Below are 115343 nucleotides of genomic sequence, written 5' to 3'. Positions count from 1 at the left end.
TTGGCGTGGTCGAGGAACTCCTGCGGGATGCCGTGCAGCCGCACCGGGGTGTGGATGCCGGCCTCGGTCAGGGACTGGAGCAGGACGGATCCCACTCCCCCGACGACGCCGTTGTCCTCGATGGTCACCACACGGCGGTGGGTGCGGGCGAGCTCGAGCAGGGCGGGGTCGACCGGCTTGACCCAGCGCGGGTCGACCACGGTGACGCCGATGCCCTGGTCGCGCAGCCGGGCTGCCACGTCGACGGCGATCGGCGCCATCGCGCCCACGGACACGACCAGCACGTCGCGGGCGCCGTCGCGCACCAGTACGTCGCAGCCGCCGGCCTTGCCGATCGCCTCGATGTCGTCGGGCGGCGGGCCCTTCGGGAAGCGGACGACGGTCGGGGCGTCGGAGACCTCGACGGCCTCGTCGAGCAGCTCCCGCATGCGGGTCACGTCGCGCGGCGCGGCGAGCCGGAGGCCGGGCACCACCTGGAGGATCGACATGTCCCACATGCCGTTGTGGCTGGCGCCGTCGTCGCCGGTGACCCCGGAGCGGTCGAGCACGAAGGTGACGCCGCACTTGTGCAGCGCGACGTCCATCAGGACCTGGTCGAAGGCGCGGTTGAGGAAGGTCGCGTAGACGGCGAACACCGGGTGCAGCCCGCCCAGGGCGAGGCCGGCCGCGGAGGTCGCGGCGTGCTGCTCGGCGATGCCGACGTCGAAGGTGCGCTCGGGGAAGCGCTGCTGGAACTTGTCGAGGCCGACCGGGTGCATCATCGCCGCGGTGATGCCGATGACGTCGGGACGGCGCTCGCCGATCTGCACGATGTGCTCGGCGAAGTGGTCGGTCCAGATCAGGCCCTTGGGCTTCTCCGCGCCGGTCTGGACGTCGAACGGCCCCGGGGCATGGAACTGGTCCGCCTCGTGCCGCTCGGCCGGGTCGTAGCCGAAGCCCTTGCGGGTGATGGCGTGCACGATGACCGGCCCGCCGAAGCGCTTGGCCTGGGCGAGCGCCTGCTCCATGGCCGCACGGTCGTGGCCGTCGACCGGGCCGACGTACTTCAGGCCGAGGTCCTCGAACAGGCCCTGCGGGGCCAACGCGTCCTTGAGGCCCTTCTTCATGGCGTGGAGGGCGTCGTAGGCCGCCGCGCCGACGCCGGGCACCGCGTTGAGGCGGCGCTTGACGATGTCGAGGACGGTCTCGTAGCGCGGGTTGGTGCGCAGGCTGGTCAGTGCGGTCGCCAGGCCGCCGATCGTCGGCGTGTAGGACCGGCCGTTGTCGTTGACCACGATGACCAGGCGGCTGTCGTGCTGGATCGCGATGTTGTTGAGCGCCTCCCAGGCCATGCCGCCGGTGAGGGCGCCGTCGCCGATCACGGCCACCGTGTGCCGGTCCTCGCCGCGGATCGCGTAGGCCTTGGCGAGGCCGTCGGCATAGCTCAGCGCGGTGGAGGCGTGGGAGTTCTCGACGATGTCGTGCTCGGACTCGGCCTGGCTCGGGTAGCCGCTCAGGCCGCCCTCGCGGCGCAGCGACCCGAAGTCGGCGGCCCGGCCGGTCACGAGCTTGTGCACGTAGGACTGGTGGCCGGTGTCGAAGACGATCCTGTCCCGCGGCGAGTCGAACACGCGGTGGATGGCCAGGGTCAGCTCGACGACGCCGAGGTTGGGGCCGAGGTGGCCCGAGTTGGTCGCGACGGTGCGGATCATCAGGTCGCGGATCTCGGCCGCCAACTGGGTCAGCTCGTCCTCGGACAGGCCCCGCAGGTCACGCGGGTGGGCGATCTGGTCGAGGACAGGCATGGGGTCCACTTTAGGCCGTCAGAGGTCGTAGACGGCGATCGCGGGCTCGTGGAGGCTCCCCATCCACAGCCGACCGTCGTGCTCCCGCACCCCCGTCACCATGTGGTACGACGCCCCGTGGTCCCCCGGCCGGACGTCCACGTCGTGCACGAGGATCCCGCGCTCGTCGTAGGCGACCGCGCGGACCGTCTCCTTGGGCTTGGGCTGGAGCGCGTCGGGCAGCGAGGTCGCCAGCCGGCGCAGCGCCATCGGGCCCTGCTGGAGCCGCTCGACCACTGGGTCGGTGGGGCTCGCGATGCTGACCCAGATCAGCCCGTCGGTGCCGCGGGCGATGTTGTCGGGGTAGCCGGGCAGGTCGGACGCGAGCAGGTCGCGGGTGCCCGCCTTCGGGCCGCTGGTCCAGTACCGCACCACCGTGCGGGCCGCGGTCTCGGCGACGCAGACGAAGTCCTCCGCGGCCGACAGGGTCACGCCGTTGGCGAAGGCGAGGCCCTCGAGGACGGTGCTGACGGTGCCGTCGGGAGTACGGCGCAGCAGCCGTCCGGTGCGGGTGTTGCGGACGAAGTCGTGCTTCCACTTCTCGATGCCGTACCGGGTCGACGAGTCCGACCACCACAGGGTGCCGTCGGAGCCGATCGCGCCGTTGTTGCAGAACTTCATCGGCAGGCCGGCGACGTCGTCGGTGATCACGTCGATGTGGCCCGCGGCGGGGTCGACCCACAGCAGGCCGCGGTGGGCGTCGCAGACCAGCAGTCGGCCGTCGGGGGCGAACTCGATGCCGAGCGGCCGGCCGCCGGTGTGGGCGACCCGGTCGACCTTCGCTCCGTCGTGCGAGATCCGGAAGATCGCGCCGTCCTCGGTGCCGGTGAACACGGCGCCCTCGTCCGACCCGGAGGTGGCGACGACGACGTCCTCGGCTCCCTGGCCCGGGACGATGAAGGCGGAAAACGTCATGACACCAGCTCCTGGTAGCGGTCGGAGGCGAGGAACGCCGGGAGGATCTTCGCAGCCGCGGTGGTCAGCGGCAGCCCGAGCACGGCCTCCGGCGCGACGAAGACGATCCGCCGGCCCTCCCCGAGCACGATGTCCTCGTCGCGGACGGTCGTCGGGGCGACGTACACGCGGACGGAGTCGTCGGTGCCGTAGGCCTCGTGGAAGACCGTGAATTCCTGCCACAGCGGGAGCCCGGGCGGGGAGACCTCGAGACCGGTCTCCTCCGTGAGCTCGCGGTACGCCGCGTCGTCGGGGTGCTCCCCGTCGTCGACGTGCCCGCCGACGAAGCCCCAGCACTCGGGGTCGATGACCGGGTGCTCGTCGCGCTCCTGCAGCAGGAGCCAGCCGCGGGGGTCGACCAGGAGGACCGAGGCGAACCGTTGCACGGAGCCACCGTAGCGACCCGGTGCAGCGGCCCGCCCCGGCCTGTCCCCGATCACGCCTCCAGGACGTAGAACCTCATGAAGTCGTGCTCGATCGGCGCGTCCCGGACCGCGGAGTAGCCCGCGGCATCGGCGTACTCGCGCAGGGTGGACGGCCGGAAGAGCGCGCCGGTGCCGGCCGAGTCCGCCTCCGCCAGGCCCACCGGCAGGCAGTGGAGCACGCTGGCCGCGCCGAGCAGGCGCTCGACCGGGGACCCGTCGGGCGCGAACTCGTCGGCAGCTCCCTCGTCCATGACGAACACCCGGCCGCCCGGCCGGAGCGCCCGCCGCACGGCTCGCAGCGCCGGCACGGGGTGCGCCATGTCGTGCAGGCTCTCCAGGAAGAGGGCGACGTCGTAGCGGCCCTCACCGTGGTCGGCGTCCGACGCGACGACCTCGAAGCGGGCGCGGTCGCCGACCCCGGCGACGAGCGCGTTGGCGCGCGCGTCCATGACCGACGCCTCGTCGAGGTCCACGCCGTCGACGGTCAGCCCGGCGTAGCCGCGGGCGAGGGCGATGCTCGACCAGCCGACCCCACAGCCGAGGTCGAGGGCGCGCGCCCCCGTCCGGCGCAGCAGGACGTCCACGTCGGGCACCGCAGGCAGCCACTCCTGGACCAGGCGCTGCTCGAAGTCGGCCTTGTTGAACAGGCCCTGCCCGTCGCGGACGTCGTCGCCGTAGGCACCGAAGGAGAGCCCGGTGCCGTGGCGCCAGGCGTCGAGCACCTGGGGAAGCGCGGCGCCGCAGCCACCGCCCAGCAGCGCGAGCGCACCGGCGTAGAAGGGGCTCTCGGCGTCGGCCAGCGCCAGCCGCTGCGCGGGCGAGAGGCCGAAGCGCCGCTGGTACGGCGGCGCCGAGGCGTCGTCGACGGCCACCAGCCCGGCGATCGCCTGCTGCTCGAGCCACTCCCGCACGTAGCGCTCGATCACGCCCGTGCGGGCGGCGACCTCGGCGGACGTGGCGGGCTCGACCAGGGCGTCGTACAGGCCGAGGCGGTGGCCGAGCCACACGGTGGCGATCTCCATCGAGGCCAGCACCTGCTCGAAGATCCGTTCCGTGAGGGCGCCGGCCTCGGCCGCGACCTCCTCGGTGAGCACGGCGCTCACGACGACGCACCGGCGGTGACGCCCATGATCTCCGCCTCGGCGGCGGCGTCCCACGAGCCGGCGCAGGTGCACAGGACCCGGCTGATCCGGCCGTCGGTGACGGTCGCGAGCACCGTCCCCACCGAGAGGTACGACGTCGCGCCGGTCGTGCGCCACGCGTACTCCGCGGCGAAGCCGGTCGGCGTGGGCTGCACGTCCCAGACGTCGAACGTGCGCGCGGGCGCGTCCTCGGCCAGCAGCCGGGTGAGGCCGTCGGGACCGCTCGCCCGCACGATCGCGTGGGGGAACATGCCGACGAACTCGACGTCGTCGGCCCAGGCCGGCCCGGAGGCGTCGGAGGCGGCCACGGCCGACCGGAAGGCCTCGGCCAGCTCGAGGCGGGTGTCGTGGGTGGCGACCGGCTCGAGGTCGGCGTACGACAGCTCGGAGACCATCGGCCCGAGCCGGCTGGCGAGCGCGTCGGTCTCCGGGAGGTGGGAGTTGACCATGGCCGACTCGTAGGAGTCGAAGCCGTTGATGATCACGAAGTGCTGCGGGTCGTTGCGGTCGACGTACACCTGCTCGTGGAGGAGGGTGCGCCGCCCGGCGGTGTCGGCGCGCCACTGGGCGGCGAGCTCGTCGATCTCGGCGAAGCGGTCGGTGCGGAGGTCCTGGACCTGGATGAACGACATGACGGTCTCCTGGGTGTGGAAGGGAGCTGACACCCCGGAGGCGTGAGGAACTCCCTCACACCGGAAGGTCGCCGCACTCCCAGGCGGTCGGGCGCTCGGGGTCGTAGCAGCAGAAGGTGCCGGTCCGGACGGAGCGGCGCAGGTGGCCGGCCAGCGCCGGGTCGACCTCCTCGATCCGGCGGATCGCGTCGCGGATCCGCCAGGTGACCGCGCTCCGGGCGCGCTCGGCCGCGGCACCCGTCCGGCGCGCCCGGCCGCCCAGCCCGTAGGCCGCCCCCAGCTCGGCGACCAGGAAGGACCGTTCCTCCTCCGCGCGGACCTGGCGCTCCGCGTCGCCGTCGAGGGCGGCGGCGTCGATCTCCTCCTCCAGCTCCCCCAGCCTGCGCTTGTACGACGCCCGGGCCGCCTCGTCGAGGACCGGCCCGGTGTCGCCCTCCGGCACCGCGCCGCCCGGTGCACCGGCGAGGTCGAGGGCGTGCACCTCCTGGCCGGGCCGCCCGAGCAGGACCGCGAGGTCGGACATGCCCTTCACGTGGCGCACGACCGCCGCGGACCCGTTGAAGGAGACCTGCCAGACGCCGCCGGCGCGGCGGAAGGAGCCGGTGGCGGGCGCGGCGCGGGCGTCCAGCCCGAGGGCGTCGTACGAGGCCCGGGCGTCGGCCAGCAGCGCGGCGGCCGCCTCGACGTCGCCCGGTCCGCGCCGGGCGAGCAGCACGTCGGCGCGGCTGCGGCGGGCGTGGACGCCGGCGAGCACGGCGCCGGCCGATGCCGCGTCGCGCTCGGCCTGCACCAGGGCGGCCTCCGCTCGGTCGAGGTCCCCCTCGAGCAGGAGCAGCTCGCCGACGAAGCGCGCCACGGGACCGATCGCCCCGGCCCCGATCCCGTCGACGGCGAAGCGCCGGGACCACGGCTCCAGGGCCGCCCGGAGCGTCGCCGCGGCCGACGGCGGGTCGCCGGCGTCACGGCCCGCGAGGGCGACCAGGCACAGGTTGGACAACAGCTCGGAGTCGTCACTCATCGACGCCACCGCCTCGGGCAGGCTGCGCAACGCCGTGGTGCGGACGGCAGCGGGCTGGCCGGGGAACAGGCCGAGGACCTCCATCCCGCCGGGGGCCGTCTCCGCGAAGGCGGTGATGAGGCCCGAGAGCTCGGCGAGGATGTCGCCCGGACGGCACTGCTCGATCGCCGCCCAGCTGCGCTGCACGGCGGCCAGGATGAGGGCGTTGTGGCTGCCGGCCTGCCGCCCGATCCGCTCGGCCTCCCCGGCACAGCGCAGCAGCTCGGCGATGTCGCCCTCGGCATGGGCCAGGAAGCCGCGGAAGAGCGGGACGTACCAGCTGTAGAGCGGCTGGCGCAGCGTCCTGGTCGCCACCTCGAAGGCCACCATGTCCTGCCGCGCCGCCTGCAGCAGCCCCTGCTCGAGGCGCGCCACGATCCGCAGGCGCAGCCCGAGCAGCTCCAGTGGCCGGTCGCCCGCCCGGCGGGCCAGGGCCACGACCTCGCCGGCATCGGCCTCCCGCCGTTCCGAGTACGCCGGCCCGGAGATCGTGTCGCAGCGCGCGGCCAACGCGTGGGCGGTGGCGCGCGGGTCGTCCAGGCGCCGGGCGAGCGCCACCGCGTCCTCCCCCAGTCGGGCACGGCGCTCCTCGGAGCCGGTGAAGGACACGGCCACCGACAACCGGGCCATCACGTCGGCGCGCGCGACCACCTCGCGCTCGCCCAGCAGGGCGAGCGCCTCCTCCAGCAGGTCGAGCTGGGCCTGGTCCCACAGGCGCACCTCGAAGCCACCCAGGCCGGCGGCGAAACCGAGGGCGGCCTCGGCGAGCGCGTCGCCGTCGCCGCACGCCCGGGCCAGCCGCGCGGCCTCGACGAAGTCGCCGCGGGCGGCCTCGAGGTCCTCGTGGGCCAGCACGGCCCGGCCGCGCTCGAGGAGCACCTGGCGTCGTACCTCGCTGGCGGGCGGGGAGGCTCCCAGCGCGGCCGTGAGGTGCTCGGCCGCCTCCTCCCAGGCCTGCCGGGCCATGGCGGCGTCGGCCGCCCGGCGGCTCATCGCGACCGCGTCGGCGGCGTCGACCAGCGGGATCGCGCGGTGCAGGTGCCCGGCGACCTCCGCCGCCACCGTCGGATCGCCGGCCAGGCGGCCGTCGAGCAGCTCGGCCACGTCGCGGTGCAGCTCGCGGACCCGGCCGGCCGGGACCGACCCCGCCACTGCGGCTCGCACGAGGGCGTGCGGCAGCTCGACCCGCCCGGGGACGTCCCTCGCGAGCCCGGCGGCGACCGCCTCGTCGACCAGCGCCGCCACCTCCTGCGGGGACCGACCGGTCAGGTGCTGCACCACGTCGACGGTGCTGGCGTTGCCGGCGACGGCGGCGGCGACGAGGAGCTCGTGGCATGCCTGCGAGACGCGGCCGAGCCGACGGCGGATCACGGCGGTGGCCGACCCGGGCACCTCGGCGAGGATCGCGCCGGTCCCCCGGTCTGCCGCGAGCCGGGCGAGCTCGGCGACGAAGAGCGGGTTGCCGCCCGAGCGCTCGCACACCCGCCGCGCCTCGTCGCCGTCGAGCGCCAGCCCGGCCTCGGCACGCACCAGGTCGCCGACGGCCTCGGCGTCGAGGCCCGTCAGCTCGATCCGGTCGGCCCGCGTGGCGAGCTCGGCGGCGAGCTCGGCGACCACCGGGTCCGGCGCCGCCTCGTGGTCGCGCCAGCCGGCGACGCACAGGACGGGCCGGTGGGCGAGGGTGCGCTCGACGAAGCCCAGCAGGCGCAGCGACCCGGCGTCGGTCCAGTGCACGTCGTCGAGGACGACGAGGAGCGGGCCCTCCTCCGCCACGCGCTCCAGTACCGCGGCCACCGCGTCGAACAGCGCGAACCGGTCCGCCGCAGGGGCGGCCGCGACCGCCGTGCCGGGGAGGAGCGCCAGGGCCTCGGCGGCACGAGGCCCCCAGTCGCGGTCGCCCGCGGTGTCGCCGAAGGCGTCGCGCAGCACCTGGACCCACAGCCAGAAGGGTGGGGTGCCGGGGTCCTCCCAGCCGGCACCGTGCAGCATCCGGAACCCGAGGCCGTCGGCCAGCCGACGCGCCTCACCGAGGATCCGGGTCTTGCCGATGCCCGCTTCGCCGCTGACCCACACCAGGCCGCCCGCGCCGCGTGCGGCCCGGGCGAGCCTCTCCGAGAGGCGCGCGCTCACGGCGTCGCGGCCGAGGAGCAGCGGCTCCCCCGCGGTCGCCATGGCCAGCAGGCTACCCGCGGACCCGCCCGCCCGTCAGCGCCCTCGTCAGGCGACGGGGTCGGCCCGGCCGGTGAGGTCGGCGAGCTCGGCCGGGTCGACGCCCCCGTTGCAGGAGGCGTACGGCTCGGGCGCGGTGCTCCCGGCGCCGTACTCGGCGATGAAGAGGGCGATCCTCGGGTCCTCCGGGCCGGTCAGGTCCAGCTGGCGGCCCCAGACGGTGATCACGACCGGCGCCGCCTGGTCCGGGTACGGCGACAGCAGCCCGTTGGCGGGCAGCTGCTCCTCGAGCCGGTCGACGCCGTCGTCGTCGACGTCGTCGGGCCGGTAGGTGATCCACGTGCTGCCGTGCTCCAGGTCGTGGACCGCGCCGACCTCGGGCAGCGGCTCGTCGTAGGCACCGCACTCGATCCAGACCGGGGCGTGGTCACCGCCGACGGCCGGGGACTGCGGGTAGTCGTGGTCCTCGCCGAGCGGCAGGTGCTGGTAGGTCAGGTCGTCGTAGGTACGGACCGCCGCGAGGTCGCTGGTGTCGACCGACGAGGTGTCCTCGTCGTCCGAGTCACCGGCCGTCGCCCCGTCGTCGTCCCCGGACAGCAGCAGCGGGACGAGCACAGCCGCCGCCACCAGCGCGATCGCCGCCACGACCGCGAGCACGACGGGCAGCACGCGGCTGCGCCGCGGCGGCGGGGGTGCGGGGAACCAGGCGGGCGGTGGGGCAATCGGGGGGTACGCCGGCGGCGTGCCGTACGGCGGCGGCGGAGGCGGCTGGGTCACTGCTCCAGCGCCTTCTCCACCCGCTCGACCTTCGCGCTGAGCTCGCCGGTGAACCCCGGCCGGATGTCGGCCTTCAGCACGAGCCCGACCCGCGGCGAGACCGCGGCGACGACGTCGACGGCACGCTTCACGACAGCCATCACCTCGTCCCACTCCCCCTCGATGTTGGTGAACATCGCGTTGGTCTCGTTGGGCAGCCCGGACTCGCGGACCACGCGGACGGCGGCGGCGACCGCCTCGGACACCCCACCGGTGTCGTCGGCGGTCGAGGGGCTGATGCTGAAGGCGACGAGCATGGCCCCACCTTAGAGACCGCTCAGGTCACCCGGGACAGGCTGCCGGGTCGGGAGCGGATGGCCGTCGACGCCGGCGTCCTCGCCGTCCGCGAGCTCCGGCGCCTGCGTCCGCAGCCGGGTCAGGGCGTCGCGGGCCTGCGACTTCACCGTGCCGACCGAGATCCCGAGCGCCGCGGCAGTCTGCGCCTCGGTGAGGTCCTCGTAGTAGCGCAGCACGATGACGGCCCGCTGTCGTGGCGCGAGCCGGGCGAGCGCCGCGCGCAGCACCAGGCGCTCGTCGTGCCGGTCGTCGTCCCGCACGGCCCGGTCCGGGAGGACGTCGGTGTGCACCTCGCGCCAGCGCCTGCGGCGCCACCGGTTGACGCTCTCGCGGGCGAGGACGGTGCGGACGTAGGGGTCGGGGTCGTCGACGATCCGGTGCCACTTCGCGACCACGTTGAGCAGCGCGTTCTGGACCAGGTCCTCGGCCGCGTGGCTGTCTCCCGTCAGGAGGTACGCCGTGCGAAGCAGCGCTCCGCGCCGCGCGGCGACGTACGCCTCGAACGAGGCCTGGAGCTCGTCGCGGTCAGACACGCCGCCTCCACCAGGTCACGAACGCCGCCGCGGCCAGCAGCGCAATGCCGGGGCCGGCGAACCACCACGGCGTCCGCGGATCGCTGGCGTCGGGCGGGCGGACGCCGTCGACGAGCGGGTTCGCCCAGAGGTCGGCGGCGTAGGACGGCAGGTCGAACAGGTCCTCGCTGACGTCCAGGCGGAGATCGGTGGACACGAGCGTGGCCAGATCGACCTCGACAGCGCGGCCCGTCGGGAGGTCCCGGATCACCACGTGCGTCGCGTCGCGCCAGCCCAACAGCTGCTCGGGCACCATGTCGAGCCTCACCTGGCGCACATCCCTGGGGCTGGCCCCGACGAACAACCGCCAGTCCGCTTGATCGGTCTCCCCGAAGGCGATCGCCGCGAAGCTCCGCTCCGGGCCGTACGACGCCTGGACCACCTTGAAGCCGCTGCGCTCCGACGTCGTCCGGCCCGTGACGGGGTCGAAGGTGAAGGTCCGGTCGCCCCGCGACCACACCGTGCCCGCCGGCGCGCTCCCCATGTTCGGCAACCAGTACCTCCCCGCGGGTTCGGCCACCCGGCGCGCCCCGGTCGCCACGTCCCACAGCACCAGGGAGTGCGCGCGATCGGCGTCGCTGCCCGTCAGCGAGTACGACACCTCGAGGTACCGCGAGTCACCGCTGAAGGTCAGCCCGGACACGTCCATGCCCTTGATGACCGGATTGTCGGGGTCGCTGAGCCTCCGGGCCCGGCCCGTCATGGTGTCGAGGACGGCGAAGCCGTTCACGACGGGCTCGGTCCCCCCGGTGTAGCGGACCCAAGCGACCTTGGTGCCGTCCGGGGACAGCACCGGACCGCCCGGACCGAACCCGTCCTCCCCCGTCCAGGGCAGGTCGAGGAACACCGCGGAACCGTCGACGGCAGAGACGCCGAAGGCCGCGAAGCTCTCGACATGCCCGCGGATGCCGGTCGGCTCGAACTTCGAGGCCGTGCCGATGGCGGCCAGCGGCCCGGGCGTCGTCGTGCTCTCCGCCCACGGGTCGGGCGGGTACACCATCCGCGGCAGGTGCAGCTCGCCGAAGGGAACCTGGACCGGCTCGGGCTCCTCAGGCGCCGTCGTCCGCAGCAGGCCCGCCAGTGCGGCCACGACCACCACGGCAGCCGCCACGGCGCCGAGCCGCGCGTTCCGGCGGCGTCGCTGGCGTCGTACTCCTTGCTGCCACAGCCCGGGGACGGGCCCACCCGTCGGGGCAGCGTCGGCCAGGTCGGCGAGCTGGTCGTGCAGGGTGCTCATGGTGTCCTCCGAGGGGTGATCTCACCACGACACACGTCGTGAGGCGCTCACGGGGAGGGGTCGGCCCCGGAAGTTTCTCAGCGGGCAGCCCACCGGTGGACTAGCTCGGCGAACCCCGCCTCCGCCTCGGCCCGCAGCTGCGGGCTGGGCGGCGAGGACCGGTCCGGCTCCGCTGCGAAGACCGCCAGCACCCAGCGCGCGATCGCGGGCGGCACCGACGCGCTGCCGAGCTCGCGGGTGCGGGCCTTGAGGGCGCGCAGGGCCTCCAGCTCGTCGCGTACGTCGGCCGGCACGTCCGCCTGCGCGAGCAGCTCGTCGAGGTTCATCGGCGGGACGCCGTCATGGTCGTCCAGCCAGCGCAGGGTCACCGCCGGGCGGATGGCGTAGAAGACCTTCTTGAGGCGGACCTGGCCGGCGTCGTCGTGCGCGCGGGTCCACTGCGCGCGGCCGACGTGGAGGTAGTGCCGCCGGACCCGGGAGGTGTCGCTGACACGGGCCACGAGGCCGAGCAGCGCGTCGCGGAAGGCCGCGTCGCCGTCGTACACGTGGGGCGAGCGGAGCCACTCGCCCACCGTGGCATTGCCGGCCGTGGCGAGCCGCACCGCCTTGGCCACGTCCCAGCCGTTGGCGTCGAGCAGGCCCTCGAGCGGGGTCTCGATCACGTCGCGCGCAGGCCAGAGGGAGGAGTACGACGCACGCGGCCGCACGAAGAAGAAGCGGCAGTCGTAGTCGCTGTCGGGCGAGGCGAAGCCCCACGCCCGGCTGCCGCTCTCGATGGCCCACGGGATGCGCACCCCGTGCTCGACCGCGACCGAGGCCAGGCGCGCGTCGATCGCGGCGACCACGGCGGGGTCGAAGTCGGCGGGCACGGAGCGCATGGGCGGCACGGTACGGCAGACGCCGAACGGCCCGCCGCTCCTTTCCGGGAGCGACGGGCCGTCGGTTCGAGCGGGTGTCAGCCGCGCAGCAGGTTGCGCAGGACGTACTGCATGATGCCGCCGTTGCGGTAGTAGTTCGCCTCGCCGGGGGTGTCGATGCGGACGACCGCGTCGAACTCCACACCGGTGTCGGTGGTGACCTTCACCGTCGACGGCGTGGTGCCGTCGTTGAGCTCGGTGATGCCCGCGATGGAGAACGTCTCCTCGCCGGTCAGGCCGAGCGACTCGGCGTTCTGGCCCTCGGGGTACTGCAGCGGGATGACGCCCATGCCGATGAGGTTGGAGCGGTGGATCCGCTCGTAGCTCTCGGCGATGACCGCCTTCACGCCCAGCAGCGAGGTGCCCTTGGCCGCCCAGTCGCGCGACGAGCCGGAGCCGTACTCCTTGCCGGCCAGGACGACCAGCGGGATGCCGGCGGCCTGGTAGTTGACCGAGGCGTCGTACACGGTGGTGACGGGGCCGTCCGCGACGGTGAAGTCACGGGTGAAGCCGCCCTCGGTGCCCGGCGCGATCTGGTTGCGCAGGCGGATGTTGGCGAACGTGCCGCGGATCATGACCTCGTGGTTGCCACGGCGCGAGCCGTAGGAGTTGAAGTCGCGCGGGCTGACGCCGTTCTCCGTGAGGTACTTGCCCGCGGGCGAGTCGGCCTTGATCGAGCCGGCCGGCGAGATGTGGTCGGTGGTGACCGAGTCGCCGAGCTTGAGCAGGACGCGGGCACCGTCGATGTCGGTGACCGGGGCCGGCTCGTCGGGCATGCCGTCGAAGTACGGCGCCTTGCGGACGTAGGTCGACGCCTCGTCCCACGTGAAGGTGTTGCCCTCCGGGGTGGGCAGCGAGCGCCAGCGCTCGTCGCCCTTGAAGACGTCGGCGTAGGACTCGGCGAACATCTCGGAGTTGATCGCACCCGCGATGGTCTCCTCGACCTCGGCCGGCGAGGGCCAGATGTCCTTGAGGAAGACGTCGTTGCCGTCAGCGTCCTGGCCCAGCGCGTCGTTGAACAGGTCGACGTCCATCGAGCCGGCGAGCGCGTAGGCGACGACCAGCGGCGGGGAGGCCAGGTAGTTCATCTTGATGTCCGGGCTGATCCGGCCCTCGAAGTTGCGGTTGCCGGAGAGCACCGAGACGACGGCGAGGTCGTTCTCGTTGACCGCGGCGGAGACCTCGGGGATGAGCGGGCCGGAGTTGCCGATGCAGGTGACGCAGCCGTAGCCGACCAGGTTGAAGCCCAGCTTGTCGAGGTACGGCGTCAGGCCGGCCTTGTCGTAGTAGTCCGACACGACCTGCGAGCCGGGCGCGAGGGTGGTCTTGACCCACGGCTTGCGGGTCAGGCCCTTCTCGACGGCCTTCTTGGCGAGCAGCGCGGCGCCGATCATGACCGACGGGTTGGACGTGTTGGTGCAGGAGGTGATCGAGGCGATCGTCACCGCACCGTGGTCCAGCGTGAAGGTCGTGCCGTCCTCGAGCGTGACCTCGACGGGCGTGGAGGCCCGGCCACCGTCGGCGGGCGCGGCCGACAGGTGGTTGCTCGGGGCCGGGGCGCCGTTGGCCTGGTTGGGGTCGTGCGACGGGGCGTCGGACGCCGGGAAGGACTCCTCGACGGCCTCGTCGTAGCCCTGGGCGTCCTGCGCCTCGCCGGCGTAGTCGACCAGCGCGCCACGGAAGGCCTCCTTGGCCTCGGAGACCAGGACGCGGTCCTGCGGACGCTTCGGGCCGGCGATCGACGGGACGACGGTCGCGAGGTCGAGCTCGAGCTTCTCGGAGTAGCGCGGCTCGGCGGCCGGGTCGAGCCAGAGGCCCTGCTGCTTGGCGTAGGTCTCGACGAGCGCGATCTGCTCCTCGGACCGGCCGGTCAGGCGCAGGTAGTTGGTGGTCTCCTCGTCGATCGGGAAGACCGCGATCGTGGAGCCGAACTCCGGCGACATGTTGCCGATGGTCGCGCGGTTGGCCAGCGGCAGCGCCGAGACGCCCGGGCCGTAGAACTCGACGAACTTGCCGACGACGCCGTGCTTGCGGACCATCTCGGTGATGGTGAGCACGAGGTCGGTGGCGGTGGAGCCCTCGGGCAGCTCGCCGGACAGCTTGAAGCCGACGACGCGCGGGATCAGCATGGAGACCGGCTGGCCGAGCATGGCGGCCTCGGCCTCGATGCCGCCGACGCCCCAGCCGACGACGCCGATGCCGTTGACCATGGTGGTGTGGGAGTCGGTGCCGACGCAGGTGTCGGGGTAGGCCAGCAGCTCGCCGTCGACCTCACGGGTGAAGACCGTGCGGGCGAGGTGCTCGATGTTGACCTGGTGGACGATGCCGGTGCCCGGGGGGACGACCTTGAAGTCGTCGAAGGCGCCCTGGCCCCAGCGCAGGAACTGGTAGCGCTCGCGGTTGCGCTCGTACTCGATCTCGACGTTGCGCTGGAACGCCTCGGGCGAGCCGAAGACGTCGGCCATGACGGAGTGGTCGATGACCATCTCGGCCGGCGCGAGCGGGTTGATCTTGGTCGCGTCGCCGCCGAGCTCGGCCATCGCCTCGCGCATGGTGGCGAGGTCGACGACACAGGGGACGCCGGTGAAGTCCTGCATGATCACGCGCGCCGGCGTGAACTGGATCTCCTTGTCGGGCTGGGCGGTCTCGTCCCAGCCGGCGAGGGCCTTGATGTCCTCCGCCGTGATGTCCGCGCCGTCCTCGGTGCGGAGCAGGTTCTCGAGGAGCACCTTGAGGGAGAAGGGCAGGCTCTCGACGTCGAGGCCCTCACCCTTGACCGCGTCGAGGCGGAAGATCTCGTAGGACTTGCCGTCCACGTCCAGGGTGCTCTTCGCGCCGAAGCTGTTCTTGCTGGCCATCGCGTCTCCGTCTTCGTCGACTGATCGGTGTCGGATAGGTCTCCACCCCGCATCCTGCCGCCGGGGCCCGGCGTACGGATAGTGAGGCTGACCTAAGTTCTGCGGGGCTCGGGAGTCCCGATATCTCTTGATATCAAGATACACGACCTGAAGGCAGATCTCCACGCCCGTCCACGATCGCGTACGGCGTGTCCTCGGCGAACTGGGTCCGGTAGAGCTCCTCGTAGCGGCCACCCGCCGTGACCAGCTCGGCGTGGGTGCCACGCTCGACGATGCGGCCGCCCTCGACCACGACGATCAGGTCCGCCGCCCGGATCGTGGAGAGCCGGTGGGCGATCACCAGGGCGGTCCGCCCGCTCAGCGCCTCGGCCAGCGCCGCCTGGACCGCCGCCTCCGAGGTGGAGTCCAGGGATGCGGTCGCCTCGTCGAGGATGACCACCCGCGGCTGCTTCAGCAGCAGCCGCGCGATCGTCAGTCGCTGCCGTTCCCCACCGGAGAGCCGGTAGCCGCGCTCCCCCACGACCGTGTCGAGCCCGTCGGGCAGGGACCGGACCAGGTCCGCGAGCCGGGCCCGGGTCACCGCGTCCCACAGCTCCTCCTCGCTCGCGCCCGGGCGGGCGAAGAGCAGGTTGCCGCGGATCGAGTCGTGGAAGAGGTGGCCGTCCTGGGTCACCATGCCGACCGCGTCGCGGATCGCCGCGGCGCTCAGGTCCCGCACGTCGGTGCCCGCCAGGCGTACGACGCCCGCGTCGACGTCGTACAGGCGGGAGACGAGCTGGGCGATCGTCGACTTGCCGGCGCCCGAGGAGCCGACCAGCGCGACGACCTGGCCGGGCTCGGCCCGCAGCGAGATCCCGTGGAGGACCTCCTCTCCCCCACGCGCGTCGAGCACCGCGACGGACTCGAGGGAGGCCAGCGAGACCTTGTCGGCCGACGGGTAGGCGAAGCGGACGTCGTCGAGCTCCACGGAGACCGGACCGTCGGGCAGGTCGCCGGCATCCGGCTTGTCCTTGATCAGCGGCTCCAGGTCGAGCACCTCGAAGACCCGGTCGAAGCTGACCAGCGCGCTCATCACGTCGACGCGCGCGCTGGCCAGGGAGGTCAGCGGCGCGTAGAGCCGGGTCAGCAGCAGCGAGAGGGCGACGACGTCACCCGCGTCGAGGCTGCCCCGGATCGCGGCGAGCCCCCCGACGCCGTACACGACGGCGACGGCGAGCGCGGAGACCAGCGTGAGCGCGGTGACGAAGGTGGTCTGCACCATGGCGGTGCGCACGCCGATCTGCGCGACGCGCTCGGCGCGGGCGGCGAACTCCGCGGACTCCTGCTCGGGACGGCCGAACAGCTTGACCAGCGTGGCGCCGGGCGCCGAGAAGCGCTCGGTCATCTGGTTGCCCATCGCGGCGTTGTGGTCGGCCGCCTCGCGCTGGATGCCGGCCAGGCGCCGGCCCATCCGGCGGGCCGGGACCACGAAGACGGGCAGCAGCACGAGCGCCAGCAGGGTGACCTGCCACGAGATGCCGAGCATCACGACGAGGGTCAGGGTCAGGGTGACGAGGTTGCCGACGACGCCCGAGAGCGTCGTGCTGAACGCCCGCTGGGCGCCGATCACGTCGTTGTTGAGCCGGCTGACCAGCGCCCCGGTGCGGGTGCGGCTGAAGAACGCCACCGGCATCCGCTGCACGTGGTCGAAGACCGCCGTCCGCAGGTCGAGGATCAGGCCCTCGCCGATCCGCGACGAGAGCCAGCGGCCGAGCAGCCCGAAGGCGGCGTCCGCGACGGCGAGGCCGGCGATGGCCAGGGCCAGACCGGTCACGAGTCCCTCGCGGTCGCCCTCGACGATCGCGTCGACGACCCGGCCGGCGAGCACGGGCGTGGCGACGGCGAGCGCGGACGTCACGACGCTGAGGACCACGAACCCGATCAGCTTGCGGCGGTGCGGGCGGGCGAAGGTGAGGATCCGCCGGGCGGTCGCCGTGCTGAAACCGCGGTCGACCTCCGGTCCGTGCATCCCCCGGTAGACCTGGTTCCAGGCGATCGACTCCATGCTCATGCAAGAGACGTTAGAACCTCAAGTCGAGTTGAGGACAAGCCGAGGATCCGATCCGGCCGCGAAGAAAAGTCGTGGCGGGTTGTCGTATCGGTCCAGGAGTGTTCGTGGAGAGGATGAGAAGCGCCCCCGAACCGGCCCAGGAGGTCACCATGCGCACCCTGATCTACACCGCCTTCGTCTCCGTCGACGGCGTCGTCCAGGCCCCCGCCCCCGAGCCCGACTACCGCAACGGCGGCTGGACCTTCCAGGGCATCGACTTCCGTGAGGAGGTCTACGAGCTCAAGGGACGCGAGCAGGAGGAGGCCGGTGCCCTGATGCTCGGCCGGGTCAGCTACCAGGCCTTCGCGCCGGTCTGGCCGAAGATGACCGAGGAGTTCCCGAAGTACAACGCGATGCCCAAGTACGTCGTGTCGACCACCCTCAAGGAGGACGACCTCGTCGACAACTGGGGTGAGACGACCATCCTGCGCTCCTTCGACGACGTCGCCGCCCTCAAGGAGACCGACGGTGCCCCGATCTCGATCCACGGCTCCGCCAGCCTCGCCCGCGGCCTCGCCGACGCCGGCCTGCTCGACCGCTACCACCTGCTGGTCTTCCCGTGGGTCCTCGGCGCCGGCAAGCGGATGTGGAGCGAGACCGACAAGGACCGCCAGAAGCTGGAGCTGGTCGAGTCCGAGGCGTACGCCAACGGGGTGCAGAAGCTCTGCTACTCGGTGGTGCGCTGAGCCTGCGGCTCGACTCAGCCGTGCAGGACGCCGTAGGCGATCTGGCCGGCACTCCTGATCGCGCCCGGCACCAGCAGCCACGCAGGGTGGACGTCGTCCAGCAGGCTGCGCGCGAGCCGCAGCCGCTGCCGATCCTTGCGTGTCATCTGGTCACCGAGGTCGAACGGGTCCTCGACCAGCGCACAGAGCAGTGCGAGGTCCCGGTAGTGACGGTCCGGCCCGGGCAGGGCCGTCGCTGCCGCCTTCCCGACGATGGCGGCCAGCAGGGTGGGCCTGGGGATGGTGCCCCGTCGCCCCTCGTGCACGACGGTGATCCGCTCGGTCCGGCCGAGCGCCTGCGTTCCGCCGGGCACCTCGATGGTTCGCCCCGGCGGAGTGGTGGTGAGGTCCGCCCGCTGCCCCAACCCCTCGGGCGCGAGTACGTCGATGACGACCGGCCGCGGCTCGGCGGGCCGGGTGTAGCGGTGGGCGAGTCCGTCGGCGCTGATCCCCTGCAACGCGAATCCCATGCCCTCGAGGCTGGTGACGACATGGGTCAGGGCGCCGGGCACGGCGCGGACGTCGGCGATCACGTCGCCGTCCTGGCTGACCTGGGGAGGGACCTGCCCGTTCTCGATGGCGTGCAGCAGCACCATCTGTCCGCCGATCAGCGCCCACGGGACGTCCAGGCGGTCGCCGAGGTCGAGGAGCGTGTGCCACAGCTCGTCGACCGGCGACGGCAGCACAGGCAGCTCGACCACCAGGGCCATCAGCGGGCCCGTTCGCGGAGCCACGCATCCAGCAGCTCGTCGAGACGAGCCACGCCGGCAGCGACCGCACGAGGCTCGTCCGACTCGAGGAGGTCCGCCGCCAGCACGGCGTCGCTCACGACTCCACCGGATGAGCCTGCGTCGGCGAACGGCCAGACCTCGCGGGGAATCCGGATCCGCAGGTTCGGTTCAGCGCCCTCGCGCAGCGCGAGCGAGCGGGCGAGGTCGGGCCACACCTCGGCGGCGACGTAGAGCTCCGGGACCGGATCGGCGAGATCGACGACGTCGAACCCCCGTCCGACCACCGCAGCGGGCCCGGCCTGCTGGAGGCCGTCGACGCGGCGCAGCCGGTCGATGGCCGCCGGGTGGGCCACGACGTCCAGGACACGGCTCCGTCCCCGGAGCGCCGCCCACCATCCGTCGGGGCCGGGGACCTGGAGGTCGGCGAGATAGCGGCGTACCTGCGACCGCGCGGGGTCCGAGAGCCATGCAGCCCGCCCACCATCGAGGAGGTCGAGCACGGCCCATGCACGCTTCGGCGCGAGGGGACGGCCGGGACGCCGCTCGCTCCGCTCCCGGCGCGCCACCTCCTCGGCCGGGATGAGCCAGGAGTTGCCGAGGCGGCGTCCGCGCAGCTCGCCTGCACGAAGGAGCTGCCGCACCCGCGAGTCGTTGACCCCGAGCCGGCGCGCCGCCTCCGCCACGTTGACCTCCACGACCACCACCTCCTTTCGACAACCATACCGGAATCGGTAGATTTGCCGAAAGGACAACGATTAGGCCGGCTGCCGCTCCAGCAACGCCACGCACTCGACGTGGTGGGTCATCGGGAACAGGTCGAACGCACGCAGCGAGGCCAGCCGGTAGCCGTGCTCGGCGAAGATCGCCACGTCGCGGGCCAACGCACCGGGGTCGCAGGCGACATAGGCGACGGCTCGGGGAGAGCGGGCGACGACCTGCTCCACGACGGCGCGTTTCGCGCCGGCGCGGGGCGGGTCCAGCACCACCAGGTCCGCGGTGTCCCACGCCCCGGGCAGGCCGCCGGCGAGCACCTCGGCGACATCACCCGGCCGGGCCAGCAGGCCCGGGCAGTTCGTCGCCGACAGGGCTGACGCGGCGGGGTCGGCCTCCACGGCCGCGACCCGGCCCTCCGGGCCGACGGCCTCCAGCAGGAAGCGGCTGAAGAGACCGACGCCGGCGTACAGGTCGAGGACCGACTCCCCCGGCTGGGGGCGCAGGGCCTCGAGCACGGCACGGACCAGCGCGGACGGCGCCCCCGGGTGGACCTGCCAGAAGCCACCGTCGGCGACCTCGAAGGCCCGCCCCTCCACGTCGTACGACGGTCCGGCGGGCGCCTCCAGCAGGCACTCGTCGACCTCGACCACCTCGTGCGAGCGGTGCTTGCGCATCCCCCGGCGGCCATCGGCGAGCGGGACGTAGCGCTGGCGGGTGCGCCAGTGCAGGCCGGCCTCGTCGCCGGGCACGGCCTCGACGACCACCTCGACATCGAGCCTGGCGACGCGACGCAGCTGCTCGCGGACGACGTCGGCCTTCAGCCGGCACTGGGCGGCGAGGTCGACGTGCTGGAAGTCGCAGCCGCCGCAGAGCCCCGGGCCGGCGTACGGGCAGGGCGCGGTGACGCGGTCCGGCGACGGAGTGAGGACCTCGACGGCGTCGGCGCGCCAGAAGCGGTCGCCGTCGGTGCCGTCGGTGACCTCCAGGACCACCCGCTCGCCGGGCAGCGCGTGCCGCACGAAGACGACCCGCTCCTCGCCGTCGGCGCCGGCGGGCACGCGGGCGACGAAGTGGCCGCCGTGGGCGACCGGTCCGACCTCAGCCTCGAAGCGGCGCCCGACCGCCGACGCGCCTCGAGCCTTCCGGGCGCGGGGACGTCGGCCGGACTGGCGGCTCACCGGGTGATCTGCCGGTCGCGCTCGTCCTCGACCCGGCCCCGGCGCAGGTCGCCGGGCCGCACCCGGTGCTCCTCGCGCTCCTCGCGCTCGACGGCGAGCTCGGAGGACCGCAGCTGGTAGGGCACCGAGGTGACCATGACGCCCGGCGTGAAGAGCAGGCGGCCCTTGAGCCGCAGGGCGGTCTGGTTGTGGAGCAGCTGCTCCCACCAGCGGCCGACGACGTACTCGGGGATGTAGACCGCGACGACGCCGCGCGGGTTGGCCTGGCGGATCGCCGTGGCGTACTCGACGATCGGCCGGATGATCTCGCGGTACGGCGAGTGGAGCACCTTGAGCGGGATGCCGGTGTTGCGGTCGTCCCACTCCTCCAGCAGCTTGGCCGTCTCCTTGTCGTCGACCGAGACGTAGACGCCCTCCAGCGCGTTCGGCCGGGTCGCCTTCGCGAAGGCGAGCGCGCGCAGGGTCGGCTTGTGCAGCTTGGAGACCAGCACGATCGCGTGCACCCGGGTCGGCAGCGCCTTGTCCGTCTCGTCGGCGGCGAGCTCCTCCGAGACCCGGTCGTAGTGCTTCTTGATCGCCTGCATCAGCAGGAAGAAGAAGCCCATCGCGAGGATCGTGATCCACGCGCCGGCGAGGAACTTGGTGATCAGCACGATCACCAGCACGACGGAGGTCAGGCCGAGCCCGAAGGTGTTGATCGCCCGCGCACGCTGCATGCGGCGTCGCTCACCCGGGTCCTTCTCGGTCGCCAGGTGCCGGCTCCAGTGCCGGATCATGCCGAGCTGGCTGAGGTTGAAGGAGACGAAGACGCCGACGATGTAGAGCTGGATCAGCTTCGTGGTCTGGGCGTCGAACAGGATGATCAGCACGATCGCCATCACGGCGAGGAACACGATGCCGTTGCTGTAGGCGAGCCGGTCGCCGCGCGACCCGAGCGCCCGCGGCGCGAACCCGTCACGGGCGAGGATCGAGCCGAGGACCGGGAAGCCGTTGAAGGCCGTGTTGGCGGCCAGGACGAGGATGATGCCGGTGACCGTGATGACGAAGTAGAAGCCCGGCGAGAAGTCCTGGAAGACGCCGTTGGCGATCTGGGAGATGACCGGGTGCTGCTGGTAGTCGTCGGCGACCGCGTCCCCGCCCGCGGTCCGCAGCTGCTCCAGCTTGTGCGGGTCGACGAACCGGATCGCCATCTGGTTGGCGAGGACGATGATGCTCATCATCATGCTGACCGCGATCAGTCCGAGCAGCAGCAGCGTCGTGGCGGCGTTCTTGCTCTTGGGGCGCTTGAACGCCGGGACGCCGTTCGAGATGGCCTCGACGCCGGTGAGCGCGGCACAGCCCGACGAGAACGCGCGGGCGAGGAGGAAGACCAGGGCGATCTGGTTCAGCGGGCCCTCCCAGCCCTCCTCCGGCCGGATGTGGAGCTCGGCGCTCTCCGCGTCGGGCAGGCTGCCGTTCAGCATGAGCACGAAGCCGTAGGCGCACATGCCGAGGATCGCGACCATGAAGAGGTACGTCGGCACCGCGAAGAAGGAGCCCGACTCGCGCACGCCCCGCAGGTTCATCGCGGTCAGCAGCACCACCGCGATCGTGGCGACGAGGACCTCGTGCCCGATCAGGTCGGGGATCGCGCTCGCGGCGTACTGCGCGGCATTGGAGATCGACACCGCCACCGTGAGCACGTAGTCCACCAGCAGCGCGCTGGCGACGGTGACGCCCGCGGTCCGGCCGAGGTTGACGGTCGCGACCTCGTAGTCGCCGCCGCCCGAGGGATAGGCGTGGACGGTCTGCCGGTACGACGCGACGACCGTGAACATCACCAGCGCGACGGCGAGGCCGATCTTCCAGGACCACGCGTAGGCGCTCGCCCCGGCGATGCCGAGCATGATGAAGACCTCGTCCGGCGCATAGGCCACGGACGAGAGCGCGTCGCTGGCGAACACTGGAAGCGCAATCCGCTTGGGGAGCAGCGTCTCCCCCAGCTGTGCGCTGCGAAGCTTGCGCCCGAGGAGGATCCGCTTCGAGACGTCACCGACACCCACGAGCGACAACGGTAGGGCATCGGGGACCCGCCGCGACGATTCACGGTGCTATAGCGTTCTCGTCGTGCACGTCGTGATCATGGGATGCGGCCGGGTCGGATCGACCTTGGCGCGCAGCCTCGAGGACCGCAACCACACCGTGTCGATCATCGACACCGAGCCCGACGCCTTCCGGCGGCTCGGTCCGGGCTTCAACGGGGACAAGATCCCCGGCATGGGCTTCGACCAGGAGGTCCTGGAGAAGGCCGGCATCCGGCGCGCCGACGCGTTCGCCGCCGTGTCCAGCGGCGACAACTCCAACATCATCGCCGCGCGCGTGGCCCGTGAGACCTTCGGGATCCAGCAGGTCGTCGCCCGGATCTACGACCCCGGCCGCGCCGAGGTCTACCAGCGGCTCGGCATCACCACGGTCGCGACGGTCAAGTGGACGGCCGACCAGGTGCTGCGCCGGATCCTCCCGGCCGGCGCCGAGCCGGACTTCCGCGACCCGTCCGGCACCATCCGGGTCGACCACATCCCCGCCCCCGAGGTGTGGGTGGGCGCGAGCGTGGGCCAGCTGCAGGAGCAGGGCCGCTGCCGGGTCGCGTGGATCGACCGGCTGGGCGAGGGCATGCTGCCCGACCGCGACAGCGTCATCCAGGAGGGCGACATGCTCCACCTGGTGACCCGCGAGCAGATCGCCGATCTCGCCTACGAGGTGCTCGGGCGCGGCCCCGAGCACTCCGACTGACCCGAGCAGACCGAGGAGACCACCCAGATGCGTGTCGCCATCGCCGGAGCCGGCGCCGTGGGTCGCTCGATCGCCCGCGAGCTGATCGAGAACGGCCACGAGGTCCTGCTCATCGACAAGTCCCCCAGCTCGATCCGTCCCGAGCGGGTCCCCGACGCGGAGTGGCTGCTGGCCGACTCCTGCGAGCTCTCGTCCCTCGAGGAGGCCCGGCTCGACAAGTGCGACGTCGTGATCGCCGCGACCGGTGACGACAAGGCCAACCTGGTGACCTCGCTGCTCGCCAAGACCGAGTTCGGCGTGCCGCGGACGGTCGGCCGCGTCAACCACCCCAACAACGAGTGGCTGTTCACCGAGGCGTGGGGCGTCGACGTCAACGTGTCGACCCCGCGCATCATGTCGGCGCTGGTCGAGGAGGCCGTGAGCGTCGGCGACCTCGTGCGGCTGTTCACCTTCCGCAAGGGCAACGCCAACCTGGTCGAGATGGTGCTGCCGGCCGACTCCCCCTACGTCGGCAAGGCGTCCGGCCTGATCCCGCTGCCGGAGAACTGCGCGCTCGTGTCCATCCTGCGCGACGGCCAGGTCTACGTGCCGACCCCGGAGCAGCCGGTCGAGTCGGGCGACGAGCTGCTGTTCGTCGTACCAGCGGAGGCCGAGGACGAGCTCGAGCGCCTGCTCGCACCGGGCTCGCACCCGAGCAAGTAGGGCTCAGGCCGCGTCGGGCTCCGGCTCCAGCGGCGTCGCGTTGCGCGCGAGCAGCCAGATCATCGCCGACCAGGACGCGATCCGCAGGATCCACCCGAGGACCGTGCGCAGCGCGAAGATCAGGGTCACCGCGAGGTCGGCGCTGATCGTCCCGCGATCGCCCATCAGCCAGATCGGCCCCTGGATCAGCACCCCGATCGCGCCCGGCAGCAGCATCACCCAGGTCAGACGGTTGCACAGCTGGACGACCTGCGGGTTGTCGTGCCACCCGACGGGGTCCTCGGCGACGGCGCCGAGCATGAACCCGAGCGCGGGCCAGCCGACGAGGCAGGACCCGCCCAGCACCACCGTGTAGGCGAGGCTGATCAGGATCCCGGGGAGGAAGAAGGCCAGCTTCTTCTCGTCCTCGGTGGCTCCGGAGCTCTCGGCCCACTGGACGAAGACCCACCCGATGCCGATGCCGAAGATCGCGTTGAAGACGTACTGGACCGAGCTGCGCTGGGCCAGGCGCAGCACCAGGGCGACGCCGGCGACGCCGAGGCTGGCGATCAGCGCCCAGCGCAGGTTGTCGGTCGGCAGCCACACGGCCGTGAAGATGAGGCCGGGCACCGCCGCCTCGACCATCCCGCGCCGCCCGCCCAGGGCCGCGGCCAGCTGGTGGCGCACCAGCGCCTCGACGGTGGCGACACCGATCTCCTGGCCGGCGGTGCGGGAGAGGGTGTGCTCGTGGTGGTGCTCGCCGGACTCGTCCACGCCGCTCACAGCAGCTCGTAGCGGGGGTTGTAGAGGATGCGGGTCGCCTCGTGGGTGCCGATCCGCCCGCTGACCTCGATCGCACGCCCCGGGCCGATGCCGGCGATGCGCCGCCGGCCGAGCCAGATCACGGTGACCGTGCCCGTGCCGTCGTACAGCTCCGCCTCCAGGGCCGGTACGCCGCCGCGGGGACGCAGGGTCACCGTGCGCAGGGTGCCGCGCAGCCGCACCGGGGCGCGGTCGGGCGCGTCACCGATGCAGACGACGCCCTCGCGGGTGAACGTCCTGCGCAGGTCGCGGGCGTCGGCCTCGTCGTTGTTCGCCCACTTGCTGATGGTCCGCCGGAGGCGGCTCTTGGTGCCCATGGAGCCCTCTGCTCAGCTCGCGGGGACGGCCTTCGACTGCGCGCCGTCGGGCAGCGACAGCGGGAGCTGCTCGCCCACCGGCATCGCATGCGCGCCGCGGCGCACGGCCAGCTGCTCGATCGCGGCCTCCCACTCCTGGGCGGCCTCCGGCTCGCGGGCCGGCTCCCCCAGGAAGGTGGCCCGCAGCAGCCAGCGCGGGCCGTTGACACCGATCACGCGCGAGGTCTGGGTGCCGGTCTGGCCGTCGGGGCGGGTCATCCGCACCTCGCAGACCAGCTCGGTGCCGAACTTGCCCTCGCGCTCGGTCGCCGTGCCGCCGCGGCGGGCGGCGTCGGCGGCGATCTGCGGACGGATGTCGCTCCAGAGGTCACCGTTGCGGGGCGCCGCGAAGGCGCGCAGCTCGAGGGCGCCGGCGTCGGTCGCCAGCAGCACCGCCCGGACCTCGCCGGACTTCTCGTCCACCTGGACCCGCAGCTCGCGGTCCGGCAGCGGCGCGACCAGCAGCGATCCCAGGTCCAGCCGGGCCAGTCCGTCGTCGGGCAGCTCGTCGACGTCGTAGGGACCGGTGGCCGCCTCGGCGGCCGGACGGGTGGGTGCCTCGTCGGTCGTGTCGTCCACCACGGACTCGTCCGTGGTGACCCCCTTGCGCCGCAACCTCACGTTGCTCTCCTCCTCGGGCTCTGGCGAGCCGATCGTCAGGTTCCTCCGAACCCACCGGTAGAACCGTAGCCGCCGCCCCCACGGACGCTGTCCGGAAGGGTGTCGACCGCCACGAACGCGGCCCGCTCGTAGCGCTGGATCACCAGCTGCGCGATCCGGTCGCCGCGCCGGAGCGCGATCGTCTCGGCCGGGTCGTGGTTGATGAGCAGCACCTTGATCTCTCCACGGTAGCCCGCGTCCACGGTGCCCGGGGTGTTCACGATCGACAACCCGTGGCGCGCGGCCAGGCCGGAGCGCGGATGCACCAGGGCGACGTACCCGTCGGGAAGCGCGATGGCGATCCCGGTCGGCACCAGGGCCCGCTCGCCGGGGGCGAGGGTCACGTCGACGGTGGACACCAGGTCCGCGCCCGCGTCGCCCGGGTGGGCGTAGGCCGGGAGCGGCAGGTCGGGGTCGAGCTGCTGGACGGCGATCTCGAGGTCGGTCGGCACGGGGAGACCCTAGATCACGACGTCTCGGGTGCGGATGGGATCATCCTCCGCGTGACATCGAGTGCACCGGCCTACACCGAGCGCCTGCGCGTCCCGTTGCGCTGGTGGGCCCAGGGCACCATGTTCATCGCGACCTTCTGGCTGGCCATGGTCGTCGCGCTCGACGCCAAGGCGCCGCTGCTGCCGTGGATCATCACCGGCATCCTGCTGGCCCTGCTCGCCCTCTTCCTGCGGTCGTACGGCGACGCGCGGCTCGTCGTGGCCGACGGCTGGTTCCGCGCCGGGCGGGCCCGGATCGAGGTCGTCCACCTCGGCCCGGCCGAGGCGCTGGACGACGACGCCACCCGGCACGTCTCGGGCCCGGGTGCGGACGCCCGGGCGTTCCTCGTGCTGCGGCCCTACCTGAAGCAGTCGGTCAAGGTCGAGATCACCGACCCGGCCGACCCGGCGCCGTACTGGCTGGTGAGCTCGCGGCACCCGCAGGCGCTGGCGGGCGCGATCAACGCGGCACGCGGTACGCAGGAGTAGCGACGACGCGGGCCCGATAGGGTCGGTCCCATGGCAAAGGACAGCTCCAAGGTCTGGTCGGCGTTCTCGCTCGTGTCGGCCCTCGGCTCGGCAGCGGTGGCGAAGAAGGCTCTCGACGGCGGCTGGAAGGCCGCGACCGGCAAGCAGCCCCCGGCCAACCCGGCGGACCCGGACGTCGACTTCTGGGAGGCGGTCGCCTGGGCGGCGGCCAGCGGCACGTTCGTCGCGCTGGCGAAGATGTTCGCCCAGCGGAGGGCGGCGGGCTACTACCTCAAGTCGACCGGTGAGCTGCCGCCGGGGTTGCGCAAGGACGTCTGAGCGACGTCCTGCGCCGACCCGGTCCGGTGGACCGGGTCAGGCGCAGTCGAAGCAGATCATCTTCTTGGAGTCAGCGAGCTGGCTCCGGTGGTGCACGAGGAAGCAGCTCATGCAGGTGAACTCGTCATCCTGCTTGGGCTTCACCTCGACGGCGAGCTCCTCGTGCGAGAGGTCGGCGCCGGGCAGCTCGAACGACTCGGCGGCCTCCGTCTCGTCCTCGTCGACCTTGCCCGAGTTCTTGTCGTGGCGGCGAGCCTTGAGCTCTTCGATGCTCTCCTCGGACTGCTCGTCCTCGTTCTTGCGCGGTGCGTCGTAGTCAGTCGCCATGACGTGTCCTCTCCCCTCAGTGAGCCGCGTCCGGCACGGTCCTGTGTGCGGTACGGCGCGGCAGATTGTGCACCATGGGCGACGGGTTGCGACACCCGGGTTGGTGCGAGTCGCCTGAACAGTTCGAAAAGGCCGGCTATTCCCGCACCAGGCCTGCTGTCCGTACGGCGGACAGGAGCTCCTCGAAGCCGTGATCCGGGCCACACACGACGGCCGTCCGGCCACCCGCTCCGGTGGCCAGCTCGAGGCGCGCGCCGGCCAGCCGGGCGATCAGCCCCGCGGCGGCGTGGTCCCAGAGGTTGACCCCCTCCTCGACGTACCCGTCGAGGGTGCCGGAGGCCACCCGGCACAGGTCGATCGCGCAGGACCCGGAGCGACGGATGTCGCGCACCTCGGGCAGCAGCCGGGCGACCGCGGCCGCCTGGATCGCCCGCATGTCGCTGGAGTAGCTGAACCCCGTGGCGACCAGCCGGTGGGCCAGCGGGGCCGGTCCGCGCACGGCCAGCGGGACGCCGTCGCGGGTCGGCACTCCCCCGCGGCAGCCGGCGTACACCTCCTGCTTGGCGACGTCGGCGACGACGCCGGCGACGACCTCGCCGTCGAGCTCGGCGGCGATGGAGACGGCGTACTCGGGGATGCCGTAGAGGAAGTTCACGGTGCCGTCGATCGGGTCGACGATCCAGCGCACGCCCGAGCTGCCCTCGATGTCGTCGCCCTCCTCGCCGAGGAAGGCGTCGTCCGGCCGGGCGGCGAGGATGCGGGCGCGGATCAGCTCCTCGGACGCCCTGTCGGCGGCGGTGACGACGTCGATGTCACTGGACTTCGTCGCGGCCACCTCGATCGTGCCGGCGGCGTGCCGGCGGACCAGCGCGGCGGCCTCGTCGGCCGTCGCGAGGGCGAGCTGCAGCAGGTCCTCGGGAGACGGCCGGCTCACGCGTCTGCCCGCTCCCCGAGGCAGCAGCCGACCGGGCAGCGGTCGTGGGACGGGCCGCGGACTCCCAGCGCCGGCCGCGCGACGTCCTCGCCCCGCTCGACCGCCGCGCGCTCCTCGACCAGCTCGCGCAGCGCCGTGACGAACGCGGGGTGCACCCCGGCCGAGGCGGCCCGCCGGGCCTCGATGCCGAGCTTCGCGGCCGTCGCGAGCGCCTCGGTGTCGAGGTCGTAGACGACCTCCATGTGGTCGGAGACGAACCCGACGGGCACCAGCACGACCGCGGGCACCCCCTCGGCCGCCAGCTCCTCGAGCCGGTCGTTGACGTCGGGCTCCAGCCACGGCGTGCGCGGGGAGCCGGACCGCGAGCAGTAGACCAGCTCGTGCTCCCGCTCGACCCCGGTCGCCTCCCGGACGGCCGCGGCGACCGTGGCCGCGACGTCGAGGTGCTGGCCGACGTACGCGCTGCCCTCCGCCCGTCGCGCCGGAGGGCCGCTGCTGTCGCTCATCGCAGTCGGGATGGAGTGGGTGACGAAGACCAGGCGGGCCTGGTCGCGCACACCGTCGGGCAGGTCGGCCAGGGCCGCGAGCACGCCGTCGGTGTTGGCGGCGACGAAGCCCGGGTGGTTGAAGTAGGCGCGGACCTTGTCGATGCGGGGTGGCTCGACGTCGCCGGGGAGCGCGGCGAGCGCGTCGTCGATGTTGTCCCAGTACTGCCGGCAGCTCGACCAGGAGGAGTACGCCGACGTGGCGATGCACAGCACGCGCCGCCGGCCGTCCGCGGCCAGCTGCGCGACCGTGTCCGGCAGGTAGGGCTCCCAGTTGCGGTTGCCCCAGTACACCGGCAGGTCGATCCCGGCGGCGGCGAGCTCGGCCTCGAGGGCCGCGATCAGCGCCTTGTTCTGGTCGTTGATCGGCGACTTCCCCCCGAAGAGGAAGTAGTGCTGGCCGACCTCCTCGAGGCGCTCGCGCGGGATCCCGCGGCCGCGGGTGACGTTCTCGAGGAACGGGACCACGTCCTCGGGCTTCTCGGGACCACCGAAGGAGAGCAGGAGCAGGGCGTCGTACGGATCCGGATTCGGCACGGGCCCATCGTAGGGAGCAGGATGACGGCGCAATGTTGCAGACCTATCGCCAGATCTTCACCCCGGCCACCACGCTGTTCAGCCTGACCGGCCTCGTCGCACGCCTCCCGATCTCGATGGTGGGCCTCGGCATCGTGCTGCTGGCCGAGCACGAGACCGGCTCCTACGGCTTCGCCGGCTCGGTGTCGGCGGTCGCGCTGATCGCCAACGCGGTCTTCGCCATCCCGCAGGGCCGGCTCATCGACCGCCTCGGCCAGGGCCGGGTGCTGGCCGTCGTCATCACGGTGTGGGGCGTCGGCCTCGCGCTGGCGATGGGCTCGCTCGAGTGGGACTGGCCGCGCTGGTCGACGTACGTGCTGGCGGCGGTCGCGGGAGCCTCGCTCCCCTCGGTCGGGACCTGCGTGCGGGCCCGGTGGTCCCACACGCTCGCTGACCAGCCCGAGCGGCTGCACACCGCCTTCTCGTTCGAGGCCGTCGCCGACGAGACCGTCTTCCTCGTCGGCCCGATCGCGGTCACGATGCTCGCCACCGGCGTGCACCCGGCCGCCGGCCTGGCCGCCGCGCTGGTCGCGGGCACGGTCGGGACCTATGTCTTCGCCGGGCAGCGCGGCACCGAGCCGCCGGTCCACCCGCGCGAGGCGGCGACCGGTGCCCGGCCCCCGATCCCGTGGGCGGCGATCGCGCCGTTGACGGTCGTCGCCGCCGCCCTCGGCGTGCTCTTCGGCGCCGCGGAGGTGGTCACGGTCGCCTTCGCCGAGGAGGAGGGCCACAAGGCCGCCTCCGGCTTCCTGCTCGCGATCTGGGCGCTCGGCAGCCTGCTCGCCGGCCTCGTCTCGGGCGCGATCTCCTGGCGGCGCGGTCCGCTGGTCCGGCTCCGTTGGGGAGCGCTCGGGATGGTCGTGGCGATGGCGCCGCTGCCCTTCGTCCCGTCGCTGCCGGTCATGGGTGCGGTCCTGCTGGTCGGCGGCCTCGCCATCTCCCCCACCCTGATCGCCGCGATGTCGCTGGCCGAGCAGGTGCTGCCCGCGGCCCGGCTGACCGAGGGCATGGCCTTCATCCAGACCGGGCTGGCGGCCGGCCTCGCCCCCGGCGCCGCCGTCGCCGGCGTCGTCATCGACGCGCACGGCGCCTCGCCGGCGTACGTCGTCTGCGCCGCCGGTGGGCTGCTCGCACTCCTGGGCGCGGTGGCCACCCGGCTCCCGGCTAACCTCCCGGACCATGAGCAGCAGCTGGCGTAACTGGTCCGGGCTGGAGTCGGCGAGCGGCCTGCAGCCGGTCTCCCCCGCCGACGCGGCCGAGGTCGCCGACGTCGTCACCCGCGCCCGCGCCGCCGGCCGGACCGTGAAGGCGGCCGGCACCGGGCACAGCTTCACCGGCATCGCCGCCCCGCAGCACGTCCACCTGCTGCCCGACCGGATGCGCGGGATCGTCGCCGTCGACCGCGACGCGATGACCGTGACGGCCCTCGCCGGAACCCAGCTCAAGGTGTTCAACGCCGAGCTCGAGCAGCTCGGGCTGAGCCTGCACAACATGGGCGACATCGCCGAGCAGACCCTGGCGGGCGCCGTCTCGACCGGCACCCACGGCACGGGCGGGCGGGCCGCCGGGCTCGCCGCGCAGGTGGTCGGCTTCGAGCTGGTCACCGGCGCCGGCGAAGTGCTGCGTGCCTCGACCGCCGAGAACGCCGACCTGCTCGACCTCGGGCGGGTCGGCCTCGGCGCGCTCGGCGTGCTCACCACGCTGACCTTCGCCGTCGAGCCGCTCTTCCTGCTGCGCGCGGAGGAGCAGCCGATGTCGTGGGACGACGCGATGGCGGCCTTCGACGACCTGACCGCGGCGCACGACCACGTCGACATGTACTGGTTCCCGCACTCCGACCGGATGCTCACCAAGCGCAACACCCGGGTCGGCACCGACCTGACGGCCGCGGAGCCGCTCGCCCGCTGGCGGGCGTGGCTCGACGACGACCTCCTGTCCAACACGGTCTTCGGCGCGCAGACGGCGCTGCTCAACCGGGTCCCCCGCGCGATCCCGGCCGCCAACCGGTTCGCCTCGCGCCTGCTCGGCCCGCGCACCTACACCGACGTCGCCCACCGGGTCTTCACGACCGATCGCCGGGTCGTCTTCCGGGAGATGGAGTACGCCGTCCCGCGCGCCGCGGGCCTCGACGCGCTGCGGGAGTGCCGCACCGCCTTCGAGCGCTCCGGCCTCGCCGTGTCCTTCCCGGTCGAGATCCGCGTCGCGCCCGCCGACGACGTCGCGATGTCGACCTCGTTCGGCCGCGACTCCTTCTACCTGGCCTTCCACACCCACCGCGGCGCCGACCACTCCGCCTACTTCGCGCTGATGGAGGCGATCATGCGCGACCACGACGGACGACCGCACTGGGGCAAGCTGCACCACCTCGAGGCCGGCGACCTCGCCGACCGCTACCCCCGCTTCGGCGAGTTCACCGCGCTGCGCGATCGCCTCGACCCCGACCGGGTCCTCACCAACCCCTACCTGGACCGGGTGCTCGGCGCGTGACCCGGGCCGAGTGTCCCTGCGGCTCCGGTCGTGGGTACGACGCGTGCTGCGGCCCGTTCCACCGCGGGGCCGCGACGCCGGCGACCGCCGAGGAGCTGATGCGCTCGCGCTACTCCGCGTTCGTGGCCGGCCTGGCGTCGTACCTGCTGGCGACGTGGCACCCGGCGACCCGCCCGGAGTCCCTCGACCTCGACGACGGGGTGCGGTGGACCGGGCTCGAGGTGCTGGCGGCCGCGGACGGCGGGCCGGACGACCGGCGCGGGACGGTCGAGTTCCGGGCGTCCTTCGTCGAGGACGGCCGGGAGCGCAGCCTGCACGAGGTGAGCCGGTTCCGGCGCGACGGCGAGGGCTGGCAGTACGTGCGTGGGAGGGCGACGTGGAGCTGACCGCCGCGCTCGGCCCCGAGCCGCGCAAATTGTCGACAGATCGCCCACACGCCGCGCGGCCAGCCGGATCCGGACCGGCCGCGGGCGTAGGCTCGGCGGAACCGGAGCAGGCAGCACACCACCGAGGACGACGAGTGACCGAGCAGGACGACGCGGGTGCGGCGGACGACGCCGCGAAGCCCGGCGCCGCGCCGCTCACCCTCACCGGTGCGACCCCGGACCGTCGCCGCCTGCTCCTGGTGGACGACCAGGGCGCCGAGTTCACCCTCGACATCACGCCCGACCTGCGTGCCGCCGTGCGCAGCGAGACCACCCGTGTCGGCCCGTTGGAGACCAAGATGAGCAGCAGCATCCGTCCGCGCGAGATCCAGACCCGCATCCGGGCCGGCGAGTCCGCCGAGGCCGTGGCCGAGGCCGCCGGGACCACCGTGGACGCGATCATGCCCTATGTCGCGCCCGTCCTCGCCGAGCGCGAGCACGTGGCCGAGCGCGCCCTCAAGGCCTCCCTGCGCCGTGCTCCGGGCGAGGGTCCGGCGTCGCCGACCCAGGCGCGCGTGCTCGGCGACGCGGTCGCCGCCCACCTCCGCAGCGTCGGCGCCGACCCCGCCGTCGACGTCGTGTGGGACGCCTACCGGCGCGAGACCGGGCGCTGGGTGCTGACCGGCACCTATCTCTCGGCCGGGCGCAACGGCACCGCCCGGTTCACCTACGACGCCCCGGGCAACTACGCGCTCTCCGACAACGACGACGCGCGCTGGCTGGTCGGCGACGTGCTGCCCGAGCCGGTCGCGCCCGCCCGCGACGACCTGCAGCAGGCCCGCGAGCGCCGGCTCGCCGCCGTGCCCGCCGAGGAGCTGCCGCTGGGCGGCGAGGCCGTCGACGACGAGCTGCCGCTCGGCGCGCCGGCCGGCCCGTCGCTGGAGTCGGGCTACGAGGCAGCGGCGTACGACGTCGACCAGGCGCTCGACCTCGCGGTGCCCGAGGCCCCCGAGGCGCACGACGAGCCGATCCGGGCGACGGCCGACGAGCCGGCCGCCGAGGCCGCCCGCGCAGCCGACGCCGAGCGGGCCAAGCACCGCCGGCCGGTGCAGAAGAAGCGCGGTCGGGCGTCCGTCCCGAGCTGGGACGAGATCATGTTCGGCGGCGGCGACCAGTGACGTCGGTCGGGCCGGGTCGAGCGTCGACCAGCGGCTCGACCACCCCTCGGACCAACAAGTAACTGACCAGTACGCGCCTGCCCAAAAGCGCGTAGCGTTCGTCACATGGCCTACTTCGTCACCGGCGCCACCGGCTTCATCGGGCGCTTCCTCATCGCCGAGCTCATCGACCACCGCGAGGGTCCGATCCACGTCCTGTGCCGCGCGTCCTCGCTCGGCCGGATGGAGGCGCTGATCCGCCAGTGGGGCTCGGACCGGGTCCAGCCGGTCGTCGGCGACCTGGGCCAGCCCGGACTGGGCGTGGACCCGGAGTGGGTCGCGGAGCACGCCGGGTCGATCGACCACTTCTTCCACCTGGCCGCGATCTACGACATCACCGCCGACGACGCGACCAACGACGCGATGAACATCGACGGCACCCGCAACGCGCTCGCGCTGGCGGAGGCGCTGGACGCCGGCTGCTTCCACCAGGTCTCGTCCGTCGCGGCGGCCGGTGACTACCACGGCCGGTTCGACGAGACGATGTTCGAGGAGGGCCAGCCGCTCCCGTCGCCGTACCACCGCACGAAGTACGAGTCGGAGAAGATCGTCCGCGACGAGTCGGCCGTCCCGTGGCGCGTCTACCGCCCGGCGATCGTGGTGGGCCACTCCGAGACCGGCGCCATGGACAAGATCGACGGTCCCTACTACCTCTTCCCGCTGATCAAGCGGCTGCGCGACAACCTGCCGTCGTGGCTGCCGCTCGTCGGCGTCGACCTGGGCGACACCAACGTGGTGCCGGTCGACTACGTCGCCAAGGCGATGGACCACCTCGGCCACCTGCCCGACCGCGACGGCGAGGCCTTCCACCTGGTCAACCCGGAGCCGCAGCCGGTCGTCGACATGGTCAACGCCTTCTGTGCCGCCGCCGGTGCGCCCCGGTTCGCGACGCCGGTGAGCCGCAACGTGACGGCCGGCCCGCTGTCGCTGGTCCCGCGCCCGCTGCGGCCGCTGAACCTGATGACGGCCGTGATCCGCACCGCGCCGGCGCAGCTGCTCCTCGACCAGACCCTCGGCCGCCTCGGGCTGCCCGCCGAGGCGCTCGCGCACACGTCCTTCCCGTCGGTCTTCGACTCGCGGATCACGGAGAAGGCGCTCGCCGGCTCCGGGATCTCCGTGCCGCCGCTGGAGACCTACGTCCGGACGCTGTGGTCCTACTGGGAGGAGAACCTCGACGACACCGTCGGGCGCGACCCCAAGGCGCGCGCCGCGCTCAAGGACAAGACCGTCGTGATCACGGGTGCCTCCTCGGGCATCGGCAAGGTGGTGGCCCTCAAGGTCGCCCAGGCCGGCGGCATCCCCGTCCTCGTCGCGCGCGGCAAGGAGAAGCTCGAGGAGACCAAGGCGGTCATCGAGGGGCGCGGCGGGCAGGCCTACGTCTTCCCGTGCGACCTCTCCGACCTGGAGGCGATCGACCGGCTCTGCGAGCAGCTCGTCGCCGAGCTGCCCAGCGTCGACTACGTGATCAACAACGCCGGCCGCTCGATCCGCCGCTCGCTCAAGCTGTCCCAGGACCGCTTCCACGACTTCGAGCGCACCATGCAGCTCAACTACTTCGGCGCGATCCGCCTGGTGATGGGCCTGATGCCGCAGCTGCACGCGCAGCGCTCCGGCCACATCGTCAACATCTCCTCGATCGGCGTGCAGACCAACCCGCCACGCTTCTCCGCCTACGTCGCCTCCAAGGCGGCGCTCGACGCGTGGAGCAACGTGGTCTCCTCCGAGGTCGTGGGCCACGGGATCACCTTCACCAACGTGCACATGCCGCTGGTGCGGACGCCGATGATCGCGCCCACGAAGATCTACGACAAGTTCCCCACGATCTCGCCCGCACAGGCCGCCGACACGGTCATCAAGGCGCTGGTGGACAAGCCGCACGAGATCAACACGGCCCTCGGTACGGCGGGCGAGCTGGCCCACACGATCGCGCCGCGGGCCGCGTTCCGGGTGCTCAACCTGGCCTACCAGGTGTTCCCCGACTCCGCCGCGGCGAAGGGCCAGAAGCCGGCCTCGCAGGCGGCGGCCGCCGCCGAGGAGGCGCCGGCCGAGAACCGCCGGGAGACCGAGCAGATGCTGCTCGCCCAGCTCTTCCGCGGCGTGCACTGGTAGGTCGGCGCCAGGGCGCCCAGCCGGACCGTCAGCCCGTCTCCACCGGGCGGGCCGGGTCGGCGACCCACTCGCTCCAGCTGCCCGGGTAGAGCGCCGCCGCCACCCCGGCGACCTCGAGCGCGAGGACGTCGTGGGCGGCGGTGACGCCGGACCCGCAGTAGACCGCGACGTCGGCTCCGGGGACGGCGCCGACCGCCGCGTAGGCGTCCGCCAGCCCGGCGGCCGGCAGGAACCGGCCGTCCGGGCCGAGGTTGCGGGCCGTGGGGACGTTGACCGCGCCCGGGATGTGGCCCGCCACCGGGTCGATCGGCTCGACCTCGCCGCGGAAGCGCTCGGGCGCCCGCGCGTCGATCACGACCTGCGTCGCGGCGACCGTGGTGGCGTCGACGGCCGGCATCGCGCCGGGTCGTGCCGTGAAGTCCCCAGGCACCGGCGCCGGGGCGGGCGCGCCCTGCTCGACCGGCAGGCCGGCCGCCTGCCAGGCCGCCCAGCTGCCGTCGAGGACGCGGACGTCGCGATGCCCGTGGAAGCGCAGCAGCCACCAGCAGCGGGCGGCCGCGTGGCCCGACCAGTCGTCGTAGACGACGACCGGACCGTCGTCGCGCACGCCGGCGGCGCTCATGGCCCGGACGAACGCCTCCTCGTCCGGCAGGGGGTGCCGGCCCCGCGGCCCGGGTGGCGCCGCGAGCGCGGTGTCCAGGTCGACGAAGACGGCTCCGGGGACGTGGCCGGCGGCGTACTCGTCGGGGCCAGGCGGGCCGCCCATCCGGTAGCGCACGTCGAGGACCGTGACCTCCCCGAGTCGTGCGGCCAGCTCGTCGACACCGATGAGGGGCGAGGTCATGACCGCAACCTATCCGGCCCGCCGGACCGAGGCTGTGGAGGACGTCCGCACGAGGCGGGCGGATCGGGCAGGCTCACCCGCATGGCGACCGGTCCCGGCATCCAGGAGCCGCTCCCCTCCCTGCTCCGGCGGGTGCTGCGGGGAGCGGTCCGCGACCACGCCCTCGCCGAGCGCCGCCGGACCCATCCCGCCGTGCTCCACGTCGGCATCCCGCGCGGCGAGGTCCGCCGACTCGAGCTGGGGCCCGACGACCGCTTCGACCTCGCCCTGCGGACCGAGGTCGTGGAGACGATGGCGCGCCACCACCTCGCGGAGGGCAGGGTGCCGCTGGTGTGGCTGACCCGGATGCCGGACGGGCACGACGAGGAGGACCTGGCGTGGGCGGCTGCCGTCACCGCCGCGTCGGGTGAGCTCGGGGTGCGCCTCGACCTCGTCGTCATCACCCGGCGCTCGTGGCGCGACCCCCGCTCCGGCGCCGGGCAGGTGTGGGCGCGGGTCCGGCCCGATCCACGGGCCTGATCGGGTCCGACCGGGGCCGCTACCAGGTGTGGACCGGCTGGTTGTCGTGCATGCGAGCGCGGTAGTCGCCGAGCACGGCGCGCAGGGCGTCGTACCGGTCCTCGTCGCGACGCTGCTGCATCTGCCGCGCGAACCAGTCCGCGCCGTTGGTGCCGGCCAGGCAGCGCTGCTCGATGAGGTCGAGATAGCGGTGGGCCTCCTCGGCGCTGACGCCCCACGCGGCCAGGCCCTCGTGGGCGAGCGGCAGCAGCCGGCGCAGGACCAGCTCGGTCGCCCGCACCCGGCCGACGCCGGGCCAGTAGACCTCGGCGTCGATTCCGTGCTCGGCCGCGGCGTGGAAGTTCTCCTCCGCTGCGCTGAAGGACATCTGCGACCACAGCGGCCGCTCGTTCTCGGCGAGCGCCCGGACCAGGCCGAAGTAGAAGGCGGCGTTGGCCACCGTGTCGACCACCGTCGGCCCCGCGGCGAGGATCCGGTTCTCGACGCGCAGGTGCGGCAGCCCGCCGCTAATGTCGTAGACCGGCCGGTTCCAGCGGTAGATCGTGCCGTTGTGGAGGCGCAGCTCGGAGAGGTTCGGCGTCCCGCCGGCCTCCAGGACCGTCAGCGGGTCCTCCTCGTCGATCACCGGGAGCAGCGCCGGGAAGTAGCGGACGTTCTCCTCGAACAGGTCGAACACCGACGTGATCCACCGCTCGCCGAACCACACCCGCGGGCGCACCCCCTGCGCCTTGAGCTCCTCGGCGCGGGTGTCGGTCGCCTGCTCGAACAACGGGATCCGCGTCTCCGCCCACAGGTGCTTGCCGAGGAGGTACGGCGCATTGGCGCCGACCGCGATCTGCACGCCGGCGATGGCCTGGGAGGCGTTCCAGTACGACGCGAAACGCTCCGGGCTCACCTGGACGTGGAACTGCGTGCTGGTGCACGCCGCCTCCGGCATGATCGTGTCGACGGTGGTCTGCAGCCGCTCGACGCCGTGGATGTCGATCATGATGTCCTCGCCGCGCGCACCGAGGATCTGCTCGCTGAGCAGCCGGTAGCGCGGGTTGGCGCTGATCGCCTCGGCCGTGAGGTGCTCCGGCGCGAGCGTCGGCAGGATGCCGATCATGACCTGGTGGGCACCGATCGCCGCGGCCCGCTCCTCGGCCGCGTTGAGGCTGGTGCGCAGCCGCTCCTCGCAGGCCGTCAGGCCACCGTCGGCGAGCGGGCCCGGCGGGAGGTTGAGCTCGATGTTGAACTGGCCGAGCTCGGTCTGGAAGCCGGGGTCGGCGATCGCGTCGAGCACCTCGTCGTTGCGCAGGGCGGGGTCGCCCGCCTCGTCGACGAGGTTGAGCTCGACCTCGATGCCGGTCCACGGGTCGTCGGTGTCGAAGGCGGACTCGCGCAGCATCCGCTCGAACACGTCGAGGCAGCGCCGGACCTTCTCCCGGTAGCGGGTCCGGTCGGCAGGTGTGAACTCCTGTGCGGCGACGTCATCACCCATGCACCGACACTAGCGGGGGTCCCCCGCCGCCGGCGGGAGCCCGGACGCCCAGTCGACGGTGCCGGTCCACGCGTCCGGTGGCACGGCCTCCTCCAGCAGGGTCGCGAGGAAGTCGGCCAGCCGGCAGTCGGGGTCGGCCCGGCGGCACCGGTCGACCGCCGCCCAGGCCAGGGCGCCGTCGCCGGCCTGCCACGCGGCCAGCCCGAGCAGGACGCCGGGCGCCGCGGCCAGGTCGTCGGGCGTCCGGCGCAGGACCTCCGTCCAGAGCCACACGTGGCGGGGCGCCGTCGCGCGGTCGAGCGTCGACCAGGCCGCGTCACGGATCCGTGGCACCTGCAGCGCCCAGAGCAACCGGGCGAGGCGCCTCGCTCCCGGCAGCTCGCCGGTCTCGGTGGCCAGCCGCACGGTGGCCTCCACCCAGTTGCCGTGGCGCCGGACCGCCCGGGCACCGAGCGGTGGGTCCGTGTCCTCCCACCCGCCCTCGTGGAGCTGCTCGAGGACCGGCGCCGCCAGGGCCGGCTCCGTCTCGAGGGATGCGACCATGTCGGCGCGGGTCCGGTGGGCGATCCGGCCCTCCACGAGCGCCTGCACGACGAACGGGTGCGCCGTCACGTCGTACGACGTCCGCGGCCCGAGCGCGCCGTCCGCACCGACCACGGAGTAGTCGGCGCCGTCGGGCACGATCGCGACCACCACCCCGATCCCGCGGGCCCGGCAGCCCTCACGCAGCGCGGCGTGGACGAGGCCGGCCCGGCCCGGGTCGTCGGTGAAGTACAGCAGCACCACGGCCTGCACGCCGTGGCGCTCGGCAGGGCCGAGCAGGCACTCCTCCACCTCGAGGAGCCCGCACACGTCGAGCTCGTCGGCCGGCGGCAGCGGCAGCCGGGCGTGGAAGGGGCGCAGCGCCCCGAAGGTCATCATCACGACGGAGTCGTCGGGCCAGAACCCGAGGACCACCGGCGCCATGGCCAGGAGGTCCTCGGGGCTGCGGGCGGTCAGGTGCAGGGGTGCGTCGGGTGTGGTCGTCATGACCGGAAACCTCGCCGGCAGGCCCGACACGCACGCCGGTCCGCGCGGCCGCCTGTGCAGGGCACCCTCGCGGCGGTGCCCTGGGGAGGGTCAGGGGACGGTTCTGGGGGTGGAGCCGACTAGCGTTGCGCCGTGCGCGACCGGGCCTCGATCCTCCACCTCGACCTGGACGCGTTCTTCGCGGCCGTCGAGCAGCGGGACAAGCCCTCCCTGCGCGGCAAGCCGGTCGTCGTCGGCGGCACCGGCGGCCGCGGCGTGGTCTCGACCGCGTCCTACGAGGCGCGGAGGTTCGGCGTCCGCTCGGCGATGTCCACGCGGGAGGCGCGCGCCCGGTGCCCGCACGCGGCCTACCTGTCCGGCCGCTTCGAGGCCTACCGGTCGACCAGCGCGGCGGTCATGGGACTGCTCCGCTCGGTCTCGCCGCTGGTCGAGCCGCTGTCGCTCGACGAGGCCTTCGTCGACCTCGAGCAGGCCGACCTGCCCGACCTGGAGGTGGCGACCGTGACGGCGTTCGCGGAGGACCTCCGGACGAGGGTCCGCGAGGTGACCGGCGGACTGACCGCCTCGGTGGGGATCGCCAGCTCCAAGTTCCTGGCGAAGATCGCCAGCGACCTGCGCAAGCCCGACGGCCTGGTCGTCGTCGAGCCCGGGACCGAGGTCGCGCTGCTGCACCCCATGCACGTGTCGGTGATCCCGGGCGTCGGACCCGCGACGGTCGAGCGGCTCAAGCGGGCCGGCATCCACACGGTCCGGGAGCTGGCGCAGGTCGGCGAGGACGAGCTGGTGCGACAGGTGGGCCGGTCGCTGGGCCACGGGCTGCACCAGCTGGCGCGCGCCGAGGACGACCGCGCCGTCGTACCGGACCGGGAGACGAAGTCGGTCAGCGTCGAGGGCACCTACGAGCACGACCTCACCGACCGGCGGCAGATGGAGGCGATCGTCGTCCGTCAGGCCGGCGAGGTCGCGCGACGGATGCGGGCGAGCGGGCTGTCCGGGCGGACCGTGTCGCTCAAGGTGCGGATGTACGACTTCACGACGCTGAGCCGCTCGGCCACGCTCCCGGCGCCGACCGAGGACGCCGCGACCATCGCCCGACTGGCCCGCACCCTGCTCGCGGACCTCGACACCTCCGGCGGCGTCCGCCTGCTCGGCGTCGGGGTCTCCGGCCTCGCGGACTGGGTGCAGGAGGATCTCTTCGCCGCCCTCGACGAGGACGAGGGAGCGGAGGACGAGCCGACCGCCGCGCCGCCGGCCGAGCAGCCCGAGGAGGCCGGCGCGCGTCCCCGCGGCGCGACCTGGGCGCCGGGGATGGACGTGGTCCACGACGAGCACGGCCGGGGCTGGGTCTGGGGCTCCGGCCGCGGCGTGGTCACCGTCCGCTTCGAGACCGCCGAGACCCCGCCGGGTCCGGTGCGCTCCTTCCCGGCGGACGACCCCACCCTCCACCGCTGGCACCCGCCCGCCCCGCAGGACGACGGGCAACCAGCGGAGCAGTAGCGTTCGGCGCATGTCCGATGCACCGTCCGCACCGTCCGTCCCGCCCCGTGCCGACCAGCGCCCCGTCACCACGACGCTGCACGGCCACACTCGCACCGACGAGTACGAGTGGCTGCGGGCGAAGGACGACCCCGAGGTGATCGCCTACCTCGAGGCCGAGAACGCCTGGACCCAGGCGCGCACGGCCCACCTCGCCGACCTGCGCGGCCGGATCTTCGACGAGATCAAGGCCCGCACCCTCGAGACCGACCTCTCCGTGCCGACCCGCGTGCGCGGGTACTGGTACTACGGGCGCTCCTTCGAGGGCCGCCAGTACGGCGCCACGTGCCGCGTCCCCGTGACCGACCCGGACGACTGGACTCCCCCGCAGCCTGCGGCCGACGCGAGGCCGGACCAGCCCGCGCTGCCCGGCGAGGAAACGCTGCTCGACCTCGACGAGCTGGCCGAGGGCCACGAGTTCTTCTCCCTCGGCGGCTCCTCGGTGAGCCCCGACGACCGGCTGCTCGCCTACGCCACCGACGTCGTCGGCGACGAGCGCTACACCGTCCGCGTGCTCGACCTCGCGACCCGCGAGCTGCACGAGGACGTGCTCACCGACGTGATGGGCGGCGTCACCTGGGGCGCGGCGCCGGAGTCCGGCGCCGCCGACCACTTCTACTACACGACCGTCGACGAGGCCTGGCGTCCCGACAAGGTCTGGCGGCACCGGCTCGGCACCGCCCAGGCCGACGACGAGCTGGTCTTCCACGAGCCCGACGGCCGCTACTTCGTCGGGGTCGGCCGCACCCGCAGCCGCCGCTACGTCGTGGTCGCGGCGAGCTCGAAGACCACCTCCGAGTTCCACGTCCTCGACGCCACCGACCCGCACGCGCAGCCGCAGCTGTTCGCCGCGCGCACCGACGGCGTCGAGTACTCGCTGGAGCACGCGGTCATCGGCGGCGAGGACCACTTCCTCGTGCTGCACAACGCGAACGGCCCCGAGTTCGAGCTCGGCCTCGCCCCGGCCGTCCCCACCCCGGCGTCGGGCTGGGTGCCCCTCCTCCCCCACGATCCCGCCGTCCGGCTCGAGGACGTCGACGCCTTCGCCGACCACCTGGTGGTGCAGCAGCGCAGCAACGGCAGCAGCCAGGTCCGGGTGCTCACCCTCTCCGACGACCCCGCGGCGCCGATCGCCGCGGACCGGTTCGTGGAGTTCCCCGGCGAGCTCGCGACCGTCGGCGCCGGCAACAACCCGGCGTGGGAGCAGCCGACCATCCGGGTCGGCATGGGCAGCCTCGCCCGCCCGTCCGCGGTCTACGACCACGACCTGCGCACCGGCGAGCTCGTGCTGCGCAAGCAGGCCCCGGTCCTCGGCGGCTACGACCCCGACGACTACGAGGAGCACCGCCTCTGGGCGCCGTCCACCGGCGGCGTCGAGGTCCCGATCTCGCTGGTCGTGCGCAAGGGCGTGCGCGGCGAGGCGGGCACCGACCCGGTGCCCGTCCACCTCTACGGCTACGGCGCCTACGAGGCCTCGATGGACCCCTACTTCTCCGTCGCCCGGCTCTCGACCCTGGACCGGGGCGCCGCCTTCGCCATCGCGCACATCCGCGGCGGCGGCGAGATGGGCCGCCGCTGGTACGACGACGGCAAGCTCGAGCACAAGCAGCACACCTTCGACGACTTCATCGCGGCCGCGCGCCACCTCGTCGAGACCGGCTGGACCACGCCCGAGCGCATCGTCGGCGAGGGCGCCAGCGCCGGCGGCCTGCTCATCGGGGCCGTCGCCAACCAGGCGCCGGAGGCGTTCGGCGGGTTCGTCGCCGGCGTACCGTTCGTCGACACCCTCACCACGATGCTCGACGCCACGCTCCCCCTGACCGTCCCCGAGTACGACGAATGGGGCAACCCGTCCGACGACCCGGTGGCCTACGAGCGGATCGCCGGCTACGCCCCCTACGAGAACGTCGCCGACCTCCCCTACCCGCCGATCCTGGCCGAGACGTCGCTCAACGACACCCGGGTCCTCTACGTCGAGCCGGCCAAGTGGGTCGCCCGCCTGCGCGACCGGGCGCCGCACGCGGACGTGCTGCTGCGCACCGAGATGGCGGCCGGGCACGGCGGGGTGTCCGGGCGCTACCGCGCCTGGGAGGACCGTGCCTTCAGCCTGGCGTGGATCCTCGACCGGCTCGGCCTGGCCGACGCAGAGATCCTTTCTTGAGAACTGCCTGAGATTCCCTCTTTCGGGCAACTAACGGGGACTGCCGGACGTCATTGCGGATAGAGCAACACCAAGACCCGGGAATCCGGGACCGACCCCTGGTGTTGGAACACCCGTACGGATGTCCGACATCCGTGCTGAAGGAGGGACGCAATGGCCACGGCAACTGCGAACAGGACGCGCAACACCGGTCGGGAGATCGAGGGACGCGACAGCGTCGGCCTCTACCTCGACGAGATCGCGCGGACCCCCCTGCTGGACGCAGCCCGCGAGGTCGAGCTCGCCAAGACCATCGAGGCCGGCCTGCTGGCCGAGCACCTCCTCGCCGAGGGTCGGGTGGGTCGCAAGAAGGGCGGCGCCCCGAAGCAGGCGACCCGCGAGGAGCTCGAGTGGATCGCCGAGGAGGGCCGCAAGGCCGTCACGGAGTTCATCAACGCCAACCTGCGGCTGGTCGTGTCGATCGCCCGCAAGTACGGCCGGGCCCAGATGCCCATGCTGGACCTGATCCAGGAGGGCAACACCGGCCTGATCCGCGCGGTCGAGAAGTTCGACTACGCGAAGGGCTACAAGTTCTCCACCTACGCCACGTGGTGGGTGCGCCAGGCCATCACGCGCGGCATCGCGCAGCAGGCCCGCGTCGTGCGCCTGCCCGTGCACGTCGTCGAGGAGCTCAACCAGGTCGGCGGCGCGCGTCGTACCCTCGAGCGCCAGCTGGGCCGTGACCCGGAGCCGGAGGAGATCGCCGCCGAGCTCGGCATCGAGGTGGAGCGGGTGCTCGACCTGATGGCCTGGGGCCGCGAGCACGTCAGCCTCGACACCCCGGTCGACGAGGACGGCGACACCTCGCTCGGCGACCTCATGGCGCAGGAGACCGCGCCCGGCCCGGACCTGACCGTGCTCGACGTGGAGGCCCGCGACCGGCTCAACAGCCTGGTCGACCAGCTCGACCCGCGCGCGGCCGACATCATCCGCTCGCGCTACGGCCTCACCGACGGCCGCCAGCACAAGCTCGCCGACATCGGCGTCAAGCACGGCATCTCGGCCGAGCGGGTGCGCCAGCTCGAGCGGGAGGCGCTGCAGAAGCTGCGCCGCCTCGGCGACCCGGACCTGGCCTCCGGCTCGGCCGCCTGATCAGACCGCCGCGTTCCGCAGCTCCGCGAAGACCTCCGTCACCTGGTGGCGGAGGTCTTCGCGCGTGCCGGTGTTGTCGATGACGTACGTCGCCACGGCGCGCCGCTGCTCCCGGGTCGCCTGGGCGGCGATCCGGGCCCGGGCGTCCTCCTCGCTCATGCCCCGGTCGCGCACCATCCGCTCGACCTGCACCTCGTCGGGCACGTCGACGACGACCATGGCGTCGAACTCCTCGGCACGACCCGACTCCACGAGCAGCGGGATGTCGTGGACGACGATCCCGCCGGTCGGCGCGCTCGCCTCCAGGGCGGCGTACAGCTCGAAGACCCGGGGGTGCACGATCGCCTCGAGCTTGCGGCGCAGGCCCTCGTCGTTGAAGACGATGCCGCCCATCTTCGGTCGGTCGAGGTGGCCGTCCTCGGTGAGGATGTCGGGGCCGAACGCCTCGACCACCTCGGCGAGGCCGGGCGTTCCCTTGGCGACGACCTCACGGGCGAGCTGGTCGGCGTCGATGACGACCGCGCCGAGCTCACGCAGGATCGAGGAGACGGTGCTCTTGCCGGAGGCGATGCCCCCGGTCAGGCCGACCCTCACCGGCGGCCGCGGCCGAGCAGGCCGCCCAGCAGGTCGCCGAGGATGTCGCCCGCGGAGCCGCCGCCGAGGCTGCCCTTGAGGATCTCCTGCAGCACGGTGGCCCCGATGCCGCCCGCCTTCCCGCCGAGCTTCCCGCTGAGCTTGCCGGCGAGGTAGGACAGCACGATCGGGGCGAGGATCGAGAGCAGCTTGCGGGTCAGGTCGGGCGAGAGGCCGGCGGCCTGCTGCGTGCCGGCGAGCTGGTCCACGACCGCGTCGGCGTTGTCGCCGAAGACGTGACCGACGATCTTCGCGCCGTCGGCGGTGTCGACCCGGCCGAGGTCGGCGGTCCCCTGCAGGGGCGCGTGCTGACCGAGCGCCTCACCGATGGAGGCGGCGCCGGCCTCGTCGTCGGCGTTCGCGGCCAGTCCGTGCAGCAGGGCGGGCAGGGCCTGGGCCGAGGCCGCGCGGGCCTGGTCGGGCGTGACGCCCAGCTCGTCGGCGATCTGGTCGAACGGGAGCTGGCCGAGGAGGTCGTCGACGTCGGACATGGCGCGCCTTTCGGAGGTGGTGCCTGCGATGATGCCGCTCGATGAACGACGTCGTCACCCTAGCCGCCGGCGACCGGGTCGCCCTGCTGGTGCCCGGCTCCCACGCGTACGTCGACGCGGTGCACCGCCTGCTCACCGCCGGCGTGTTCCCGATCCCCCTCGACCCGCGGCTCACCGAGACCGAGCGGACCCGGGTCCTGGCCGGCCTCGACCCCACCGTGGTCGTGACGTCGGAGGCCCAGCTGGCCGACCTGCTCGCCGTACTCCCGCCGCCGGGGCTGCCGCTGGGCCGGCCGATGCACTGCACGAGCGGCACCACCGGGGTCCCGAAGGGTGTCTTCTCGGGGCTGCTGTCGCCGGCGGACGCCGAGGCACTGTGGACCGAGGAGCGTGAGCTGTGGGGCTTCGGTCCCGACGACGTCAACCTCGTGCTGAGCCCGCTCTACCACTCCGCTCCCCTGCGCTTCGCGCTCGGCACCCGGCTCGCCGGCGGCCGGGTCGTCATCCCCGGCCCCTTCGACCCGGCGGCGGTGACGGACGCGATCGAGCGGGAGCGGCCGACCACGATGTTCTGCGTCCCGACGCACCTGCAGCGGCTGATCAGCCACTGGGAGGCCGTCGGTGTCCCGGACCTGTCGTCCTTCCGGCTCGTGGCGCACGCCGGCGCCCCGTGCCCGACCGACGTGAAGCGGCGGATCGTCGAGCTCTTCCCGGCCGGCTCGACGTGGGAGTTCTACGGCTCGACCGAGGGCCAGTTCACGGCCTGCCGCAGCGAGGAGTGGCTCGAGCGACCGGGCACCGTCGGGCGCGCCCGTCCCGGTCGCACGATGACGGTCGATCCCGACGGAACGCTGTGGTGCGTGGTCCCCGGCTTCGCCCGGTTCACCTACTACGGCGCGCCGGACAAGACCGCCGAGGCGTGGCGCGAGACTCCCGACGGTCCGGCGTTCACCGTCGGCGACCTCGGCCGGATCGACGACGACGGCTACGTCTTCCTCGACGGCCGCCGGGTCGACCTGGTCATCAGCGGCGGCGTCAACGTCTACCCGACGGAGGTCGAGCAGGTCCTCGAGGAGTGCCCCGGCGTCACCGAGGTCGCCGTGTACGGCGTCCCGGACCCCGCCTGGGGCCAGCGGGTCTGCGCCGCGGTGGTCGGCACGGCGAGCGAGGCCGAGCTGGCGGCGTACGCACGCGAGCACCTGGCCCCGCCGAAGCGGCCGAAGACATGGGTGTTCCTGGACGCGCTGCCGCGGACGCTGACGGGGAAGGTGCTGCGACGCGAGCTGGGCGGGCGGTGACCACCTGCCTGTGATGATCGGGCGCATGATGACCAAGGAGGAGTACCTCGCCCGCGCCGCCGCCCAGGACGACTGGTCGCCGGGCTGGGACGCGATCGACGAGGCCTTCGCCGCCCTCTACCCGGGCGTCGAGCCGGCGCATCTCGCGACGCTGATGCCGGTCCGCGCGATGTTCGGCGGGCCCGAGCACCTCGACGGGGTCAGCTTCTTCCCGAGCCCGGGCGGCTACCAGCACCTGGTCACCTACGGCATCTCGAACCTGTACGTCGACGAGGAGTCCTTCGGCGCCGAGCACGGCGGCTGGGGCTACGAGCTGACCATCAAGCTGCGCGCCGACGACCCGGACGACTGCCACTGGGCAGCCGGCTCGCTCGGCGCGCTCGCGCGCTACACAGCGACGTCGAGGCGCTGGTTCGAGCCGTGGCAGTTCGTCGGCGGCGGCGCGAACCCGCTGCGGGTGGGCAGCGACACGCAGCTCACCAGCTACCTCGTCGTACCGGACACCGAGGTGCCGGGGATCGACACGGTGCACGGGCGCGTCGACTTCCTGCAGCTGGTGGGCGTGACGCAGGGCGAGTTCGACTGGATGGCCGAGGGCGGCCCGGACCGGGCGCGCGAGCTCGCCGAGCGGATCGCGGCGGACGACAACCCGAACCTCGTCACCGACCTCGCGCGGACCAGGACCTACGTGCCTGGGCATCACATCTAGCGCTCAGCGCACGGTCCGACCGCGCCGCCGGGGAAGCAGACGTAGACCGGCGCACTGACCGAGCGGGCTCCGCTGGCGTCGGTGACGCTGGCCCGGAGGCGCACCACGCCGGCGCCGGGTGCGTGGACGTCGCTGACCGGCAGCGTGCCGGTGAGCTGGCCGTCGATGCGGGACGACGGGTGGGCGTGGAAGCCCCCGTCGGTGCTGTTGCCCGTGTAGTGGAGGAAGTCGACCTCGAGGCGGGTCCGGGCCGCGAGCTCGGCGGGCAGGTCGCCGTCGGGGTCGGCGACCTCGATCTCCCACGGGACCGTGCCGTCGACGGCGACCACGCCGTTGACGGGCGCGCGCAGCTCGACCACGGGTGGTCCGCCCACGCGGGTCCAGGTCACCTCGGCCTCGGCGTCGGTCTCGTCGCCGTGCACCAGCTCGGCCCGGACGACGTGCTGTCCGGGGCCGAGCGCGACGTCGTGCTGGCGGTGCTGGAGCTGCCAGAACGGGTTGGACCAGAAGTCGTGCACCACCTGGTCGTCGACCCACAGCCGCACCCACTCGCTGCCCTCGACCGTGAACCGCCAGGTGCCGGCGTCCAGGGCGACGCGGCCGCGCCACGCGGTGCCGAACCGGTCGCCGGGATGGGCTCTCGTGTCCTCCTGCTCGTCCGGCAGCCAGGGCGAGCCGTCCGTCGCGAGCCGGATCCCGGGCTCGCAGGTCGGGGCGGCCAGCGGCTGCGGCGGGAGCTGGACGGCGGCGTACGGGAGCAGCCAGCTGTACGGACCCTCGGGGACCTCGTCGTCGAAGGGCGAGTCCGGCCCGTCGAGGTCGTGGAAGGTACGACGGAAGGTGCCCACCGGGCACTGGTCGGCCTGCTGGGCGCCGGTCCAGCGGATCCGCCGCAGCGCGCCGGTGGTGATCGACACGGTCCACACCAGTCCGTCCGGGCCGGTGAGGAGCTTGACCGGTCCGGCAGCGGCGCTCGCATCGGCGAGCAGGGCCGGGTCGGAGACCGCGCCGCCGTGCGCGACCTCGGCCGTGCGGAGGAAGCCCTGGGCGTAGTCGCCGAAGAGGTACCGGCCGCGCATCGCCGCCGGGTAGGCCTCCGAGTCGAGGAAGACGCCGCCGGAGATCGAGCCGCCGGCGCCCGTGTGCGGATAGGAGTACGACGGCCCGCGGGTCGCCGGCTCGTCGCGGATCGCCGCGCACGCGTGCCAGGGGCTCTCGTCGTCCGTCACGTCGCCGAGCGCGGTGTCCGCGTCCCCCTCCCGGCACGGCCAGCCGAAGTTCGCCGGACCGCCCGCCGGAGTGAGGTCGTGGAGCTCGACGACGTCGACCTCCTCGCTCGCGCCCTCGCCGACGTCGCCGATGACGAGGTGGCCGTCGTGGACGGTGAACCGGAACGGGTTGCGGAGCCCGAGCGCGAGGACCCGGGAGGCGTTCGTGGTGCCGTCGCCGTCGTACCACGGGTTGCCGGGGACGCCCTCCCCGGTGGCCGGGTCGACGCGGAGCACCTTGCCGGCGAGCACGTCCGGGTCCTGCGCGCGCAGTGTCTCGGGGCGACCGGCCAGGCCGTCGGCGGTGTAGTAGAGGGACCCGTCGCCGACGCCGACGAGCAGGTTGCCCTCGCCGTCGAACCCGAGGTCGCCGATGGTGTGGGCCTCGCCGAGGAGCGGGAGGCAGCCGGGCGTGCGGATCCCGTCGTCCGCCGAGCAGGCGGGACCGGTGACCCCGCCGAGCACGACGTGGCGGCTGTCGGGGTCGAGGACGTCGTCGTCCCACGTGTAGCGGACGACCTGCTGCGTGCGCCGCACGCCGGCGCCCTCGTCACCCTCCTCACCGTCGTCGCGGACGTAGGAGAGGTAGACGAACCCGTTGTCGGCGAAGCCCGGGTCGGCAGCGATGCCGATCAGGCCCGCGTCCCCGCCGTCGTGCACCTCGTCGCGCAGGTCGAGGACCTCGCGCGGGAGCGACCAGCCGTCCTCCCCCGGCTCGACGGCCCTGACCACGCCGGCCTTCTCGGTGACGAGCACGCCACCCGTGGGCAGGGCCGCCGCACTCGTCGGCAGCTCGAAGCCGTCCTGCACCACCTCGATCGCGTACCCCTCCGCCACCCCGCTGTCGGCGGTGACCGGCGCCGCCGCGGTCACGACGTCGGTCGCGGGGCTGAGCACGCTGTCGAGCGGACCGATCGCCCGGGCGACCACGTCGTGCCGGCCCACCCGCGGCGTCCACGTCGTCGTGTACGGCGCCGTGGAGTCCTTCGCGAGCAGCACCCCGTCGGCGAAGAAGCGGACCTCGCGCACCGTCCCGGTGGTCGCGGCGTCGATCCGGACGTCGTCACCGTCGGGCGTGGTGGTGACCGCGAGGGTGGGCGGCTGTTGCACCGGGGAGACGACGGTGGCCCGGCCGGCGTGGGCGGGCAGGACGGCCCGCAGGTCCCTGCCCTGCGTCGTGGCGAGGGTCGCGATGAGGACGACGAGGCGCGAGGTGGTGGCGGTGGTTGCGGCGACCACGGTCCAGCCGGTGGCCGTGCGGGCCTGCAGCTGGACCGGCCGTCCGGCGAGCAGGTGCGAAGCGGTGATCCGCGCCTCCGCCTTCCCGGCGACGATCCGGGTGGCCAGCGTGACCGTCTCGGTCGCGGCCGTGACCGTGGTGCTCCGGGTCGCGACCGCCGGGAGTCGTCGGCCGCCGGTGCGGTACGACGGCGCGAGGACCCGCAGCGAGGTCCGGGACTCGGTGAGCCTGCTCCGGAAGGTGGCCCGGCCGGTCGTCGTACTCCAGGCGCGGGTGAGGGTCACCCACCGGCCGCCGCTGGCCCGCTGCAGCTGCACCGGGCGTCGTACCCGGGTCGGCAGGGTCGTCGTCACCTGCACGGTGTCGCCGACGACGGGCACCGTCGGCGTGACGGTGAGCGACGGCGTGGCGGCATGGGCCGGTCCGGGGGCGAGGACGCACGCCAGCGGCAGGCAGAGCACGAGCGCGACGACCGCGCCCCTCACACGCGAGAGCACCCGCCCACGCTCGCACCGGTCTCCCCGCGGCCGGGCGCGGTTGGCTCTCCGGGGGACCTTGGTCCCGGCACCTCTGACCGTCCGGTCCCGACTCCTCGAAACCAACCACGAGCCACCCTCGACGGGGGCACGATGGAGGGGTGAGGCCCTGGGACACCGTCAGCACCCGCCTCCACCAGTCCAGGTGGGGCCTCGTCGCCCTGCTCATGGTCATCGTCATCGTGACGCGCGACGAGCGCGGCTGGTGGCTGCTCCCCCTCGCCGTCGCCCTGCTGTCGGGCTTCTGGCTCCCGGCGCTGGCGGCCCTGCGCGAGGCTCCCTCGGCGGTGCGGGCACGACAGGACGAGCGGATCGAGCGGCGGCAGATCGCGGCGGCCCGGCGGGAGATCGCCCGGCACCGCGGGCTGTTCCACTGACCTGACGAGGCCGAAGTTCGCGCGCGCAGCCGCTCCGGTGGTCGAGGGGTGGTCGAGGAGGTCGCGCAGCGACCCGGTGGTCAAGGAGGTCGCGCAGCGACCGTCACGAGACCCCTTGCTCCGGCGCACCCGCTGTGCCCTGCGGTCGGGTGCGTGGTGGGGTTCTCAAGCGCAGCGACGAGGGCGGTGGGAGCGGGGCTGGGTTCCGGTTGTCGGGTGCGGTCCGGCAGCTCCGCGAGTGACTCCTTGCGCCACTGGTCGTCCACAACGCCCGGCGGGCGCGCCGTTGTGCACAGGCAAGTCCCGCGCCAACCGGTTGTGTCGGTCCTCCGTGATCCAATACACGTATGGCCACTCGGGACAGACACCACCAGCTCGCGGACATGTCCGCCGACGCTGTGCTGTCGTTCGCCGAGAACCAACACGCAGCACGGCTGACTGCGGAACGAGCGATCCTCGAAGCCGCCTACCAATGGGCAGTCCTGCACTCGCCCGACGCCCTGCCGGCGTCGGACCGTCGCGGACGTGAGCGGGCCAAGCCTGCTGGTGCCGTGGGTACGCCGCGGATCACCGAGCACGCCGCGGCGACCTTCGGCGCCCGCATCCAGACGTCACCGTACGGCGCGAAGAGGCTCATTGCGGACGCGGTCGACCTCGTCCACCGCCTCCCCAAGCTCTGGGCCGGCGTCCAAGCCGGGAAAGTGCGGTCCACGCATGCGCGTCATGTCGCCGACGCGACGCGTGAGCTGTCGGCTGAGGAGGCCGGGTGGGTGGACGCCGAGGTCGTCGAGATCGCCGACGGCCGGCTGGCCTGGACCCGGTTCGAAGCCATCGTGGAGGGCAAGGTCGCCGCCGCGTCCCCCGAGCTCGCCCGAGCCAAGGAAGAGGCTGCTGCGAAGGACAACTACGTCCGGGTCTCACGGATCAACAAGCACGGCAAGGCCACCCTGACGTTCCACACCGACGCGGCCCTCATCCTCGGCTCCAACGCCGGCGTCACAGCCGTGGCCAAAGGGCTCGAGGACCAGATGCCCGACGCCACCAAGAACGAGCGCCGCGTCGCCGCCCTCGCTCTCCTGACCAACCCTCAGGCCCACGTCGACCTGAGCGTGGGGCCGGTGAAGCCCAAGGTCGAGATCGTCCTGCACTGCACCCCCGACTCCGCCATCGCACGGATGGAGGGCCACGGCCCGCTCACGATCGAGTACGTCCGCCACCTCGTCGCCCACTACGCGAGCTGCGTCAAGGTCCAGCCGGTCATCGACCTCAACCAGGGCGCCGCCGTCGACGCCTACGAGATCCCGCACCGGCTCCGCGAGGCCGTGCACCTCATCCACCCCGGCGACACCTTCCCCTTCGCCGCGAACCTGTCCCGCAAGGTCGACCTGGACCACCAGATCCCCTACGCCGAGGGCGGCACCACCTCGACCGACAACCTGGGGCCGTTGACGAGGACTCACCACCGGATCAAGACCCACGCCGGCTGGGAGGTCCGACAACCCTTCCCCGGGATCGTCATCTGGCGAGACCCACACGGGGCCCACTACCTGGTCGACCAGACCGGAACACGACGAGTCACCGCCACCCGGCGGGACCGGACTCCACCACGCCCCGACCACTACACCCGCGACGTCATCGTCTGCGACCTCACCGCCTGACACGAGTCGGGGCTGCCCGACCCGGACCGTGCGCTCGCACCTGCCGACGAGCCGACAGGGCCCGCGCGCCATGGGCCCGTGCCCGCCTTTTCGCCGCGAACCATCCGAATCCCCGCGCGACGATGGGCAGCCACCTACGGTCGGCGGATGACCATCGCACGGCCCGTCGCCGCTCTCGCAGCCATCACCGCTCTCGTCACGTCCTGCAGCGACACCGCGGACGACGCGGCGGGAGCGAGCAAGGACGACAAGCCACAGGAAACCGGCATCGTCGCGACCGCGGCAGGCGGCATGAAGGTCGAGTTCACGGACTTCACGGTGACCTGCCGGCCGAGCGAGGACGACCAGCCCGACGCGCAGATCGTCAGCGCTACCTCCGGATGGGACTTCAACCGCGGCCCGGGTGGACCGACCGTACCCACGGAGCCCGCGATGCTGATCGAGGCCGCGGACACCACCGGCAAGGAGACACTCGACCTTCCTCATGTCGAGGAATGGGGCAACGAGAAGACGTTCCTTGTCGGCTTCATCACCGAGGTGGGCAAAGAGGTCGAGCTCTCCTCCGCCGAGGAGCAGGCCACCGGCCAGATCGAGGTGATCAGCGCGTCGTGCGATCCGGAGCCCCGCTTGGAGGTTCGGATCGACGGCACCTTCGGGAGCGAGGTCTCGGACGCGACCGTGACGGTCAAGGGCTACGTTTCGGCGGACTGAACAGCTGGCACCGCCAGCCCGCAGCCCGACCGATGTCGAGAACCCGCCACCCGCTCCGTCTCCCCTTCAGCACCCCACCGATGAAGGATGGCTCCCATGTTCCAGCTCCAGCAGTTCGACCACGTCGGCATCACCGTCAGCGACCTCGACGCCGCGACGGCCTTCTTCACCACGCTCGGCCTGGAGGTCGAGGGCCGCACGTTCGTCGAGGGCGAGTTCCTCGACACCGTGAGCGGCATCCCGGACTCGCGGGTGGAGGTGGTGATGCTGCGGCCCGTCGGCGGCGGGACGGCGATCGAGCTTGCGGCGTACGTCCGACCGGAGCACACGACGGGCTCCCCCGCCGCGATGGCGAACGAGCTCGGTCTGCGCAACGTGTGCTTCGAGGTCAGTGGCCTGCGCGAGCTGGTCGCGAGGCTCGCGGAGGACGGGTACGGGCTGGTCGGCGGGATCGGTGAGTACGAGGGCAGCTGGCTGATGGCCTACGTGCGCGGCCCGGACGGGATCGTCGTCGCGGTCGCCGAACGGGTCCAGCAGACCGGGGACCGATGAGAAACCGCCCGACCGGGTGTCGTATCCCGCATGACTGAGATCAACGTGCTGGTGTCGGGCGCGAGCATCGCGGGCCCGGCGCTGGCCCACTGGCTGCACCGCCGGGGCGCGAACGTGACCGTGGTCGAGCAGGCGCCGGGGCTGCGGCCGGGCGGACAGGCGGTGGACGCGCGCGGCGTGGCCAAGGAGGTCATCCGCCGGATGGGCCTCGACGCGACCGTGCGGGCGGCGTGCACGAACACGCAGGGCGCGTACTCGGTCGACGCCGACGGCAACGTGCTGGAGACCTACCGCGCCGAGGACGACGGCGGCGACGGCTACGTGTCCGAGATCGAGATCCTGCGCGGCGACCTCGCGCAGATCCTGTACGACGACACGAGCCCGCACGCCGAGTACCTCTTCGGCGACCGCATCGCCGGGCTCACCCAGGACGAGGACGGCGTCGACGTCGTCCTCGCCAGCGGCGTCCGGCGTCGCTTCGACCTCGTGATCGGCGCCGACGGCCTGCACTCGGCGCTGCGCGAGATGGTCTTCGGGCCGCGGGAGGAGTTCGTCCGCCACCTCGGGCTGGTGCTCGCGTTCTTCACGGTGCCGAACGAGTTCGGGCTCGAGGGCTGGATGTACGACCACCAGGAGGCCGGGCGGTGGGCCGGCCTGCGTCCCGTCCCCGACCCGTCCAGGGCGATCGCGATGCTGTCCTTCCCGGCCGCCGACTTCGCGATCGACCACCGCGACGTCGCGGCCCAGAAGCAGCTCCTGCACGAGCAGATGACCGGCTTCGGTTGGGAGACGCCGCGCATCCTCCCCCACGTCGACGACTCCCCGGACTTCTACCTCGACCAGGTCGCCCAGGTCGTGATGGAGGACTGGTCGCGCGGCCGCGTCGGCCTGCTGGGCGACGCCGCCTTCAGCGCATCGCCCATGTCCGGCGCCGGCACCGGGCTCGCGCTGGTCGGCGCCTACCTCCTCGCCGGCGAGCTGGCCGCCGCGGGTTGGGACGCCGAGGCCGGGTTCGCGGCCTACCGGGAGCGGATGCGTGACTACGTCGACGCCAACCAGGAGATCGGCCGGATGCACGTGGACATGCTCACCGGCTCCGGCCCCGCTCCGGAGGACCTCGACATGGAGGCGATGACCGCCCTGGTCGAGCGCGCCGTCAACGGGCCCGAGCTCCCGGAGTATCCCTAGGATCCCCCCATGACCGGGCTTCCCACGTTCCGCGCCGCCACCACCGACGACGTCGACGCGATCGTGGCGCTGGTCGAGTCCGCCTACCGCGGCGATGCCAGCCGGGCCGGCTGGACCACCGAGGCCGACCTCCTCGACGGCCAGCGGACCGACCCGGACGCCGTCCGCGGCTCGATCGCGGCCCCCGACAGCGTGGTGGTGCTCGCCGAGCACCCTGGAGCTGGCCGAGGCGCACTGGCGGCCTGCTGCCACGTGCAGCGCCGCGGGCCGCGCTGCTACTTCGGCATGTTCGCCGTCGACCCGGCCCGCCAGGGCAGCGGGATCGGCGGGCAGGTGATGGCGTACGCCGAGGAGCTGGCCCGCACCCGCTGGGGGTGCAGCGTCATGGAGATGACCGTGATCCGCCAGCGCACCGACCTGATCGCGTTCTACGAGCGGCGCGGCTACACCGACACCGGTCGCCGCTCGCCCTTCCCGTACGGCGACGAGCGGTTCGGTGTCCCCCGCCGCGACGACCTCGAGTTCACCCTGCTCGAGAAGGGGCTCTGAGGAGTGGCCGCTCCGCGACGCTCCCGCGGCCGGCGCCGCAGCGGCTCGCGCCCGTCCGAGCGACCGCTCCCGTTCACCGGTCCGGGCGAGCGCCTGTGGGTGCTCGACGTCCCCTACGGCACCCAGGTCGAGGGTGCGACCTGGCACCCGGCGGTCCGGACCCACCTGTACGCCGGCCGGGCGCTCCCCGCGCACCTGGCGCCCTACGCGCCGGGGCCGCACACGCTCGGCAGGTTCATCGAGAACACCCTCAACCCCGGCGCCCCGGCGCCCGTCCCTGAGCCGACGGACCCCCTCGAACCCCGGCGGATCCAGTTCGAGGCGGCCGACGCCATCGCGGCGCGGGCGGAGGCGGGCGGACGGATGTTCCTGCTGGCCGACGAGCCCGGTGTCGGCAAGACGATCTCCGCAGTCCTCGGGGCGATCGCCGTCGGCGACCTCCGGGGCGCGCGACGGGTCCTCGTCGTCGCCGACCGGCCGGCCGCGATCACGATCGGCCACTGGTGCCGCACCATCACCGCGCTCGGCGACGGCGGCCTCGAGTGGGTCGTCATCACCTGGGACCGGCTGGAGAAGGTGAAGGACCACACCTGGGACGTGATCATCGCCGACGAGGCCCACGCCCTGCGTCGTACGACGACGAAGCGGTGGAAGCTCTGGGCCCGGATCTCCGGGCACGGCAAGCCGCACGACAAGGCACCCTTCGTCATCGCGACGACCGCGACGCCCGGCCACACGCCGCTGGAGCTCCCGTACCTGGCGCCGGCGTACGCGCAGGTGCTGGGCGAGCCGATGAAGGAGTGGGCGTCTGCGACCCAGCCCGGCGCCGCCTTCGCGGCCGCCCTCGAGCGTCACGGCGTCGGCGTCGAGCAGGGCCGGTACGGCGCCAGCTGGACCACCGACGCGGCGCAGCGTGCCGCCGACCTCAAGCTGGTGCGCGGCTGGCTCGCCGACGAGCGCCCGCCGGCCATGCTGCACCGCGCCGCCCCGTGGGGCCCCGTGCCGATCTCTGGCATGCCCGTGACCCTGACCCCCGCCGAGCGGGCGGCGTACGAGGCCGAGTGGGGAGAGTTCTGCCGCGAGATGGACATCGCGCGCCGTGGCCGCAATGTCGCGAAGGGCCGGGCCGCCCTGCTGCGCTTCCGCCAGAAGGCGGGGCTGATCCGGGTCGACTCCACGGTCGACTGGATCGCGCAGCAGGTCCAGGCCGAGCGGCAGGTGGCGTGCTCGGTCGAGTTCGTCGCGACGGCGGCCGACCCGATCGCCGACCGGCTGCGCGACTCCGGGATCGAGGTGGCCACGATCTACGGTCGCGACCGGTTCGACGCCGAGGCCGAGCGGCTGCGCTTCCAGACCGGCGAGGCGAAGGTGTGCGTCTTCACCACCGTCGCCTCGATCAGCCTGCACGCGGGCGAGACGCTCGCCGACGGCCGCCGCGCGAGCACCGAGCCGCGGGTCGGTGTCTTCCACCAGGCCCGCTTCTCGGGCATCGCCGGACGGCAGGTCACCGGCCGCACCCACCGCGACCACCAGGTCTCGCCGTGGCACATCGCCTACGCCGAGGGCACGGTCGAGGAGCAGGTCGGCAAGGTGATGGTGGAGCGGATCGCCGCGGCCTCCGACACCGTCGGAAGCGACACCACCGGCCTTGCCGACCTCGCCCTCCTCCTCGGCGCGGACTGGCTTCCGTCGACAGCCCTGACCGAGGAGTAGGGCCGCTCAGCCTCGTCAGACGGACAGCTGGATCACGTTCGACTCCGCGTCGTCGAGCTCGTCGGCGTCGAAGATGAACGACTGCACCGCATAGGCGCCCGGCCCGAACCGGTCGACGGCGTCCCTCAGGTCGAAGCTCACCTCGAAGGAGCCGTCCGACTGGGTCAGCGTCACCAGGTTCAGCACGTCACGACCACCCGGCTCGCTCACGTCGATGACGATCCGCTGGTCGCCCACCGCGGGCCGGACCCAGCCGTGCACGGCGTACCCGAACTCGCCGAGCTCCTTGTCGTGCCCGACCTCCATCTTGATCTCGGCCCGGCGTCGCACGTGCACGCGGTAGAACACGCCGCCGATCGGGTAGAACCGCGACGCCGCGCCGTCACCGCTCGGCATCACGCTGACCGGGTAGGTGCGCTCCACCTGGCCCCGGACCCGCACCGGCGCGAGGCCGACATACTTGCGGTGGTCGTCGCGCTTCTCGTCGTCGCGGCGCAGGTTGCCGATCTCGTACGCCGCCAGGTCGTCGGTCGGCCAGATCGCCACGTCGATCTCCTTCTCGGCCAGGCCGTCGAGCCAGACCCAGGCGAAGGGAACCTGCGCCATCCACCCCTCGGGCACCCCGGTGAGGGAGACCTGCACGGCGCGACGCTCGTCGACCGGGTTGCGGATCGCCGTACGCACCAGCACCGGCTCGCACGGGCTGCCGCCGCCGGTGATGAAGTCGGCGACGTTCTCCTGCGCGGAGTTGTTGTGCCCGCTGATCTCCCCCAGTTGGGCGGAGGCGTAGGCCTTCAGGCAGGTGTGCTTGCCCACGACCGGCACCCAGTTGCAGGTGACGTCGGCCGAGCCGTTGGCGGAGATCGACGGGACCGTGGTGATGCCGATCGGCGACCAGTTGCCGTTGTCGCCCACGCCGGGCGGCGAGACGGCGTACTGCGTCACCTTGACGTTGGTGGCCCCGGTCGCGCCCGAGACGTGCACCCGGGACACGAACTTGTTGACCTTGTTGACCCGCGGCTTGTCACCGTTGCCGAGCGGACGGCCCTGGCTGTCGAGGGCGTTGTCGAACGACCCGAACGGGTCGCGGTCGACCCAGATGTCGGGCGAGGTGTAGTCCGATCCCCAGGGCTCCACCTTCAGGTCGAAGGAGCCGTTGGGGTCGTCGGAGATGTTCTGCGCCCATTCGACGCGCACCCGGCACACCAGCGGCCGGGCCTGGACGTTGTCGTCGAGCACGGTGATCTTCAGGGCGCGCGCGGGGTCCTCCGCGAACTGGTCCTTGAGCAGGACGTCGGGGCCGTGCATCAAGGTGATGAACCGGGTCTGCTGGTTGTTGTTCATCACGCCCGCGATGGCGCGGGTCACCACGACGCCACCCTGGTTGGCCGATGCCCCGAAGGGGATGTTGTCGTCGTACACCTGGGCCGTGGTGCCGGGGCGCTGGCGCACCTGGACGTAGTACGACAGCGCGTCGGAGACCTTGATCTTGACCAGGTGCACGCGGTTCGGGTCGTTGTCCTCGGTGAGGCCGTGCGCGACCACGTCGATGGTGAAGGCGTTGGCGTTGTGGTCCCAGACCAGCTCGCGGACGTTGGCCGGCTTGTAGTAGCCGAGCTTGTCGAGGTGGTAGCCGGAGAACAGCGGGTGGCTGTCGTGGTTGCCCATCATCTCGAAGGCCGACGCCGTGGCCGCGCCGGGATCGACGAGGTCGGAGCCGTACACGTCCTCCCCCAGCGTGCCCGTGCCGTCGCCGGTGCTCGTCGGCGCGGACACGATGTTGTGCCCGAACTCGTGCGCGAAGCGCCCCCAGTCGGCCTGGTCGTTGATGAACAGCGTGTTGATCGCGTTGTTGGTCGTCAGGTTGATCGAGATCCGGTTCGGGTCGCCGGCGGGCAGCCCGTTGTCGTAGGAGAAGGTGCTCTGCGCCCCGCCTCCCCAGGCCCGCACGAAGGTGCCGTTGGTGAACGTCACGAACGCGATCATCTGGTAGTCGTTGAGGTTCAGCCCTTGGTCCACGGCGGCTCGCGCACCGATCGCGGCGATCCGGCCGAGCTGGTTGGACCGGAAGTTCTGGACGCTCGGCGAGCTGTCGACGAAGTCGTTGAGGGTGCCGTCGAGGGTCGCGAAGTTGGTCAGCGCCGTCGTGACCACCGTCTGGCCGTAGCTCGCCTGGTCGTAGAAGGTCCGCACCGTGCCCCACTTGGTGTCGACGGCGCTGCGGGTCGCCGCCGGGTTGGCGGGCGCGGTGTCGTTGGGCTGGAGCATCACGACCAGCACCTTGATCGTGCCCTTGGCCGGTACGTCGCCCGCGCCGGGCGTCGGCGTCACGCCCGTGGTGACGACCGGCGGGCCGTCGGTGGTGTTGTCGCCCGGCACCGGGTAGCCGGTGATCGTGAAGGGCGCGGCGGAGGTCGCCGTCCCTGCGGCGACCGTGACCTCGACCGGGCCGGTGTCGGCGTCGGGCGGCACCAGCACCTTCAGCTCGGTCGCCGTCGCCGCGAGGACGAAGGCGGCGGCACCGCCGACCTTCACGTCGTTCTCCCACCGGGTGGTGGAGAACGGCCCACCGGTGATCGTGAGGATGGTGCCGCGGGGGCCGGACCCGGGCGAGATCCCGGAGATGGACGGCCCGACGATGGTGTGGAGGTGCTTGTCCAGCCACTCCTTGAGGCGCAGCGGCCTCTCGGCGAGCTCGAGCGGGATCAGGTCGAGCGGCTTCCGGCGATGGAGGATTTCTGACATGACGACTCCTGGGAGGGGTGGGGTCCCGTCGTCTACGGGGCCCTCACTGTCAGGAGCGCGGTGCGCGAGCGCTGATACACCCGACACAGGTCCGTGCGGTGGGGCGCACCTCCAGCCGGCCCTCGGCGATCGGCTGGCCGCACACCTCGCACACGCCGTAGGTCCCCGCCGCCAGCCGCTCGAGGGCGGCGTCGACCTCGGCCAGTCGCTCCCTGACCTGGGCGACGAGCGCCGCCAGCTGGGAGCGCTCGAAGGCGATCGTCGCGCCCTCGGGGTCGTGCTCGTCGTCGGCGTTGGTGTCGCGGGAGGCGGCGACGACCTCGTCGAACTGGCCGGTCAGGCCGGCGAGGCGTCGTACGGCCTCGTCACGCTCGGCCTCCAGCAGCTCCCGCACCCGGTCCATCCCGTCATGGTGCCAGTCGAGTGGGACAGTCCCTCGACCAGAACTAGAACGCGTTCTAGGCTGCGTCCATGGACCTTGCCGCGATCGAGGAGATCAAGCGCCTCAAGCACCGCTACTTCCGCACGCTCGACCTCAAGCAGTGGGAGGAGTTCGGCGACTGCCTCGCCGAGGACGTCACCGCCCGCTACGGCACCCAGGCGATGGGCGAGCCGCTGCACTACGACAACCGTGCCGATGTCGTGGCCTTCATGGAGAAGAACCTCAGCGGCGGAACCATCACCGTCCACATCGCCAACCACCCCGAGATCGAGGTCGACGGCGACACCGCGTCCGGGTCGTGGGCGTTCGAGGACACCGTCATCGTCCCCGACTTCAAGGTCCAGATCCGCGGGGCCGGCTACTACCGCGACACCTACCGCCGCGACGCCGACGGCGCCTGGCGGATCGCGTCGACGCAGTACGAGCGCATCTACGAGGCACTGACCTCGCTCGACGACACCCCCAGCTTCAAGCTCATCGCCAACCGCTGGGACCCCTCACTCGAGCACTAGCCTCAGGGCTTGCCGACGATGCGGTCGATGACCGCCTGCGACACCGAGTGGTACGACGGCCGGGCGGTCGCGTAGATCTCCCGCGCCCGCGCCAGGCCGCGCTCGCTGCCGGCGAGCTTCTCGTACACGCGCCGGATGTAGAGCGCACGACCGTGCCGGGTGAGGAAGTCGGCGAGCGCCCGGTCGACGGCGGGGGCCTCGAACACGTAACCGGACTCGGCGGCCAGCTCGAGCCACGCGGTGGCGATCTCGATGTTGCCGCTGCCGCTGAACCCGAAGGCCTCGTCGACGGCCGCGAGCGTCGCGGCCGGGCTGTCGACGGGCAGCGCCCGCACGAAGTGCACCCACTGCTGGCTCACCCAGCCCTCGGTGTCGAGCGCCGCGACGACTCCCCCGTCGACCGGTCCACCGAGGAGCGCGGCGACCTGCTCGTCCACCCGGTCGAAGGCGTCGGAGGCGAACACCGGTGCGTTCGACGGGACGCCCGGGCCGTGCACCCACGCCTCCAGCTGCAGGTCCTCGTCGCTGATGCCCGCCGGCTCCAGCAGCTCGGCCCGCAGGTGGGCGAGGAAGGTCGCGGTGTCCATCGACTCGAAGGCGAAGGTGTCGAAGTAGGAGCGCAGGAATGCGTCGAAGCGCGTGCGGCCGACCTTCGCCTCGATGAGCCGCAGGAACAGCGAGCCCTTCTCGTAGGGGATCTTCGTCGGCCCGTCGTCCGGGTCGCGGCCGGCCATGTCGAGCTCGAGCCAGGTGTCGCGCGGCTGCTCGTCGGCGACCGCCCGCTCGAGGTCCTGGCGACCGAGTCGCAGCAGCATGTCGGTGTACGGGCCGCCGTACAGCTCCTCGTCGATGCGGGTCTCGAAGTAGACGGTGAAGCCCTCGTTGAGCCAGATGTCGTTCCACGTCGAGTTCGTGACCAGGTTGCCCGACCACGAGTGCGCCAGCTCGTGCGCGATCAGGGTCACCAGTGACCGGTCACCGGCGAGGATCGTCGGCGTCGCGAACGTGAGGCGGGGGTTCTCCATGCCGCCGTACGGGAAGCTCGGCGGCAGCACGAGGATGTCGTAGCGGCCCCAGCGGTAGGGGCCGTAGAGCCGCTCGGCGGCCTCGATCATCGCCTCGGTGTCGGCGAACTCCCAGGCTGCGCCGTCGACGACCGACGCCTCGGCGTACACGCCGCTGCGGCCGCCGAGCTCACGGAACTCGAGGTCGCCGACCGCCAGCGCGATGAGGTACGACGGCACGGGCTGCGGCATCGAGAAGCGGTAGGTCCCGTCGGTGCGCTCGACCGGGTTCTCGGCGCTCATCAGGGCCAGCAGGTCCGCCGGCACCCGGACGGTGGCGTCGTAGGTGACCCGGACCGCCGGGCTGTCCTGGCACGGGATCCAGGTCCGGGCGAGGATCGGCTGCGCCTGGGTGAAGAGGAACGGCTTGCCGGACGCGGTCTGCTCCGGCTCGAGCCACTGCATCGCCCGCGCCTCGGGGCTGGTGGCGTAGTGGACGACGACGCGGTCGGCGGCGCCGACCTCGATGGTCAGCGCGCTGCCCAGGACCGGGTCGGGCGCACCGAGCTCGAAGGGCAGGTCGGCCCCGTCCGCGCCGCGGACCGCTGAGACGTCGAGCTGCCAGGTGTCGAGCACCAGCTGCGTGGCGTCGGCGTCGCGGTGCTCGAGGTCGAAGGCGGCGGTGCCACTCACCCGGCGGGCCGAGAAGTCGACGTCGAGGTCGAGCGAGATGTGGCGGACCACGACCTCGTTGGGACGCGAACGGGAGTGGGGGTCGGCGATGAATGACCTGGGCACCGGACCAACCTAGTCGGCGAGCTTCTGTACCAGGAACCGTGGCCCGCGCCTCCTCCTGACAAGCACCGCTGCAAGGGTCGAGAGGAGGTGAACAGCATGCCCGAGTCCCGCAACCTCGCCGCTCGCCGTGCGATCGAGTTCCTGTCGTCCAGCGAGCTCGTCAACATGGAGATGCCCGTCTCGCGCCTGGCCGACTCCGTGTCCAAGCTCGAGGAGGTCGCCGGCTACGTCCTGGCCTGGGAGAAGTACGTCCTCGTCGTCGGCGACATCGCCGAGCAGATCGAGAACCCCGTCATCCGCTGACGACACGGACGCCCCGGGGCCGGCGGCCCCGGGGCGTTGCCCGGAAAGGCACGACCATGACCCCCACCGCACCTCCCTCGACCGGCTCGCTCGAGCAGCGGGCCGCCGGCTGGCTCGCCGACCGCGCCACCTACCTCGACCCTGCGCTCGCCGCGTCCGACACCGCGCTCTTCTCCCGCAAGGCGCTCGTCGAGGTCGCCCTGCTCGTCGGCCTCCGGGCCCGCCTCGACGGCCCGCTCGATGCGACGTACACGCGCCTGCTGGACGTCCTCGTCGACGTCGCCGCGCGGCCGTCGTACCGGGAGCTGGTCCGGCGCGACCGTCGTGCGCTGCTCCTGTACGCCGGCACGTACGCCGCGCTGCGCCTGTGCGGCCGCGAGGACGAGGACCTGCGCCACGCGCTGGTCGCGACCGTGGACGGGCGGTACGCGACCTCCTTCGAGCGGGTGCCCTACCGGCACCTCGACCTGCTGCACACCCTCGAGCTGGCCGGCATCGACTCCCCCGCGCCGGACTACGCGCAGGTGCTGCCGATGACGCTCCTCGTCGCCGACCCCAACGTGTGGGAGTTGTCGGTCAGCGACGTCTACGCGATCACGCACGCGGTCTTCTACGTCACCGACTTCGGCCAGCGCGAGGTCGCCTGGCCGTCCGGAACCACGACGGACGGTGTGGCCGACCTGCTCCTCGGCTGCCTGGCCGTCGCCCGCGCCCGCGAGGACGCCGACCTGGTCGGCGAGCTGTTGATGTGCCTGACCTGCGTCCGCGCACCCGTCCGTGACTTCGAGAGTGCCTGCCGTCGGTGGCTGCGGTCCTGGCAGGAGCCGGACGGCCGCCTCGAAGGCCCGCCGGGCGTGATCCCGCGCCGGCTCACGGAAGCCGACGCGGACTGGGGATCGTGGGCGACGGCGTACCACACGACGATCGTCGGGGCGCTCGAGGACCTGCTGTTCCGGACGGTCCCGCGCCCGGATCCCGCGCCGCTCGACGACCGCCCCGTCGTCGTACCGGAGGCGGTGCTGGACGGCTCCGCCAGGTGGCTGGCCGCCCACGGAGCCGGCGACCTGCGCTCGCTCTCGTGGGCCGCGCGCGGGTACGCCGCCGCGGGCGACGACGAGGCCGCCGGGGCACTGCTCTCCGCGGCTGCCGTGCACCCCGGCTACGCGGAGCTCGTGCGCGGGGCGTCCCGCGATGTCGCCGTCGCGACCGCTGCCCTCGCCCACCGGCTCGATGTCGTCGACGACGTCCTGGTCGCGGTGACCGCCCTCGCCGAGGAGTCGCCCGCCCCCGAGCCACCGACGGGCCTGCGCCAGCGGCCTGCCGACGCCACGGACCGCGACCGCTCGCGGCTGCTCGTCGCCGACCTCGTGGGCCGCCGCGGCGTACCTCCGCTCGCGACCGAGGACGCCGAGCGCGCCGGGTGCGAGCTCATCGCCGGCTGTCGGACCGCTGTCGAGGACTACGACCTGGCCTGGTTCACCGTCGCGGTGCGTGGCCTGGTCCGTCTCCCCCACCTGCCGCCGCGCCTCGTTCGCGACGCCGTCACCTTCCTGTGTGCCCAGCAGGACCGGTCCGGCGCGTTCGGCGCGCCACTCGTCGACGATCCCGTCGAGCGGCTCGCGCTGCACCGGGAGTGGACCGTGCTGGCGACCGCGGCGCTCGTCGAGGCGAGCGAGCCGACCACCTGACCTCCCGGGGTCGTCCGCTCCGGCAGGATGACGCCGTGACGGACGTCCTCGATGCCCCGGTCGCCGCCGCCCTGGCGGGCCCGCACGCCCACCTCGCCCGACGGGTCGGCCGCGCGGCGTCGTACGACCGTGCGGTGGCGACCTTCTCGGCCGTCCCCCCGGACCCGGGCCAGCAGGACTGGGACGACCTCGCGGCGCTGCTCGGGCCCGGGAGGTTCGCCGACCTGTTCAGCCTGCCGGTCACTCCCCCGCCGTCGTGGGAGCCGGCCTTCCGCCTGGACGGCCTCCAGATGGTCGGCTCGTCCTCACTGGCCTCCGCGGTCCACGACCCTGCCGTCGAGGAGCTCACCGCCGACGACGTCCCCGCCATGCTCGCCCTGGCCGAGCAGGCCCGACCCGGACCGTTCTGGGAGCGGACCTTCGAGATGGGCCGGTACGCCGGCGTCCGCGACGACTCCGGCCGACTGGTCGCGATGGCCGGCGAGCGCCTGCGCGTGCCGGGCCTCACCGAGGTGAGCGCGGTGTGCACCGCCCCCGAGGCGCGCGGCCGCGGCCTGGCCGAGCTGCTCGTCCGCGACGTCGCCGCCCGGATCATCGAGCGCGGCGACCAGCCCTTCCTCCACGTCGCCGCGAGCAACGCCGGCGCGATCCGGCTCTACGAGCGGCTGGGGTTCGTCGTACGACGCGAGGTGGTCTTCCACGGGTACCGGACGCCCCCGCGCCGCTCTCCGTCGAGACCGTGAGTGTGCCCTACGCTCGCGTGATGACCCTGCGCTGGCTGTTCGGCGACCAGCTCGGACCGCACTTCGTCCACGACCACCGGGGTCCGCTCCTGCTCGTCGAGTCCCGCGCGGTCCTCGCGCGGCGCCGGTTCCACCGCGCCAAGGCCCACCTCGTGCTCTCGGCGATGCGGCACCGGGCTCGCGAGCTCGGCGAGCGAGTGACGTACGTGCGGACCGACGGCGGGTACGCCGACGCCGTCCGCGAGGCCGCCGAGCGCCACGACGGACCGATCGAGGTGGTCCACCCGACGTCGTACGCGGCGCTCGGGCTCGCCCACCGGCTCGCGACCGAGCTCGACCTGCGCCTGCTCGACCCGCGGGGCTTCGCGACCGACCGCGCCGACTTCTCCCGATGGGCCGCGGGCCGCGGGCAGAAGCGACTCGTGATGGAGGACTTCTACCGACGAGCACGCGTGGCCCACGGCGTGCTGCTCGACGGCGAGGGCGGGCCCGAGGGTGGGCGCTGGAACTACGACCACGACAACCGTGAACCACCGCCGCGCGGCGCCACCACCCTCGGCGTACCGGATCCGTGGTGGCCGGAGGAGGACGAGATCGACGAGGAGGTGCGCGAGGACCTCGACCGGTGAGAGCGCGACGGCGCCGTCTCCTTCATCGGCCGGGACGGGCCCCGGCGGTTCGCCGCGACCCGGCGCCAGGCACTGGCCGCGCTCGACCACTTCGTCACCGAGCGGCTCGCCCACTTCGGCGCGCATGAGGATGCCATCCTCGAGGGCGACGCATGGATGGCCCACTCCCTCGTCTCCGCGCCGCTCAACCTCGGCCTGCTCGACCCGCTGGAGGTGGTCCAGCGCGCCGAGGAGGCCTACCGGTCCGGAGACGTGCCGATCTCGTCAGTCGAGGGCTTCGTGCGCCAGGTGCTCGGGTGGCGCGACTACGTGTGGCACCTGTACTGGCACCTCGGCGAGCCCTACCGGCGCCACAACGAGCTGCGGGCCGACCAGCGGCTGCCGGCATGGTTCGCCGAGCTCGACTCCTCGGCGACCGACGCACGCTGCCTCGCCCACGCCCTCGACGGCGTCGCCGAGCACGGCTGGGTCCACCACATCCCGCGGCTGATGGTGCTCGGCTCGTACGCCATGCAACGCTGCTGGTCCCCGCGGCAGGTCACCGACTGGTTCCACCGCGCCTTCGTCGACGGCTACGACTGGGTCATGGTCCCGAACGTCGTGGGCATGTCCCAGCACGCCGACGGGGGCGTCCTGGCCACCAAGCCGTACACCTCGGGCGGCGCCTACATCGACCGGATGAGCGACCACTGCGGCTCGTGCCGGTTCGACCCGAAGGTCCGCGTGGGCGACGACGCCTGCCCGTTCACCGCGGGCTACTGGTGGTTCCTCGACCGCCATCGCGAGCGCTTCGCTGCGAACCAGCGGATGGCTCGCGCAGTCGGCGGCCTGGACCGGCTCCGCGACCTGCCCGCCCTGGTCGAGCAGGAGGAGAGGCGCGGCAACCGGGCGCCGTGAGTCAGCGGCGAACGGTGCGCGCGACCTTCTTCACGGCTCCGGCGCCCGCGCCGATCCCACGAGGGATCAGCCGGTGCGGCTTGCGGTTGGCCAGGTCGACGACGGAGTCCGCGACCGCCCAGGTGAGCTTGCCCTCGGACAGCTCGACCAAGGTCTCCAGTGGAAGCCCGACGGTCAGGTCCTCCAACTCCTGCCGCTCCTTCTCGGTCGCCACCGGAGGGAGCTGACGCACGATGAGCGCCTTGAAGGCGCGCCCGGGCAGGGTCGAGGAGAGCTCGAGGACGGTGGACTGCCGGGTGAAGGGCCGGGCGGGCTGGGACATGGGGGGTCTCCTGTCAGGGCGTGAGCCGCGGCGCGGCACCGCACAACGTACAGCGGATCCTGACCTTCGAGGCGCTTTCCCCGGCCCGTCGCGGCTGTGGAAAGTCTGTGGTCGGCGGGCCCTTTGTGTCGGTACTCCGTGATCCAATACACGTATGGCCACTCGGCACCGACACCACCAGCTCGCGGACATGTCCGCCGACGCTGTGCTGTCCTTCGCCGAGCAGCGCCACGCGGCCCGACTCGACGCCGAGCGCGACATCCTCGAAGCCGCCTACCAGTGGGCGGTCCTGCACTCACCGGACGCGCTGCCGGCCACGGACAAGCGCGGTCGGGAACGGGCCAAGCCCGCAGGAGCCTTGGGTACACCGAAGATCACCGAGCACGCCGCCGCGACGTTCGGCGCCCGGATCCAGACCAGCCCGTACGGCGCGAAGAAGCTGATCGCCGACGCGGTCGACCTGGTTCACCGGCTCCCGAAGCTGTGGGCCGGCGTGCAGGCAGGTCAGGTGCGCTCGACGCATGCAAGGCATGTCGCCGACGCGACCCGCGAACTGTCGGCGGAGGAGGCCGCCTGGGTCGACGGTGAGGTCGTGGAGATCGCGGACGGCCGGTTGGCCTGGTCCCGGTTCGAAGCCGTGGTCGAGGGCAAGGTCGCCGCAGCGTCCCCCGAGCTCACGAAGGCGAAGGAGGAGGCGGCAGCGAAGGACACCTTCATCCGTCGCTCCCGCGTCGACAAGCACGGCATCATGACGATGACGATCCGCGACCACGCCGCCGTGATCCTCGGCTCCGAGGCTGGCCTCGACGCCACCGCCGACGGGCTGAAGGACCAGATGCCCGATGCCACCAAGACCGAACGGCGCCTGGCGGCGTTCGCGCTGCTGACCAACCCTGAGGCCCACGTCGATCTGACGGTGGGTCCGGTGAAGCCGAAGGTCCTCATCCGGCTGCACTGCACCCCCGACTCCGCCATCGCCCGGATGGAGGGCCACGGCCCCCTGACGGTCCAGTACGTCCGCCACCTGGTCGACCACTTCGCTAGCCAGGTCAAGGTCCAGCCGGTCATCAATCTCAACCAGGGCGCATCCGTCGACGCCTACGAGATCCCGCACCGGCTCCGCGAAGCGGTGCACCTGATCCACCCCGGCGACACCTTCCCCTTCGCCGCCAACCTCAGTCGGCAGGTCGACCTCGACCACCAGATCCCCTACGCCGAGGGCGGACCGACCTCCACCGACAACCTCGGCCCCCTCACCCGCACCCACCACCGGATCAAGACCCACGCCGGCTGGGAGGTCCGACAACCCTTCCCCGGGATCGTCATCTGGCGAGACCCACACGGGGCCCACTACTTGGTCGACCAGACCGGAACACGCAAAGTCACCGCCACCCGGCGGGACCGGACTCCACCACGCCCCGACCGCTTCGGCCGCGTCGTCATCGTCTGCGACCTCGCCGCTTGATCCGCGAGGCGTTGTGCCCGCTCATGCCGATGAGCGGATGGCTCCGGATCGGTCCCTTAGGGTGCGGAGATGCCCAACCTTCAGGTGACGGACGAACAGGCGTGGCTGGCTGCGCTCGGCGTCATGCCGCAAGTAGAGGAGTCCTCCGGCGATGACTTCGTCCAGGAGCTGATCGTGCCGATCGCTGACTCTGAGGAGCTGCGCATCACCTGGGACCTCACCGACGACAGCGTTCGGATCCGGCACCAACGCGGCGGCAGCATCGTGTCCGACCTCTTTCGCGAGATGGCGACGCTTCTGACGGTACTTCGCCAAGACGCGGTCCGGGAGGTCGTTGTGGAGTACGGATCCACTGGCTGGGCGGGTCGAACACGCGTGCAGGTGCTTCCCGAGGTGCGGATCCATGACGAAGTCTTGCGGTCCTGAACTGTCCGCTCATGCCGCTGTCGGGGCGGAGCGCCCGACCATGCCGCTGTCGGGGCGGAGCGCCCGACCATGCCGCTGTCGGGGCGGAGCGCCCGACCATGCCGCTGTCGGGGCGGAGCGCCCGACCATGCCGCTGTCCGGACGGAGCCCCCGACCATGCCGCCGTCGGGTCGGGAGAGCAGATTTTGTGCGAGCCGCTTCCTGCACAGAGTGCTCGCCCATCAGTGCCGCTTGTGCAGGATGCCGCGCCAGCGCGGCCGGCTGGGACGCCGTACCGATCGTGTCGGACGTGGAAACCTGTGCGACTTCGGGTGCCGGGCAGGACAGGATGGGCCCGTGATGACCCTCCCGGAGGCCAGGACGCTCGCGCGGCAACTCGCCGACGCGGCCAATGGAGCAGACGCTGCGGCTTGGGCTGCTGGTCTCGCGGCGCTGGCCCGCTTGGACGGACGCGCCTGGCTGCTCCTCGACCAGGGTGCCCGGGCGTTCACCTACACGGATGGCACCCCGATAAGTGGCGTTCGGGGATGGACCGACGCGCCCTTGGGTGAATCATCAGGCTTCGTCGCTGCCGTCACGAGTCTTCATGTGGACGGTCGGTTTCGGGAGCGTGCCGTGCGGGCTCTGGGTGCGGTGCCCAGCGCAGTTGCCGCACCTGCGTTGGCGGTGCGCCTGATGGACCACGTCCCTCAGGTCCGAGATCAGGCTTGGGAGGCGATCCGACAGCACATTCGGGTTGAGACAGCCGAGGAAGTGATGGACGTCCTCCTCGCAGGAGCCGACAGGCTCCAGGGCGGGGCGGCGCTCGACAAGGTGTGGGCTGCGCTTATCGGCGAGGTCCCCGCCCGTGTCTTGGTGTCGCAGCTCGCGCACAGCGAACGCCGTCGAGTACGACGCTGGGCGTTCCAGTACGGGCATAAGTACGACTTGTTCGCGACCGAGCAGCTGGTGCTGGCGGCCCAAGCCGACTCTGACCAGTGGATTCGGTCGGCCTGCGCTGAGTGGCTCATGCATGCACCGGACCCTGCGGTGCTCGCGGCTCTGCTGGACGCGAGGAGCGTCGAGGCGCGCATCGTCGCGCTGACCCGCGTTCCCGATGCCAGCCTCGGCGACGACACGCTGAGGAACCTGTTGCTTGATAGGGCACCTCGGGTACGGGAGCAGGCACGTTGGCGGGCACGCCGCCGGGACTGGGACGTTGCCGGCTTCTACCGGCGCGCCTTGGCAAACACGGATGCATCCCCGCGGGTGGTTGCCGCGTGCCTGGACGGACTGAGCAGCACCGGCGACGCGCAGGATCTCGAAGCAGTAACGAGGCGGCTCCAGCACCCCAACGGGCGGGTCCGGGCAGCCGCCGTCGTCGCGGTGGAAACGTGCGCTGCCCCGACCGACGCAGTCGAACTGCTGACACCGGCCTTGGTAGACCCGAGCGCACGAGTTAGCTCTGCCGCGGCGCGAGCCCTGGGCCGGCTGGGTGCACCCTCGACCGTCGCAGAGCCGGCTTGGGCGTCCGGCCTTCCGTCGAGCCGACGTGCAGGTTGGCGCCTCGCTCGGGCTGCCGGCGGGTGGCACCGCGTCGAGGCGGACCTTCGCGCCGCCGCCGACGAGGACCCCCACTTGGCAGGACTCGGCCGCGCAGGGCTGAGGAACTGGCTCGACGTGAGTGCCGCAATCACCTGGGACCGGTTATCGGAGGTCCAGAGAGCGCGCCTGGCGAGCTGGTTGGACCGGGCGGGCCTTGACCGGGAGCAGCAGCGCGTTCTGGCCTTCCACGCCGGCATCAACATCGCTAAAGACGAGTCGGAACGCAGCACCGGGGAGCACGGGCCAGCGCCTGTGCCACCGATGAGGGGTAGATGGTTCCGTCGCTTTCGGCGCACCTGATCGTGGGCACGGTGCAAGCGTGCTCGATGAGGTGATCAGTCGGCGGCTGCGTGTTGTCGAGCGGCTCGCTTGGTACGCAGACGACGGCTCACCTGTGAACCCGGACGTCGGTTCGGTCCACATGTGGTTCGAGGGTGGACGAGGTGCGCACTTCGACGGGGCCAGCGATTGGACCCTCGAGTGGTCGGTGTCCCAGTCGGGCGATGACCGGTGGATGGACCCATATCGGGTCGACTTCCACGGACGCTGGGTCATGCGGGACTCAACACACGAGGTACCGTTCGTCGGCCTTGCTGGGTCGCTGCTCACGTCCGCAACGCCGGTGTTCAACGAGGTAAACGAGGTGGTCGGCGTGACTCTCACGTTCGAGGAGCGGGCCGTGAGGTTCTGCCTTTGGAAGGGCGAGATCGATACGTCCCCTCGGTGAGCGATCTGCACGACCATGCCGCTGTCGGGACGGGAGCGCCCGACCCATGCCGCTGACGGGGCAATCCTGCCGGTGCGCGGTCAATGGATCGGTAGAGAGCACACCCCCTGGACAGACACTTGATCACCATCACGAATGACCTCATCGACCGTGTTCAAGATGAAGCGGGGCGGAATCTGGCCCTCACCGGACATCCCCGCGGCGATGCTCTCGATGGCGAAGAAGATGGCGGCCGGATCGAGCGGTCGTTCCGACACGGAGTTCTGGGCTTCGAACCGGTTGTAAACGGTTAGAGCTCGTCCGCTGAGGATTAGTCGATAGCGATGGCCGCCCGGATACGGATCTCTCTGGAGCAAGCGAATGGTGTCGATCAGGTCGACTCGCTCGCCATCGACTAACAGGTCGATATCGGTCATACCTCCGACCCTATTAACGCTCGACTCTGCGGCGCTCCGCGCATTAGTGCCGGCGGGCGGGCATAGACCTTTTCAGCGTCCGGAGGCCGGGCGCGCCCGCAACGGAAGCATCGGGCTACCACATCGGCTCGCCTGTGAGACAGTTCGAGGGTGAGTGGTCCGATGAGCTCTTCGTCGCTGCACCGCCTGATGTGGCGCGCACTAGCGACATTGGCTGCGATCGTGCTGGTTGCCCTCGTGCTCGACCTCGTCGGAATCGACGACACCCCGACCGACCGCACGAGCCTGGCCAGCAGTCTCGTCGTTCTCGCCGCCGTCGTTGCGGGCGGAGCTCTGGGTGACCGGCGGCGCTCGAGACAGGTGAGCTCCGCCCCAGCCGACCCGGCGTAACCCTCAGGAGCCGAGGCTCAGCAGGCGAACTGCCGCCGGTAGTTCTGCGGACTCACCCCACGCACCCGCACGAAGTGGTGCCGCAGCGTCGCTGCGTTGCCGAAGCCGACCTCGGAGGCGATCCACTCGACCGGCTGGTCGGTGCGCTCGAGCAGCTCCTCGGCGGCGGCGACGCGCTGGCGGGTGATCCAGGTGTGGGGCGTCGTACCGGTCTCGTCGCGGAAGCGGCGGGCGAAGGTGCGCGGGGACATGAGGGCGCGCTTGGCGAGGGCCTCGACGCCGTGGTCCTCGTTGAGGTTCTGCGAGATCCAGGTGAGCAGCGGGCCGAGGGTGTCGGCGTCGCAGTCGGGGACGGCGCGGGCGATGTACTGCGCCTGGCCACCGTCGCGGTAGGGAGGTACGACGGCCCGGCGCGCCACGGTGTTGGCGACGGCGGCTCCGTGCTCCTGGCGCCAGATGTGGAGCGCGGCGTCGAGGCCGGCGGCGCTGCCGGCGCCGGTGACGACCTGACCGGCGTCGACGTAGAGGACCTCGGGGATCACCTTCGCGAGAGGGAACTGCGCCTGCAGGCGTTCGGTGTGCATCCAGTGCGTCGTGCACTCGCGGCCGTCGAGGAGGCCGGCCTGGCCGAGGATGAACGAGCCGCTGCACACCGACATCAGGCGGGCGCCGCGCTCGTAGGCAGCCTGGATCGCGGCGATCACCGCCGGGGAGGCCTCGACCTCCTTGATGGCGGGGATGCCGACCAGGTCGGCCTCGGCGACCCGGTCCAGGCCGTGCTGGGCCTGCATGGTGAAGCCCATCGAGGTCTGCAGCGGGCGGTCGTCCTCGGCGCACACCGCGAAGTCGATCGGCGGGACGCCGTCCTCGGTCCGGTCGATGCCGAACGCCTCGCAGAGGATGCCGAGCTCGAAGGGGGCGACGCCGTCGAAGGCGATCACCGCGACGTTGGTGAGGCTCACCCGCCCACTGTCGCACCCCAATGGCAGGAAATCAACGCAGCACGGCTTTTCTGCCACTGGTGGCAGGATTCCGACAAGAGCATGATTTCTGCCATGACCACCGCACTCATCCTCCTGATCCTGATCGCGGCCCTCGGCGTCCTCGTCTCCTGGGTCCGCCACGACGGCATGAGCGCCCCGCGCCGTGCCGCCTGGTTCGACTGAGGTGTCGAGGCTCGCTAACTCGCACCTCGACCACCCTCCGATCCCCACCCCCCAAAAAAAGCCAGAAGCCCCGACCGGATGGTCGGGGCTTCTGTGCTGCTTGCTAGCGGCTGATCAGCAGATCAGTTGCCGCCGGTGAGCTTCTCGCGGAGCGCCTGCAGCGCCTCGTCGGAAGCGAGCGAGCCGCCGCCGCTGGTGTCCTCGGCCGGAGCGGAGGAGTACGAGCTGGCCTCGCCGGCCTCGATCTCGGCCTGCTTGGCCTCGGCCTGCTGCTTGACGTGCGCCTCCCAGCGGGCGTGCGCCTTGGCGTACTGCTCCTCCCACTTCGCACGCTGCTCGTCGTAGCCCTCGAGCCACTCGCCGGTCTCCGGGTCGAAGCCCTCGGGGTAGACGTAGTTGCCCTGCTCGTCGTAGGTCGCCTCCATGCCGTACAGCGTGGGGTCGAACTCCTCGACGTCCACCGCGGCGGTCGTCTCGTTGGCCTGCTTGAGGGACAGCGAGATCCGACGACGCTCGAGGTCGATGTCGATGATCTTGACCATGACGTCGTCGTTGACCTGGACGACCTGCTCCGGGATCTCGACGTGGCGCTCGGCCAGCTCGGAGATGTGGACCAGGCCCTCGATGCCCTCCTCGACCCGCACGAACGAGCCGAAGGGAACGAGCTTGGTGACCTTGCCGGGGACGATCTGGCCGATCTGGTGGGTCCGCGCGAAGTGCTGCCACGGGTCCTCCTGCGTCGCCTTCAGCGACAGGGAGACACGCTCGCGGTCCATGTCCACGTCGAGGACCTCGACGGTGACCTCGTCACCGACGGTGACGACCTCGGACGGGTGGTCGATGTGCTTCCAGGACAGCTCCGAGACGTGGACGAGACCGTCGACGCCGCCGAGGTCCACGAACGCACCGAAGTTGACGATCGAGGACACGACACCCTTGCGGATCTGGCCCTTCTGGAGCTGGGTGAGGAAGCCGTGGCGAACCTCGGACTGGGTCTGCTCGAGCCAGGCGCGGCGCGACAGGACCACGTTGTTGCGGTTCTTGTCGAGCTCGATGATCTTCGCCTCGAGCGTCTGGCCGACGTACGGCTGCAGGTCGCGGACCCGGCGCATCTCGACGAGCGACGCGGGGAGGAAGCCCCGGAGGCCGATGTCGATGATGAGGCCGCCCTTGACGACCTCGATGACGGTGCCCTCGACGACGCCGTCCGCCTCCTTGATCTCCTCGATCGTGCCCCAGGCGCGCTCGTACTGGGCGCGCTTCTTGGACAGGATCAGGCGACCCTCCTTGTCCTCCTTCTGGAGGACGAGAGCCTCGACCTTGTCGCCCACCTGGACGACCTCGGACGGGTCGACGTCGTGCTTGATCGACAGCTCGCGCGAGGGGATGACGCCCTCGGTCTTGTAGCCGATGTCGAGCAGGACCTCGTCACGGTCCACCTTGACGATGGTGCCGTCGACGATGTCGCCGTCGTTGAAGTACTTGATGGTCTGGTCGATGGCGGCCAGGAAGTCCGCCTCCGAGCCGATGTCGTTGACCGCGACCTGGGGCGCGTTGTCGTCGTAGTGGCTCGAGAGCGGGGTCGAGAGGGTGCTGGTCATAGAGAAGGACAGTCCTTGGATGGGCAGATGTAGGTTGGAGCCGGGTCCCGATCGGGGCACGGGTCAGCGTCCTGTGTGGACACAGACATTCCAGAGTACCCGTCCCGGCGTACGCCGGTCCAACTGGCGGCACTACGCTCTCCCCCGTGCAGGAGTGGCCGCAACGCCCGGTGACCGCCCATCGACGCGACGCCGACGAGAAGGAGTCACGCAGCGCCAACGGCGCCGACTGGGACCGCTACGCCGATGAGTACCAGGCGACCCACGGCGAGTTCCTCGGCGACGTCGGCTTCCTGTGGGGCCCCGAGGGCCTGACCGAGGCGGAGGCCGGCATCCTCGGCGACGTCCGCGACCGCGACGTGCTGGAGGTCGGCTCCGGCGCCGGGCAGTGCTCGCGCTGGATCCGCAGCCGGGGCGGGCGGGCCTTCGGCCTCGACCTCTCCCACCGCCAGCTGCAGCACTCGCGGCGGATCGACGAGATGAGCGGCGTCGCGGTCCCCAGCGTCCGGGGTACGGCGACCCACCTCCCCTTCGCCGACGACAGCTTCGACATCGTCTTCTCCTCCTTCGGGGCGCTGCAGTTCGTCGCCGACATCGACCGGGCAGTGGCCGAGACGGCGCGGGTGCTGCGCCCGGGCGGCCGCTACGCCTTCTCGATCACCCACCCGACGCGCTGGATGTTCCCCGACGACCCGACGACCGAGGGCCTCACGGCGTCGCAGTCCTACTGGGACCGCACGCCCTATGTCGAGGTCGACGACGAGACCGGCACGACGTCGTACGTCGAGCACCACCGCACCCTCGGCGACTGGGTCGCGCTGCTGGCCGGCCACGGGTTCCGGCTGACCACCCTGCTCGAGCCCGAGTGGCCGGCCGACCACGAGCGGCTGTGGGGCGGCTGGTCGCGCGAGCGCGGTGTTCTCACACCCGGTACCGCCATCTTCGGATCGGACCTTTGGTCCCGGGTGGACTAGTCCACCCCGGCCAGCCGGCCTGCTTCCGTCCGGGGGGTCTTTGCCGCCGTTCGGCCAAAGCGCGCCGCCGCCGGTGTTCCCGCCCCGCACGGGGCGCCCATATTGGCCGCATGTCGGGAGCACACCTGCGCCGAGCGGCGCTGTCACTGACCACGCTGGCGACAGCGGGGACCTTCGTCCTCGCCGTCCCGGCCACCTCCGCGACGGCAGCGCCGCTGCCGGCCACCTACACCGGGACCGCCCACGGCGACCTCGTGTACGTCGGAGCCGACCTCGGCCTCCTGGGCAGCCTCGCCCAGGTGCCCGTCGGACACAGCCACACCGACGTCGACAGCAGCCGCGGCGGCAACGACGTGACCGCCCAGGCGGCCAACGTGGACGCCGACCTGCTCGGCGGCCTGCCGATCACGGTCGACAGCATCGGCGCGGTCGCCGCGCCGGACGCACCCTCGACGGGCCAGGACCTGCTCGCCGTCCCGCTCGCGCCGATCGCGGCAGCGACCGTCGTCCACGGCCAGGTGGAGGCCCACTACGCCGGCGACGCGGCCTGCCCGGCGCTCGCCGGCGGCGCGCGCCTGCTGGGCAAGGCGGAGGCGAGCACCGCCGGCGTCACGCTCGTGAACCTCGCCGGCATCGGCTCCGTCGCCCAGGTCGGCGCGGTCGACTCGGTCTCCGAGACCGCGCTGGTCCCCGACGCCACCGGCGGCGACGACGTGGTCTCCACGGTGACCACGACGGTCGGCGACATCTCCCTGCTCGGCGGCGTGGTCACCATCCACGTCTCCGACGACGTGGTGACGACCGCGGAGTCCGACGGCACGACGGGCACCGCGAGCCGCAGCAACTACACGGTCGTCGTGAGCGTGGGCGGCTCCGAGGTCGCGTCGATCCCCTCGACCGCCACCTCCCCTGTCGCCATCCCGGTCGACCTCGGCATCCTCGGCACCTCCGTGGACCTCTCGGTCGGCGTCGGCACCTTCACCGACTCCTCCGCGGCCGCCAACGGCGCGGGCTCGCAGGACGCCGTCGTCGGGGTCAGCCTCCAGGTCACCACGGCCCTCGCGACCCTCGCCGACGTCGACCTGGCCGTCGGCGCCGGCGACGTCGCGGCCGCCGCACCGAACGGCGGGGTGGAGTGCACGCCCGTCGTGGCCACCGACACCGACGGTGACGGCCTGAGCGACGCCGACGAGGCGACGTACGGCACGGACATCAACGACACCGACAGCGACGACGACGGGATCTCCGACGGCGCCGAGGTCCACACCTGGACCACCGATCCCGCCGACGCGGACACCGACGACGACGGCCTGACCGACGGCGACGAGCTCGACACCGACGCCGGCGGCCCCGACACCGGCACCGGCACCAGCCCGACCGACGCCGACACCGACGACGGCGGGGTCAACGACGGCACCGAGGTCGACAACGGCACCGACCCGCTCAACGGTCTCGATGACGACGACCGCGACCTCGACGGGCTCAGCGACGCCGACGAGGCGACCGCCGGCACCGACCCGGACGACCCCGACACCGACGACGACGGCCTGACCGACGGCGCCGAGGTCACCACCCACCACACGGACCCGACCGCGGCCGACACCGACCAGGACGGGCTCGCTGACGGGGCCGAGGTCAACACCCACGGCACCGACCCGCTCGACCCCGACACCGACGACGGCGGCGCCACCGACGGCGCCGAGGTCGACAACGGCACCGACCCGGTCGACGACCCCGCCGACGACCTGCCGTCGACCGACGGCGACGGCGACGGGCTCACCGACGCCGAGGAGGCCGTGCACCAGACCGACCCGGCCGACGCGGACTCCGACGACGACGGCCTCTCCGACGGGACCGAGGTCAACACGACCGGCACCGACCCGAACGTGGCCGACACCGACGGCGGCGGCGTGAACGACGGCGCCGAGGTCGACAACGGCACCAACCCGGTCGACGACCCGGCCGACGACGTCGCGGCGACGGGCGACGCGGACGGCGACGGCCTGAGCGACGCCGACGAGGCGACCGCCGGCACCGACCCCGACGACAGCGACTCGGACAACGACGGTCTCTCCGACGGCGCCGAGGTCCACACCCACGGCACCGACCCGCTCGACCCCGACACCGACGACGGCGGCGTGACCGACGGCGCCGAGGTCGCGAACGGGACGAACCCGGTGGCCGCGCCCGCGGACGACGTACCGAGCAACGACCGGGACGGTGACGGCCTCACCAACGACGAGGAGATCACCAACGGGACCGACCCCGACGACGCGGACTCCGACGACGACGGCCTGACCGACGGCGCCGAGGTCAACACCCACCAGACGGACCCGAACGACACGGACACCGACGACGACGGCGTCGAGGACGGCGTCGAGGTGACCGACGGGACGATCCCGACCGACGCGGACTCCGACAACGACGGGCTGAACGACGGCGCGGAGAAGGCCGCCGGCACGGACCCGCTGAAGGCGGACTCCGACGGCGACGGCCTCACCGACACCCGTGAGCTGAACGGCCCGACCGGGTGCAGCACCGGGCACACCAACCCGTTGCGCAAGGACACCGACGGCGACGGCCTCGTCGACGGGCCCGAGGTCAAGGGCATCAACGTCAAGCAGGTCGTCTTCACCAACCGCGGCAAGCCGGTCAACGGCAGGTCGATCGGCGTCGTGCGGACCAACCCGTGCGCCAAGGACACCGACCGCGACGGGCTGAGCGACCGCCAGGAGGTCGTCGGCACGAAGATCAACCAGCGGGTGAAGCGCACCAAGAAGTACGGCGGCTGGTACCTGCTGACCACGCGCAAGTCGAACCCGACCAAGAAGGACACCGACGGCGACGGCCTCGGCGACAAGGTCGAGGTCACGGGCAGCGCGAACTGGCGCTACAGCAAGCACCGCTCGGACCCGACCCGCGCCGACACCGACTGGGGTGGCGCCAACGACGGGCGCGAGATCCGGATCAAGGCCGACCCGACCTGGGCCGCCTGATTCGCGCTGAGCGCCAACTAGGGTGGCCGCGTGGATGCGGAGGAGATCGCACGTTCGGCTGCCCTCGAGCGCAAGCACTGGTGGTACGCCGCCCGTCGCGCCCTCGTCCGTCGCACCGTCCGTGACTGGCCCGCCGGTCGTGCGGTCGACGTCGGGTGCGGGATGGGCGGCAACACCGTCGTCCTGCGCGAGATGGGCTGGCAGGCGATCGGGGTGGAGTACACCTCCACCGGCGCGGACATCGCCGCGTCACGCGGCATCCCGGTCGTGCAGGGCGACGGACGGGCGCTGCCCGTCGCCGACGCGTCCGTCGACCTCGTCATGTCGACCGACGCCTGGGAGCACATCGACGACGACGTGGCCGTCGCTGCGGAGACGGCGCGGGTGCTGCGTCCCGGCGGCCGGGTGCTGGTCGCCGTACCGGCGGGCATGGCGCTGTGGAGCGGGCACGACGTGGCCCTGGGCCACGTCCGACGCTACGAGCGCGACCAGCTCGCCGACCTGGTGCGCGGCGCCGGCCTGGTGATCGACGACCTCTGGTCGTGGAACGTCCTGCTCCGGCCGGTCGTGCGGGCCCGGCGACGCAACAAGGACGCGCCCGAGAGCGAGATGGAGGCGGTCAACCCCGTCCTCAACGCCGGCCTGCGCGCCGGGGTCGGGATGGAGCGGGTCCTCCCCCTCAAGCGGCTGCCGGGCGTCAGCCTGGTCGTGGTGGCCCACAAGCCGTGACCGGGTGGGTGGCCGATCCGGGCATCGGCTGGCGGATCCTGCTGACGGCGCGGCTGGCCGAGCCGCCCGACCGCGCCGACGTCGGCGACCGGCTCGCGGCGATCACCGCGGCGCAGGAGTGGCCCGCTCCCCCGCCGCTGCGCGTCCGCGAGGACCTCGGGGCGCTCCAGCGCGAACTCGTCGACGCCGACCCGGCGCCACTGCTCGTGGGCGTGTCCGGTCGCCACCTCGTGCTGTCCGCCCACCACAGCGCCGTCGACGGCCTCGGCCTGCTCACCCTGCTCGAGCGGCTCGGCGCCGGGCCGGTGCGCTCCGGCGCCCGCGGCGTCGGAGCCCGTACGACGACCGGTGGCGCCGCGCGCACCACGACCCGGCGGCTGCGGGAGGCCCTGCTGCACCCGCCGGCCCGGGTGACCCCACCCCCGGGGCGCGTGACCGGCACCGGCGACGTCCTCGTCGAGCGCACCCTGCCCGGGACGCACCGAACAGCGGCCCTCGTCGACGCGGCGACCCGCGCGGTCGTCGCGCACGAGCGTGCCTGGGGCCGGTCGGCGACCCACGTGGCGATCGCCGTCGGCGCCGTGCGCGACCAGCCCACCGGCGCCGGGGCGCCCGTGGCCGACCGCAGCGTCCTGCTCCGGCTCACCGACGTCGAGCAGCTCGACGCCGAGGGCATCGCGGCGGCGCTCGCCAGCGCGCCGGTGCAGACCCCGCCCGCCGGCGGGGGCAACCCGCTGCTGGCCCGCGCCGCGGCCGCCGGCCTCAGGGCGCTCGCCCCGCGGCTCGGCTCCACGCTGCTGGTCTCGCACCTGGGCGAGGTCACCGCCCCCGGCGTACGGGCCCTGTCCTTCCACCCGGTGACCGCAGGCGGCACCGGGCTGTCCCTCGGGGCCGTCGGGCACGACGGCACGACGACCCTCACCCTGCGCGGGCGGGCGTCGTCGTGGAACGACAACGGCCTCGAGCAGCTGCTCGAGGCCGTCGTCTCCCTCCTGTGAAAAGAGGAGTCCCTGGGGGCGCTGTCAGGCGTTGACCAGCGTCTTCTTCTCGTCGGCGCCCGCGTGGCGGCGGGCCCGGGCCTTGCCACCCGCGACCAGGCCACCGGCCAGCAGGGCGAGGCCGACCAGCACGAGGAGCAGCGGGAACAGGAAGTGCAGGCCGCCCAGCAGCATCGCGTTGGTCTTGGCGCCGGTCTCGTCCTTGGTGCCGTTGACCAGGTCGTCGACCTGCTGGTCGGTGTACTGCACGGTGGCGTTGAAGACCGGCACGCTCTGGCCCTCGAAGCGCAGCTCCTGCAGGCGCTCCTCGACACGGTCGACCGGCGAGCCGGTCTGCGGCTCGACGAAGAACGTGCGGGTCATGCCGTACCACATCTCCGCCTGGACGCCCGGCTCCGAGGAGCCGAACATCGAGCCCGGGACCTCGCGGGTCTCGACCATGGTGGGCTCGATGGTCTGGACGAACTTGTAGACCTCGAGGCCGTCGATCTTCTCGGTGCCCTCGAACTTCGCGGGCACCGACTTGCCGACGGTGCCGTCCCAGACGCCGTAGTCCTTCTTCTCCGTGCCGAACGGGAACTTGTAGACCTGGCCCTCGCGAGCGGTCGGCTCCTCGGTGGTCTGGTCGTCGTCCTTGACCTCGGTCCACGACTCGCAGCCGTCGCAGTCCGACGCCGCGCCGCTGACCGCGTCGAAGGGCGCCCGCTCCCGCGTCTGCTGGAAGACCGAGCCGTCCTCACGCTTCACCGTCGTCGAGTTGACCCAGCTGACGACACCGTCCGGAGCCTTGGGCTCCTCGTAGGCGACGGTGTACGAGCTGATGTCCAGGTCGTGCGTCTCGGCCTGGTAGGTCTCGAAGTTGAGGACCTGAGCCCCCTTCGCCTCGAGCAGGGTGGTGCCCTCGTAGTCCGGCGGGACGGTGGCCAGGGTCGGGTACGCGTAGAACCGGACCAGACCGGCCGCGACGATCATGAACACGCCGAGCCCGATGGCAACGGCCGCAATCTTGCTGCGCATGGACAGCACCTCTCAGACGGCCACGCGAGCGTCGCGTGGGTGGTGGAGACCGGACGACGTGGCGCCGCCGGTGAGCATCTCGGTGATCATTTCGGTGGTGAGGTCGCGAGCGTCCGCACGCATCCGCGACCAGTCGAAGCGGGCCGCCCACGCCAGGCAGGCAGCCGCTCGGCGGACCCGCGTGGACGGGTCCGGGGTGGTGACGAGCGCGTCACCGAGGGCGGCCGCGAGGCGGTCGACGACGACCCGGTGGTCGGCGTCGTCGGGGACCAGCCAGCCGGACTCGCCCGGCAGGATGGAGTCGCGCAGCCCGGGGACGTCGCGGGCGACGGTCGGCACGCCACGGGCGGCCGCGTCGATGACGGCCTGCCCCCAGCCCTCCGCGTCGGAGGCGCACACGTGCACCGACGCACGCGCCAGGACGGCGTGCTTGCCGGCCTCGCTGAGGTAGCCGTGGAAGGTGACCCGGTCGGCGATGCCGAGGTCGGCGGCGCGCGCCTCCAGCCGGTCCCGGTCCGGGCCCTGGCCGACAACATCGACGTGCAGCTCCCGCCCGGCGAGCTCGGCGCTGTGCTGGGCCCGGGCGACCGCCTCGAGGGCGAGGTCGACGCGCTTGTGGGTCACCAGCCGGCCCAGCACGGCGATCCGGTCGGCGTCCTTCGCGACGGCCCGCCCGGCGTCGTACGACGGGAGGTCGGCGCCGTTGGCCAGGATCCGGATGTCGCCGGTCCAGCCCAGCTGCTCGCGCATCTCGGCCGCGGTCGACGCGGAGACCGCGGCGACCGTCCGGCGGCGGTAGACGCGCCGCATCAGCACCCGCTCCAGCCAGCGCGCGAGCGCGGCGGCCGGGGCCGGCAGGTGGGCGGTGAACTGCGCCTGGTGCACGTGGTGCACGACGAGCAGCACGGGCGTCGAGCGGCGCAGCACGAGCGGCGAGAACGACGGCAGCCCGCAGGACGGGTCGATCACCGCGTCCACCTCGTCGCGGTGGCGCAGCAGCCAGCCGAGCGCGAACGGGATGAAGCCGCTGCGGCTCCCCCCGCGCACGACGGCGATGCCCTCGCGCTCCTCGGCAGCGGACTGCCCGGCGTCGCGCGCGGTCAGGAAGCGTACGTCGGCGCCCGCCTCGCGCAGAGCCCGCGCGAACTGCCACGCGTAGATCTCCGCACCACCGGCCTGCCGGTGGTCGAGGTCGCGCCAGTTGACGACGACGATGCGCCGGCCGGCCAGCGTGCCCGCCGTCACCGGTGGCTCCGCGGGGTGATCGAGGCCAGCACGGGGACCGCGACGACGGCCGGCAGGGCAGCGACAGCGGGGAGCGGCATGGGGGACCGCGTGGTGCTGACCGCCACCCTGCCGGGGCCCGACGTCTGCAGGCCGCGCGTCGACCACGCGATCCGCGCCAGCTCGGCGAAGGCACCCGCGCCGTGGCGCACGGGGACGAAGGTGGAGCCGGGCACGTCGACCCAGCTGACCGGGATCTCCTCGATCCGCGCGCCCGCCGCCCGCAGGCGGACGAGGAGCTCGACGTCGAAGGAGAAGCCGGCCGTGTCGAGGTCGCGCACGGCCTCGCGGACGAGGTCGCCGCGGAAGACCTTGAAGCCGCACTGCGTGTCGGCGATCCCGGGCACGAGCCGGCCGGCGAGCCGGCGGTAGACCGCGGCACCCCGCGACCTGGTGCGGCAGTGCCGCTCCTCGGTCTCGCTCCCGGCGAGCGCGCGCGAGCCGATGACGACCTCGGCGCCCAGCAGCACCCGGCGCCACGCGACCTCCAGGGCGTCCAGCCCGGTCGCGCCGTCGGCGTCCATGAAGCACACCAGGTCGGCGTCGGTGGCCAGCAGGCCGGCCCGCACCGCGGCGCCCTTGCCGCGACGGGTGCAGCGCACCACGCGCACGGGCAGCGCGGCCGTGCTCGCCGCGCGGGCCACCTCGGCGGTGGCGTCGCTGCTGGCGTTGTCGACCACGATCACCTCGACGTGGCCGAGCACGCCGCGGTGCGCGGCGGCGTACCGGCGCAGCTCACGCAAGGTGCGCGGCAGGCGGCGCTCCTCGTTGAACGCCGGAATGACGATCTGCAGCATCGGACCCTCCCAAGCCGTCTGCTCAGACGTCCCCCCTCCCAGAAGGACGTATGACGAAGCCGCCCGCCGTCACGAGGGACGACGGCCGACCAGACGGGCTACTGGTCCGAGTAGCTGTACAGCTTGTCGTTGCTGACGGGCTTGTGGTCGTTGTTCGCGGCGTTGACGCCAGCGACCAGGACAACCGTCGAGGCGAGCGCGCCGACGATGGTCGAAATGATGATGTTCATGCGCAGGTCCCCTCCCAAAGACCAGCACAGAGCGCCACTTCCCCCCATGTCCATCATGTGGTGTGACGCCCGTTACTCCCTGGTCGGAGTATCCATGTCACGGCAACCAAAAGCAAAAGAAACGCCAAACCGTGACCGAAAGCCACGAGGATCTCCTGCCATCGGGCCATCCCGGGCCGCACGTCCGTCTCCCCCGTCGCCACCGGCCCGTCGGCGGCGAGGTCGAGCAGGATGAGCCCGCCGGCGTCGTAGCGCACCGGGGCGTCGGGCGTGTCGACCGCGCCCATGCCCTCCTCGACCAGCACCCAGCGCACGCCCTGCTCGCGCAGCGCGGCAGCCGGGTCCGCCTGGTCGAGGGCCCGCGAGACGGCGACCACCCGCGGGTCCTCGGGCGGCACGACGATGTCGGTGAGCCGCACGCTGTCGTCGACCAGCACCGTGCCGGGCAGGAACCGGGGCGCCGGGTCGAGGACGGCGCGGCGGTGGTTCCAGTCGAAGCCGCGGTAGGACCCCGCCCACGGCAGCACGACGGTCACGTCGTCCGGGCCGACGATGTCGGCGACGTCCGCCCACGCCCGCGGGTACGACGACCGCTGGATCTCGCCCCCACCGCCCCAGGCCAGGCTCGGCAGCAGCAGGACGGGCGCCACCACGAGGAGTGCCACACCGCTCCAGAGCGCACCCCGACCGGGCCGTACCCGTGCGCGGACCAGCGTGACCGCATGGGCCACGCCAACCGCCAGCACCAGGCCCAGCGGGGCGAGGAAGCGGTGGGAGTCGCGCAGCAGCGCGACGCCGGGCACGGCCGAGCCGAGGCCCTCGAGCAGGTCCGCACCGGGGCTGACGGTCGGCAGCAGCGCCAGCACCAGCGCGGCTCCCCCCAGGCCCAGCCAGCGCACCCGGTCGGGCGCGCCCCGCCACAGGCCGCCGAGGGCGGCGATCGACAGCAGGCAGGACAGCAGCACCAGCACGGCGCTGGCCCGCTCCCCCGCGAGGATCGACGTCTTCCAGATCCCGCCGAGCGACAGCACGCTGGCGAGCGTGCCCGCGCCCGACTCGGCGCGAGCCGCGAAGCCGGCGAACACCCCGTCGGTGGACACCCGGACCGCATCGGCCGTGAGCGCGGGCACCAGCCAGGGCAGGTTCGCGACCACGGCCACCAGGGCGACGCGCCACCAGCCCCGGCGGTCACGGGTGAGGCCGAGCACCGCGAGCACGCCTACCGCCATCACCCCGCTCGAGGGGCTGCACACGGCCGACAGGACCAGCACGACGGCGGCCGGCGCCAGGTTGCCGGGGTCACGTGGGTTGCGGCGCAGGCGCAGGGCGGCGAGCGCGACCCAGGGCAGCAGCAGGTAGCCGAGCAGGATCGCCCACTGGCCGATCAGCAGTCGCTCGTGCACCCACGGGTTCCAGCAGAACAGCGTGATGGCCGCGGCCCGGGCGAACCACGCCTGCTCGCGCACCAGGCGCGCCATGCCCAGCCCGCCGGCGAGGAAGCCCCCGAGGAGCAGCGCCTTCTGCACCAGCGCCCCAGGGATGACATACGACGCCAGCGAGACGAGCGCATCCATGGGCACCGCCCGCGGGAGCGCCCCGTCGAGGCCCAGCCAGGCGGGCTTCCAGGGCTGGTCGGGCACGAAGACCATGTCGCCGACGAGCCAGAAGCCGCTGCCGAGCAGGAGCGGGCCGAGCACGACGAGCGCGACGGCACCGGTCACCGCGAGGTCGGGCAGCTGCTTCCTCATGGTTCGCCCCTCATGGTTGCTCCGGCAGGCCGACCGCGACGTCGGTGACGCACACCGGCACCGTCCCGTCGCTCCACATCGCCACCGACGGGACCGGGCCGGGCAGGTCGGGCAGCACCAGCCAGGCCTCGTTGGGCCCCCGGCGGGCGAGGAACCGCTCCGACCAGTCGCCCGCCGCGACGGTGACGGTCGACTCGGCGTCGCTGTAGTACTGCACCCGCATGACGAGCCGGCCCTCGACCGGCAGCGCGAAGCGAACGGAGGTGGCCGCCGAGGTGAACTCGTGACCGCAGTCCCCGTCACGCCCGGGCACGGCGTCGACCGTGCCGTCGAAGGTGACCGGCCGCAGGTGGCCGTCGGGACCGACGACGCGCAGCCGCGGGCTCGGCTCGTCGAACGCCGGGTGCTCAGGCAGCGGGCCGAAGATGTGGGAGTAGCGCGAGTCGTCGCCGACGAGCGGCAGGACGAGCTCCGCAGGCGCGAGCTCGTCGAAGACCACCTGGGTGGGATCGGCCGCGAGGTCGGCCCGGAAGGCCTCGACGAACGCACGGTCGGCCTTGTTCTGGAAGTGCGGCACCAGCAGTGCGGTGCCGAACCCCGCCGCGAGCGCGTACGCCGCCACCACGCACCCGGCCCCGACGACGCGGGCCCGGACGGTCGCCAGCCGGACCAAGCCGAGGCCCGGCGGGCCGCCGCGCAACGCCAGCGCCGCGCAGACCACCGCCGCGTGCGGGATGTCGGAGGAGTAGCGCGGGTCGAGGCCGATGACCGCGCCGAACGCAGCGCGGCCGCTCAGCAGCAGCGCGGTGTCGGCGGCGACGTAGCCGAGGAGCACGGCGAGCGCCCACCGCCGGGCAGGACCGCCGCCGCGCAGGAGCAGCGCGAGCACGACGGCGGCGAGCAGCAGGCTCACGACCGTCACCCACGTCGCCGGCCGGACGGCGCCGCCGTCGATCTCTCCGGTCCACGGACCGCCGGCGAGGCCGGGGACGGCGCTGCGACCCAGGAATGACCACGTGACGCCGAGCAGCTGCCTCGGCGTACCGCCGCCGCCCTCGACCTGGGTCAGTCGGGAGTGCGCCACGAGGAAGCCGCCGACGAGCGCGACCATGCCGCCCCAGAGCCAGGCGTGGTCGCGCAGCGCCGCCCTCACCCGGCGCCAGCCGGTCGCCCGGTCGGCCAGGGCGACCGCGACGCCGAAGACCAGCGGCGGGATCAGGACGGAGCGCTCGTGCCAGAGCAGGCCGACCGCGGTCACCAGCAGGATCGCCAGCACGTGGCGGACCGGCGCGCCCTCCTGCTTCCACCGCACGAGCAGCCACACGGCCGCCAGTGAGCAGGTGACGTGCGGCCACAGGAACATCGACGCGCTCCACCACAGCGTGGAGACGAGTGTCAGCGGGGTCCACGCGAAGACCGCGAGCAGCACCACCCGCGACCACCGGTCCGGCAGCAGCCGGCTCAGGATCAGCCACGCGAGCACCACGGCGAGCAGGTTGACGAGCAGGATGCCGACGGCCAGCACCGGCCACTGGTACGGCGCCCCGTGGGCCACCACCCACAGCGTGAGCTGCTGCAGCGGGTTGACGTGGCCGGCGAAGTCGCGGACGAGGTAGTCCCACGTCAGGTCGGACTCGGCGGCCCGGCCGGTCATGTAGAAGTCGTCCTGGTTGAAGTAGGAGCCGGCCAGCAGCCAGCCGCGCACGAGCGCCGTCACGGCGACGATGCCGAGCGCGGCGAGTCCCTGCGCGCCGCGCCAGGCGGCGAACCTCTTGCTGGTCACGAGCCCACCTCCGCCCGGTGGCGGGGGCGCCGTGGCGCGCCGAGGACCAGGCCGGCGACGAGGCCGACGGCCGCGGCGGCGGACAGGTCGGCGAGGTCGGCCACGACCCGGGCGCTGGTCCACGCGTCGAGGACGCCCGACGCCAGCACCAGCACGCCCGCCGCGACGCCGAGCGCCACCGGACGGCGGACCAGACCACCAACCAGCAGGCTCCCCGCAAGCAGTCCCAGGGCGGCCACCGGGCCGAGCAGCAGGACCGCGGCGCCGAGGGTCGCCAGCCACGCCGGCAGGCGCCAGGGCTCCGCGTCCGGCCACGGCGCAGGCTCCGGTGCCGGTGAGGAGCGCCGGCGCCACAGCACGAGGACCAGCGCGACCACCCCGGCGACCAGGACGCCGCCGCTGACCGCCAGCCCGGCAGGCAGGGCGACGTCGTACACGCGCTCGGGGGTGTAGCGCAGCTCGACGTCGACCGCGCCGTCGGCCGGCAGGAGCCAGCCCTGCTGCCAGCCGTCGACCCGGATCGCCTTCAGGCGCCGGCCGTCGACCTCGGCGACCCAGCCCTCGTTGAAGTTCTCCGGCAGGTGGAGGACGGCGTCGGGGCCGGCCGCGACCTGCGCCGAGCGGTGGGTGCTCCCCCACCGCGTCACCTCGACGCGGCGGCCCGCGTCGTCCGCCGCGGCAGCGGTGTCGTCCGGCACGACAACCAGGTCGAGCACCTCCATCTCCGCATTGGGTACGACGGCCAGCCGGTGCGCTCCCGCCGCGAGGTCGACGTCGCCGCAGGCCTCGAGGGTCATCGGGCTGCCGTTGGCGATGTCGGCCATCGTGCCCGTCACCCTGGTCCTGACCACGCGACCGTCCAGCTCGATCTCGGGGCCGAACCCGCAGATCGCGCCGGTCGGGGTGTCGGCGAAGAAGGGGCGGACGACATTGGCGCCGACGAGGGACACGTCGGGAACGACGACGTGGCCGAAGCCCGGCTCCTTCTCGAAGCGGATGGTCAGCCGGCGGGTCCGGATCCGCTCCTCCAGCTCCTGCTCCGCGCCGGTGCCGAGCTCGATCCGCTGCGGCTCGCCGTCGTCGCCGGTCACGACCGCCGTTCGCGGCTCCCCGGGCAGGCCCGCCCGGGCGACCGTGAGCGCGCGGATCGTGCGCGGGCGCCGCCACTCGAAGATGAGGGTCGGGTAGAGGTCGGAGTCGTCGGAGACCCACGCCGTCGAGGGCTCGCCGTCGTGCGCGAACCGGCTCGAGACCTTGGGGTCCTGGCCGAAGGCCGACGTCGCGCCCACCGTCAGGTCGGGGTCGAGCGGCTCCAGCAGCCGCGCCGCCTCCGGCGTGCTGCGGGCGACGACGTGGCCGCTGATCCGCACGGCTGCGCCGCCGTCGGTCGTGAAGCTGCGGTCCATCCCGCCGCGCTCCTCCGCGCCGCGGATCCGCGCCACGTCGCAGTCGGGGCGCCCGAGCGTGATCGTGCAGGCACGGCGGCCCGGGACGGCCGAGAACACCAGTCCCGCACCGTCGGGAACGGTGCCGGGGAGGACGAAGGTGCGCGTCGGGGTGCGGTCGTCGAGGCGCACCTCGCGCAGGCCGACCCGGGCCGCCCGCGCGTCGGTCGCCGCCTCCACGACGCGGACCTCCACCCGGTCGACCGGGCTGCCGTCGAGGCGGACGCGGACAGGGACCCCGTCCGCACCGACCCGCGCGCGGACCCGCTGCTCCCCCGCGACGACCTCGATCTCCCGGATGGGTACGACGAACCGGTCGTCGGCCACCGGGGTGACCGTGACCTCGTGGACCGCCTGCTCACCGTCGAGGTCGAGGCGCAGCCACTGGCGGTCGGCACGTCCGATCCCCGAGCTGACCCACCGGGTGTCGATGTCGCCGTCGACGGCCGCCTGCGGGCCCGACTCGACCATCACCGGGCCGTAGTTGTCGGCGTAGCCCTGCGCGCTCGACGCCGAGACGCCGGCCAGCCCGTCGTCGTACCCGGCGACGACGGGGGCCTGTGACGGACCGGCGGGGAAGTCGTGGACCGCGCGCTCGACGCGGTAGTCGTCGCGCGGCCCCATCAGCACCGACAGCGGCTCGTCGTTGTTGCCGAAGGCGCGCTCGCGGCGCTGGTCGCCGTCGGTCACCACGTCCGCGGCCGCGTCCCAGCCCGGCTCACCCTCGAGCACCGTCGCCCGGCCCGGGGCGAGCACGCCGGTCCCCTGCAGCGCGAGCACGCTCTCCGGCGTCCCGCGGACGGTGACCACGTCGTCGGCATCGGTCGCCTGGAGGAGGTCCTGGCGGTGCGGCACCCCGAACACCTCGACCGCCGCCGCGCCGTCGCTCGTCGTACCGAACCCCGCGAGGCGCTCCAGGCCCGCCCGCGCGAGCGACACGGCGGCGCCGCCGGGATGCGGCGAGCGGGTCTGGGCGCGGAGCAGGTCGCGGCGCAGCACCACATGGGTGATGCCCACCCGGGCCAGCTCGTCGGCGAGCGCCTCGGTGGCCCGACCCGTCGCGATGGTCTGGTCGAGCGCGGAGAGGTAGCGGATGGTCTCACCCGGAACGAGCGGCACCTGGGTGCGCGAGACCACGTCGGTCCCGCCGAGGATGGCGAGCGGCTCGTCGATGGTCCAGCCCCAGTCCTGCTGGGCGAAGCTGGAGCCGGGTACGACGAGCACCCGGCCCGCGTCCTGCTCGGCGAGGAAGCTCCGGGCCTGCTGCCAGGGCGCGTCGATCGCTTCCCACCCGGGTGTGCGGGTCTGGTTCAGCAGCAGCGGCTGGCCGAGCACGGCCACCAGCAGGAGCGGCACCACCAGCAGGGCGCGGTGCGCGCCGGCGAGACGGGGCCGGCGCGCGACCAGCAGCGCCACACCGCGCTGCGCTGCCGTCGCGAACCCGATCGCCACCGGCAGCCGCACCACCGGGTCGATCTTGTGCACGTTGCGGAAGATCTGGAGCGGGCCGTCGAGCAGCGTGCGGACCGGGTCGGCCAGCGGCGAGCCCGCGACACCGCCGTGCGCGACGGTCAGGCAGCCCAGGCCCAGCAGCGCGGCGAGCAGGAGCGGGCGGCGCAGGTCGCTCTCGACGAGTACGAGGCCGGCCAGCCCGATCGCGGCGACGGCAGCCGCCACGACCACCAGTAGCGGCTCGTTGGCGAGGTGGAAGGCGGCCGGCCACCACGGCTGGTCGCCCGAGAGCAGGTAGCCGAGCCACGAGGAGTCACCGCGCGCCGACTCCGACCAGCCCACCAGCGCGGTCGTGTCGCCCGCGCTCTCGACGTACTCGTAGAACGGCGGGGCGTAGCGCGCCAGCAGGAGCAGCGGGACCGCCCACCACAGGCAGGCGGCGCCGACGACCGCCGCCCAACCCGCGGCGAAGCGCCACCCGGCGAGTCCCCGGTGCACGCCCCAGACGACCAGGATCGCGGCGAGCGGCAGCGAGCCCGCGGTCTCGACCGCGTTGACGCCGCCCATGCACACGACGGCGGCACCGCTCAGCAGCGCGGCCGCGGGAGCGCCGAGCCGGCCGCGGAGGTGGAGGACGACGGCGAGCACCAGCCACGGCATCACGGCCCCCGGCAGCGACTCGGCCGTCTGGACACCGACGGTGCCGAGCAGGCGCGGCGAGAACGCGAAGACCGTGCCCGCGAGCAGGGCCGCGAGCTCGCCCAGGCCGACGGCCCGAGCCACCCGGCGCGCGCCCTCGCAGGCGAGGACGAGGATCAGCGCCGACCACAGGCGCTGGCCCACCCAGTCCGGCACGTGCAGCAGGTCCATCAGCACGAACCACGTGCCCTGCGGGAAGAGGTAGCCGTAGGCCTGGTTCTGGAACTCGCCGAAGTTCGACTCCGGGTGCCACAGCGTGAACGCGCCCGCGAGGAAGTCGCCGGGGCGCTGGGTCAGCTCGGCCCGGGTGTCGTAGGTGGTCGCGCCGGGCTGCTGGAGCAGCATGAGCACGGCCACGACGGCATACAGCGTCAGGGCGATGCCCCGTGCCGTGCCGCGCTGCGCGTCCGTCTCGCTCATCCCACCACTCCCGTCGCCACCTCCCCGTGGCGTGCGTCACTGTATTGGGGCGTGGGTCGAATCTCCGGATTACCGCCCCTCCGCCTACCCTGCAGGCGTGACGACTTCCGTCGAGGCCACGCAGTCGCGCGTCATGCGGCTGTTGCGCAGCACGGCCGGGATCGCCCTCGCGATGGCGGTCATGAACATCGGCACCTACGCCTTCCAGATGGTCGCCGCCCGCATGCTCGGGCCGAGCCAGTACGGCGCCGTGGCCAGCATGATGGCGCTGCTCATGGTGCTGTCGGTCGTCCAGCTCGGGTTGCAGGCCACCGCCGCACGCCGGATCTCGGCCGAGCCCGACGACGTCGCCGCGATCGAGCGCACCGTGCTGCTCACCACCTGGCGCGCCGCGCTCATCCTCGGCCTGCTGGCGCTCGCCGCCGCGCCGGCGGTGTGGCAGCTGCTGCGCCTCGACGGACTGGCTCCGGCGATCCTGCTCGGGCTCTGCGTCGTCCCCGTCACCGTGATGGGCGGCCAGGCGGGGGTGCTGCAGGGCGAGCGCCGCTGGCTGCCGCTCAGCCTCGTCTACCTGACCGTCGGCGTCCCGCGGGTCCTGCTCGGCGGCGGCTTCCTGCTCGTGTCGGCGACCGAGACCAGCGCCATGCTCGGCGTGCTGATCGCCTCCTGGCTGCCGGTCGCCGTCGGCACCTGGGCGCTGCGCCACCGGCCCGGCGACGACATCGAGCACCACGACGTCGCGGTGCGCCGCGACGTGCTCAAGGAGACGCTCGGCAGCGCGGTCGCCCTGCTCGCCTTCCTCGCCCTCTCCAACCTCGACGTCGTCGTCGCCCGCAGCGTGCTCGACGAGCACGACGCCGGCCTGTACGCCGGAGGGCTGATCGTCACCAAGGCGGTGCTCTTCCTGCCCCAGTTCGCCGTGGTGATCCTGTTCCCCTCGATGTCGACCGACGGGGAGAGCCGTGAGGCGGTGCTCAAGGGCCTGAGCCTGCTGGCCGGCCTCGGCGCGGCGTGCACCGCCGCGACGTACGTCCTCTCGGGGCTCGCGCTCGTCTTCATCGGCGGCGACGACTACTCGGGCGTGCAGGACCAGCTGTGGCTCTTCGCCGTCCTCGGCGGCCTGCTGTCCGTCCTCCAGCTGCTCGTGTACGCCGGCCTCGCGAAGCGCGGCCGCGCCACGAAGTACCTGATCGCGGCGGGTGTCGTGGTGCTGGTCGTCGCCGGCGCGATGGCCGACTCCGTGCTGGGCCTCGCGCTGACCGTGGCCGCGGTCGACGCCTTCGTGGTGGTCCTGCTGATCGTGCTGCAGGCCTTCCGGCACCGCCGGCTGGCCCCCGCGACGCCCTAGTGCGCGGCTTCGTGCCAGCTGCGGCCGGTGCCCACCGAGACGTCGAGCGGGACCGTCAGGTCGGCCGCGCCGGCCATCTGGGCACGCACGAGCGCCTCGAGCGCCTCGGCCTCGCCCTCGGCGACCTCGAACACGAGCTCGTCGTGGACCTGCAGCAGCATCCGTGAGCGCAGCCCGGCCTCGTCGAGGGCGGCCTTGGTGCGCAACATGGCGACCTTGATCAGGTCGGCCGCCGAGCCCTGGATCGGGGCGTTGAGGGCCATCCGCTCGGCCGCCTCGCGGCGCATCCGGTTGTCGCTGGTGAGGTCGGGCAGGTAGCGGCGCCGACCCATGATGGTCTCGGTGAACCCGGTGCGACGGGCCTCGTCGACGATGCCCGTGAGGTAGTCGCGGATGCCGCCGAAGGTCTCGAAGTAGTCGTCCATCAACGCGCTGGCCTCGCGCGGCTCGATGCCGAGCTGCTGGGAGAGGCCGAAGGCGGACAGGCCGTAGGCGAGGCCGTAGTTCATCGCCTTGATCTTGGCCCGCATCTCGGGCGTGACGTCCTCGGGCGCCACCTCGAAGACCCGCGACGCGGTCTCGGCGTGGAAGTCGCGCCCCGATCGGAAGGCCTCGATCAGCTGCTCGTCCTCCGAGAGGTGCGCCATGATGCGCATCTCGATCTGGCTGTAGTCGGCCGTCATCAGCGACGCGTACCCGCTGCCCACGACGAAGCTCTCCCGGATCCGGCGACCCTCCTCGGTGCGGACCGGGATGTTCTGCAGGTTGGGGTCGGTGCTCGACAGGCGGCCGGTGGCCGCGATCGTCTGGTGGAAGGTCGTGTGGATCCGGCCGTCGGGCTGGACGGTCTTGAGCAGGCCCTCGATGGTCTGCCGCAGCCGGATGACCTCGCGGTGGCGCAGCAGGTGGAGCAGGAACGGGTGCTCGGTCTGCTTGAACAGGCCCTGCAGCGCGTCGGCGTCGGTCGTGTAGCCGGTCTTGGTGCGCTTGGTCTTCGGCATGCCGAGCTCCTCGAAGAGCACGACCTGGAGCTGCTTGGGCGAGCCGAGGTTGATCTCCTTGCCGATGACGGCGTACGCCTCCTCGGCCTCCTTGCGCACCTCCTCGCCGAAGTGCGCCTCGAGGCCCTCGAGGTGCTCGATGTCGACGGCGATGCCGGTCTGCTCCATACCGGCGAGCACGCCGACCAGAGGCATCTCCACCTCGGTCAGCAGCCGCCGGCCGCCGGCCTTCTCCACCTGGTCGGCCAGCTCGGCCGACAGGTCGAGGGCCGCACGGGCCTGCACCATCGCGCTGCGGGCGACGCCGTCGTCGGCCTCGTCCTCCGCGAAGAGCATGCCCTGGTCCTCGTCGCCGGCCTGGGCGAGCTCGCGGTGGAGGTAGCGCAGGCTGAGGTCGGCCAGGTCGTAGGAGCGCTGGTCGGGCGCGACGAGGTAGGCGGACAGGGCCGAGTCCTCGACCACGCCCTCCAGCGGCCAGCCCTGGGCGGCCAGCGCCAGCAGCTGCCCCTTCACGTTGTGCAGCACCTTCGGGCGCTCCGCGTCGCCGAGCCAGGCAGCCAGCGCCTGGTCGTCGGCGAGGCTCATGGTCTCGACGTCGACGTACGCCGCCCGTCCGTCACGCAGGGCCAGCGCGAGGCCGGTCACCCGGCCGGTGCCGCTCCCCCACGAGCCGCGCACGCTGACGCCGACCGTCTCCTTGCCAGCGGCGTCGAGCCAGCCGGCGACCGCGTCGGGCGCCAGGGTCGTGCCCTCGAGCTCGACACCCGCCTCGACGGCGACGTCCTCGGCGGGCGCGACCACGTCGAGGATCCGGGTCCGCAGCTCGCCCCGGATCTCCAGCTCGTCGAGCAGCTCGAGCGCGGCCGTGCGGTCCCAGTCGGTGCGCGCGAAGTCGTCGATCGCCACCCCGAGGGGCAGGTCGCGCACCAGGGCGTTGAGGCGGCGGTTGCGGATCACGTCGCCGAGGTGCTCGCGGAACGCGTCGCCCTTCTTGCCGGTGATCTTGTCGGCCTGCGCGATGACGTTGTCGAGCCCGTCGTAGGTGTTGATCCACTTCGCGGCGAAGCCGGCACCGACCCCGGGGACGCCGGGCAGGTTGTCGCTCTGCTCCCCCACGATGGCGGCCAGCTCGGGGTAGCGGTGCGGCGGGACGCCGTACTTCTCCTCGACGGCGGCCGGCGTCATCCGGGCCAGGTCGGAGACGCCGCGCATCGGGTAGAGCACGGTCGAGCGCTCGGTCACCAGCTGGAGCGAGTCGCGGTCACCGGTGAGGATCAGCACCTCCAGGCCACTGGTCTCGTCGGCCAGCGCCTGGGTCACGAGGGTCGCGATGATGTCGTCGGCCTCGTAGCCCTCGAGCTTGAGGAACGGGATGGAGAAGCTGGTCAGCATCCGCTCGATCAGCGGCAGCTGACTGCTGAACTCGCTCGGCGTCTTGTTGCGCTTGGCCTTGTACTCGGCGTACTCCTCCGTGCGGAAGGTCTGCCGGGAGACGTCGAACGCGACCGCGACGTGGGTCGGCTGCTCGTCGCGCAGCACGTTGACCAGCATCGAGGTGAACCCGTAGACGGCGTTGGTGTTCTGTCCCGTGGCGGTCGAGAAGTTCTCGACCGGCAGGGCGAAGAAGGCGCGGTAGGCCAGCGAGTGGCCGTCGAGCAGGAGGAGTCGCGGGCGCTGGGAACCGGGCACAGTCTCGGGCACCCGGCGACTCTACCGATGCCCGCCGACTATCGTTCCAGCCCATGACGAGCAACGCCGAGATCGCCGACTTCCTCCGCGCCAACATGGGCGCCCTCAACGAGCGGATGGGCGTCGAGCTCGTCGAGATCACTCCCGAGCGGGTCGTCGCGACGATGCCGGTCGAGGGCAACACGCAGCCCTACGGCCTCCTCCACGGCGGCGCGTCGGTCGTGCTGGCCGAGACGCTGGGGTCGGTCGCCGCGGCGCTCAACGCGCCGGAGGGCCGGTTCGCCGTCGGCACGGACATCAACGCCACCCACCACCGCTCCGCGACCAAGGGGCTGGTGACCGGCGTGGCCACGCCGCTGCACCTGGGCCGGACGATGGCGAGCTTCGAGATCGCGATCACCGACGAGGACGGCCGGCGGGTGTGCACCTCCCGGATCACCTGCGCGCTCATCGAGCGCGACCCGACCCCGAAGGGCTGAGCCCGGGGGCCGGCCTAGACCTCGGGGAGCGTCGCGAGGCGCTCCGCGCGGGCGCGGCGCAGCGAACGGCGCGCGGCCAGCACCTTGGTGCGGCCGTTGTCGGCGCCGAGCGCGGAGCGCTGCGGGGAGACCCGGCTGCGCAGCAGCGTGGTCGGCGCGATCCGGTACATCACGACCGGTGCGAGGCCGAGCCGCGCCATGAAGCGGTTGGCGTCGCGCGAGGAGTGCGGGACCGCGGTGACCACGTGGAGGATGCCGTTCTCCTCGGCGAAGGAGGTCGCCGCCTCCATCAGCGTGTGGCCGACGCCGTGGCGGCGGAACTGGTCGAAGACGCGCGGGTGGATCGCCTGGACGCACGGCTCGAGGTTGAGCGGCGAGAGCGTCGTGACCCGGAGGTAGACGGCGCCGGCCAGCTGGCCGTCGTACTCGACGACGACGACGCGCTGCTCCGGCGAGGCGGCCGCCCCCTTGACGACCAGCTCGAGGTCGGCGGACTGCTCGGAGCGGTCGGCGCGCCGGACGGCGTCGCTCCACAGCTCCGCGAGGACCGGTGCGTCCTCCCGCGTGGCAACGCGCGTGGTCAGCGAGTAGCGGCTCATGTGGGTCCCTGCCTTCCTCACCCAAGACCAAAAAACCCGAGACTGGCCCGCCATCCCCCCGGACCTGCCGGCCAAGACTACGCGGCGGCCGGGACGCGCGACAGGGGGTGCCGTCGCCTCCTTCGTAACATCTCGAATACGAGACGATGAATCGCCGCGGCCGCCTCGCAACGTGACGTGGCCAACACCTAGAGTCGCGCCCATGAACATGAAGCGACTCCCGGCCCTGGCCGTGGCCACCCTCGCGGCACTCGCCCTGTCCTCCTGCGGCTCGGACGACAGCGGAAAGACGTCGACCGGCGCCAACGTCATCAAGGAGGGCACGCTGACGGTCTGCTCCGACGTCCCGTACCCGCCGTTCGAGGACTTCGACAAGTCCAGCGACCTCGGCTTCAAGGGCTTCGACGTCGACATCGTCAACGAGATCGCCGAGCGGCTCGATCTCAAGCTCTCCTACCAGGACAGCTCGTTCGACGCGCTGCAGAGCGGCCAGGCGCTGAACGCCGGCCAGTGCGACCTCGCGGCCTCCGCGATGACGATCACCGACGACCGCAAGAAGAACATCGACTTCTCCGAGGGCTACTACGACTCCAAGCAGTCGCTGCTCGTCCCGGCCGACAGCGACATCGCGGCCATCGGCGACCTCGACGGCGTGAAGGTCGGCGTCCAGCAGGGCACCACCGGCAAGACGTACACCGAGGAGAACGCCGACGGCGCCGAGATCGTCACCTTCCCGAGCGACGCCGAGATGTTCCAGGCGATCAAGGCCGGTCAGGTCGACGCCCTGCTCCAGGACCTGCCGGTCAACCTCGACCACACCAAGGACGGCAAGTTCAAGGTCGTCGAGACCTACGACACCGACGAGCAGTACGGCCTCGCCATCAAGAAGGGCAACAGCCAGCTCGTCGAGGACGTCAACGGTGCGCTGGAGGAGATGCACAAGGACGGCACCTACGACGAGATCTACAACAAGTACTTCGAGGTCGAGTGAAGCGCTCGACCAAGCGGCGGCTCGTCGTCTGGGGCGTCAATCTCAGCGTCCTGGCGGTCGTCGTCGCGCTCCTGCTGCTGATCGACTGGCCGAACTTCCGCGCCAACTTCTGGAACCCGGGCGGCGTCTCCGGTGACCAGAGCAACTGGGGCGACCTGATCACGATCGGGGCCGTCAACACGGTCAAGTACACCGCGATCGCCTTCGCAGGCGGGCTCGCGTTCGCCGTGGTGCTCTCGCTGATGCGTCTGTCCCCGATCGCGACCCTGCGGTGGCTCGCGACGGCGTACGTCGAGTTCTTCCGCGGGCTCCCGGCACTGCTCGTGATCATCTTCATGGGCTTCGGCCTCCCGATCGCGATCGGCTGGAGCCCGCCGGGGGGCGTCGTCGGAGCCGGGCTCCTCGCCCTGATCATGGTCGCCAGCGCCTACATGGCCGAGACCCTGCGCGCAGGAATCCAGGCCGTACCCAAGGGACAGACCGAGGCGGCACGCTCGCTCGGGATGGGGACGATGAGCACGACGTTCCGGGTGGTCCTGCCGCAGGCCTTCCGGATCGTCATCCCGCCGCTGACCAACGAGTTCGTCCTGTTGATCAAGGACACCGCTCTACTCTCGGTGATCGGCTCCACGATCGACGGACGCGAGCTCACGACGGTGGCGCGCGACTTCACCTCGTCCGGCGGCTCGGCCCAGACCGCCACCAGCCTCATCCAGGCCGCGCTGCTGTACCTGGTGATCACCATCCCGCTCACCCAGCTCGTGGCCTGGCAGGAGCGCCGGCAGAGGAAGGCGACCCGATGAACGACGCCACCACGCTCGACAAGACCGGCGAGCCGGTCGCCGCCATCGCGGTCCGGGGCCTGCACAAGTCGTTCGGCCACAACGAGGTCCTGAAGGGCGTCGACTTCTTCGTCGACCCCGGCCAGGTCGTCTGCGTGATCGGGCCGTCCGGCTCGGGCAAGTCGACGCTGCTGCGCTGCGTCAACCGGCTCGAGGAGCCCACGTCCGGGGAGGTGCTGATCGAGGGTGTCGACATCTGCGACCCCGAGACCGACCTCGACGAGGTGCGCTCGCGGATCGGCATGGTGTTCCAGCAGTTCAACCTGTTCCCGCACCTGTCGGTCCTGAAGAACCTCACCCTCGCCCAGCGGACCGTCCGCGGCCGCGGCAAGGACGAGGCCGTGGAGATCGCGCGGCACAACCTGGCGCGGGTCGGCCTGTCGGAGAAGGAGGCGGCCTATCCCGCCCACCTGTCCGGCGGCCAGCAGCAGCGCGTGGCGATCGCCCGCGCCCTGTCGATGAACCCCGACATGATGCTGTTCGACGAGCCCACCAGCGCGCTCGACCCCGAGCTCGTCGGTGACGTGCTCGCGGTCATGAAGGAGCTCGCCACCGAGGGCATGACGATGATGGTCGTGACCCACGAGATGGGCTTCGCCCGCGAGGTCGGCGACAAGCTGGTCTTCATGGACGGCGGCGTCGTCGTCGAGGAGGGCCGGCCCGCCGACGTACTGTCGAACCCGCAGCACGAGCGGACCCAGGCGTTCCTCTCGAAGGTGCTCTAGACAGCCGTACGACGACGAAGGGCCCCGCCGGATGGCGAGGCCCTTCGTCGTTGTGGTGGGTGGGGCTCAGACGTCGCCGCCGAGGTAGGCCGCCTTGACGGCCGGGTCGACCGCGAGGTCCTCCCCCTTGCCGGAGCGGACGATCTCGCCCGTCTCCAGGATGTGCGCGTCGTGGGAGCGCTTCAGCGCCTGGGCGGCGTTCTGCTCCACCAGCAGCACGGTGGTGCCCTGGTTGTTGATCTCCGTGATGATCGTGAAGATCTGCTGGATCAGCTTGGGCGCCAGGCCCATCGACGGCTCGTCGAGCAGCAGCAGCTTCGGGTTGGACATGAGCGCCCGGCCGATGGCGAGCATCTGCTGCTCACCACCGGACATGCTGCCCGCTGCCTGCTTCTCGCGCTCCTTGAGCCGCGGGAACAGCGTGAAAACCCGGTCGAGGTCGTCGCGGTAGGCCGCGGTCTTGCGGTCCTTGCGGAGGAACGCACCCATGTCGAGGTTCTCCAGCACCGTCATGCCCGGGAAGCAGCCCCGGCCCTCCGGCGACTGGCTGATCCCCCGCTTGACGCGCTCGTACGGCGGCAGGTGGGTGATGTCCTCACCCTGGAACCGCACGGCCCCGCCGCGGACCTTGCGCAGGCCCGACACCGTCTTCAGCGTCGTGGTCTTGCCGGCGCCGTTGGCGCCGACGAGCGAGGTCACCGTGCCCTCGGGCACCGAGAACGAGATGCCCCGGATCGCCTCGATGTGGCCGTAGTTGACCTGGAGGTCGTCGACCTCAAGAAGCATCTTCATCCACTCCCAGGTAGGCGGCGATGACCGCCGGGTTGTCGCGGATCTCCGCAGGGGTCCCCTCGGCGATCTTCTGGCCGAACTCGAGCACGACGATCCGGTCGGTGACCCCCATGACGAGCCGCATGTCGTGCTCGATGAGGAGCACGGTGTAGCCGGCGTCGCGCACCTTGCGGATCAGCTCCATGAGCTTCACCTTCTCGGCGGGGTTGAAGCCGGCGGCGGGCTCGTCGAGGCAGAGCAGCTTGGGGTTCGTGCCCATCGCCCGGGCGATCTCGAGACGCCGCTGGTCGCCGTACGACAGGTTGGCGGCGAGCTCGTCGTGCCGGGCCCTGATGCCGACCAGGTCGAGCAGCTCCTTGGCCCGCGCCAGCGAGGCGGCTTCCGTCTTGCGGTGGCGCGGCGTGCGCAGCAGGGCGTCCCAGAAGCCCACCTTGCTGTGCGCGTCGGTGCCGACCATGACGTTCTCGAGCACCGTCATCGACTTGAACAGCCGGATGTTCTGGAACGTCCGGGCCAGGCCGAGCTTGGTGATCTTGTGCCGCTTCAGCTTCGACAGCGAGTTGCCGTCGAAGCGCGCCTCGCCCGACGTGGGCCGGTAGACACCGGTCATCACGTTGAAGCAGGTCGTCTTCCCGGCCCCGTTGGGGCCGATCAGGCCGAGGATCTCGCCTTCGCGGATCTCGAAGCTGACGTCGTTGAGCGCGGTGAGGCCACCGAACTTCAAGGTGACGTGGTCGACCTCGAGCAGCGCCTTGCCCGGCGCGGGGGCCGGGGCGCCCTTGTCGAGCGACGGGGACCCGCCGCTGCCGTACATCGGGGACTCAGACATTGCGCGTCTCCTCCAGCTCGTCGTCCAGCTCGCCTTCCTCCAGCGCCTCGATCTCGGCGGCAGCCGCCTTCGCCCGGCGGGTACGCCGCGGTGGCAGCAGACCCTCCGGACGCCAGACCGCGAGCACGGTCAGGGCCAGGCCGAAGAAGAGCAGGCGATAGTCGGCGAACTCGCGGAAGCGCTCGGGCAGGTACGCGACGAGCGCACCACCGGCGATCGCACCCCAGCGGTTGCCCGAGCCACCGACGATGACCGCTGCGACGAACAGCATCGAGAGCAGCAGGGGGAAGCTGTCGGGGCTGATGTAGCCGCCCTGGCCACTGGCGTAGAACGAGCCGGAGAGGCCGCCGATCGCTGCACCCAGCGCGAACGCCATCAGCTTGAACTTGAACGTCGGCACGCCCATCAGCTCGGCCGCGTCCTCGTCCTCGCGGGTCGCCTCCCAGGCGCGTCCGACCCGGCTGTTCTTGACCAGCCGGTCGCCCACCAGGACGAGCACCAGGGCGGTCAGGATGAGCCAGTAGTACGGGATCGCGTTGGTGGCACCGAACACGAGGAAATGGACCGGGTGGTCCTTGTCGAGGTGCGGGACCAGCCCGTCCCACTCGACGCGCGGGATCTCGAACAGCCCACCCGGCTCGAACGGCGGCTTGGCCTCCGGCCCGATGGTGTTCGGGTGCGGGATGTCCTTGATGCCCGCGGACGCACCCAGCCACTCGATGTTCTTGACGCAGATCCGGATGATCTCACCGAAGCCGAGCGTCACGATGGCGAGGTAGTCGCCGCGGACCCTCAGCGTCGGTGCACCGAGGATCACGCCCGTCACCATGGTGACCGCGATCGCCACCGGGAGCGCCAGGAAGAACGGCCAGGAGCCGTGCTGCGAGGTCAGGACACCGGTGGTGTAGGCGCCGGTGGCGTAGAAGCCGACGTACCCGAGGTCGAGCAGGCCGGCATAGCCGATGACGATGTTGAGGCCCACCGCGACCAGCGCGAACGCCGCCACCTGGAACATCACGCCACCGAAGTCGATCTCGTTGGTCGTGATCAGCGGCGGCCGCAGGATCGGCAGGCCGTAGAAGAAGAGGGCGATCAGGACGAGGACGGCGATCCTCACGACGATGTTCTGCCGCTTGTAGCCCTCGAGGACGCCGTCCCAGGCGTCGCCGACGGAGCGCAGGGCGTTGCTGACCGGGTTCGTCATGCGCGTGCCTTCCCCAGGGACTCACCGAGCAGCCCGGACGGCCGCACGAGGAGGATCAGGACGAGGAGCACGAACGCCACGACGTCCTTCCAGTTCTGACCGAAGAGGGCCGAGCCCCAGTTCTCCATCACGCCGAGGATGAGCCCACCGAGCAACGCGCCGCGCAGGTTGCCGATGCCGCCCATGACGGCTGCGGTGAATGCCTTGACGCCGAGGATGAAGCCGGCGTTCTGGCGGGTCACGCCGACCTTCATCATGTAGAGCGTGGCCGCCGCACCGGCCATCAGGCCGCCGATGAGGAAGGTCAGCTGGACGACACGGGTCGGGTTCACGCCCATGAGCGCGGCGGACTCGGGGTCCTGGGCGACGGCGCGGATGCCCCGGCCGAAGCGGGTACGACGTACGAACTGGTCGAGCGCGACCATCATCAGCAGCGCCGCGAGGATGATGACCAGGTCGACGTCGGAGAGCGTGTAGCCGCCGATCGTGAACAGGTCGTGCTCGCGGATGGTGACGGGGCTCGAGTACACGTCGCGGGCCTTGCCGGGCGCCACGTAGTCGGCGAGGTTGTCGTCGAGCCCGAAGACCTCGGCGAAGCGGTCGCGCAGGCCCATGGCCTCGGCCAGCGCGAAGGACGCACCGATCGCCGAGATCAGGGCGATGAGCTTGGGTGCGTTCTTCTTCATCAGCGGCCGGTAGGCGAACCGTTCGAGCGCGAGCGCGACCCCGGCCGACAGCGCCATGGCCGCTATCAGCGCCACGAGCAGGACGGGAACGGCCTCACCGAGGCTCCAGCTCGCACTCTCGGTCCCGTGCAGGAGGATGAAGACCCACGCCACGGCGAAGGTGCCGTACATGAAGACTTCGGAGTGCGCGAAGTTGATGAGCTGCAGGACGCCGTACACCATCGTGTAGCCGAGCGCGACGAGCGCGTAGATGGCGCCGAACACGAGCCCACCCATGGTGTAGCTCAGGAAGTTTTCGGGGCTCCCGAAAAGGTTGCCGAAGTCCAAGGGGGTTTCCTCCGCCTTTGTGATCGACTGCGGCCGGGGGTGGTCCCCCGGCCGCAGTACAGGTCAGTCCCTACCGGGACCGGGTCACTCGATCGCCTCGGGGTTCTCGACGTCGAGGGCGCCGTTCTTCACGAAGTAGGCGTAGATCTTGGACTCCTTGATGTCGCCCTTGTCGTCGAAGGCGATGGGGCCACTGACGCCGTCACCCTCGTAGGAGCCGATGAACTCGTTGAGCTCCTGGGCGTCCGACACACCCTCCTTGATCGCGGCGAGGAAGATGTTCGTCGCGTCATAGGCCTGCGTGGCGTAGAGGCCGGTGGCACCGAAGTCGGCCGGGGCCGGAGCGGCGGGAGCGGACAGGACCGCACCCTCGGCACCGTCGGCGCCGGCGACCTTCACGAAGTTCGGGTCCTCCGAGCCGTCACCGGACATGAACGTGCCCTTGAAGCCACCCTGGCGCAGCTGCTTGGCCAGCAGGCCGGCCTCGGTGTAGTAGCCGCCGTAGAACACGGCGTCGGCGCCCGAGGACTTCACGGCCTGGACGATCGCGGACATGTTGGTGTCGCCGACCGAGATCTGGTCGGAGTCGACCAGCGCGTCGCCGAGGGAGTCCTTGACCTTGCCGGCAAGGCCCTTCGAGTAGTCCTGGCCGTCGTCGACGACGAAGACCTTCTTGGCGCCGGCCGTCTCGGTGAGGTACTTGGCGTCGGCCGTGCCCTGCGCGTCGTCGTTGCCGATGACGCGGTGCCAGGTGGTCCAGCCCTGGTCGGTGATCGTGACGTTGGTCGCCGACGGCGAGATCGACGGGAGGCCGGCCTCGAAGAAGGTCTTGCCGGTCGCGAGCGACTCACCCGAGAAGCCCGGGCCGACGAGGCCGAAGATGGTGTCGTCGTTGATGATCTGGGTCGCGAGCGCCGGCGCCTTGTCCGGGCTGCCCTGCGAGTCGAACTTCTTCAGGTTGATCTTGCAGTCGGCGTTGTCGGCGTTGTACTCCTTCAGCGCCAGCTCGATGCCGTTGACCATGTTCTGGCCGAGAGCACCGGCGTCACCGGTGAGCGCGCCGAGGAACGCGAGGTTCTTGCCGCAGAAGTCGCCGCCGTCAGCGTCGCTGCCGCCGTCTCCGTCGTCGGAGCCGCACGCGACCATGGAAAGGCTGAGCGCCAGCGTCGCGACGCTGGCTCCGAATACCTTGTTGAGCCTCAAGACTGTGTCCCGCTTCCTACTCGAGCCGAAGGGCAGCGGTCGCTGCCCTCGGACGTGTCCTGCCGCGGGAACCTACACCGGCTCACGTGCAGGTGGAAGCAACTCGGCGGCTCGGGAGCCGAATCCTGACGAATCTGTTACCTGAGAGCCGGGTCACACGAATTTTTTACGAGCCCGACCCGCCGGGGACACCGTGCGTGACCACGCCCTCGGCAACCTCGCGCATGGACATCCGCAGGTCCATCGCCGTCTTCTGGATCCACCGGAAGGCCTCCGGCTCGGTCAGCGACAGCTGCTCCTGGAGGATGCCCTTGGCCCGGTCGACCGCCTTGCGGGTCTCCAGTCGCTCGGTCAGGTCGGCGACCTCGCTCTCGAGCTGGGCGATCTCGGCGAAGCGGCTGACCGCCATCTCGATCGCCGGCACCAGGTCGGTCTGCGAGAACGGCTTGACGAGGTACGACATCGCGCCGGCCTCCCGGGCCCGCTCGACCAGGTCGCGCTGCGAGAAGGCCGTCAGCATCACCACGGGCGCGATCCGCTTCCCGGCGATCGCCTCGGCGGCCGCGATCCCGTCCAGCACGGGCATCTTCACGTCGAGGATCACCAGGTCGGGGCGCAGCTCCTCGGCGAGCTCGATCGCCTTCTGCCCGTCGGCGGCCTGGCCCACGACGTCGTACCCCTCCTCGACGAGCATCTCGGCGAGGTCCATCCGGATCAGGGTCTCGTCCTCCGCGATCACCACGGTGCGGGGGGTCGGCTGCGCGGTCTCGGTCACGGGAGAAGGTTATCGGCCCGCCCGGTTCGGAGGGCGGGAGCCGTCTCGGCTACCGTTGCTGCGCTACCCGGCCGGGTTGGCGGAACGGTATACGCGGCGCTCTCAAAAAGCGTTGTCCGAAAGGGCATGTGGGTTCGAATCCCACACTCGGCACCCACGCACGACTGATCTGTCGGGTCTTCGTCCGAGACTGACGCATGCCCCATGTGAGATCAGCAGAGCTGGTCGCCAGCGCGCTGCGTGACTCCGATGCCGGCATGCCGGACGCGGACAACGCGGCGAAGCACGGGGTCGCCATCAAGACGATCCGTCGTTGGCGGCGCCTCTACCAACGACGCGGTCAGGCGCGTGGCCAGGCGCACACCTCGGTCCCCTGTCCCCAGTGCGACGGCGCAACGCTCGACACCCCGGCCTACGCCGAGCTGTTGGGCTGGTACCTCGGCGACGGGCACATCACCCGCGGCCGCCGGAATGTCTACAACCTGCACGTCGTCAACGACGAGAAGTACACCGCGGACAACATCGGGATCGCCGCGCTGATGGCGGCCGTCAAGCCGGGCGGCCGCCCACACACACGTCGCGCTCCCGGGTGCATCATCACAACCGTCGGGTGGCGGCACTGGCCCTGCCTGTTCCCCCAGCACGGGCCGGGTCGCAAGCACGACCGACCCATCGTCCTCGACGACTGGCAACGCGCGATCGTCGAAGACCACCCGGGTCCGTTCCTCCGTGGCCTGTTCCACTCCGACGGGTGTCGCGTCGACAACTGGACGCGGCGGATCGTCGCCGGTGCGCCGAAGGTCTACCGCTATCCGCGATGGCAGTTCTGCAACGCCTCACGGGACATCCGGGAGCTCTGCTGCTGGGCGCTCGACCTCGTTGAGATCCCGTGGCGGCAGTCGAACGTCCGGATCATCAGCGTGTCGCGGCGCGAGGCGGTCGAACGCCTCGATGCGTTGATCGGCCGGAAGTCCTGAGCGGCTCAGCTGCGCCGTCGGTACGCCGGCGCCACCTCGTTGATCGCGTCACCCATCCGGTGGATCCGCAGCGCGTTGGTCGAGCCGGGGATGCCGGGCGGGCTGCCGGCGACGATGACCACGAGGTCGCCCTCCTGGACCCGGCCGATCTTCAGCAGCTCCTCGTCGACCTGGCGCACCATCTCGTCGGTGTGCTCGACGGTGCCGGTCTTGAACGCCTCGACGCCCCAGGTCACGGCGAGCTGGGACCGGGCACGGGCCTCCGGGGTGAAGGCGAGGACCGGGATCGGGCTGCGCAGCCGGGCCAGCCGGCGGGCCGAGTCACCGGACTGGGTGAAGGCGACGACGTACTTGGCGCCCACGCGCTGGGCGACCTCCTCGGCCGCCTTGGTGATCACGCCGGAGCGGGTGTGGGGGTCCCACTCGATCCGGCCGAACCGGCTGAAGGTGTCGTCGACGAGGGCGTGCGCCTCGGTGGCGGTGATGATCCGCGCCATCGTCTCGACCGTGTGGATGGGGTGCTCCCCCACGCCGGTCTCCCCCGACAGCATCACGGCGTCGGCGCCGTCGAGCACCGCGTTCGCGACGTCGCTGGCCTCGGCCCGGGTCGGTGCGGGGCTGGTGATCATCGACTCGAGCATCTGGGTGGCCACGATCACCGGCTTCGCGTTGCGCCGCGCGGCCACGATGATCTTCTTCTGCAGGAAGGGCACCTCCTCCAGCGGGCACTCCACGCCGAGGTCGCCGCGGGCGACCATGAAGGCGTCGAAGGCAGCCACGACCTCGTCGAGGTTCTCGATGGCCTGCGGCTTCTCGATCTTCGCGATGACGGGGAGCACGACCCCCTCCTCGCGCATGATCACCCGCACGTCCTCGGCGTCCTTGGCGTTGCGCACGAAGCTCAGCGCGATGAAATCGACGCCGAGGCGCAGCGCGAAGCGGAGGTCGGCGATGTCCTTCTCGGAGAGGGCCGGCACCGAGACGGCCACACCGGGCAGGTTGATGCCCTTGTTGTTGCTGACCTTGCCCCCGACGAGCACCTCGGTGACGACGTCGGTGCCGTCGACCACCTCGACCACACGGAGCCGCACCTTGCCGTCGTCGATCAGCAGCGGGTCGCCCGGCGAGACGTCGCCCGGCAGCCCCTTGTACGTCGTCCCGCTGATCTCGGCGTTGCCGTCGACGTCGCGGGTGGTGATCGTCCAGCGCTGGCCCCGCTTGAGCGTGACCGGGCCGCCGGAGAACCGCTCGAGGCGGATCTTCGGGCCCTGGAGGTCGGCCAGGATTCCCACGCCGTGGCCGCTCGCGTCGGACGCCTCGCGCACCAGCCGGTAGACCTCGGCGTGGTCCTCGTGCGAGCCATGGCTCATGTTCAGGCGCGCGACGTCCATGCCGGCGTACACCAGCTCGCGGATCCTCCGCTCGGAGCTGGTCGCAGGGCCGAGGGTGCACACGATCTTGGCTCTTCGCACGTTCCAAACCCTAACGGTGACCCATGGGTAGAAAAAGTCGAAACGACGCAAACTTCAGGCGAAGTTTGCGTCGTCTCGAACGAGTTGTCGCTCAGACCACCAGCGGGCGCGCCGTCGGCGGGATCGGGGCGGGCAGCTGGGTGCTGCCGGTGAGGAACTTGTCCACGCCGGCGGCGGCCGCACGGCCCTCCGCGATCGCCCACACGATGAGCGACTGGCCACGACCCGCGTCGCCGGCGACGAAGACGCCCTCGACGCTGGTCGCGTAGTCGTTGTCGCGCTTGACGTTGCCGCGCTCGTCGAGCTCGACGCCGAGCTGCTCGATGAAGCCGGGCTGCTCCGGGCCCACGAAGCCCATCGCGAAGAGGACGAGGTCGGCCGGGATCTCCCGCTCCGTGCCCTCGTGCTCGACCAGCTTGCCGCCCTCGAAGGAGACCTCGACCAGGCGCAGCGCCCGGACGTTGCCGTCCTCGTCGCCGAGGAACTCCTGGGTCGAGACCGAGTAGACCCGGTCGCCACCCTCCTCGTGCGCCGAGGAGACCCGGAAGATCATCGGGTACGTCGGCCACGGCTGTCCGTTCGGACGGTCCTCCGTCGGCTGGGGCATGATCTCGAGCTGCGTGATCGAGGCCGCACCCTGGCGGATCGAGGTGCCGAGGCAGTCGGCGCCGGTGTCACCGCCACCGATGATGACGACGTGCTTGCCGTCGGCCCGGATCTGGCCCTCCACCTCCTCGCCCACCGCGACGCGGTTGGCCTGCGGGAGGAACTCCATCGCCTGGTGGATGCCCTTGAGCTCCCGACCGGGGACGGGCAGGTCGCGCGGGACGGTCGAGCCGGTGGCGATCACCACGGCGTCGTACCGGTCCCGGAGCGCCTGGCCGGTGAGCTTGCCCTCGCCGACGGTGACGCCGGAGCGGAACACCGTGCCCTCGCGCATCATCTGCTCGAGGCGCTTGTCGAGGTGCTTCTTCTCCATCTTGAACTCGGGGATGCCGTAGCGCAGCAGCCCGCCGGGCTTGTCGGCCCGCTCGTAGACGGCCACGGTGTGGCCGGCGCGGGTGAGCTGCTGGGCGACGGCGAGGCCGGCCGGACCGGAGCCGATGACGGCGACGGTCTTGCCCGAGAGCCACTCCGGCGGCTGCGGCCGCACGAAGCCGGACTCGAAGGCCTTGTCGATGATCGAGACCTCGATGTTCTTGATCGTCACGGCCGGCTGGTTGATGCCGAGCACGCACGCGGTCTCGCAGGGCGCCGGACAGAGGCGACCGGTGAACTCCGGGAAGTTGTTCGTCGCGTGCAGGCGCTCGATCGCGCCCTCCCAGTCGTCGCGCCAGACCAGGTCGTTCCACTCCGGGATGATGTTGCCCAGCGGGCAGCCCGAGTGGCAGAACGGGATGCCGCAGTCCATGCAACGGCTGGCCTGGACGTTGATGATCGGCAGCAGCGCGCGGCCGATCCCGCCCGGGTAGACCTCGTTCCAGTCGTTGACCCGCTCCTCGACGGGACGACGGGTGGCAACCTCACGCGTGTTCTTCAGGAAGCCCTTGGGGTCAGCCATGGAGCACCTCCATCACCTTGTTCGCGGTCTGGTCTTCGTCCAGGCCCTCGGCGCGTGCCTCGGCCTGGACCGCCAGGACCTTCGCGTAGTCGCGCGGCATGACCTCGGTGAACCGCGGCAGTGCGGCCTCCCAGTCGGCCAGCAGCGCCTCGGCGACCGCGGAGCCGGTCTCCTCGAAGTGCTTGCGCACGATGTCCTGCAGCTCCGCGGCGTACTGCTCGCTGACCGGACGCAGGTCGACGAGCTCGCCGTTGACCCGGAAGTCCTTGAGGTCGAGCACCCAGGCGATGCCGCCCGACATGCCGGCCGCGAAGTTGCGCCCGGTCTTGCCGAGGACGACGACCCGGCCGCCGGTCATGTACTCGCAGCCGTGGTCGCCCACGCCCTCGGTGACGACGGTGGCACCGGAGTTGCGGACGCAGCAGCGCTCGCCGACGCCGCCGCGGATGAAGATCTCACCCGAGGTCGCGCCGTAGGCGATCGTGTTGCCCGCGATGATGTGCTCGTCGGCGCGGAAGGTCGCGCTGCGGTCCGGACGGATCGCGATCCGGCCACCCGAGAGGCCCTTGCCGACGTAGTCGTTGGCGTCGCCCTCGAGCCGCAGCGTGATGCCCTTCGGCACGAACGCACCGAGCGACTGCCCGGCCGACCCGACGAAGGTCAGGTCGATCGTGCCGTCGGGCAGGCCCGCACCGCCGTACTTCTTGGTGACCTCGTGGCCCAGGATCGTGCCGACGGTCCGGTTGACGTTGCGGATCTGCAGCTGGGCGCGCACCGGCTCGCCCGACTCGATGGCCGCGGCCGCGAGCGGGAGGATCTCGGTGACGTCCAGCGACTTCTCCAGGCCGTGCTCCTGGCCCTTGGTGTTGTAGACGTCCTGGTCGGGGAAGTGCGTCTCGGCGACCTCGACCTTGTGCAGGATCGGCGCGAGATCCAGGCCCTGCGCCTTCCAGTGCCGCTCGGCGTCGACCGTGTCGAGCGCCTCGACCTGGCCGACGGCCTCCTCGATCGACCGGAAGCCCAGCTGCGCCAGCAGCTCGCGGACCTCCTCGGCGATGAACTCGAAGAAGTTGACGACGTACTCGGCCTTGCCGCTGAACCGCGAGCGCAGGGTCGGGTTCTGGGTCGCGACGCCCACGGGGCAGGTGTCGAGGTGGCAGACCCGCATCAGGATGCAGCCCGAGACCACCAGCGGAGCGGTCGCGAAGCCGAACTCCTCGGCACCGAGCAGCGCCGCGATGACGACGTCACGACCGGTCTTGAGCTGGCCGTCGGTCTGCACGACGATCCGGTCGCGCAGGCCGTTGAGCAGCAGCGTCTGCTGGGTCTCGGCGAGGCCGAGCTCCCAGGGACCACCCGCGTGCTTGAGCGAGGTGAGCGGGGACGCGCCCGTGCCGCCGTCGTGGCCGGAGACGAGGACGACGTCCGCGTGCGCCTTCGACACACCGGCGGCGACCGTGCCGACGCCGACCTCGGAGACCAGCTTCACGTGGACGCGGGCCGACGGGTTGGCGTTCTTGAGGTCGTGGATCAGCTGCGCCAGGTCCTCGATCGAGTAGATGTCGTGGTGCGGCGGCGGGCTGATCAGGCCCACGCCCGGCGTGGAGTGCCGGGTCTTCGCGACCCACGGGTACACCTTGTTGCCGGGCAGCTGGCCGCCCTCACCGGGCTTCGCGCCCTGCGCCATCTTGATCTGGATGTCGTCGGCGTTGGTGAGGTACTCGCTCGTGACGCCGAAGCGGCCCGAGGCGACCTGCTTGATCGACGAGCGCCGCTCCGGGTCGTAGAGCCGGTCGGCGTCCTCGCCGCCCTCACCGGTGTTGGACTTCGCGCCCAGCCGGTTCATGGCGATCGCCAGGGTCTCGTGCGCCTCGCGCGAGATGGAGCCGTAGGACATGGCGCCGGTCGAGAACCGCTTCACGATCTCGCTGACCGGCTCGACCTCGTCGATGGAGATCGGGGTCCGGCCGAACGCACCGGCGTCCTTGAACTTGAACAGCCCGCGCAGCGTCATGAGCTTCTCGGACTGGTCGTCGACCGCAGCGGTGTACTGCTTGAAGATGTCGTAGCGACCGGTCCGGGTGGAGTGCTGCAGGCGGAACACCGTCTCCGGGTTGAAGAGGTGCGGCTCGCCCTCGCGACGCCACTGGTACTCGCCACCGATCTCGAGCTCGCGGTGCGCGGGCGCGATGCCGGCCGGCGGGTACGCCTTCGCGTGCCGCGCCGCCACCTCGGTCGCGATGACGTCGAGCTCGACGCCACCCAGCTTGGAGGTGGTGCCCGTGAAGTACTTGTCCACGACCGCCTGCGAGAGGCCGACGCACTCGAAGATCTGCGCGCCCGTGTACGACGCCACGGTGCTCACGCCGATCTTGGACATGACCTTCACGACGCCCTTGCCGAGGCCCTTGATCAGGTTCTTGACGGCCTGCTCGGGCTCGGTCTTGACGTAGTAGCCCTCGCGCGCGAGGTCCTCGACGGTCTCCATGGCGAGGTACGGGTTGACCGCGGCCGCGCCGTAGCCGACCAGCAGCGCCACGTGGTGGACCTCGCGGACGTCACCGGCCTCGACGAGGAGGCCCACCTGGGTGCGGGTCTTCTCGCGGACCAGGTGGTGGTGCACCGCACCCGTCAGCAGCAGCGACGGGATGGGCGCGAGGTCCGCGGTGGAGTGCCGGTCGGACAGGACGATGATCCGGGCGCCGCCGGCGATCGCCTCCGACACCTCCTGGCAGATCTCGTCGAGCCGGGCCGCCATCGCCTCGCCGCCGCCGTGGACGTCGTACAGGCCGCGGGAGACGTGGGTGATGAAGCCCGGGTGGTCGCCCTCGCGGTTGATGTGGCGGATCTTGGCCAGGTCGTCGTTGGAGATGACCGGGAACGGCAGCGAGATCTGCCGGCACGAAGCCGCGGTGGGCTGCAGCAGGTTGGCCTCCGGGCCGATGGAGCCGTAGAGCGAGGTGACGAGCTCCTCGCGGATGGCGTCCAGCGGCGGGTTGGTGACCTGCGCGAACAGCTGGCTGAAGTAGTCGAACAGCAGCCGCGGCTTGTCGCTCAGCGCCGCGATCGGCGTGTCGGTGCCCATCGAGCCGAGCGCCTCGCCACCGGTGTTGGCCATCGGCGTGAGGATGACGCGCAGCTCCTCCTCGGTGTAACCGAAGATCTGCTGGCGACGGGTGACCGAGGCGTGGGTGTGCACGATGTGCTCCCGCTCCTCGATGTCGTCGAGCTGGATCATCCCGGCGTGCAGCCACTCGCCGTAGGGGTGCTCCGCGGCGAGCTGCGACTTGATCTCGTCGTCCTCGACGATGCGGTGCTCCTCGGTGTCGACGAGGAACATGCGGCCCGGCTGCAGGCGGCCCTTGCGGACCACCTTCGCGGGGTCGAGGTCGAGCACGCCGACCTCCGAGGCCAGGACGACGAGGCCGTCGTCGGTGACCCAGAAGCGCGAGGGACGCAGGCCGTTGCGGTCGAGGACCGCGCCGATCTGGGTGCCGTCGGTGAACACGACGCACGCCGGTCCGTCCCAGGGCTCCATCATCGTGGAGTGGAAGCGGTAGAAGTCGCGCCGCTGCGCGTCCATCTCGGTGTGGTTCTCCCACGCCTCCGGGATCATCATCAGCACCGCGTGCGGCAGGCTGCGACCACCCATGTGGAGGAGCTCGAGGACCTCGTCGAAGGACGCCGAGTCCGAGGCGCCCGGGGTGCAGATCGGGAAGAGCCGCTCGAGGTCACCGGGGATGGTGTCGGAGTCGAGCAGCGCCTCACGGGCCCGCATCCAGTTGCGGTTGCCCATGACGGTGTTGATCTCGCCGTTGTGCGCGATGAAGCGGAACGGGTGCGACAGCGGCCAGCTCGGGAAGGTGTTCGTCGAGAACCGCGAGTGCACGACACCGATCGCCGAGGCCATCCGCTCGTCGCGCAGGTCGGGGAAGAAGTTGTCGAGCTGGTCGGTCGTCAGCATGCCCTTGTAGGCCAGGGTGCGCGACGAGAGCGACGGGAAGTAGACGTCGGTCTCCCGCTCGGCCCGCTTGCGCAGGCAGAACGCGAGGCGCTCGAGGTCCATGCCGTTCAATGCCCCACCGGGCGCCTGCACGAAGAGCTGCGTGAAGGTCGGCATGACGCTGAGCGCCATCGTGCCGAGGATGCCGGGGTTGACCGGGACGTCGCGCCAGCCGAGGACGACGAGGCCCTCCTCGGCGGCGATCTCCTCGATCCGGGCGCGGGTCTTGGCGACCTGCCCGTCGTCGCCGGGCACGAAGGCCGTGCCGACGGCGTACGTGCCGGCGGCCGGCAGCGTGATGCCGTTGTCGGCCGCGACGGCGCGCAGGAAGGCGTCCGGCACCTGCAGCAGGATGCCGGCACCGTCGCCGGAGTTGGCCTCGGCGCCGGCGGCGCCGCGGTGGTCAAGGTTGCGAAGGGCCGTGAGCGCCTTGGCCACGATGTCGTGGCTGGCTTCTCCGGTCAGCGTCGCGACGAAGGCAACGCCACAGGCGTCCTTCTCGTGGCGCGGGTCGTAGAGACCCTGCGGCGGTGGGAACGAGTGCATGGAGGGCACCAAGGTTCTCCCGTCGGCTACGTCTGGGGCCGTCCGGCAGCGAAGATCGAAGCCATCGCGACGGGGGTCCACAGAAGGTGGGGCGCAAGGGACAGCACTGGCCCACGCGGCGGAGCGCTCAGGTTACCACTTTGTGACATGGCACCGCTGCGCGGAGGCACCCTCCGTTCACGCCTCGGACGCCCCGACCACCCTCAGCCGAACCGTCCGTTGACGTAGTCCGCCGTGCGGGAGTCCTGCGGGTTGTCGAAGATCACGTCCGTCGGGCCCTGCTCGACGATCACCCCGGGCGTGCCGTGGGCGGCGAGGAAGAAGGCGCAACGGTCCGAGACGCGGGCCGCCTGCTGCATGTTGTGGGTCACGATCACGATCGTGACCTGGGACCCGATCTCGCGGATCGTCTCCTCGACGACCCGGGTCGACGTCGGGTCGAGGGCCGAGCACGGCTCGTCCATCAGCAGCACCCGCGGCCGCACGGCCAGCGAGCGGGCGATGCAGAGGCGCTGCTGCTGGCCGCCGGACAGCGCGGAGCCGGGCTGCCGGAGCCGGTCGCGCACCTCGGCCCACAGGCCGGCGCGGGTGAGGGACTCCTCGACCAGGTCCTGGCGCTCGGACTTCCTCAGCTTCGAGCCGACCAGGCTCAGCCCGGCCAGGACGTTGTCCTGGATGGACATCGCCGGGAACGGGTTGGGCTTCTGGAAGACCATCCCGATCGCGCGCCGGGCGTCGGTGAGCCGGCGCTCGGGGTCGTAGATGTCGACGCCGTCGAGGCGCACCTCCCCCGCCAGCGCCGCGCCGGGCACCAGCTCGTGCATCCGGTTGAGGATGCGCAGGAAGGTCGACTTGCCACAGCCCGACGGGCCGATCAGCGCGGTGACCTGGCCGGCCGGGATGTCGATCGACACCCGGTCGAGCACCTTGCGCTGGCCGAACCAGGCGGACACGGCGTCGGCCTCCAGCCGGCCGGGCTGCACCAGCGGCGACGGCGGCGCGGGCGGGGGTGGCGCGACCTCGTCGAGGACGGCGGGGATCACCAGGGTGGAATCGGACATCGGCGCTGCTCCTTCGTGGGAGGCCGGGTGCCGAGGGAGCCTGCGCTCCCCCGGCACCCGACCGGGGGTCCTGCTGACTACCTGACGACCAGCTTGTACTTCGGGCTGGTGCTCTTCGCGACCTTGCTGTTCCCGCTGTAGACGACCGAGATGTAGTGCGTCCCGCGGGCCAGCTTCGGCAAGGTGATGGTGAGCTTGCCGAGGTTGGCGGCCGTGAGGGTGACCTTCTTGACGGCCCGCGAGCCGTCGTACACGGTGAACGTGCCGGTGAAGGTCGCGGCCGGGACCCCGGTCGCGGTGACCCGCGCCGTGATCTTCGGGTACGACGTCCGGCTGATCGTCGTCGCGGCCAGCTTGCCGACCGTCGCCGACTTGGCCTTCACGATCGTGATCGAGCGCGTCGCCTGGCTCGGCTCGGTCTGGCCGGCCACCCCGCCGTAGGCGATGGTCAGCGCGCGCACGCCCGGAGCCAGCTTGACGCCGCTCACCGGGATGGCGATGACGCCGTCGGCGTCGAGCGCCTTGGACGCCAGCACCGTGCTGCCGTACTTGACCGCGACCGTGCCGCCGCTGGAGCCGGCGCCCGTCACCGTGGCCGTGACGGTGAACGCCTTGCCGTAGTAGGACGAGCCCGGCGCCGTGGCCGCGGTCTGGGTGACGGCGGGCGTGTTCGTCTCCGGCCCGGAGACGACGGC

The 115343-nt window shown here is 72.2% G+C and carries 101 protein-coding genes and 1 tRNA gene (2 of these 102 running past the window's edge); 45 read left to right on the top strand and 57 right to left on the bottom strand.

The window, feature by feature from the left end; all coding sequences use genetic code 11:
• The 13 genes from dxs to AC2YHB_RS05295 form a co-directional block, all read right to left on the bottom strand.
• Positions 1–1784, bottom strand: the 5' portion of a protein-coding gene (gene dxs / locus AC2YHB_RS05355) for a 1-deoxy-D-xylulose-5-phosphate synthase (protein ID WP_487353614.1). It extends 127 nt beyond the left edge of the window; 1784 of the gene's 1911 nt are visible here — the first part of the coding sequence; the start codon lies at positions 1782–1784; its stop codon lies beyond the left edge, outside the window.
• A gap of 18 nt (positions 1785–1802) precedes the next feature.
• Positions 1803–2738 carry an SMP-30/gluconolactonase/LRE family protein gene (locus AC2YHB_RS05350; RefSeq protein ID WP_487353613.1) on the bottom strand — a complete coding sequence of 312 codons (936 nt, stop codon included), beginning with the start codon at positions 2736–2738 and terminating at the stop codon, positions 1803–1805.
• On the bottom strand, positions 2735–3163 hold the full coding sequence (locus AC2YHB_RS05345; RefSeq protein WP_036542666.1) for an NUDIX hydrolase: 429 nt from the start codon (positions 3161–3163) through the stop codon (positions 2735–2737). The genes AC2YHB_RS05350 and AC2YHB_RS05345 overlap by 4 nt, the downstream gene beginning before the upstream one ends.
• A gap of 50 nt (positions 3164–3213) precedes the next feature.
• Complete coding sequence (locus AC2YHB_RS05340; RefSeq protein WP_487353612.1) at positions 3214–4305, bottom strand: class I SAM-dependent methyltransferase; 1092 nt, start codon at positions 4303–4305, stop codon at positions 3214–3216.
• Positions 4302–4976, bottom strand: a complete 675-nt coding sequence (locus AC2YHB_RS05335) for a nuclear transport factor 2-like protein (protein WP_487353611.1) — start codon at positions 4974–4976, stop codon at positions 4302–4304. Before AC2YHB_RS05335 ends, AC2YHB_RS05340 begins: the two co-directional genes overlap by 4 nt.
• A gap of 55 nt (positions 4977–5031) precedes the next feature.
• Positions 5032–8205, bottom strand: coding sequence for an ATP-binding protein (locus AC2YHB_RS05330; protein WP_487353610.1), 3174 nt, complete (start codon positions 8203–8205; stop codon positions 5032–5034).
• A 45-nt stretch (positions 8206–8250) separates the two neighbouring features.
• Positions 8251–8979: a thioredoxin-like domain-containing protein gene (locus tag AC2YHB_RS05325; RefSeq protein WP_179651007.1), complete on the bottom strand. Its 729-nt coding sequence runs from the start codon at positions 8977–8979 to the stop codon at positions 8251–8253.
• Entirely contained in the window at positions 8976–9275 is a 300-nt protein-coding gene (locus tag AC2YHB_RS05320) for a thiamine-binding protein (protein ID WP_036542661.1), read from the bottom strand. The genes AC2YHB_RS05325 and AC2YHB_RS05320 overlap by 4 nt, the downstream gene beginning before the upstream one ends.
• A gap of 9 nt (positions 9276–9284) precedes the next feature.
• Positions 9285–9848, bottom strand: a complete 564-nt coding sequence (locus tag AC2YHB_RS05315) for a SigE family RNA polymerase sigma factor (protein ID WP_179651005.1) — start codon at positions 9846–9848, stop codon at positions 9285–9287.
• Positions 9841–11124: a beta-propeller domain-containing protein gene (locus AC2YHB_RS05310; RefSeq protein WP_179651003.1), complete on the bottom strand. Its 1284-nt coding sequence runs from the start codon at positions 11122–11124 to the stop codon at positions 9841–9843. Before AC2YHB_RS05310 ends, AC2YHB_RS05315 begins: the two co-directional genes overlap by 8 nt.
• Positions 11125–11201: 77 nt before the next feature.
• On the bottom strand, positions 11202–12002 hold the full coding sequence (locus AC2YHB_RS05305; RefSeq protein WP_179651001.1) for a nucleotidyltransferase domain-containing protein: 801 nt from the start codon (positions 12000–12002) through the stop codon (positions 11202–11204).
• 77 nt (positions 12003–12079) lie between these two features.
• A complete protein-coding gene (locus AC2YHB_RS05300) occupies positions 12080–14899 on the bottom strand; it encodes an aconitate hydratase (protein ID WP_179650999.1) in 2820 nt (939 codons plus the stop codon).
• 133 nt (positions 14900–15032) lie between these two features.
• Positions 15033–16943: an ABC transporter ATP-binding protein gene (locus AC2YHB_RS05295; protein WP_373366970.1), complete on the bottom strand. Its 1911-nt coding sequence runs from the start codon at positions 16941–16943 to the stop codon at positions 15033–15035.
• 155 nt (positions 16944–17098) lie between these two features.
• Between AC2YHB_RS05295 and AC2YHB_RS05290 the strand changes: the two genes are divergently transcribed.
• On the top strand, positions 17099–17674 hold the full coding sequence (locus AC2YHB_RS05290) for a dihydrofolate reductase family protein (RefSeq protein WP_036542650.1): 576 nt from the start codon (positions 17099–17101) through the stop codon (positions 17672–17674).
• Positions 17675–17688: 14 nt separating this feature from the next.
• On the opposite strand, the gene AC2YHB_RS05285 is transcribed toward AC2YHB_RS05290, so the two are convergent.
• Genes AC2YHB_RS05285 through AC2YHB_RS05270 form a run of 4 tightly spaced genes read right to left on the bottom strand, consistent with a single transcriptional unit; the run spans position 17689 to position 22378 of the window.
• Positions 17689–18447 (bottom strand): hypothetical protein, encoded by a 759-nt coding sequence (locus AC2YHB_RS05285; protein WP_179650995.1) that lies wholly within the window; start codon positions 18445–18447, stop codon positions 17689–17691.
• A complete protein-coding gene (locus AC2YHB_RS05280; protein WP_179650993.1) occupies positions 18423–19139 on the bottom strand; it encodes an excisionase family DNA-binding protein in 717 nt (238 codons plus the stop codon). Before AC2YHB_RS05280 ends, AC2YHB_RS05285 begins: the two co-directional genes overlap by 25 nt.
• 60 nt (positions 19140–19199) lie before the next feature.
• Positions 19200–20336 (bottom strand): class I SAM-dependent RNA methyltransferase, encoded by a 1137-nt coding sequence (locus tag AC2YHB_RS05275; protein WP_179650991.1) that lies wholly within the window; start codon positions 20334–20336, stop codon positions 19200–19202.
• On the bottom strand, positions 20333–22378 hold the full coding sequence (locus tag AC2YHB_RS05270; protein ID WP_179650990.1) for an APC family permease: 2046 nt from the start codon (positions 22376–22378) through the stop codon (positions 20333–20335). Before AC2YHB_RS05270 ends, AC2YHB_RS05275 begins: the two co-directional genes overlap by 4 nt.
• A 64-nt stretch (positions 22379–22442) precedes the next feature.
• Here AC2YHB_RS05270 and AC2YHB_RS05265 point away from each other — a divergent pair, with 64 nt between their 5' ends.
• Both AC2YHB_RS05265 and AC2YHB_RS05260 read left to right on the top strand, forming a co-directional pair.
• Entirely contained in the window at positions 22443–23108 is a 666-nt protein-coding gene (locus tag AC2YHB_RS05265) for a potassium channel family protein (RefSeq protein ID WP_036542640.1), read from the top strand.
• 27 nt (positions 23109–23135) lie between these two features.
• On the top strand, positions 23136–23810 hold the full coding sequence (locus AC2YHB_RS05260; protein ID WP_036542638.1) for a potassium channel family protein: 675 nt from the start codon (positions 23136–23138) through the stop codon (positions 23808–23810).
• A gap of 3 nt (positions 23811–23813) precedes the next feature.
• On the opposite strand, the gene AC2YHB_RS05255 is transcribed toward AC2YHB_RS05260, so the two are convergent.
• The 4 genes from AC2YHB_RS05255 to dut are packed head-to-tail and all read right to left on the bottom strand — an operon-like array spanning position 23814 to position 26079.
• Complete coding sequence (locus AC2YHB_RS05255) at positions 23814–24572, bottom strand: DUF3159 domain-containing protein (RefSeq protein WP_242530633.1); 759 nt, start codon at positions 24570–24572, stop codon at positions 23814–23816.
• The gene (locus AC2YHB_RS05250; RefSeq protein WP_036542636.1) at positions 24569–24928 is read right to left on the bottom strand and encodes an OB-fold nucleic acid binding domain-containing protein; all 360 of its coding nucleotides are present in this window, start codon (positions 24926–24928) and stop codon (positions 24569–24571) included. Before AC2YHB_RS05250 ends, AC2YHB_RS05255 begins: the two co-directional genes overlap by 4 nt.
• Before the next feature lie 12 nt (positions 24929–24940).
• Positions 24941–25588: a DUF3710 domain-containing protein gene (locus AC2YHB_RS05245; protein WP_036542635.1), complete on the bottom strand. Its 648-nt coding sequence runs from the start codon at positions 25586–25588 to the stop codon at positions 24941–24943.
• 35 nt (positions 25589–25623) lie between these two features.
• Positions 25624–26079 (bottom strand): dUTP diphosphatase, encoded by a 456-nt coding sequence (gene dut / locus AC2YHB_RS05240; RefSeq protein WP_036542634.1) that lies wholly within the window; start codon positions 26077–26079, stop codon positions 25624–25626.
• Positions 26080–26130: 51 nt separating this feature from the next.
• On the opposite strand from dut, the gene AC2YHB_RS05235 reads away from it, so the two are divergent.
• Complete coding sequence (locus tag AC2YHB_RS05235; RefSeq protein ID WP_179650989.1) at positions 26131–26607, top strand: DUF3093 domain-containing protein; 477 nt, start codon at positions 26131–26133, stop codon at positions 26605–26607.
• A 30-nt stretch (positions 26608–26637) separates the two neighbouring features.
• Complete coding sequence (locus tag AC2YHB_RS05230) at positions 26638–26925, top strand: DUF4235 domain-containing protein (protein ID WP_036542631.1); 288 nt, start codon at positions 26638–26640, stop codon at positions 26923–26925.
• Between the two features lie 36 nt (positions 26926–26961).
• Here the strand turns inward: AC2YHB_RS05230 and AC2YHB_RS05225 are convergent, their stop codons facing one another.
• The 3 genes from AC2YHB_RS05225 to AC2YHB_RS05215 all read right to left on the bottom strand — a co-directional run bounded on the left by AC2YHB_RS05225 (position 26962) and on the right by AC2YHB_RS05215 (position 29268).
• Positions 26962–27252 carry a DUF4193 domain-containing protein gene (locus AC2YHB_RS05225; RefSeq protein ID WP_036542629.1) on the bottom strand — a complete coding sequence of 97 codons (291 nt, stop codon included), beginning with the start codon at positions 27250–27252 and terminating at the stop codon, positions 26962–26964.
• Between the two features lie 136 nt (positions 27253–27388).
• Positions 27389–28186, bottom strand: coding sequence for an inositol monophosphatase family protein (locus tag AC2YHB_RS05220; protein ID WP_036542627.1), 798 nt, complete (start codon positions 28184–28186; stop codon positions 27389–27391).
• Entirely contained in the window at positions 28183–29268 is a 1086-nt protein-coding gene (locus AC2YHB_RS05215; RefSeq protein WP_179650988.1) for a ferrochelatase, read from the bottom strand. The genes AC2YHB_RS05220 and AC2YHB_RS05215 overlap by 4 nt, the downstream gene beginning before the upstream one ends.
• 32 nt (positions 29269–29300) lie before the next feature.
• Between AC2YHB_RS05215 and AC2YHB_RS05210 the strand changes: the two genes are divergently transcribed.
• From AC2YHB_RS05210 to AC2YHB_RS05190, 5 genes are all read left to right on the top strand, one after another.
• On the top strand, positions 29301–30506 hold the full coding sequence (locus AC2YHB_RS05210; RefSeq protein ID WP_179650987.1) for an MFS transporter: 1206 nt from the start codon (positions 29301–29303) through the stop codon (positions 30504–30506).
• The gene (locus AC2YHB_RS05205) at positions 30487–31794 is read left to right on the top strand and encodes a D-arabinono-1,4-lactone oxidase (RefSeq protein ID WP_179650986.1); all 1308 of its coding nucleotides are present in this window, start codon (positions 30487–30489) and stop codon (positions 31792–31794) included. Before AC2YHB_RS05210 ends, AC2YHB_RS05205 begins: the two co-directional genes overlap by 20 nt.
• The gene (locus AC2YHB_RS05200; protein WP_487353609.1) at positions 31791–32180 is read left to right on the top strand and encodes a YchJ family protein; all 390 of its coding nucleotides are present in this window, start codon (positions 31791–31793) and stop codon (positions 32178–32180) included. The genes AC2YHB_RS05205 and AC2YHB_RS05200 overlap by 4 nt, the downstream gene beginning before the upstream one ends.
• 134 nt (positions 32181–32314) lie before the next feature.
• Positions 32315–33337, top strand: coding sequence for a septation protein SepH (sepH, locus tag AC2YHB_RS05195; RefSeq protein WP_179650982.1), 1023 nt, complete (start codon positions 32315–32317; stop codon positions 33335–33337).
• A 105-nt stretch (positions 33338–33442) separates the two neighbouring features.
• Positions 33443–35485 (top strand): SDR family oxidoreductase, encoded by a 2043-nt coding sequence (locus AC2YHB_RS05190; protein ID WP_207010542.1) that lies wholly within the window; start codon positions 33443–33445, stop codon positions 35483–35485.
• Positions 35486–35513: 28 nt separating this feature from the next.
• On the opposite strand, the gene AC2YHB_RS05185 is transcribed toward AC2YHB_RS05190, so the two are convergent.
• The gene (locus tag AC2YHB_RS05185; RefSeq protein ID WP_487353608.1) at positions 35514–36329 is read right to left on the bottom strand and encodes a sulfurtransferase; all 816 of its coding nucleotides are present in this window, start codon (positions 36327–36329) and stop codon (positions 35514–35516) included.
• Positions 36330–36410: 81 nt separating this feature from the next.
• Between AC2YHB_RS05185 and AC2YHB_RS05180 the strand changes: the two genes are divergently transcribed.
• Complete coding sequence (locus tag AC2YHB_RS05180) at positions 36411–36848, top strand: hypothetical protein (protein ID WP_036542611.1); 438 nt, start codon at positions 36411–36413, stop codon at positions 36846–36848.
• Positions 36849–36867: 19 nt separating this feature from the next.
• On the opposite strand, the gene AC2YHB_RS05175 is transcribed toward AC2YHB_RS05180, so the two are convergent.
• Both AC2YHB_RS05175 and AC2YHB_RS05170 read right to left on the bottom strand, forming a co-directional pair.
• A complete protein-coding gene (locus AC2YHB_RS05175; RefSeq protein ID WP_487353607.1) occupies positions 36868–38328 on the bottom strand; it encodes a glutamate-cysteine ligase family protein in 1461 nt (486 codons plus the stop codon).
• 9 nt (positions 38329–38337) lie between these two features.
• On the bottom strand, positions 38338–39357 hold the full coding sequence (locus AC2YHB_RS05170) for a DUF4192 domain-containing protein (RefSeq protein WP_487353606.1): 1020 nt from the start codon (positions 39355–39357) through the stop codon (positions 38338–38340).
• A gap of 132 nt (positions 39358–39489) precedes the next feature.
• Between AC2YHB_RS05170 and AC2YHB_RS05165 the strand changes: the two genes are divergently transcribed.
• From AC2YHB_RS05165 to AC2YHB_RS05155, 3 genes are all read left to right on the top strand, one after another.
• Positions 39490–40854, top strand: a complete 1365-nt coding sequence (locus AC2YHB_RS05165) for a DNA polymerase IV (RefSeq protein ID WP_487353605.1) — start codon at positions 39490–39492, stop codon at positions 40852–40854.
• A 10-nt stretch (positions 40855–40864) separates the two neighbouring features.
• Complete coding sequence (locus tag AC2YHB_RS05160; protein WP_487353604.1) at positions 40865–43054, top strand: S9 family peptidase; 2190 nt, start codon at positions 40865–40867, stop codon at positions 43052–43054.
• Positions 43055–43207: 153 nt separating this feature from the next.
• On the top strand, positions 43208–44185 hold the full coding sequence (locus tag AC2YHB_RS05155) for a sigma-70 family RNA polymerase sigma factor (RefSeq protein WP_036542599.1): 978 nt from the start codon (positions 43208–43210) through the stop codon (positions 44183–44185).
• On the opposite strand, the gene coaE is transcribed toward AC2YHB_RS05155, so the two are convergent.
• Positions 44186–44779 carry a dephospho-CoA kinase gene (gene coaE, locus AC2YHB_RS05150; RefSeq protein ID WP_487353603.1) on the bottom strand — a complete coding sequence of 198 codons (594 nt, stop codon included), beginning with the start codon at positions 44777–44779 and terminating at the stop codon, positions 44186–44188.
• Positions 44776–45309, bottom strand: coding sequence for a DUF937 domain-containing protein (locus AC2YHB_RS05145; protein ID WP_487353602.1), 534 nt, complete (start codon positions 45307–45309; stop codon positions 44776–44778). The genes coaE and AC2YHB_RS05145 overlap by 4 nt, the downstream gene beginning before the upstream one ends.
• Before the next feature lie 41 nt (positions 45310–45350).
• Here AC2YHB_RS05145 and AC2YHB_RS05140 point away from each other — a divergent pair, with 41 nt between their 5' ends.
• Positions 45351–46607, top strand: a complete 1257-nt coding sequence (locus AC2YHB_RS05140) for a class I adenylate-forming enzyme family protein (protein ID WP_487353601.1) — start codon at positions 45351–45353, stop codon at positions 46605–46607.
• Positions 46608–46632: 25 nt separating this feature from the next.
• A complete protein-coding gene (locus AC2YHB_RS05135) occupies positions 46633–47316 on the top strand; it encodes a suppressor of fused domain protein (RefSeq protein ID WP_487353600.1) in 684 nt (227 codons plus the stop codon).
• Here the strand turns inward: AC2YHB_RS05135 and AC2YHB_RS05130 are convergent.
• Positions 47313–50321: a PQQ-dependent sugar dehydrogenase gene (locus tag AC2YHB_RS05130; protein ID WP_487353599.1), complete on the bottom strand. Its 3009-nt coding sequence runs from the start codon at positions 50319–50321 to the stop codon at positions 47313–47315. The two genes, AC2YHB_RS05135 and AC2YHB_RS05130, sit on opposite strands and share 4 nt — an antisense overlap.
• Positions 50322–50461: 140 nt before the next feature.
• Between AC2YHB_RS05130 and AC2YHB_RS05125 the strand changes: the two genes are divergently transcribed.
• The 7 genes from AC2YHB_RS05125 (at position 50462) to AC2YHB_RS05095 (ending at position 57108) form a co-directional block, all read left to right on the top strand.
• Entirely contained in the window at positions 50462–50737 is a 276-nt protein-coding gene (locus AC2YHB_RS05125; RefSeq protein WP_179650960.1) for a hypothetical protein, read from the top strand.
• A gap of 383 nt (positions 50738–51120) precedes the next feature.
• Positions 51121–52395, top strand: a complete 1275-nt coding sequence (locus tag AC2YHB_RS05120; RefSeq protein WP_179650958.1) for an HNH endonuclease signature motif containing protein — start codon at positions 51121–51123, stop codon at positions 52393–52395.
• A 78-nt stretch (positions 52396–52473) separates the two neighbouring features.
• Positions 52474–53106, top strand: coding sequence for a hypothetical protein (locus tag AC2YHB_RS05115; RefSeq protein ID WP_487353598.1), 633 nt, complete (start codon positions 52474–52476; stop codon positions 53104–53106).
• Positions 53107–53202: 96 nt separating this feature from the next.
• Positions 53203–53658, top strand: a complete 456-nt coding sequence (locus tag AC2YHB_RS05110; protein ID WP_487353597.1) for a VOC family protein — start codon at positions 53203–53205, stop codon at positions 53656–53658.
• Between the two features lie 30 nt (positions 53659–53688).
• Complete coding sequence (locus AC2YHB_RS05105) at positions 53689–54846, top strand: FAD-dependent monooxygenase (RefSeq protein WP_487353596.1); 1158 nt, start codon at positions 53689–53691, stop codon at positions 54844–54846.
• Positions 54847–54855: 9 nt separating this feature from the next.
• A complete protein-coding gene (locus AC2YHB_RS05100) occupies positions 54856–55395 on the top strand; it encodes a GNAT family N-acetyltransferase (protein ID WP_487353595.1) in 540 nt (179 codons plus the stop codon).
• A gap of 3 nt (positions 55396–55398) precedes the next feature.
• Positions 55399–57108 (top strand): DEAD/DEAH box helicase, encoded by a 1710-nt coding sequence (locus tag AC2YHB_RS05095; RefSeq protein WP_487353594.1) that lies wholly within the window; start codon positions 55399–55401, stop codon positions 57106–57108.
• A 15-nt stretch (positions 57109–57123) separates the two neighbouring features.
• Here the strand turns inward: AC2YHB_RS05095 and AC2YHB_RS05090 are convergent, their stop codons facing one another.
• Both AC2YHB_RS05090 and AC2YHB_RS05085 read right to left on the bottom strand, forming a co-directional pair.
• The gene (locus AC2YHB_RS05090; RefSeq protein ID WP_487353593.1) at positions 57124–59853 is read right to left on the bottom strand and encodes an IPT/TIG domain-containing protein; all 2730 of its coding nucleotides are present in this window, start codon (positions 59851–59853) and stop codon (positions 57124–57126) included.
• Positions 59854–59902: 49 nt separating this feature from the next.
• The gene (locus AC2YHB_RS05085; RefSeq protein ID WP_487353592.1) at positions 59903–60256 is read right to left on the bottom strand and encodes a TraR/DksA family transcriptional regulator; all 354 of its coding nucleotides are present in this window, start codon (positions 60254–60256) and stop codon (positions 59903–59905) included.
• 68 nt (positions 60257–60324) lie between these two features.
• On the opposite strand from AC2YHB_RS05085, the gene AC2YHB_RS05080 reads away from it, so the two are divergent.
• Positions 60325–60807 carry a nuclear transport factor 2 family protein gene (locus AC2YHB_RS05080; RefSeq protein ID WP_036542555.1) on the top strand — a complete coding sequence of 161 codons (483 nt, stop codon included), beginning with the start codon at positions 60325–60327 and terminating at the stop codon, positions 60805–60807.
• 2 nt (positions 60808–60809) lie between these two features.
• Here the strand turns inward: AC2YHB_RS05080 and AC2YHB_RS05075 are convergent, their stop codons facing one another.
• Positions 60810–62609 carry a M1 family metallopeptidase gene (locus AC2YHB_RS05075; protein WP_487353591.1) on the bottom strand — a complete coding sequence of 600 codons (1800 nt, stop codon included), beginning with the start codon at positions 62607–62609 and terminating at the stop codon, positions 60810–60812.
• Positions 62610–62705: 96 nt separating this feature from the next.
• On the opposite strand from AC2YHB_RS05075, the gene AC2YHB_RS05070 reads away from it, so the two are divergent.
• The 5 genes from AC2YHB_RS05070 to AC2YHB_RS05050 all read left to right on the top strand — a co-directional run bounded on the left by AC2YHB_RS05070 (position 62706) and on the right by AC2YHB_RS05050 (position 66869).
• Positions 62706–62912, top strand: coding sequence for a hypothetical protein (locus AC2YHB_RS05070; RefSeq protein WP_036542550.1), 207 nt, complete (start codon positions 62706–62708; stop codon positions 62910–62912).
• Positions 62913–62968: 56 nt separating this feature from the next.
• Entirely contained in the window at positions 62969–64600 is a 1632-nt protein-coding gene (locus AC2YHB_RS05065; protein ID WP_487353590.1) for a DUF6895 family protein, read from the top strand.
• A gap of 35 nt (positions 64601–64635) precedes the next feature.
• On the top strand, positions 64636–65343 hold the full coding sequence (locus AC2YHB_RS05060; protein ID WP_487353589.1) for a GNAT family N-acetyltransferase: 708 nt from the start codon (positions 64636–64638) through the stop codon (positions 65341–65343).
• Between the two features lie 20 nt (positions 65344–65363).
• Positions 65364–65972: a cryptochrome/photolyase family protein gene (locus tag AC2YHB_RS05055; RefSeq protein WP_487353588.1), complete on the top strand. Its 609-nt coding sequence runs from the start codon at positions 65364–65366 to the stop codon at positions 65970–65972.
• Positions 65973–66128: 156 nt separating this feature from the next.
• Entirely contained in the window at positions 66129–66869 is a 741-nt protein-coding gene (locus AC2YHB_RS05050) for a cryptochrome/photolyase family protein (protein ID WP_487353587.1), read from the top strand.
• 1 nt (position 66870) lies between these two features.
• On the opposite strand, the gene AC2YHB_RS05045 is transcribed toward AC2YHB_RS05050, so the two are convergent.
• Positions 66871–67191, bottom strand: a complete 321-nt coding sequence (locus AC2YHB_RS05045; protein ID WP_487353586.1) for a hypothetical protein — start codon at positions 67189–67191, stop codon at positions 66871–66873.
• A gap of 154 nt (positions 67192–67345) precedes the next feature.
• On the opposite strand from AC2YHB_RS05045, the gene AC2YHB_RS05040 reads away from it, so the two are divergent.
• The 4 genes from AC2YHB_RS05040 to AC2YHB_RS05025 all read left to right on the top strand — a co-directional run bounded on the left by AC2YHB_RS05040 (position 67346) and on the right by AC2YHB_RS05025 (position 71393).
• Positions 67346–68656 (top strand): HNH endonuclease signature motif containing protein, encoded by a 1311-nt coding sequence (locus tag AC2YHB_RS05040; protein WP_179650937.1) that lies wholly within the window; start codon positions 67346–67348, stop codon positions 68654–68656.
• Between the two features lie 69 nt (positions 68657–68725).
• Positions 68726–69082 (top strand): hypothetical protein, encoded by a 357-nt coding sequence (locus tag AC2YHB_RS05035; protein ID WP_179650935.1) that lies wholly within the window; start codon positions 68726–68728, stop codon positions 69080–69082.
• 339 nt (positions 69083–69421) lie between these two features.
• Positions 69422–70966 carry a HEAT repeat domain-containing protein gene (locus AC2YHB_RS05030; protein ID WP_257027629.1) on the top strand — a complete coding sequence of 515 codons (1545 nt, stop codon included), beginning with the start codon at positions 69422–69424 and terminating at the stop codon, positions 70964–70966.
• A 19-nt stretch (positions 70967–70985) separates the two neighbouring features.
• Entirely contained in the window at positions 70986–71393 is a 408-nt protein-coding gene (locus AC2YHB_RS05025) for a hypothetical protein (RefSeq protein ID WP_179650931.1), read from the top strand.
• Between the two features lie 80 nt (positions 71394–71473).
• Here AC2YHB_RS05025 and AC2YHB_RS05020 read toward each other — a convergent pair whose 3' ends face one another.
• Positions 71474–71809 (bottom strand): hypothetical protein, encoded by a 336-nt coding sequence (locus AC2YHB_RS05020; RefSeq protein ID WP_036542527.1) that lies wholly within the window; start codon positions 71807–71809, stop codon positions 71474–71476.
• Between the two features lie 162 nt (positions 71810–71971).
• On the opposite strand from AC2YHB_RS05020, the gene AC2YHB_RS05015 reads away from it, so the two are divergent.
• Positions 71972–72199 (top strand): hypothetical protein, encoded by a 228-nt coding sequence (locus AC2YHB_RS05015; protein ID WP_179650929.1) that lies wholly within the window; start codon positions 71972–71974, stop codon positions 72197–72199.
• Positions 72200–72216: 17 nt separating this feature from the next.
• On the opposite strand, the gene AC2YHB_RS05010 is transcribed toward AC2YHB_RS05015, so the two are convergent.
• Both AC2YHB_RS05010 and rpsA read right to left on the bottom strand, forming a co-directional pair.
• Complete coding sequence (locus tag AC2YHB_RS05010; protein ID WP_036542521.1) at positions 72217–73161, bottom strand: helix-turn-helix domain-containing protein; 945 nt, start codon at positions 73159–73161, stop codon at positions 72217–72219.
• Positions 73162–73487: 326 nt separating this feature from the next.
• Entirely contained in the window at positions 73488–74966 is a 1479-nt protein-coding gene (rpsA, locus tag AC2YHB_RS05005; protein WP_036542519.1) for a 30S ribosomal protein S1, read from the bottom strand.
• A 146-nt stretch (positions 74967–75112) separates the two neighbouring features.
• Between rpsA and AC2YHB_RS05000 the strand changes: the two genes are divergently transcribed.
• The 4 genes from AC2YHB_RS05000 (at position 75113) to AC2YHB_RS04985 (ending at position 80663) form a co-directional block, all read left to right on the top strand.
• Positions 75113–75940 carry a class I SAM-dependent methyltransferase gene (locus AC2YHB_RS05000; protein WP_487353585.1) on the top strand — a complete coding sequence of 276 codons (828 nt, stop codon included), beginning with the start codon at positions 75113–75115 and terminating at the stop codon, positions 75938–75940.
• A gap of 110 nt (positions 75941–76050) precedes the next feature.
• The gene (locus AC2YHB_RS04995; protein ID WP_487353584.1) at positions 76051–78936 is read left to right on the top strand and encodes a beta strand repeat-containing protein; all 2886 of its coding nucleotides are present in this window, start codon (positions 76051–76053) and stop codon (positions 78934–78936) included.
• 30 nt (positions 78937–78966) lie between these two features.
• Complete coding sequence (locus AC2YHB_RS04990; protein ID WP_487353583.1) at positions 78967–79665, top strand: class I SAM-dependent methyltransferase; 699 nt, start codon at positions 78967–78969, stop codon at positions 79663–79665.
• On the top strand, positions 79662–80663 hold the full coding sequence (locus AC2YHB_RS04985) for a hypothetical protein (RefSeq protein ID WP_179650923.1): 1002 nt from the start codon (positions 79662–79664) through the stop codon (positions 80661–80663). The genes AC2YHB_RS04990 and AC2YHB_RS04985 overlap by 4 nt, the downstream gene beginning before the upstream one ends.
• 24 nt (positions 80664–80687) lie before the next feature.
• On the opposite strand, the gene pgfA is transcribed toward AC2YHB_RS04985, so the two are convergent.
• From pgfA to AC2YHB_RS04950, 7 genes are all read right to left on the bottom strand, one after another.
• Positions 80688–81680 carry a cell envelope lipid trafficking protein PgfA gene (gene pgfA, locus AC2YHB_RS04980; protein ID WP_179650921.1) on the bottom strand — a complete coding sequence of 331 codons (993 nt, stop codon included), beginning with the start codon at positions 81678–81680 and terminating at the stop codon, positions 80688–80690.
• 12 nt (positions 81681–81692) lie between these two features.
• A complete protein-coding gene (locus AC2YHB_RS04975) occupies positions 81693–82925 on the bottom strand; it encodes a glycosyltransferase family 4 protein (protein WP_487353582.1) in 1233 nt (410 codons plus the stop codon).
• Positions 82922–83761 (bottom strand): glycosyltransferase, encoded by an 840-nt coding sequence (locus AC2YHB_RS04970; protein ID WP_179650917.1) that lies wholly within the window; start codon positions 83759–83761, stop codon positions 82922–82924. Before AC2YHB_RS04970 ends, AC2YHB_RS04975 begins: the two co-directional genes overlap by 4 nt.
• 98 nt (positions 83762–83859) lie before the next feature.
• A complete protein-coding gene (locus tag AC2YHB_RS04965; RefSeq protein ID WP_257026939.1) occupies positions 83860–83991 on the bottom strand; it encodes a hypothetical protein in 132 nt (43 codons plus the stop codon).
• Positions 83992–84044: 53 nt separating this feature from the next.
• Positions 84045–85739, bottom strand: a complete 1695-nt coding sequence (locus AC2YHB_RS04960; RefSeq protein ID WP_487353581.1) for an MmpA family trehalose lipid delivery protein — start codon at positions 85737–85739, stop codon at positions 84045–84047.
• Between the two features lie 10 nt (positions 85740–85749).
• Positions 85750–87522, bottom strand: coding sequence for a hypothetical protein (locus AC2YHB_RS04955; protein WP_487353580.1), 1773 nt, complete (start codon positions 87520–87522; stop codon positions 85750–85752).
• Positions 87519–91538: an alpha-(1->3)-arabinofuranosyltransferase domain-containing protein gene (locus tag AC2YHB_RS04950; protein ID WP_487353579.1), complete on the bottom strand. Its 4020-nt coding sequence runs from the start codon at positions 91536–91538 to the stop codon at positions 87519–87521. The genes AC2YHB_RS04955 and AC2YHB_RS04950 overlap by 4 nt, the downstream gene beginning before the upstream one ends.
• Positions 91539–91635: 97 nt before the next feature.
• Here AC2YHB_RS04950 and AC2YHB_RS04945 point away from each other — a divergent pair, with 97 nt between their 5' ends.
• On the top strand, positions 91636–92886 hold the full coding sequence (locus tag AC2YHB_RS04945) for a lipopolysaccharide biosynthesis protein (protein ID WP_242530628.1): 1251 nt from the start codon (positions 91636–91638) through the stop codon (positions 92884–92886).
• On the opposite strand, the gene polA is transcribed toward AC2YHB_RS04945, so the two are convergent.
• Positions 92883–95588: a DNA polymerase I gene (polA, locus tag AC2YHB_RS04940; protein ID WP_036542499.1), complete on the bottom strand. Its 2706-nt coding sequence runs from the start codon at positions 95586–95588 to the stop codon at positions 92883–92885. The two genes, AC2YHB_RS04945 and polA, sit on opposite strands and share 4 nt — an antisense overlap.
• Before the next feature lie 41 nt (positions 95589–95629).
• Between polA and AC2YHB_RS04935 the strand changes: the two genes are divergently transcribed.
• The gene (locus AC2YHB_RS04935) at positions 95630–96055 is read left to right on the top strand and encodes a hotdog fold thioesterase (RefSeq protein ID WP_036542496.1); all 426 of its coding nucleotides are present in this window, start codon (positions 95630–95632) and stop codon (positions 96053–96055) included.
• A gap of 14 nt (positions 96056–96069) precedes the next feature.
• Here the strand turns inward: AC2YHB_RS04935 and AC2YHB_RS04930 are convergent, their stop codons facing one another.
• Positions 96070–96654 carry a GNAT family N-acetyltransferase gene (locus tag AC2YHB_RS04930; RefSeq protein WP_179650909.1) on the bottom strand — a complete coding sequence of 195 codons (585 nt, stop codon included), beginning with the start codon at positions 96652–96654 and terminating at the stop codon, positions 96070–96072.
• Positions 96655–96856: 202 nt separating this feature from the next.
• Here AC2YHB_RS04930 and AC2YHB_RS04925 point away from each other — a divergent pair, with 202 nt between their 5' ends.
• Genes AC2YHB_RS04925 through AC2YHB_RS04915 form a run of 3 tightly spaced genes read left to right on the top strand, consistent with a single transcriptional unit; the run spans position 96857 to position 99212 of the window.
• Complete coding sequence (locus AC2YHB_RS04925) at positions 96857–97645, top strand: ABC transporter substrate-binding protein (RefSeq protein WP_036542494.1); 789 nt, start codon at positions 96857–96859, stop codon at positions 97643–97645.
• Positions 97642–98448 carry an amino acid ABC transporter permease gene (locus AC2YHB_RS04920; protein WP_036542490.1) on the top strand — a complete coding sequence of 269 codons (807 nt, stop codon included), beginning with the start codon at positions 97642–97644 and terminating at the stop codon, positions 98446–98448. Before AC2YHB_RS04925 ends, AC2YHB_RS04920 begins: the two co-directional genes overlap by 4 nt.
• Positions 98445–99212 (top strand): amino acid ABC transporter ATP-binding protein, encoded by a 768-nt coding sequence (locus AC2YHB_RS04915; protein ID WP_051931800.1) that lies wholly within the window; start codon positions 98445–98447, stop codon positions 99210–99212. The genes AC2YHB_RS04920 and AC2YHB_RS04915 overlap by 4 nt, the downstream gene beginning before the upstream one ends.
• A 66-nt stretch (positions 99213–99278) precedes the next feature.
• On the opposite strand, the gene AC2YHB_RS04910 is transcribed toward AC2YHB_RS04915, so the two are convergent.
• From AC2YHB_RS04910 to AC2YHB_RS04885, 6 genes are all read right to left on the bottom strand, one after another.
• On the bottom strand, positions 99279–100004 hold the full coding sequence (locus AC2YHB_RS04910; protein ID WP_207010472.1) for an ABC transporter ATP-binding protein: 726 nt from the start codon (positions 100002–100004) through the stop codon (positions 99279–99281).
• On the bottom strand, positions 99988–100833 hold the full coding sequence (locus AC2YHB_RS04905; RefSeq protein WP_242530626.1) for an ABC transporter ATP-binding protein: 846 nt from the start codon (positions 100831–100833) through the stop codon (positions 99988–99990). The genes AC2YHB_RS04910 and AC2YHB_RS04905 overlap by 17 nt, the downstream gene beginning before the upstream one ends.
• Positions 100826–102037: a branched-chain amino acid ABC transporter permease gene (locus AC2YHB_RS04900; protein WP_487353578.1), complete on the bottom strand. Its 1212-nt coding sequence runs from the start codon at positions 102035–102037 to the stop codon at positions 100826–100828. The genes AC2YHB_RS04905 and AC2YHB_RS04900 overlap by 8 nt, the downstream gene beginning before the upstream one ends.
• On the bottom strand, positions 102034–102999 hold the full coding sequence (locus AC2YHB_RS04895; protein WP_051931798.1) for a branched-chain amino acid ABC transporter permease: 966 nt from the start codon (positions 102997–102999) through the stop codon (positions 102034–102036). The genes AC2YHB_RS04900 and AC2YHB_RS04895 overlap by 4 nt, the downstream gene beginning before the upstream one ends.
• Positions 103000–103134: 135 nt before the next feature.
• The gene (locus tag AC2YHB_RS04890) at positions 103135–104253 is read right to left on the bottom strand and encodes a branched-chain amino acid ABC transporter substrate-binding protein (RefSeq protein ID WP_487353577.1); all 1119 of its coding nucleotides are present in this window, start codon (positions 104251–104253) and stop codon (positions 103135–103137) included.
• A gap of 166 nt (positions 104254–104419) precedes the next feature.
• Complete coding sequence (locus AC2YHB_RS04885) at positions 104420–105028, bottom strand: ANTAR domain-containing response regulator (RefSeq protein ID WP_036542478.1); 609 nt, start codon at positions 105026–105028, stop codon at positions 104420–104422.
• A 70-nt stretch (positions 105029–105098) separates the two neighbouring features.
• On the opposite strand from AC2YHB_RS04885, the gene AC2YHB_RS04880 reads away from it, so the two are divergent.
• Positions 105099–105181 (top strand) — tRNA-Leu (locus AC2YHB_RS04880).
• A gap of 44 nt (positions 105182–105225) precedes the next feature.
• Positions 105226–106005, top strand: a complete 780-nt coding sequence (locus tag AC2YHB_RS04875; protein WP_179650905.1) for a transcriptional regulator — start codon at positions 105226–105228, stop codon at positions 106003–106005.
• Between the two features lie 5 nt (positions 106006–106010).
• Here the strand turns inward: AC2YHB_RS04875 and pyk are convergent, their stop codons facing one another.
• From pyk to AC2YHB_RS04850, 5 genes are all read right to left on the bottom strand, one after another.
• Complete coding sequence (gene pyk, locus AC2YHB_RS04870) at positions 106011–107477, bottom strand: pyruvate kinase (protein ID WP_036542475.1); 1467 nt, start codon at positions 107475–107477, stop codon at positions 106011–106013.
• A gap of 91 nt (positions 107478–107568) precedes the next feature.
• Positions 107569–109038, bottom strand: coding sequence for a glutamate synthase subunit beta (locus AC2YHB_RS04865; protein WP_036542472.1), 1470 nt, complete (start codon positions 109036–109038; stop codon positions 107569–107571).
• Positions 109031–113587 (bottom strand): glutamate synthase large subunit, encoded by a 4557-nt coding sequence (gene gltB / locus AC2YHB_RS04860; protein WP_487353576.1) that lies wholly within the window; start codon positions 113585–113587, stop codon positions 109031–109033. Before gltB ends, AC2YHB_RS04865 begins: the two co-directional genes overlap by 8 nt.
• A 203-nt stretch (positions 113588–113790) precedes the next feature.
• Positions 113791–114648 carry a phosphate ABC transporter ATP-binding protein gene (locus AC2YHB_RS04855; protein WP_179650901.1) on the bottom strand — a complete coding sequence of 286 codons (858 nt, stop codon included), beginning with the start codon at positions 114646–114648 and terminating at the stop codon, positions 113791–113793.
• A 77-nt stretch (positions 114649–114725) separates the two neighbouring features.
• Positions 114726–115343: the 3' portion of an Ig-like domain-containing protein gene (locus AC2YHB_RS04850; RefSeq protein ID WP_179650899.1), read on the bottom strand. It continues 588 nt past the right edge of the window; 618 of the gene's 1206 nt are visible here — the last part of the coding sequence; the start codon falls outside the window, past its right edge; its stop codon occupies positions 114726–114728.

The sequence above is a fragment of the Nocardioides sp. SRI_004 genome, assembly GCF_057586415.1.
The sequence above is the reverse complement of the archived record's forward strand: the minus strand, read 5'-3'. Positions and strand labels throughout refer to the sequence as shown.

Excerpts from the sequence above, each read along its gene's own strand:
- AC2YHB_RS04950 (WP_487353579.1), bottom strand. The coding sequence starts at position 91,538 with ATGAGCGAGACGGACGCGCAGCGCGGCACGGCACGGGGCATCGCCCTG.
- AC2YHB_RS05290 (WP_036542650.1), top strand. The coding sequence starts at position 17,099 with ATGCGCACCCTGATCTACACCGCCTTCGTCTCCGTCGACGGCGTCGTC.
- AC2YHB_RS04915 (WP_051931800.1), top strand. The coding sequence starts at position 98,445 with ATGAACGACGCCACCACGCTCGACAAGACCGGCGAGCCGGTCGCCGCC.
- AC2YHB_RS05205 (WP_179650986.1), top strand. The coding sequence starts at position 30,487 with ATGAGCAGCAGCTGGCGTAACTGGTCCGGGCTGGAGTCGGCGAGCGGC.
- AC2YHB_RS04930 (WP_179650909.1), bottom strand. The coding sequence starts at position 96,654 with ATGAGCCGCTACTCGCTGACCACGCGCGTTGCCACGCGGGAGGACGCA.
- AC2YHB_RS05050 (WP_487353587.1), top strand. The coding sequence starts at position 66,129 with ATGGCCCACTCCCTCGTCTCCGCGCCGCTCAACCTCGGCCTGCTCGAC.
- AC2YHB_RS05230 (WP_036542631.1), top strand. The coding sequence starts at position 26,638 with ATGGCAAAGGACAGCTCCAAGGTCTGGTCGGCGTTCTCGCTCGTGTCG.
- AC2YHB_RS05055 (WP_487353588.1), top strand. The coding sequence starts at position 65,364 with ATGACCCTGCGCTGGCTGTTCGGCGACCAGCTCGGACCGCACTTCGTC.
- AC2YHB_RS04925 (WP_036542494.1), top strand. The coding sequence starts at position 96,857 with ATGAACATGAAGCGACTCCCGGCCCTGGCCGTGGCCACCCTCGCGGCA.
- AC2YHB_RS05100 (WP_487353595.1), top strand. The coding sequence starts at position 54,856 with ATGACCGGGCTTCCCACGTTCCGCGCCGCCACCACCGACGACGTCGAC.
- AC2YHB_RS05170 (WP_487353606.1), bottom strand. The coding sequence starts at position 39,357 with ATGACGACCACACCCGACGCACCCCTGCACCTGACCGCCCGCAGCCCC.
- AC2YHB_RS05305 (WP_179651001.1), bottom strand. The coding sequence starts at position 12,002 with ATGCGCTCCGTGCCCGCCGACTTCGACCCCGCCGTGGTCGCCGCGATC.
- AC2YHB_RS04995 (WP_487353584.1), top strand. The coding sequence starts at position 76,051 with ATGTCGGGAGCACACCTGCGCCGAGCGGCGCTGTCACTGACCACGCTG.
- AC2YHB_RS04855 (WP_179650901.1), bottom strand. The coding sequence starts at position 114,648 with ATGTCCGATTCCACCCTGGTGATCCCCGCCGTCCTCGACGAGGTCGCG.
- AC2YHB_RS04875 (WP_179650905.1), top strand. The coding sequence starts at position 105,226 with ATGCCCCATGTGAGATCAGCAGAGCTGGTCGCCAGCGCGCTGCGTGAC.
- AC2YHB_RS05350 (WP_487353613.1), bottom strand. The coding sequence starts at position 2,738 with ATGACGTTTTCCGCCTTCATCGTCCCGGGCCAGGGAGCCGAGGACGTC.
- AC2YHB_RS04965 (WP_257026939.1), bottom strand. The coding sequence starts at position 83,991 with ATGAACATCATCATTTCGACCATCGTCGGCGCGCTCGCCTCGACGGTT.
- AC2YHB_RS04910 (WP_207010472.1), bottom strand. The coding sequence starts at position 100,004 with ATGAAGATGCTTCTTGAGGTCGACGACCTCCAGGTCAACTACGGCCAC.
- AC2YHB_RS04900 (WP_487353578.1), bottom strand. The coding sequence starts at position 102,037 with ATGACGAACCCGGTCAGCAACGCCCTGCGCTCCGTCGGCGACGCCTGG.
- AC2YHB_RS05190 (WP_207010542.1), top strand. The coding sequence starts at position 33,443 with ATGGCCTACTTCGTCACCGGCGCCACCGGCTTCATCGGGCGCTTCCTC.
- AC2YHB_RS05210 (WP_179650987.1), top strand. The coding sequence starts at position 29,301 with ATGTTGCAGACCTATCGCCAGATCTTCACCCCGGCCACCACGCTGTTC.
- pgfA (WP_179650921.1), bottom strand. The coding sequence starts at position 81,680 with ATGCGCAGCAAGATTGCGGCCGTTGCCATCGGGCTCGGCGTGTTCATG.
- AC2YHB_RS05070 (WP_036542550.1), top strand. The coding sequence starts at position 62,706 with ATGCCCGAGTCCCGCAACCTCGCCGCTCGCCGTGCGATCGAGTTCCTG.
- AC2YHB_RS04905 (WP_242530626.1), bottom strand. The coding sequence starts at position 100,833 with ATGTCTGAGTCCCCGATGTACGGCAGCGGCGGGTCCCCGTCGCTCGAC.
- AC2YHB_RS04970 (WP_179650917.1), bottom strand. The coding sequence starts at position 83,761 with ATGCTGCAGATCGTCATTCCGGCGTTCAACGAGGAGCGCCGCCTGCCG.
- AC2YHB_RS05225 (WP_036542629.1), bottom strand. The coding sequence starts at position 27,252 with ATGGCGACTGACTACGACGCACCGCGCAAGAACGAGGACGAGCAGTCC.
- AC2YHB_RS05175 (WP_487353607.1), bottom strand. The coding sequence starts at position 38,328 with ATGGGTGATGACGTCGCCGCACAGGAGTTCACACCTGCCGACCGGACC.
- AC2YHB_RS05160 (WP_487353604.1), top strand. The coding sequence starts at position 40,865 with ATGTCCGATGCACCGTCCGCACCGTCCGTCCCGCCCCGTGCCGACCAG.
- AC2YHB_RS05295 (WP_373366970.1), bottom strand. The coding sequence starts at position 16,943 with ATGGAGTCGATCGCCTGGAACCAGGTCTACCGGGGGATGCACGGACCG.
- AC2YHB_RS05300 (WP_179650999.1), bottom strand. The coding sequence starts at position 14,899 with ATGGCCAGCAAGAACAGCTTCGGCGCGAAGAGCACCCTGGACGTGGAC.
- AC2YHB_RS05145 (WP_487353602.1), bottom strand. The coding sequence starts at position 45,309 with ATGTCCGACGTCGACGACCTCCTCGGCCAGCTCCCGTTCGACCAGATC.
- AC2YHB_RS05260 (WP_036542638.1), top strand. The coding sequence starts at position 23,136 with ATGCGTGTCGCCATCGCCGGAGCCGGCGCCGTGGGTCGCTCGATCGCC.
- AC2YHB_RS05045 (WP_487353586.1), bottom strand. The coding sequence starts at position 67,191 with ATGTCCCAGCCCGCCCGGCCCTTCACCCGGCAGTCCACCGTCCTCGAG.
- gltB (WP_487353576.1), bottom strand. The coding sequence starts at position 113,587 with ATGCACTCGTTCCCACCGCCGCAGGGTCTCTACGACCCGCGCCACGAG.
- AC2YHB_RS05120 (WP_179650958.1), top strand. The coding sequence starts at position 51,121 with ATGTCCGCCGACGCTGTGCTGTCGTTCGCCGAGAACCAACACGCAGCA.
- AC2YHB_RS05330 (WP_487353610.1), bottom strand. The coding sequence starts at position 8,205 with ATGGCGACCGCGGGGGAGCCGCTGCTCCTCGGCCGCGACGCCGTGAGC.
- AC2YHB_RS05180 (WP_036542611.1), top strand. The coding sequence starts at position 36,411 with ATGGCGACCGGTCCCGGCATCCAGGAGCCGCTCCCCTCCCTGCTCCGG.
- AC2YHB_RS04935 (WP_036542496.1), top strand. The coding sequence starts at position 95,630 with ATGACGAGCAACGCCGAGATCGCCGACTTCCTCCGCGCCAACATGGGC.
- AC2YHB_RS05040 (WP_179650937.1), top strand. The coding sequence starts at position 67,346 with ATGGCCACTCGGCACCGACACCACCAGCTCGCGGACATGTCCGCCGAC.
- AC2YHB_RS05030 (WP_257027629.1), top strand. The coding sequence starts at position 69,422 with ATGACCCTCCCGGAGGCCAGGACGCTCGCGCGGCAACTCGCCGACGCG.
- AC2YHB_RS05320 (WP_036542661.1), bottom strand. The coding sequence starts at position 9,275 with ATGCTCGTCGCCTTCAGCATCAGCCCCTCGACCGCCGACGACACCGGT.
- AC2YHB_RS05015 (WP_179650929.1), top strand. The coding sequence starts at position 71,972 with ATGAGCTCTTCGTCGCTGCACCGCCTGATGTGGCGCGCACTAGCGACA.
- AC2YHB_RS05310 (WP_179651003.1), bottom strand. The coding sequence starts at position 11,124 with ATGAGCACCCTGCACGACCAGCTCGCCGACCTGGCCGACGCTGCCCCG.
- AC2YHB_RS05140 (WP_487353601.1), top strand. The coding sequence starts at position 45,351 with ATGAACGACGTCGTCACCCTAGCCGCCGGCGACCGGGTCGCCCTGCTG.
- AC2YHB_RS05185 (WP_487353608.1), bottom strand. The coding sequence starts at position 36,329 with ATGACCTCGCCCCTCATCGGTGTCGACGAGCTGGCCGCACGACTCGGG.
- AC2YHB_RS05020 (WP_036542527.1), bottom strand. The coding sequence starts at position 71,809 with ATGACCGATATCGACCTGTTAGTCGATGGCGAGCGAGTCGACCTGATC.
- AC2YHB_RS05155 (WP_036542599.1), top strand. The coding sequence starts at position 43,208 with ATGGCCACGGCAACTGCGAACAGGACGCGCAACACCGGTCGGGAGATC.
- AC2YHB_RS04865 (WP_036542472.1), bottom strand. The coding sequence starts at position 109,038 with ATGGCTGACCCCAAGGGCTTCCTGAAGAACACGCGTGAGGTTGCCACC.
- AC2YHB_RS04960 (WP_487353581.1), bottom strand. The coding sequence starts at position 85,739 with ATGAGGAAGCAGCTGCCCGACCTCGCGGTGACCGGTGCCGTCGCGCTC.
- AC2YHB_RS05090 (WP_487353593.1), bottom strand. The coding sequence starts at position 59,853 with ATGTCAGAAATCCTCCATCGCCGGAAGCCGCTCGACCTGATCCCGCTC.
- AC2YHB_RS04895 (WP_051931798.1), bottom strand. The coding sequence starts at position 102,999 with ATGGGTGGGCTCGTGTTCGGCGCCATCTACGCGCTCGTCGCGCTCGGC.
- AC2YHB_RS05085 (WP_487353592.1), bottom strand. The coding sequence starts at position 60,256 with ATGGACCGGGTGCGGGAGCTGCTGGAGGCCGAGCGTGACGAGGCCGTA.
- AC2YHB_RS05250 (WP_036542636.1), bottom strand. The coding sequence starts at position 24,928 with ATGGGCACCAAGAGCCGCCTCCGGCGGACCATCAGCAAGTGGGCGAAC.
- AC2YHB_RS05135 (WP_487353600.1), top strand. The coding sequence starts at position 46,633 with ATGATGACCAAGGAGGAGTACCTCGCCCGCGCCGCCGCCCAGGACGAC.
- AC2YHB_RS05065 (WP_487353590.1), top strand. The coding sequence starts at position 62,969 with ATGACCCCCACCGCACCTCCCTCGACCGGCTCGCTCGAGCAGCGGGCC.
- AC2YHB_RS05335 (WP_487353611.1), bottom strand. The coding sequence starts at position 4,976 with ATGTCGTTCATCCAGGTCCAGGACCTCCGCACCGACCGCTTCGCCGAG.
- rpsA (WP_036542519.1), bottom strand. The coding sequence starts at position 74,966 with ATGACCAGCACCCTCTCGACCCCGCTCTCGAGCCACTACGACGACAAC.
- AC2YHB_RS05080 (WP_036542555.1), top strand. The coding sequence starts at position 60,325 with ATGGACCTTGCCGCGATCGAGGAGATCAAGCGCCTCAAGCACCGCTAC.
- AC2YHB_RS05105 (WP_487353596.1), top strand. The coding sequence starts at position 53,689 with ATGACTGAGATCAACGTGCTGGTGTCGGGCGCGAGCATCGCGGGCCCG.
- AC2YHB_RS05035 (WP_179650935.1), top strand. The coding sequence starts at position 68,726 with ATGCCCAACCTTCAGGTGACGGACGAACAGGCGTGGCTGGCTGCGCTC.
- AC2YHB_RS05110 (WP_487353597.1), top strand. The coding sequence starts at position 53,203 with ATGTTCCAGCTCCAGCAGTTCGACCACGTCGGCATCACCGTCAGCGAC.